The following is a 113,594-nucleotide window of genomic DNA, read 5'->3' on the forward strand; positions in this document are numbered from 1 at the left end:
CGTCGCCGCCCGTGCCACCGGTGCCGCTGTCGTCGTCCGTGTCCACCGGGTCCTGCCCGACGAAGCTGACCGGGACCTTGACGTCCTGGGAGCGGTCGCCGGAGAGGGTGTGGTCGTTCCGTGTTGCCAGGACGCACGTGGCCTTGAAGCAGTCGGTGTACTCGTCCTTGGCGGCCACCGTCAGCTCCACCTCGAACGTGCCGCCCGCGCCGTACGGGACCGCCAGCTCCTCGCCGTAGTCCGGCGGGTTGGAGGAGATCCACGCCGAGGAGTGCGAGCCGCCGGTCATGTCGACGCCGCCGACGCACGGGGTGGGCAGTTCGCCGTCGCCGTTGTCGACGCACAGGGCGACGTAGATGCCCTTCTTCGTGTCGTAGCCGGAGCCGGTGACCTTCAGGGTCTGGTCCTCGGTGGCGAGGTGGTTGACCGGGGTGACGGTGAGTTTCTGGCCGCCCGGGCCGGTGACCGTCCTGGTGCCCGAGGGTTCGGTGTCCTCGCCGTCGCCTCCGCCGCCATTGCCGCCGTCACCGGGCTCGGTGACCGTGAGGGTGATCGGTGAAGTGCGGGTCGTGCCCGCCGAGTTGGTGAACTCGGCGCGATAGCGGTGGCCGTCGTGCGCGGCCTTCGCGGTGAAGGCGTACGTGGTGCCGCTCGCCCCCTCGACGGCCGACCACGTCTGGCCGGCGTCGGCGCTCACCTGCCAGCGGACCGTGGGCTGCGGAGCGCCCTCGGCCGCCGCGACGAAGGTGACCTCGTCGCCCGGCGCGACCGACTGGTCCGTGGGGGACTGGACGACCTTCGGGGACATCCGCCGGTCCAGCTTGACGATCTTGCCCTCGACCGGGCTGCTGACGTAGACGGAGGCGCCGCCGGGGGCGACGGTGGCCGCGGCCTCGCCGAGCTGGGAGTGATTGCCCACGAGCTCGGTCGGCTTCGCGGCCTCCTCGAAGGTCCTGGTGTCGTACACCGCCAGCGAGCTGATGTCGTCGCCGCTGTCGCCGTTGTCCTGACGGACCACGAAGGCACGCCCGGTGCCCGTGTCGAAGGCCACGTCGGTCGTCTCGTCCGGCCCGCTCAGCGTCGTCAGGAGCTTCGCGTCCTTGTCGTACACGAGCACGGAACTGCCGCTGCCCACCCACACGTTGCCCGTGGCCGGGTCCGCCTCGACGAACCCGACGGAGGCGGCGGGCAGTTCGACGTCGGCGGTGACCGCGAAGGTCTTCGTGTCAACGCGGCGCAGCTGTCCGCCCGCGGCCGATGCCACCCAGGCCGCGTCGTGCGCGGTGTCGACGCCGAGCTGGGAGCCGCCGTCGAGCGTGAGGGTCCGGCCCGCGGCGCCCGTGGCCGTCGTGATCTCGGAGAGCGCGGCGCCCTGTGCGACCAGGGTGGTGCCGGGCTCGGCGCCGGGACCGGCTCCGGTGACCGTGGCGCCCGTCAGCCATACGCCGGCCGCTGTCGTGTCGCCGTCCTTGGCGGTGCCGATGCCGCGCAGCGGGTAGTGGAAGATGACGCCGTCACCGGGGAGCGGCGCGGCGATCAGGGCGACGTTGCGGGCCGCCATGGCGCCGCCCGTGCCGGGGGCCTGGCTGACGTGGGTGAGGACCTTGCCGTCCTTGGCGTCGAGGGCGTACAGGCCGCGCTCGTTGACGTCGCCGGTGTCGACGTAGTCCTCCGAACCGGCGTACAGCTTCCCGGAGTCGGGGTGCAGCAGCAGGTCCTTCACCTCGCCGGCCGCCGTGAACTCGGCCGCCCTGACATAGCTGACCGTGCCGGCGGGCACGTCCACACCGTCACCGCCGTCGCCCCCGTCGCCGGGGCCCTGGCCCTCGAAGCCGACGGGGATGCGGACGTCCTGGGAGCGGTCGCCGGGATTGCGGTGGTCGACGCGGGTGACGACCGAGCAGGTGACCTTGGCGCAGTCGAGGCTCGCGTCCTTGGCCTTGACCGCGATCTCGACGTCGAAGGTGCCGCCCGTGCCCCAGGTCACGGCCGGGTCGCCCGCGTACTCGTCGCCCTCGGGGACGATCCACTGCGAGGAGCTCCCGGTGCCGCTCTGGTCGGCGCCGCCGAGGCACGGAGTGGGGACGCGGTTGTCGCCGTTGTCCTTGCACAGGGCGACGTAGACGGCCTTCGTGGCGTCGTAGCCGGAGCCGGTGACGCGGAGCGTCTCGCCGTCGGGGTCGAGGTTCGCGGAAGCGGAGACGGTGAGTTTCTGGCCGTCCTTGCCGAGGGCCGTCTTCGGTGTGTCGGAGGCCTGTGCGGCCGTGCCGACGGCCACGGAGGCGGCCACCGACGCGGCCACGAGCGCGGCGGCGCCCAGGAGCGCCGCCGGTCGTCCGTACTGCATGGGGGTTCCTCCGGTCACTGGAAGGTGATCGGCACGTGGACGTCGTACTTGCGGTCCCCGCTGTCGAAGTGGTCCGCGCGCGTCACGACCGCGCACTCGACGTCCTCGCCGCAGACGGTGCCGTCGTCGAGGGTGGCCTTGACGAAGATCTGCACGCTGAAGGTGCCGCCGGCGGCGAACTTGGAGCTGTTGGCGAACATGCCGCCGAAGGTGTTGTTGACCCAGTGCGAGGCACCGGTGGCGCCGCTCTCGTCCTGGCCGCCCAGGCACGGGGTGGGCTTGTTCGCGCCCTGCGCCCCGTCGACCACGCACAGGCTGACGTAGATGCCCTGGCTCGTGTTGTAGCCGGCGCCGGAGACCGTGATGACCTGGCCCGCGGCGGTGGCCGTGGCGGGGGCGGTGAGCGACAGGTTGTACGTCGCGCCGCCGTCGGTGACCGTGCGGGTCGAGGTCGCGGCGGACGCCGACGTGGCCAGGCCCAGGGTCAGGGCACCGGCGGCGACGACGGTGAGGGCCGCGCGGGCGGCGGGGATGGCTCTCATGGGGAGCGGGACCTTTCTGCAGGGAACCCAAGCTCGGTTCGACTTAGGTAAGGCTAACCTAAGTATCGATCGGTGGTGTTTGTCAATGGAAGGCAAAGAGGCGCCAACGTCCTCTTCAGGAACCGGAGTTGAGGCGCACGGCGAACTCCGCGACGGCGCTGCGGCCGCCGGTCACCGTGTACAGCGCGACGGTGTGCACGCCCTCGGCGGCGGTGTCGTACACCGGGAACGTCCGTGCGGCGCGGCCCTGTTCGTCGGCCACCGCCTGGTAGCGGGTGTCGCCGTCGATCGCCACGAGGATGATCTCGCCCGGTTCGAATCCCGTGCCGTCGACGGTCTGTTGGCCACCCGCGGTCAGCTCCTCGACTCTCACGCGGGCCGAGGGCGATGCGTCGGGGGCGGTCTGTTTCGGTTGCTGCGGGGCCGGGGTGCTCGGCGACGGTGTTGCCGAGTCGGTGGGCTCGGCCGGGGTCGCGCTCCCGGTGCCGACCGTCACGTCGAGCCGGCCCAGTGCGTCACCCCGCGCGAAGGGCTCCCCGCTCCACGCCGACAGCAGTTTCGCGCCCTCGTCCGTGAGGGACGCCCGCAGACCGGTCCACGTCACCCCGCCGGCCCGTAGAGCAGGTCCGCCGCCGCTCGCCGTCACGTCTGCCAGCGTCAGCACCCGTGCCCGGCCGTCGACGACCGTACGGGCGTGGAGTGTGCCGTCGTCGCCGTCGGTCAGCCGCAGTCGCAGGGCGCCGAGCGTCAACGGCTGAACCGGGCCGGCCTTCGGGACGAACCGGGCCGCACCTCCCCACTCGACGTCCACAGCGCCGGTTTCGAGGTCCGTGCTGCCGCTCGTGGCCGGGAACGAGGCGCGGTCCGCGGATCCCCGTACGGCGGGTTCGGTGACGTCGACCGACAGGCCGTGGTCGGCCGGCTCGGCGTCGGCCGTGTTCCAGGTCGCGTACCCGTCGGACACCGCGCGCGGGAATGCCTCCGTGTCCTGGGCGGCCGCCGACCCCACAGCCGGGCACAGCAGTGCCAGCAGGGCGCCGCCCGTCACGGCGGCGGCGCCGGGTCTCTTCGTCATCTTCAGGTCTCCCTCTGGGATATGAGGTCGGGTGCGGGGTCAGCCCGCGTTCGACGCACGGCGCCTGCGCGCCCAGAACCACACCCCGGTGCCGGCCGCGACGAGGCCCGCCGCCGTCGCCCCCGCCGTCAGGGCGACGGAACCGGTGCTCGCGAGCGGACCGTCGGACGCCTTCTCGCCGCCGTCGGCCGAACTGCCCGTACCGCCGCCGGTCGTGCTCGCGCCGGCCGCAGCGGTCGGGGCCGCCGGGGCGCCGTCACCCGCGCCGCTGCCGCTGCCGCCGAAGGTCACCGGGACGCGGACCGTCTGGCTCTGGTCGCCGCCCCGCGTGTGGTCGTTGCGGGTGATGACGGCGCATTTCACGCCGGACTTGGTGCAGTCGGTGTTCGCGTCCTTGGCCCGCACCTTGAGCCGCACGCTGAAGGAGCCCTTGTGGCCGCTGCCCCCGTACGGTTTCGCCAGTCCCTCGCCGTACGACGGGGGGTTGGAGGAGATCCACGCGGACGCCCCGGACTCGCCGGACATGTCCACGCCGCCCACGCAGGGCGTCGGGGTCCTGCCCGCGCCGTTGTCCACGCAGAAGGCGACGTAGATGCCCTTCTCGGTGTTGTAGCCGGACCCGGTCACCGTCACCGTCTCGCCGTCCGGGGCGAGGCCGGAGGTCTTGGAGACCGTGAGTTTCTGGCCTTCCGGACCGGTCGCCGAACCGCCCGCCGCGACCGCCGGGGCGGCGGTGCACAGCGTCAGGAGGACGGCGGCGGCCGCGGCCGCCAGCCCGGTCGTACGGCCAACTCGCCTGTCACGCAGGCCACATGGCGATTTCACGTCGCACCCCCACCAGGAGTTAATAAGGTAAACCTAACCTAAGCTATTGATCAACAGGGTGCGAGACGAGAGGCCGGAGGGCCGCGCGATGCGAATGACCGGAAGACCCCGCCGACTGGCCGGAATGCCCCAACGAGCGAGGGTCCTCACGCCCCTCGCTCTGGCGCTGGTGCTGCTGACGGGCGCCTGCGGGGGCGGCGGTTCCTCGACGGCGGACGCGTCACCGGCCTCCGCGAGCGAGCGGGCCGCGGCGGCCGGGCGGCAACTCGCGAAGAACACCCTCGTCCCGCTCGAAGGCGGGCCGCCCACCCCGCGGTTGCCGGTCACCGTCGACTCCTCGGACGGGCGCGAGGTGACCGTCGAGGACGCCTCGCGCATCCTGCCGCTCAACGGCGGTGTCGCGGAGATCGTGTTCACGCTCGGTCTCGGGAAACGCGTCGTCGGCCGGGACATCACCGCCACCTTCGCCGAGGCGAAGAAGCTTCCGCAGGTCACCAAGGCGCACGACGTGAGTGCGGAGAGCGTGCTCTCGCTGCGGCCGACGGTCGTGCTGGCCGACACCGACACCGGCCCGAAGGAGGCCATCGACCAGATCCGCGACGCCGGCGTCCCCGTCGTCGTCCTCGACCCCGCCACGGAACTGGCCGACGTCACCGCCCGGACCGCCCGGGTCGCCGAGGCTCTCGGTGTCCCCGCGGCGGGCAAGGCCCTCAACCGGCGCATGAGCGACGAACTCGCCGCCGCCCGGGCCGCCGTGCCCGACGGCAGCAGGCCCAAGGTCGCCTTCCTGTACATGCGCGGCAGCGCGGCCGTCTACCTCATCGGCGGCAAGGGGTCTGGCGCCGACTCCCTGATCGAGGCCGCCGGGGCGGTGGACGCGGGCAAGGACGCCGGCCTGGACAAGCCGTTCACGCCGATCACCAGCGAGGCCCTGGTGCGGGCCCAGCCGGACGTCATCCTCATGATGACCAAGGGCCTGGACTCCGTCGGCGGCATCGACGGCCTCGTCCAGATTCCCGGCATCGGCCAGACGCCGGCCGGGATGAACCGCCGGGTGGTGGAGATGGAGGACGGGGTGCTCCTCGGGTACGGGCCCCGAACGCCGTTGGTGATCGACATCCTGGTGGATCGCATCCACCAAACATGAGAAAAGTTCACGGTTGCAGCATCTGGCGACCCCGGGACGCGCTGGGCTACCGTCGGTAACACCCGCTCTCCCAGCGGCATCTCGTGCGTCTCCCGCCCCTTGCGTACCGCTCCGGAAGGCAGCCCATGGAGAACTCGTCGCCCCCTGCCGCGATCACCCGCCGCCGCGCCCTGACCGTCGCCGGCGGCGTGCTCGCCGGTGCCGCGCTCGCGCAGGCCGCGGTCCCGGCCTTCGCGGCCACTGCCGCCTCGGACGCGGACGCCATCGTCGTCGGACACGGTCTGGCCGGGCTGGTCGCCACGGCCGAACTGGCGGCGGCCGGGCGCAAGGTGCTGCTGCTGGACCAGGAACCGGAGACCGGTCTCGGCGGGCAGGCGTTCTGGTCCTTCGGCGGCCTGTTCCTCGTCGACTCCGCCGAACAGCGGCTGATGGGGGTCAAGGACTCCCACGAGCTGGCGTGGCAGGACTGGCTGGGCACGGCCGGCTTCGACCGCGGCATCGACGACCCCGCCGGGCAGGACCACTGGGCCCACAAGTGGGCCGAGGCGTACGTGGACTTCGCCGCCGAGGAGAAGCGGGCCTGGCTGGCCGGGCTCGGCATGCAGTGGTTCCCGATCGTCGGCTGGGCCGAGCGCGGTGGTGGGCTCGCGGACGGGCACGGCAACTCGGTGCCCCGCTTCCACGTCACCTGGGGCACCGGGCCGGCCGTGGTCGAGCCGTTCGAGAAGAAGGTGCGGGCGGCGGTGGCGGACAAGCTGGTCATCTTCAAGTTCCGGCACCGGGTGGACGAGTTGATCGTCACGGGCGGTGCCGTCACCGGCGTGCGCGGCGCCGTCCTGGAGCCCAGCAGCGCGGCGCGCGGCAAGCCCAGCTCCCGTACCGTCCTCGGCGAGTTCGAACTCAAGGCCCCCGTGGTGGTCGTCACCTCCGGCGGCATCGGCGCCAACCACGATCTCGTGCGCGCCAACTGGCCCGCCCGGCTCGGCACCCCGCCCAAGTCCATGGTCACCGGCGTGCCCGCGCACGTCGACGGCCGCATGCTGGCGATCACCGAGCGCGCGGGCGGACGGATCGTCAACCCCGACCGCATGTGGCACTACACCGAGGGCCTGAAGAACTACGACCCGATCTGGCCCGGCCACGGCATCCGCATCCTGCCCGGCCCGTCCTCGATGTGGTTCGACGCCACCGGCAAACGCTTCTCCAGCCCCGACATTCCGGGCTACGACACCCTGCACACCCTCAAGTCGATCCGCGACAGCGGATACGAGTACTCCTGGTTCGTCACCACCCAGAAGATCATCGCGAAGGAGTTCGCGCTCTCCGGTTCCGAGCAGAACCCCGACCTCACCGAGAAGAACATCTGGAAGCTGCTCTCCCGCATCTGGCAGACCCCGGAGCCGATCGAGCGGTTCAAGGAGAAGGGCGAGGACTTCGTCGTCGCCAAGACCCTGCCGGAACTGGTCACCGGCATGAACAGGCTGACCGGTGACAATCTGATCGAACTCGCCGCCCTGCAGCGGCAGATCGAGGCCCGCGACCGCGAGATCGACAACCCCTACACCAAGGACGCCCAGGTCATGGGCATCCGCAACGCGCTCGCCTACCCGGGCGACACGCTCAGCCGCACCGCCGCCATCCACAAGATCCTGGACCCGGGCGCCGGCCCCCTCATCGCCGTACGTCTCAACATCCTCACCCGCAAGACCCTCGGCGGCCTCCAGACCGACCTCTCCGGCCGTGTCCTGGACGCCTCCGGCACCCCGATCTCCGGGCTGTACGCGGCCGGTGAGGTCGCCGGCTTCGGCGGAGGCGGCGTCCATGGCTACCGCTCGCTGGAGGGCACCTTCCTCGGCGGCTGCCTCTTCTCCGGCCGCGCGGCGGGGCGGGCGGCGGCAGCGGCGACCGCGAGCTGAGCCGCGGACCGCGGCCGCGGCGGCCTCATGGTTCGGTGGGCACGCACAGCACCGGAGTGCGCGCCAGGTGCAGCAGTTTGTGGGGTGTGGAGCCCAACAGGGCCCCGCGCAGCGGGCTCTCACCCCAGCTGCCGACCACGATGACCCTCGCCGCATGGCGGGTCGCGGCGTCGATCAGAGCCTCCGCAGGCTTCCGGTCGATGACCTCCACCGTGGTACGCACCCCGGCCTCGTCGGCCACCTGGACGGCGTGCGAGAGCGCGGTGCGCCCGGCCTCCTGGACGGCGTCGCGGTGAGCGGCGTACTCCTCGCCGAGGGCGCCGGGCGCCGCCGCGCCGTAGACCAGCACGAGCGGTTCGTCGAACGCGGCCGACACCTCGACGGCGACGTGCAGCGCGCGGACCGCGCCCGGGGACTCGTCGTATCCGAGAACGACCGTCATCTCAGGACTCCTTGTCGCCGTGCACGAGTTCCGGGTCGGCGACCTCCGGGCGCTCCGACCAGAAGGCGGGGGCCATCAGCCGCCACACGACCATGAGGACCACCCCGGCGAGGGTGATGCCGATGCCGATGACCAGCGGCGGGCCGAGCCCGAACCACGAGACGCCGCTGTAGGAGTTGGCGGGATCGGACATGTCGCCGACCGACTTGACCAGCAGCCAGACCAGGAGTCCGGCGCCGACCAGCGGGCCGAGGCCGATGAGCAGGAAGTTGTGCACGCTCTCCGTCAGATGACGGCGGTAGTAGACCGCGCAGGCGATGCCGGTGAGCGCGTAGTAGAACGCGATGAGCAGGGACAGCGCGGTGAGCGAGTCGAACAGGGCGTTCTCGCTGATCTGGCGGACGACGAGGTACCAGGCGATGGCGATGCCCGCCACCCACCAGGTGCTCACGTCGGGCGTGCGGAACCGTGGGTTGATGTGCCCGAAATGGTCCGGCAGCGCGTGCCGGCGTGCCATGGACAGCGCCGTGCGGGAGGCGGGGATGATCGTTGTCTGTGTCGAGGCCAGCCCCGAGGTCGAGACCGCGAGCAGCACGACCCAGTCCCAGCTGCCCATCGCCTCGTCGGCGAGCAGGGCGAAGATGAACTCCTCCTCCGCCGCGTTCTCGGACAGGAACGCCGGCCCGGCGTAGGCCACCACCGCGTAGGCGACCGACACATACGTCACCAGCAGGATGACCGTCGACCACACGCCCGCTTCTCCGGGAGCGGTGGCGGAGTTCTCGACCTCCTCGGTGAGGTTGACCGCCGACTCCCACCCCCAGTAGATGAACACGCCCAGCAGCAGACCCGACGTCAGCTCGGCACCTCCCGCGCCGAAGGGATTCAGCCAGCTGAACGCCGGATCGACGGAGTCGAGCGTGCCGGTGTCGGCGTAGACCCGGTAGAGGGCCACCACGGCGAACGCGAGCAGACAGGCGACCTGGGCGAGGATGAGGACGTTCTGCACCCGGGCCGACACCTCGGTGCCGATGACGCACACCGCCGTCATCACGATGATGAGCAGCACCGTGAGCAGCTGGCGCACGAACTCGTTGTCGACCCAGCTGTCGAGCCCGAAGGCCAGCAGCGCGAACGTGACCGCGACGTCCGCGAGCGAGCCGATCACCAGGACGCCGGTCATCGTGATGGCCCAGCCGCCGAGCCAGCCGGCCCACGGGCCCATCGCCCGGGTGACCCACGAGAAGGTCGTCCCGCAGTCCTGGTCGACCTTGTTGAGGTAGTAGAACGCCGAGGCGATCAGCAGCATCGGCACGAACGACGCGACCATGACGCCCGGGGCGTAGACGCCCACGAGAGCCACGACCGGGCCGATGGCCGCGGCCAGCGAGTACGCGGGCGAGGTGGCGTTGAGACCGATGACGAGTGCGTCGACGAACCCGATCGCATTGGCCTTCAGCCCGTCGGGCGGGCGGGTTTCCATGGTGCCTTCGGCCATGCTGCCTCACTTCGGTCGCGCGTGACCTCATGAAACAGGCAGCCGTGGGGCCCGCCGGGCCTTTGGCGGGCGGTCGCGGGATGTATCACCCGTGTGCCGATCCCTGCCCCACGTCAGCCATCGCGGCCAGCTCGGCGGCGTCGCGCGGCCCGGGTGCCGTGTCGTCCAGCAGCCCCTGCGCGCGCAGCAGCCGGGTCGCCGCCACACCCCAGGGCAGCCGCAGACCGGCCTGCCGGAGCAGCTCGGTGCGGGCCAGCATCTCGGGTGCCGGGCCGGTCCGTACGCCGGACGGGGTCAGCAGCGCCGCGTCGTCGGCCCAGCGCAGGGCGAGGTCGACGTCGTGGGTGGCCATGACGACCGTCGTGCCGCTCGCGCGGAGCCCGTCGAGGGTGGCGAGCAGACGTTCCTGGCCGTCCGGGTCGAGCCCGGCCGTCGGCTCGTCGAGGATCAGCACACGGGGCCGCATCGCGACCGCGCCGGCGATGGCGGTGCGCTTGCGCTGCCCGTACGACAGCAGGTGCGTGGGGCGGTCGGCCAGCGCGGTGATGTCCAGGGCGGCGAGCGCCTCGTCGACCCGCGCCCGCACCTCGGGGTCGGGCAGGCCGAGGTTCAGCGGGCCGAAGGAGACGTCCTGGGCGACGGACGCGGCGAACAGCTGGTCGTCGGGGTCCTGCACCACCAACTGGACCGTCGTCCGCAGCCGGGTCAGCCCCTTGCGGTCGTACGTGACCGGTGCGCCGTCCACCGTCAACCGGCCGTCGTGCGGCTTGAGTCCGCCGCTGAGCAGCCGCATCAGCGTGGTCTTGCCGCTGCCGTTACGGCCCAGCAGCGCGAGCGCGCGCCCCTCGCGCACGTCGAAGTCGAGGCCGCTGAGCACGACGGGGCCGTCCTCGTAGGCGTAGGACGCGCCGCGCAGGGCGACGAGAGCAGTGGGCTCGCTCATGGCAGGGCCCTTTCCAGTACGAGGGTGAGAGAGGCCAGCGTGACGAGGAGCGCGCAACTCGCGGCCGTGAAGCGGGTGGAGACCTTCGCCTCGGGCACCAGGACGCGCAGGGTGCCGTCGTAGCCGCGCCCGGCGAGCCCGGCCTGGAGCCGGGTGGCCCGGTCGAAGGACCGCACGAACGCGGTGGCGCCGAGCCCGGCCAGCGAACGCCACTCCGCGGCCCGGCTGGTGTGCCCGAGCCGTGCGGCCTGCGCGTCCCGGATCCGGCGCACCGAGTCGAGCAGCAGAAAGCTCATCCGGTACGTCACCAGCGCGACGTCCACGACGGGCGCGGGCACCCCGGCCTTCACCAGGCGGGGCAGCAGGTCCGACATCGGTGTGGTGAACGCGAACAGCAGCACCCCGAGGGAGGCGGCCGACGTACGCAGCAGCAGCTCACCGGCTCGCAGCGGACCGTCGTCGGCGAGGGACACGAAGCCCTGAGGCCCGCCGACCTGGACGAGCAGCGTGGCCGCACCTGTCACACAGAAGCCGAGCGGCACACGATAGGCACGCCACAGCCGCCGCCCCGGCACACCGGCCGGCCCCAGCAGCACCGCGAGGGCGGTGACCAGGACCAGCGCGGCACCCGGCCAGGGCGGCAGGGAGATCGCGAGCAGGGTGAGGCCGAGCCCGAGCACGGCCTTGTCCACGGGATGACGGCGGCGCCAGCGACTGCTGTGCGCCGCCGCGTCGATCGGCAGCACGCGGGCTCAGTCCTGTTCGGCGGGGGACTTCCCAGCGCCGGCGCTCGGCACCTTGTCCGCCTCCCGCTCCAGCGCCCGCTGCTCACCTTGCTTGCGTCCCCGGCGCAGGCCGAAGTAGTAGGCGAGGACACCTGCGCCGAGGGCCGCCTGGAGGGAGAAGAGCGCCGACTCGATCTCGCCGGACGGCGGCTCGTACAGCGGCGAGAACCACGGCTCGTAGTCCGGCTCGATCTCGGTGATCGCCGTCTCCGCCTCGCCGTCCGCGCCCGTGAACGGCTCCTCCTTGTGGTCACCGAGGCCGAGGGCCAGCGGCAGCACGGCGAGCGCGGCCACGACGGCCAGCAGCAGGATGTTGATCTTCGTGTTCTTGTTCATCGGGCCACCGCTTCGGTCTCGCTCGCGGACTGCTTCTTCGTGAGGAGCACGCCCAGCCGGGTCAGTTCGCCCTTGCTGGACTGCACCAGCAGCCGCATCACGAGCACCGTCAGCAGGCCCTCGCTCACCGCGAGCGGGATCTGGGTGACGGCGAAGATGGAACCGAACTTGCCGAGTGCGCCCAGGAATCCGCTGCCCGGGTCGGGGAAGGCGAGCGCCAGCTGGACGCTGGTCACGCAGTAGGTGGACAGGTCGGCGACGAACGCCCCGAAGAACACGGCGACCATCAGCGGCACGTCGTAGCGCCGCAGCAGCTTGTAGATCGCGTATCCGGCCCAGGGCCCGACGATCGCCATCGAGAAGACGTTCGCGCCGAGCGTGGTCAGGCCGCCGTGCGCGAGCAGCAGCGCCTGGAAGAGCAGCGTGATCGTGCCCAGGACCGCCATGATCGGCGGCCGGAACAGGATGGCGCCCAGGCCCGTGCCGGTGGGATGGGAGCAGCTGCCGGTCACCGAGGGCAGCTTCAGCGCGGACAGGACGAACGTGAAGGCCCCGGAGGCGCCGAGGAGCAGCGTGCTCTCGGGATTCTCCCTGACCTCACGGGTGAGTGACCGGACTCCGTGGACGACGAATGGCGCGGACGCGACGCCCCAGGCGACGGCGTGCGCCGGCGGGAGGAAACCCTCGGCTATGTGCATGGCTCAGCAGACCCTCTCCAGCACCTCGTGGATGGTTGACGCGCCTTGGCCGGTCTCCTGGCTGACGGGTGACACCGCCCGTGCTCCGCCTTCCCGGGTTCCTAAGAACCCAGTGGCTGCCCGTGAGGGCTGGAGCCGGACTTCCCGATTCACAGTGGCGAGGGCCGCACCGGCATCACACCGGATTTCCCGTTCACCAAGGCGTGGTGACAGTAGTGCCCGCACACGGTGGCTGACAAGCACGCCCAGGGGGCGTGAAAGCGGCGTTCGTCCGCTTCGTGGCGGGTTCACGCGCGGGCGCGTAACGTGACGGAGCATGAAGATCCTCATCTCCTGGGATCGTCGCCGTGACCTTGGGTGCCCGGCGGAGAACGGCAGTTCGTCGGACCACTGATGACCGTTCAAACCCACTGTCGCCCATGGCGGCAGATGTCAGAACTGATGTCGGTACCCTGGCACCGTCACTTTTGGTAGTTAGCAGCTTGGGCCGCCGCAGCGCACTTGCGTCTTGCTCTGTGCGTGCAGAGACTCCCTCCGGTCGTGGCCGGAGGGAGTCCGCCTTGTATTGATCCCGAAACGGATTGGGTTCGATTCGAAGTGGTAGCGCACGTGCGGTCCGCCGAAGTTGCCGCGCACGACATGCGGTTGGGGCTGGCGTTGGTGGAAGAAGCGGCTGGTCTCCCTAGCGAGTTGGGCCTGGTCACGGATCCGGGCTGGACTTGAGATCGGCGTTGATCAGTTCGTCCGGATTGAGCTTGGACGCATGCGAGGGCAGGAGGTACTACAGCTCGATCCGGTCGGCGTGCTCCGCCAGCGAGGTGCGGACCTTCTTCGAGAGATCACCTGCGTGTCGAAGGTCCTTGTGACGACCGTGAATTGGCGGATGTATTACTTCAGCCCCTTTTCGGTGGACGTCGCGATGGGCCCAGTGCTTAGAAGGCGCCTGCTCAGGGGCGGCGTGCGGGGCCTCTGAACTGCATTGATAAGTGCAGCTGTCAGATAAAACTCTGGCATCGCTCCGACAGCTCATTGATTCTGACCGTGCCCACGATCTGTCCAAGTTGGCGCTCTCAGCTTGGGAAGCGACGGTGCTTGCCAAGCTGAGCGGCTGACGAGTTGGTAGGAGGGGTTCCTGCAACGCGGGCCTGCTCGGACACCGTCGAGGCGGTAGTGCGGGCCCAACTTCGGGGAGAGGGCCGCGACAGGTGGCGGGTCTCCGGGTGCGCGGTGAATGCGTGTGAGCCAGTCCACATGGCGGGGGTGCATAGCCGGGTCGGAGCCAGTGTCTTTAGTGAGGGTGTAGGGGGCGGGGCGTGTCGAGGTGAGGGACGACGCTGATGGGGCAGTTGCGGGCCGATGGGTTCGACCGGTTCGTGGCGGCTCGGGGGTCGTCGTTGCTTCATCTGGCGCGGCTGCTCACCGGTGGAGACCGGCACCGGGCCGAGGATCTGCTGCAGGAAGCGCTGGTCAAGCTGTGGTTCGCCTGGCCGAAGGTGGCCGAGCAGGCGCCGGAGGCATACGTGCGCAGGATCCTGGCCCGTGCGGCGGCTCGCTCGGCACGGCGTCGCTGGTGGAGTGAGCACCCCGTGGACCGACTGCCCGACTCGCCCGAGGTGGGAGACGAGACCGCCGCCGTGGACGAGCGGACCCGGTTGGAGGCAGCGCTGGCGCTGCTGCCGGCGCGGCAGCGGGCTGCGGTGGTGCTGCGCTATTACCAGGACCTGTCCGAGCGGCACGTCGCGGAAGCGCTGGGGTGTCCGATCGGTACCGCCCGCTCGCTCACGGCACGCGGCGTTGCACGGCTGCGACAGCTTCTGGGCGAGGCCGTTGAGCCGGTGGAGTGAAGGAGGAGTCATGGATCACTTCGAGCAGGAGCTGGCGCGGATGATGCGTGACAGCCAGGAGGGCACGGCCTTTGAAGACCGGCACCGACACCGAATGGAAGCCGGCGTTCGCGCCCGTCGGCGGGCTCGGACGGCATGGATGACCACCGGATCCGTGCTGACCATCGCCGGACTCGGAGTCGGACTGATGGTCCTGCCGAGCTCCTTCGCTCAGGACGGGCCCACTGGTCCTCAGCGCCGCACCGTCACTTCTGCCGAGCCGGTGCCGACGCAGCCGACGACCCGCCCCGTCTCCAGTGCCACGGAGGCGCCGATGCCGACCTGCACGCCAATCACCGGGCCGGTGCCGACCCCGGCCTGTGGCTCAACTACCCGGCCGGCGCCGATGCCGACCCGCCCCTCACCCACCGAGCCGATGCCCCTGCCGGCCCGCCCCTCACCTACCGAGCCGGTCCCGATGCCGACTCGCCCCTCACCTACCGAGCCGGTCCCGATGCCGACTCGCCCCTCACCTACCGAGCCGGTCCCGATGCCGACTCGCCCCTCACCCACCGAACCGGCGCCGATGCCGACCCGCACCGCAACCTCCAGGTAGCGCCTCGGCCAGGCTCAAGCAGTCTCGATGGGCGGGGCGGCCTGAGCCGGCCCGAGTACCACCGACCACCGGCAGCTGATTCCCGCTTGTCCCGCTCTCCACGAGTTGAAGGCTTCACCACGTGATCCGAGAGAACGCGACCGCGTCCGTCGCCGTGCCGCCGAAGGCGGCGGACTGCCGGCCGACCTCCTGGGAGCGGCGGCTGCGCCGCTTCGGGTACGTCGAGCGGCCGCGTACGTCCACCCGCGACCGCCTGGTGGTGCCGTTTCCCGAGCCCGGGTCGCGGCTGTGGCGCTCGCTCGGGCTGTCCCCGGTGGCGGCGGCCAGGCTGGCGCGCTGGTCGGGGTGGGCCGGCCCGCTGCTCGTGGCCCTGGTTGCCGGACTGCTGCGCCATTGGGAGCTGGGCAGCCCGCGGGCGGTCGTATTCGACGAGACGTATTACGCCAAGGACGCCTGGGCGCTGCTGCAGCACGGCTATGAGGGCGCCTGGCCGGCCGACCGTGCCGCCATCGACAAGCTGATCCTCGCGGACCCGAAGCGGATCCCCCTGGGCACCGACCCGTCGTTCGTGGTCCATCCGCCGATGGGCAAGTGGGTCATCGCGCTCGGCGAGTGCGCCTTCGGGCTCAATCCGATCGGCTGGCGCTTCATGGTCGCGTTGCTGGGCACGGCGTCGGTGCTGATGCTGTGCCGTATCGGGCGGCGGCTGTTCCGTTCCACGGCTCTGGGGTGCCTGGCCGGCGTGCTGATGGCGGTGGACGGGCTGCACTTCGTGATGAGCCGCACCGCGCTGCTGGATCTGATCGTCATGTTCTTCGTGCTGGCGGCGTTCGGCGCCCTGCTGATCGACCGGGACAGGGCGCGCGCCCGCCTGGCCGACGCGTTGCCCGAGAGTGGTCGCCCTGACGCGGATACGGGCGCGACGACACCGCTCGGATGGCGGCCGTGGCGGATCGCGGCCGGGGTACTGCTGGGCCTGGCCTGCGCGACCAAGTGGAACGGCATGTTCTGTCTGGCCGCGTTCGGGACCATGGCGGTGCTGTGGGACGTGGGCGGGCGGCGGGTGGCCGGGGCCTGGCACCCGTACCGCGCGATGCTGCGGCGTGACGCGGGTCCCGCGTTCCTCTCCCTGGTCCCGGTGGCGTTCGTGACCTATGTGGCCTCCTGGTCAGGCTGGTTCGCCACCGGCAACGGCTATTTCAGGCACTGGGCCGACGGCCGGGGCGGTACGTGGTCGTGGATCCCGGCGCCGCTCCGCAGCCTGTGGCACTACCAACACCAGGTCTACGACTTCCACGTCCACCTCACGCAGGATCATCCCTACCAGTCGACCCCGTGGAGCTGGCTGGTGCAGTCCCGCCCGGTGTTGTACTTCGCCGAGTCGTCCGAGTTCGGCCAGAGCGGCTGTACGGCGTCGGGCGGATGCACCCGCCAGATGTTGGCGTTGGGCACTCCGATGTTGTGGTGGACTGCGTGCTGCGCGCTGGTCTATCTGCTCTACCGCTGGGCGCTGCGCCGCGACTGGCGGGGCGGGGCGATCCTGTGCGGTGCCGCGGCCGGATACCTGCCGTGGTTCCAGTACCAGCAGCGCACGATCTTCAACTTCTACGCGGTGGTTTTCGTCCCGTTCCTGTGCCTGGCGGTGGCGATGCTGCTCGGCGCCCTCCTCGGGCCGCCGGGCGCGTCGGAGGGCCGACGCACGGTCGGGGCGGTCGGCGCGGGCACGCTGGTCCTGCTCATCCTGTGGAACTTCATCTACTTCTTTCCGATCTACACCGGGCAGGTCATCCCGGTGGAGGCATGGCGCGACCGGATGTGGATCCCTACCTGGATGCCGCCGTTGTGACTTCGGCTCTTCAGGCCGTCGGCCGACCTGCGGACACTGGCCGTTGGTTGTGCCATCAGGCCATCTGCTATGGCCCACGGACGGTGTGGCACGTTCAGCCGGCCGTTCTTCCTGTCGATCGAGTTCCGCCCGCCATCTCGTCGGACCGGGTTGGTACGCAACCGGCACTCTTTTCTCGGTAGGGAAGGCCGCTGGACCTCCCTGCCACTCCGGCTGACCGTCAGAAGTCCACGGGCGCGCAGGGTGTAGGCCAGCTCCTTCGGGTGGGACCGGGGTGCGGTGGCGGGATATGCCCGAGGTGACTCGACGAGTGGCTGTGGCACCTACTGCCGACAGAGGCTAGTTCAGTGCCTTGCGGACGGCGGTCAGAATGGCTTCGGTGTCGGCGCCCAGAGCGCGGGCGGCTGAGGTGAAGTCCCGTGCCAGCGTGGCGAGTTGGCCAGGGTGGGCATGCTTCCGTTCGGGCGGGGGCGCCGCGACCCGGGTGCCCGCGCCGCGTCGGGTGCGGATCAGTTCGGCGGCCTCCAGCTCGCGGTAGGCGCGGGCCACGGTGCCGGGTGCAAGGCCCAGGTCGGCGGCGAGCTGACGCACGGTCGGCAGGCGCTCGTCCTCGGCCAGTCGGCCGGTGACGATCAGCGCGGCGAGCTGGGCGCGGATCTGCTCGTACGGCGGTACCGGGCTGGTGGTGTCGACGCGCACGGCGAGTGCAGTCATCGTCGTGCGGTGCGGGGCACCACTACGGTGAACAGGGACCATGCCAGGGTGATCAGGGACAGCAGGCCCAGGGGGTAGATCGCCAAGGAGGTGATGGTGCCCATCATCATGCCTGCGCAGTTACTCTGCGTCAGGTAGGTCTGGATCATCAGAACGACGAGCGACAGCTGGGTCGAGACCAGCACTCCCCAGGCTGCGATGATCGCCCACGAGCGGTCGCGTCGCTGCTGGTCGTCGCCCGCACGGCGGGCGACACGGCGCAGGGCCCAGACGCAGGCGACCGTGCCGAAGGCGAGAGAACCGAGGATCTGGCTGCCGTGGAACATGCCGGGCCAGAGAATGACGGGGGGTTCGGTCCCGTCACAGCCGTCATGCGCCCCGATCGCCCGGTTCATGGCGTCCTGGGTGCCCAAGGCATCCCCCGCACCCACCAGCGCGACGAGGGATACCGCCTGGAGGAGAAGCAGGAGAGTGATACGGGGCGGCACGTGGTCTCGGACCCGCCGTGGGGTGAGACTGGCGGTGCGTACCGCGTCTCGAGGGTGGGGGGTGAGGGTGTCGCCGAGCAGGACGCCGCCCACCGCGCACAGGCCGAAAGCGGTCACGAAGCTCACCAAGGGCACGCCGGCGTCGAAGGCGCTGAGTGGGTAGTTGGTGATGTCTACGGTGGCCCATAGCGGTGCGGCCACGACGCCCACAGCCAGACCGGCCCAGCGGGCGTAGTGGTCGGCGCGGGCGCGGAGGCGGGATTCGGGCCGGTCGGTATCGAGCATATGAAGACCCCAGTAAGTGATGACGGCTGCGCGGCCTGCACCGGCGGTGGCGGACCCTGCCTGCCGCAAGCCCTGCTTGTATCGAGTGGTAAGTACAAGATGCCCCGCGGTGGAATCTTGTGTCAATGACTCGATACAAGTTGGTGAGGGCCATGCCCAGCACTTCACAGGCACGCCCCAGTCGGAGCGTGGGCAGGTTGGTATCGCCGCGGGTATGTCGCGGTTACAGGTGGGGCAGGCGCCGCTCCAGACCTTTAGGGCGGGCAGCCGGACGCGGACCTTCTGCAGTACCAGGACGAACTGCGGGCTGTCGGCGGCCTGGCCAGCGGTCACCACGATCGCCAGTGGACGGCACTTGCGGTCGGCGGCGAGGTGGACCTTGCAGGTCAGCCCGCCCCGGGACCTGCCGAGCAGGGCGTGCTTCAGGCGGGCCCGACGTCTGCGCCGGACGCGTCGTCGTTCCTCCCGTCCGGGATCGTTCTCGTCTCCCTGCCCGCTTTGTTCCTCGTGGCCGCCCCGTTTGACCCGGCCTGCTCCTGTTCCCGGCGCCCTTCTTCAGGGCTTCCATGACCTCCTGTCCGAGATCGTCCTGGCCAACCCCGACACCGCATGACGCGACCCGCCGTCGCTCGCGTCGCTGACGGCAGGGTTGTCGTGCGCGCCGGAAAGCCGCACAAGGAGCGCGGTCGGCGAGACCGGCCAGTCCGAGGACGCCGACGAGCAGGTTGGCCGGCGGCAGTACGCCGACGTCGTGCGTTAACTCCGTGACCGGGGTTCCGGGGCCGACGGCCACGGCGACCAGCAGCCCGGCCCGGTCCCGACCGCCTCGGCAGCGACCAGGCCCTCGCGTGCGAGCACCGCGAAAGTGGTCTGCGGTGGCGCCGACCACGACGGAAGAAGGGGTTATGGACGGGGTCTGCGGGCGTGGAGGACGAAGGCCGGGGGTGTGTTGCGCCATATGGTGCGGCCGGAGACGACTTCTTCGAAGCGGTCGGCCAGCAGGTCGCGGAACCGGCGGGCGGGGCTGAGAGGAACGGCGTGGAGGTAGGTGAACGCGGTGAAGGCACCCGCAGGGGCGAGCACCGTGGCTGTCGCGTCCAAGAGCCGATGTTGGGTGGCTGGGGAAAAGAGTGCCCAGGGAAGACCGCTGACCACCACGTCGGCCCTCTCGATGCCGCGCTCGTCCAGCAGATGGCGCAGGTGTACGGCGTCGCGCTGGATCACCTCCGCCGCCGGGTGGCGGTGGCGCAGGCGCTGGGCGAGGAGTGGATCGATCTCGACGGCCAGGTGGCGGCCGCGTCCGCCGAGCCGGCGTTGGATCTCGGCGGTGAACGGTCCGGTGCCGGCACCCAGTTCCACCACGACGGGCTCGCCCCGTTCGGGCACCGGGGCGCAGACCGCCTCGGCCAGGTGCCGCGAGCTGGGGGCGATGGCCCCCATGCGGGCTGGTGAGCGCACCCACTGCCGCAGGAACAGGGTGTAGTCGTTCGGCTCCTGCGAGGGCCTGTGGAGACGGCAGTGCCGGGCAGCACGGGGCGCGGGGCTGATGGTCATGTCGATGCCTTTGTCGGGGAGTGCGGGTGGGCGATCGTGTCGGCGTGAGCGGGCGAGGGCTGTGGGGTCCCGTTGGTGGCGCGGTGGCCGGGTTCTGCTGAGGGTGGAAGGACTGGAAGGGCGACGTCGGCCGTGGCGGACGCGGCACCTTCTACGGAACTGCGCCTCCTGGCTGGCTGCTGACCAGGGATGCCTGCTACCGGGAGGTGGCCGAACCGCTCGCCGTCGGCCACACCCGCCCGCGGAAGCGATCGACCTGATCTTCGAGGCGATGGCGGCTCACGCACGCACGCGAGCGCGGCTTTCGCGGATCACCGTTCATGGACGGGCCGCCGAGCACTGCGCGGCCCGGTGGCGTCCCACCGGGACTGAATTCCCACCCTCTTCAGGGAGCTGCTAACCCCGGCTCGCCCACTCCCGACTCTGCCCGAGCGGTGTTCGTTGCGACCGTGGCGGCCCGGATGGGCAAGTTGCCGTCGCGCAGGCGCCGCCCGCTGCGTCCGTTGTCCACTGCTATGAGTTCGGCGAGGACGGACAGGGCGCTCTCGGCGAGGGACGCGCCGCCGAGGTCGAGGCCCGCGGGGCCGGTGAGGCGGTCCAGTCCGGGGGCGTCGGCCAGGCGTTGCAGGCGCCCGGCGTGGGTGGTCCGGCTGCCGAGCGCGGCTATGTATGCGGCGGGGCCTGCCAGAGCGGCGCGGAGGGCGCGGTCGTCGATGCGCGGGTCATGGCTGAGTGTGACGACCGCATCGCGTGCGGCGAGCGGGTGGTGGGTGATCCACTCGTCGGGCCAGTCGCGGACGACTTCGGCGGTGTCGGGGAAGGCTCCGGAGGCGACATGGTCGGGTCGCGGGTCGAGGACGGTGACTTTGCGGTGCAATGGCTGGGCCAGGGTGGCCAGGACCGCGGCGAGGTCCGTCGCGCCCACCAGCACCAGCCGTGGCCGAGCCGCCAGCTGCTCGGTGAAAGCCGGTTCCTCGTCGGGCAGTTGGCCGACGGTGGGGGCTGTCGACCAGGGGTACGGCGGGTGCAACCCGACCCGCACGGCGAGCGGACGGTCCTCGGCCAGTGCCGCGGTGATGGCGGAGTGCACCGGCTCGGGCGGTGCGGGGGTGATGAGGACGCGCAGTTCACCGGCGCAGGCCGGTGCGTCCTCCCAGGGCATGAGGTGTTCACCGGGCGCCACGGCCGTCACGTGGGGTGCGGCGCCGGCCAGGACGGCGCGGGCCGCGTCCAGCACGATGCCCTCGACGCAGCCGCCCGACAGCGAGCCACGCCACGTACCGTCCCCGGAGACGGCCATGGTGGCCCCGAGCGGTCGTGATCCGGGGCCGTCGCGGCCGATCAGGCGGGCCAGTACGACGGGTCGGCCTGCCCGGTGGTGGGCGTCGACGAAGGGCCACACTTCGCGAAGCACGTGATCTCCTGTTCAGGTCCCGGACCGGGGCCGCGACGGCATCGGCCCGGGAGCCCTTTCCCGCGGACGGCTCAGCGTTGGTGGCATTGAGCCGAGAGGTGTAGCCATCCGGACCACGCCGGTTCGGATGGCCTGTGATCGGCCGGCCCGGCCGAAGCTCCGCGCCGCCGCGCGGGCCGGTCAGTACGGCCGGGGGCCGCCCGGTCCTGGGGTGCCGGACCCAACCCGGCCGCGACCTGCGAAGCCGCGAAGGCTGACCGCCCACACCACTTGGCGGGACGCCACCTCAGCGCTCGGGCCGTTCTTCCAGCACGCGGTCCGGACGGATGGGCAGGGTCCGCTGGCGTCGGCCGGTGGCGTGCCAGACGGCGTTCGCGATGGCGGCCGCGGTGCCGACGGCGCCGATCTCGCCGACACCCTTGATGCCGGAGGGGTCGTCGGGTTCGTAGTCGGGCACGAAGTCGGCTTCGATGTCAGGGACGTCGGCGTGTGCGGCGATGTGGTAGCCGGCGAAGTCCCCGTTGATGTGGCGGCCGGTGACCCGATCCCGTACGCCCTCTTCGTGCAGGGCCATGGACAGGCCCGTGACCATGCCGCCGACGAGCTGGCTGCGGGCCAGCAGCGGGTTGACGACGCGGCCCACGGCGAACATGCCCAGCAGGCGTCGTACGCGCACCTCGCCGGTGGCCGGGTCGACGGTCGCCTCGGCGAACACGGCGCTGTAGGAGTGCCGTTCCTTGGGCGGCAGTTGGCCGAGCGACTTGCTGGTCTCGGCCGAGACGGTCAGCGGCCGTGTCGGATCGTCGGACTGGGCGAGCAGCTTGTGCGCGGCCTCGGTGATGGCCCAGGACCAGGAGGTTGTTCCCCGGGAGCTGCCGGCGCTCCACGCGGGGCCGAGGTCGCTGTCCGCGATCAGCATGCGGATCCGCCCGGGATCGACCCGCAGGGCCTCGGCGGCCACCGCCGTCAGCGCGGTGCGCGCGCCCGTTCCGATGTCGGAGGCGCTTATGGCCACGGTGTACGTGCCGTCCGTCTCGGCGGTGATGGACGCCGAGGAGGGAAACGCGCCCGCCATGAACGACGTGGCCGCCAGCCCGCTGCCGACAAGGAGATGTCCCTCGCGGCGCGCCCTGGGGCGGTGGTCGCGTGCGGCCCAGCCGAACCTGCGTGCGCCCTCGCGCAAACAGGCGACGAGGTTGCGCCGGCTGAAGGGCAGGCCGGACACCGGGCCGACGGCGGGCTCGTTGCGCAGCCGGAGGTCGAGCGGATCCATGTCCAGCTGCTCCGCCACCTCGTCCATGGCGGATTCGAGCGCGAATGAACCAGGTACCGCACCTGGTCCGCGCACCGAGAACGGCGGCAGGATGTCGAGCGGGACCGCGGTGAGCCGGGTACGGATCGCAGGGGCCGAGTAGAGCGTCTTGGTGAGTTCGGTGCAGTGCTCGAGGAATACGGCGATCCGCGAGAGTTCGAAGGCCGGTGCGTGGTCGATCGCCCGCAGCCGGCCGTCCGCGTCGGCCCCGATCCGGATGCGTTGGTCGGTCGCCGGCCGCATCGAGATCGTCTGGAACACCTGGCTGCGGGTCAGGGTGACGCGGACGGGCCGCTCGAACAGCGTCGCGGCCATCACCGCCAGGATCAGGTGGGGCCCGCAATTCGTCTTGGAGCCGAAACCGCCGCCGACGTGCTCGGCCCGGATACGCACCTGCTTCGGGTCCAGGAAGAACAGCGTGGCCAGCGTCCGGGCGATCAGGAAGGGGCCCTGGTTGCAGTCGATCACCTGCAGGCGCCCGTCCTCCCACCACGCCGTCGCCGAGTGGGGTTCCATGGCGCTGCCGTGTTCCTCGGGCGTGCGGTACCGCTCGTCGACGACCACCGCGCTCGCGGCCAGTTCCGCGTCCACGTCGCCGACGTTCGCGTCCCCACCGAACGCCGGCAATGCCGGCTGGGACCCTGGGTGGTCGAGTGAGAAGTCCGTGTCGTGCGGTTCCTCGTCATACGACACCGAAAGCGCCAGAGCCGCCGCCCGGGCCTGCTCCGGCGTCTCGGCCACCACCAGCGCGATCGGCCGACCGGCGTGGGGGATCGTCTCGTCCTGCAGCAGTTGAAGGCCGCCGTCCGGACCGAACAACACCCCCGCCTGCGGGTTGAGCCGGGGCGCGGTGCGGTGGTCGATCACGCCCAGCACGCCGGGCATGGCCAGGGTGGCGGAGGTGTCGATGTCGCGGATGCGTCCGCGGGACACCGTGGAGGTGACGACCCAGCCGTGGGCCAGGTCGCTCATTGGCTGATCCGCCGCGTAGCGCACGCGGCCGGTGACCTTGGCAGTCCCCTCGATGCGGGGCCGCGCCATGCCGACGGCGCCCGGGGCGGGGGCCGTCGTGCCGGGCAGGTCGTCCGAGACGGGCCGTACTGCCGGTGCCGGGGATGTTCTGGTCGAGAACGCGTTCATGCGTGGATCTCCTTCAGGGCCTGTGACGGGACCGGTTCGTCACTCGGCCCGGTGGGCGAGCTCGGTCAGGACGGCCTCGATGAGGTTGCGGGCCAGCGTGACCTTGTAGGCGTTGTCGCGCAGCGGCCGCGCCGCCGACAGTTCCGCGTCGGCAGCGGCCCGGAAACGGTCGGCAGTGGCGGGGGCGTCCAGCAGGGCGGACTCGGCGACGTGGGCACGCCAGGGCCGTGAGGCGAGGCCGCCGAACGCGATGCGGGCGCCTTTGACGATGCCCTCCTGGACGTCCAGCGCGGCAGCGACGGACACGTTGGCGAAGGCGTAGGACGCGCGCTCGCGGACCTTGCGGTAGAGCGAACGCGGGGATGCCGCGGCGGCCGGCAGGGTGATCGCGGTGATCAGGGCGCCCGGCGGCAGCACCGTCTCCCGATGCGGAGTCTCGCCGACCGGCAGGTAGAACTCGTTCAGCGGGATCTCGTGGGTCCCGTCCAGGGTCTCGTAGTGCACGACCGCGTCGAACGCGGCCAGCGCCACGGTCATGTCCGAGGGATGGGTGGCCACACAGTGGTCGGACCAGCCGAGGATCGCATGGTTGTGGTGCTCTCCGGCGATCGCGGAACAGCCACTGCCCGGGCTGCGTTTGTTGCACGGCTGCGAGGGGTCTGCGAAGTAGCCGCACCGGGTGCGCTGCAGCAGGTTGCCGCCCACCGTGGCCATGTTGCGCAGCTGCCCCGACGCGCCCGCCAGTACGGCCTGGCTGAGTGCCGGATACCGGCGACGCACCTCGGGATGGGCCGCCGCGTCGCTGTTGGTGGTCGTCGCGCCGATGACGAGTCCGCCGTCGGGGGTCTCGCGGACACCGTCCAGCGGCAGGTGGCGCACGTCCACCAGCCGGGTGGGCGTCTCGATGCCGTCCTTCATCAGGTCGACGAGATTCGTTCCACCGCCGAGAAACTGGGCGCCGTCCTCCGCGGCGACCGCGGCGAGGGCGTCACGGACCTGCGTCGGCCGCTGATAGCTGAACTCCTTCATCCCGCCACCCCCTCGCGGGACGCCGTCTCCAGCACGGCGCGCACGATCGACGGGTACGCACCGCAGCGGCACAGGTTGCCGCTCAGGCGCTCGCGCACCTCCTCGGCGTCCAACTCCGGTGCAGGTCCGTCGGGTGAGACATCGGCGGTGACCGCGCTGGGCCAGCCCGCCGCGTGCTCGGTCAGCATTCCGACCGCGGAACAGAGCTGCCCGGGTGTGCAGTAGCCGCACTGGAAACCGTCGAACTGCATGAACGCCTGTTGCAGCGGGCGGAGTTCACCGTCGGGCGCGAGGCCCTCGACCGTCGTGACGTCCGAGCCGTCGGCGGCGACCGCCAGCGTCAGGCACGACACCACACGCCGGCCGTCCAGGAGCACCGTGCAGGCGCCGCACTGCCCGCGGTCGCAGCCCTTTTTCGGGCCTGTGTGGCCGGTGTCCTCACGGAGAGTGTCGAGCAGTGTGCTGCGATTGTCGACGTTCAAGCGGTGCGCCAGACCGTTGACGCGAATATGTATCTCGCTATGGGTTCCGTCCGTCATGCCGCTTGTCCTTCCGCAATGCACGAATCCTCGGAACAGCAGAGCCTCAGAGGCTCCAAACATTCAACCAGCCCGCTGGAGATTTGCTTTGCCCAAAAGTGGCGGAGGCTTGCACGATCCTCTTTGTGATCTCGCATGAGCCGTAAAGGTTTGTTTGCTGGACCGCTCCTCGCTCGTGATGCTTCAATCGGTCCATGCTGCTGGATGAAATCAGCACCCTGCTGGCCCGTCATGCCCGAGCGGACGGCACCTGCGCCATCGAGAGCGTGCTGATCGGCCGTGAGGAGTCGCACTCGCCGTCGGCCGGTCTGACCGGGACGGCCATGGTGTTGATCGCCCAGGGCGCCAAACGACTCGCACTTGGTGAACATACATACGAATACGGTGCGGGGCAGTACCTGGTCACATCCATCGCCCTGCCCGTGACCGGCCGCTTCACGGACGCCACACCGCAGCGGCCAGGGCTGGGCGTCTGCCTGATACTGCAGCCCTCGGACATCGCCGAGATGATGCTGCAGGCCGCTCCCGGCGCGTTTCCGCAGAACGACATCGCACCACCCGCCATCACCGTCAGTGACGCGTCCGACGAGCTCCTCGACGCCGCCGTGCGACTGCTGCGCCTGCTCGACCAACCACGCGACAGGGGCATGCTCGCCCCCCTCGTCAAAAGGGAGATCCTGTGGCGCCTGATCACCAGCGAGCAGGGCGCGACGGTTCGTCAGATCGGTCTCTCCGACAGCAACCTCTCCCATATCTCCAGAGCCGTGCAGTGGATTCGGGGAAACTACAGAGAGCCGTTCCGGGTGGACGACTTGGCGGAGCTGATCGGGATGAGCCCTTCCGCCTTCTATCGGAACTTCCAGGCCGCCACCCGAATGAGTCCCATCCAATTTCAGAAAAGGATCCGACTCCATGAGGCCCGGCTGCTTCTGGCGGCACATCCGAAAGACATCGCGCACATCGCAAACCTCGTGGGATACGACAGCCCGTCCCAGTTCAGCCGAGAGTACCGTCGCTTCTTCGGCGCGCCACCCAGTCAGGACGCGGTTCGCTTCACGGCGCGCTCAGCCGGCGGCAACGATTGACCGGCTGGAACACGAGGGCTGCGGGCGGAACACCTCTCGACCCCATCAGCAGACTCCGCGATCATCAACATGGACGCGGACCTCTCACCCGCCGGCCAGCTGCCTGACGACTGCCTCGGCAACTGCCCTGGCGCTGGACGGATTCTGACCGGTGATCAGAAGCCCGTCCTCAACGACATACGACGCGAACGGCTGGGCGGCCGTGCTGTAGTCGGTACCCAGCTTCTTCAGCTCTTCCTCGACGTTGTAGGGGACCGCCTCCGCCCGGTTCGCCAGCTCCTCTTCGGGCCACGAGAAACCGGTGACCCTCCTGCCCTTGACCAGAGGCTCCCCGTTGCTCAGGGTGACGTTGAGCAGGCCGGCCGCACCGTGGCAGACGGTCGCCACCACTCGGCCGGTCTCGTAGAACCGGGCGATCAGGCTTTCCAGGTCCGGGCTCTGAGGGAAGTCGAACATGACCCCGTGGCCGCCGGTGAGGTAGATGGCGTCGTAGTCGTCGACACTGGCGTCGGAGACCTTCATGGTGTCCGTCAGGAGGTTCATGAAGTCCCGGTCCAGGTAGCGCTTGCCGGTGCCCTGATCATCCAGCATCTGCCGCGTCAGGCTCTCCGGGTCGAGCGGGACCTTGCCACCCGATGGGCTCGCGATATCCATCGTGAACCCGTGCTCCTCGGCGAAGTCCCAGAAATGGGTCAGCTCCCCGAGCCAGAGTCCGGTCCTCAGGCCGACCTTCTGATACTCGTCGGCATTGGTGACAATGATGAGGATCTTGTTCTTGGCTGCCGGCATGGCATACCTCTATCTGTGGTTCGCCGCTTCATGGGGATTACGGCTTGATGGGGAGTACGGTCGGCGCCGATGAACAACGCTCAGCAGGGCCGGGGTCGCGCTGGGCTCCCGCTTTCCCACCGCCCACCACAGCAGGGCGACGTCAGAGGGTCAGGACGATCTTTCCGCGGGTGCGGCCCGACTGGCTGAGGCGCCACGCTTCCGCCGCCTCGGCCAGCGGCAGCGCGTGCTCAACAGGAACCGTGAGCTTGCCCGCGTCCGCCAGGTCGGCGAGGGCCGCCAGGTCGGCCGCGTCCGGGCGGACCCACACATAGTGTCCGCCCTTCGCCACTGCCTCGCCATCTGTGATCGACGCGACCCGGTCGCGCCTCTTGAGCAGCTGCTGCGACACATCGACCGCGCCGTCGCCGACGAAGTCGAGGGCCGCGTCCACGCCGTCGGGCGCCAGTTCCCGTACGCGGTCAGCGAGCCCGTCCCCGTAGGTGACCGGCTCCGCGCCGAGCTCGTGGAGGAAGCCGTGGTTGCGCTCGCTCGCGGTGCCGATCACGCGGGCGCCGAGCGCGACGGCGAGCTGCACGCCGAACGAGCCGACACCGCCCGCCGCGGCGTGAATCAGCACGGTCTCGCCCTTGCCGAGGCCCACCCGCTTGATGCTCTGGTAGGCGGTGAGCCCCGCGAGTGGCACACCCGCGGCCTGCTGCCAGCTGAGCGCGGCGGGCTTCTTGGCCAGGGTACGAACGGGGGCGGAGACCAGCTCGGCGTACGCCCCGTTCTGTGCCCAGTCCTTCCGCACGTAGCCGAAGACCTCGTCCCCAGCGGCGAACTCTCCGGCGTCGAAACCGACCCGTTCCACGACGCCCGCGACGTCCCAGCCGGAGATCAGTGGGAAGCGGACTTCCATGATGGGATCCAGGTGTCCGGCGGCGAGTTTCCAGTCGACCGGATTGACCCCGGCCGCCTTCACACGGACCAGGACCTCGCCGGGCGCCACCTTGGGATCGGGAAGGTCAATCAGCCGCAGGTCGTCGGAGGAGCCTACTGTTCGAGTGCTATTGCCTTCATGGTTCACCGTCAGCTTCCGGCCTGTCGGCCCATCCCGGCCGAGTCGGTGTGAGGTCTGGCGTGTAGGTCATGTGCTGCCACTTCACCGCTGGGTGGTCGAGAGGACGGTGTCCTGGCCGGCTGCCGACGCCTGCACGCCGTTACGAACGTCCTGGCCGGTGACGCAACATGGTCAGCCGTCGTCGTCGACCAGGCGAGCCCCGCACGCGCCGCAGCGGCTGTCGCTGTCCGCCACCGGCCGACGACATCCGGGGCAATGGAACGTCGGCGGTCCCGCAGGCGGCACAGTCGGCGGAGGGCTGGGCGGCCACGCCCACCGTGGCCGCACCATCTCGACGATTCGCATGCCTCTCATGATGCGCACAACTCGGCCCCATCACCACACGCCCGGTACGGGACCCACGCTCAGGGCGCCATAAGCAACGGCGTTCGATTCGCGTACGCATTGCACCACCCATCCGCGATGACGAGACGAAGGGCTCTGGCAGGTCAGAACGCCTGGTCCGTAGGACGGATGACGATCTCGTTGATGGCACGGCGCCGAGGACTGGTCGCGATGTAGGCGATGGCGTCGGCGATGTGCTCGGGATGGAGCTTCTCGATATCCGCGAGCGCGGCGGCGTCGCTGTCCTGGACGAGCTGCGCCGCAGCGTCCGCTTGGGTCACGTCCGCCGCGACGACCAGGGCTTCTCCACCCTGGTTCGCAATGGCTTTGGCCAGCTCCTCAACCCGCTCCCGTCGGCGGGCTACGAGGGCCACAGCGGCACCTTCCTCGGCAAGACGCAGGGCAGCAGCGCGGCCGATGCCACTGCTGGCCCCTGTGACGACCGCGACGGTCGACTCCAGCTTTGCGGACATTCGCGTGCTCCTTCGTTCCTCGATGCAGCTCATGCCATCACTGAGCCCGCTTACGTGGCTCCATCCAACCCCTGTGACCTGCAGAACTCGTAGAACGATGCTCGCTGTCTCTTGCACAATCCTCCACCGGCGCGGTCGGCAGTTGGTCCCGGAACGGGCCGTCCCCGGCCGCGTTCCCGTGAAACCAGTCGCGGTTGTACAAGGTAATGGGGCCGAACGTTTGGACCATGCCTGCGATCCGGGCCTTGGTGAAGGCGTGCCACAGCAAGTGATGGGCGTGACGCGGAGGAGTTGTCAGCAATCGCTCGCACAGAGTGAGACGGGATTCCTCGGACAGCCCGGCTGCTGACGTGACGTCTTGATGCGACACCTGTTCTTGGGCCCCGGGTGCAGGCAGGCCGGCCATCGCGGAACGGAAAGCTTTCAGATGGGTGTCCAGACCTTGTCGGTATCCGGGTCCCAGACGGTTGACCCCGAAGTCGAAGTCGGCCATGGCGGCTTGCCAGTAGAACCGGTGCCGCTTCTCGCCGGACGGGATGACGCGGACGGTCAGAGCGCCCCGCCTTGCGCGGGCCGAGTGCGATGCTTATGGCTGACCACAGACCGCGGCGTGGGTGAGCGGTTCGACGGCAAGAGACCGCACGGAAACTTCGGGAAGTTTTCGGGAAGAACACCCGCCGAGGGCCGGATGAAATCGTCTCCAGCCGGACACCCGCCGACTCCGCCCGAGGGCCCACCCGCACCCACGAAGCAGCTCCGCCGAGCCCGATAAATGGTCTGTGACCAGCAAAAACGCCCTCCCAAGGGGAGGGCGGAGACTGGGCGCCCCCGGCAGGACTCGAACCTGCGGCCAAGCGCTTAGAAGGCGCCTGGCCTGGGCGCGTCTGCTGCGCCTCTGACCTGCCCTGACGCGTAGTCCTGATCGGCTGTCAGGGACCTTTCCGGCATTTTCGGGAACAGTCCCACTGGCCCCGACTACTGCTGGGTGTGTGACGGTCCAGTGAGCGACCCTTCGAAGTGATCCAGAACCCACCCTTTGGGAGACCGCCGACAGTCTTTGGGCGGCCGCCGGGCCGGCTCAGCCGAGCCCTGCGGTCCCCCGGAAGCCTTTTGCACGATCAGTACGTGGAGCACGGACGCTGTGCCTGCGTACGTTGCCGTGCTCAGTCTCTTGGCAGGCAACTGCAATCCGGCATCAAAAGCGCGTAAAGATTGCCGGAGTACGGCAATGAAACGGCTCGCCGTCGCGTGTGAGGATTCTGTCAAGCCGGAGATCAGCGGCGGGCGAGAGGGGGACGGTGCGCATGGCCTGGTTTCTGGGACTGGGCATCACGGGGGTCGTGCTGCTCGCCCTGTCGCTGGTCTTCGACGGGGTGCTGGACGGCGCGTTCGACGGTGCGCTGGATGGCGCCCTGGACGGGTGGCTGTCGTTGCCGGTCGTCGCCGGGTTTGCGGCGATGACCGGTTTCGGCGGGACCATCGCCATGGGCGCCGCAGGTCTCGGACCTGGGCCTGCCACGGGTATCGGCGTGCTGTGCGGTCTGGGCACAGCCTGGCTGACGTACCGCTTCAGCCGCGTGTTGATGCGTGATCAGACGGCTCTCACTCCGACCGGGGACGACCTGGTGGGCACATCAGGCAACGTGGTCACGGCGATTCCGGTGGACGGGTACGGCGAGGTGCTGCTCAGGCTCGCCGGTCAGCGGGTGAGGTTCGCCGCTCGCAGTGCTGGGCCGGTGGCCCGGGGCGCCGAGGTGTGGGTGGAAGCGGCGTCGTCCGCCACGTCGGTCGTGGTCCGCCCGGTGGACCGCTGACCTCTCTTCTCTTCCTGTCTCTTCCTGTAGTTCTCTTTACTCGTACGTGATTCGGGGGCACTGCCATGAGTCCTGTTGTCGTCGCGGTCGTGGGAGTCGTCGTACTCCTCGTGCTGCTGGCACTCGTCGTGATCACCCGCTACAAGGTGGCGGGGCCGAGCGAGGCGTTCATCGTCACCGGGCGGCGCGGCAAGAAGGCCACCGATCCGGAGACCGGCCGGGTGTTCACCGACAACAGTGGGCAGAAGGTCGTGGTCGGCGGCGGTGTCTTCGTCGTGCCATTCGTGCAGCAGAAGTTCACCCTCGACCTGTCCTCCCGGCACATCCCGGTCGCGGTGCGCGGCGCGGTCACCCTGCGTGGGGTGAAGGCCAATCTGGACGGCGTCGCGATCGTCAAGGTCGGCGGCACCGAGGACTCGATACGGGCAGCGGCCCAGCGGTTCCTGATGCAGCAGGACGGGATCGTCGGCTTCACTCAGGAGGTGCTGTCCGGTGCGCTGCGGGCGATCGTCGGGCGGATGTCCGTGGAGGACGTCATCCGTGACCGGGCCGCCTTCGCGGGCCAGGTCGCGGAGGAGGCGGAGGCGAGCCTGTCCGGGCAGGGCCTGGTACTGGACGCCTTCCAGATCCAGGACATCACCACCGAGGGCTCCTACCTGGAGGACCTCGGGCGGCCGGAGGCGGCCCGCGCCAAGCAGGAGGCCGACATCGCCGAGGCCGTCGCCCGGCGGGCCGCCGAGCAGGCACGGCTGAAGGCGGAAGAGGAGATCGCTGTCGCCCAGCGGACCTTCTACCTCAAGCAGGCCGAGATCAAGGCCGAGACCGACGAGGCCGCGGCCCGCGCTGCAGCTGCCGGTCCGCTGGCCGAGGCCGCCCGGCAGCAGGACATCCTCGCCGAGCAGGAGAAGGCCGCCGAACGGCAAGCTGCCCTGACCGACCGTCAGCTCGACACCCAGGTCCGCAAGCCCGCCGACGCCCAGCGCTACGCCGCCGAGCAGGAGGCCGAGGCCAAGCGGGTGGCCCGGGTCAAGCAGGCCGAGGCGGAGAAGTCGGCGGGCATCGCGGCCGCGCAGGCCGAGGCCGAGCGAGCCCGGCTGACCGGTGAGGGCGAGAAGCAGCGCCGCAGCGCGCTGGCCGAGGCGCAGGCCGTCGAGGGCCTGAAGCAGGGTGAGGCCGAACGTTCCCGGCGCGCTGCGATCGCGGAGGCCGTACGGCTGGAAGGTGAGGCCGACGCCGCGGCGATTGGTGCGAAGGGCGCGGCCGAGGCCGAGGCGATGCGGAAGAAGGCGGACGCGTTCGGGCAGTACGGCGACGCGGCCATCCTGCAGATGCTCGTCGAGGTGTTGCCGCAGGTCGTGGCCAAGGCGTCCGAGCCGCTGAGCGCGGTGCAGAAGATGACGGTCATCTCCACCGACGGTGCCGGCCGGATCCCGCGCGCGGTCGCGGACAACGTCGCCCAGGGCATGGAGCTCCTCGGCTCCACCACGGGCGTCGACCTCGCCGAGTTGCTGAAGGGCGTCACGCAGCGTGCCTCGGCGACGGGGGAGCAGCCTGCGCAGCTCAACGGGAAGGTCGAGATCACCGGCTGATGTGCCGGTGAACGGCACGGGCCCGCCCACCGTGCGTCCGGTGCGCGGGCCCGTGCCGTTTCTCAGATCTCCTGTGCGGGCCAGTCCAGGAGCCGCGCCCCGATGACGGCGGTCTGGAGTGTGTAGCGGTGCATGGGGTCGGCCGGGTCGGCGCCGGTCAACTGGTGGATGCGCTCCAGCCGGTAGGTCAGGGCGCGCACGCTGAGCGCCAGCCGGCGGGCCGCCTCGGCCGCGGTGCAGCCCGACTCGAAGTACACCTGGAGCGTCCGCAGCAGCGGCTCGGCACCGCCGCGGGCGCTCTTCAACGGCCCCAGCGCGCTGAGCACCAGGTCGGCCATGGCCTGCCGGTCGCGGGTGAGGACCGGGTAGACCAGCAGGTCGGCGGCGCGCACCACGGGCTCGTCCAGGCCCAGGCGGTCGGCGAGTTCGAGGGTGCCGAGCGCCTCCTCGTAGGAGTGCACCACACCGCCGGCTCCGGGCTGGGGGCGACCGATGGCCACCCGGCTGCCGTTCGTGGCGGCGTGCGCCTGCTTGGCGAAGTAGGTGAGGACGTCGTCCTGGTCGCCGGGCGCGATGCAGACCAGCTGCCCGTTCTTGGTGGCGAGCAGGATGCGCCGCTCGCCGAAGCGCGCTATCAGCGCGGCCTCCACGCGGCGGGTGACCGGTGCGGTGTCGTCGTACGCCTGCGGCCCCTCGGCCACGGCGACGGCGTGCGCGCGGGACAGCACCAGGCCGAAACGTTCGGCCCGTTCGGCCAGCCGGCCCAGGTCGCTGCGGCCGTACAGCAGGTCGTCGATGAACTCCCGCCGCGCGGCCTCCTCTTCCCGTACGGCCAGGCGCTGGGCCCGTTCGTATCCCTCGGCGAAGGCGTCGACGGCCTGTTCCACCGCGGCCAGGACACTGTCGGTGGAGTCCGGGGCGCCGGGCCAGTCGGCCCGCGTGGCCGCGAGGTGTTCTCGTACGAGGCTGCGCAGGCTGTGTCCGTCCTCCGCGGCCTGCTCGCCCATAGCGCGGCGCGCGTCGAGTTCGTCTCGGGTCAGGCGACGGCCGGTGGTGGAGACCGCTGCCAGGATCTCGGCGTACCCGTCCAGATACCGCGTCGCCGTGTCCGGCTCGCTCACCCTGCCCCCCGCATGTTCCGTGTGCCGTTGACGCCTTCTTAACGGCCACCGGCATGCAGACCCTAATGAACTCTGCCGGGATGCGGCAATGCGCGGGTCGGCTCCGGCCGGGCATTATCGGTGGCGGGGAGCACCACGGATGGTTCCGGTGCCGGACACCGGCAGGCGCCCGGTACCGGAACCCGTGCGCACCCCGCACCGCCGGACACGACTCATGCGTCACGGTCGGCAAAGGGGGACCGGGACATGCGGCTAGGCCGCTTCTTCCGGATCAGCAAGCCCTCGGGAGGCAGGGCTATTGCCCGGCCGCCGGGGCGCGGGGGAAGACAGGTGTCCTTGCACCGCCGAATCGCCCGCCCGTTCGAGCAGGCGTTCACGCACGCAAAGCTCGACGCGCTCCTGGCCCGCATCGCCGGCCGCGAGCCGCACCTCCGACTCGCGGCCTGACGACCAGAATTTCCGGCCGCGTGTACTAGGATCCGCCGCTAGCATCACTCGATCGATAGGAGGCCCGATGATCGGCGTGCTCGTGACTTTCGCACAGACCGACAAGTTCGATCGTGCAACTATCGCAAAGATTGCCGGCGAACTCCGAAGGCCGTTCGAAGGCATGGCCGGCCTTCGCTTCAAGAGCTTCATGCTCGACGAAGACGGCGTTCAGGCAAGGAACTTCTACGTGTGGGATGACGAGGAGAAAGGCCGCGCCTTCTTCACGGAAGAGCTCGTCGACAAGGTGACGGGGATTTATGGCGTCCCGCCCAAAATCGAATATCTCGATATCGTGGGGTTCGTCGACAACTCTGGCACCTGATTCTTAAGGAGGCTGTCGCACAAACCTTTGCTGTCCAGGCCGTTTTGGACCATCGGGGCATGCCACAGAACATCCCCACATGCGATCGAGACCAAGCGCTGCTGCACCCCTGCAGCCAGCTCTATCCGCGCCCACTGCGCGTCAGTCAACGGCACACCAGGCCAACGATCCGATGATCGGAAAGAAACGGCCTAGTCGCCGTGGGTGTCGCCGAGCTCGACAGCTTCGACCGGGACGTGGACCTCGGTTCCTGGGGCCTGGGCGGAATACCCGTGGCCGTCGCCTTGCCACTGCTGACGGCCACTTCTTGGCTGCTCAGCGTGGGGGCGACGAGCGTACTGGCCGTCTACCTGCCCTCGGGGCCCGCGGTCGGACTGCTGCGCCTGGCCGTGCCGGTCGGGGCGCTGCTCGCCGCGTGGCTGGTGACCCGCATGGTCGTACGAGGGCGGCACCGCCGCTTCTCCCGTGAACTCAAGGGGTCGTGCCAAGCCGGGGAAGCACGCGGTGCCGACGGCATCACGCTCACCTAGTGCCGGCGGCGCCGAGCAGTTCGTGCAGCAGGTGCGATGCCGTGATCACACCCAGCAGCTGGGTACGCTCCTTCTCCCGCCCGCGCGGCCCGGCCTTGTCCCTCTGTGCCACCGCCACCACCGGACTGCGTACCCGCGCCATGAGAGCGGCCACCTCCAGCGCGGTGTCGTCGGGGTCGGCGATCGGCGGAGGCTCGGCCTTGCTGGACAGGCAGTCTCCGACGCGGCGGCCCGCCAGCGCCTCGCACAGCCGGTCGGCGTGCTTCTCGTCGACGACCGCGGCGAGGGTCGGGTCCTCGATCACGTAGGCGGGGACCAGCACCTTGACCATCTGGGAAGCGGGCAGGATCGCCTTCGGCTCACCGCGCTCGTCCAGTACGAGCAGGCCCGGCAGCCTGTGCTCGGCCATCAGCCGGGCCGCGTCCAGCGCGTCGCTGTCGACACTCACCGTCTCGTATTCGACCGCCAGGTCACGCGCGCGCACGGCGGGCTCCTCATCTGCAGGAAACGTCCCTGTGCCCAGCGTCGTACACATGCGGCGCCGGAGCCAGGACGTTGACGCGAAACATACGCGGCGCGTTTCCGCAGGTACCTCGTCAGGCGAGGGCGAAATAGCGCAGCCATACGTATCCGGCGGCGAGCGCGACGGTGATGACCGTGACGACGAGGCCGTACTTGGTGAACTGCCAGAAGGTGATGGGCTGCCGGTTGCGTTCGGCGATGCCGAGGACGACGACGTTGGCGCTCGCGCCGATCGCGGTGGCGTTGCCGCCGAGGTCCGCGCCGAGGGCCAGTGCCCACCACATGACGTGGTCGGGGTCGCCGCCCATGGTGTGCACCAGGTCGGCGGTGATCGGCGCCATGGTCGCGACATAGGGGATGTTGTCGACGACGCCGGACAGCACGGCCGAAGCGCTGAGCATCAGCATGGAGCCGCCGAGTTCGTTGTCACCGATGGCGTCCGCCAGCGACCTGGAGACCTCGCCGATGACCCCGGTCTCGATCAGGCCGCCGATCATGATGAACAGCCCGGCGAAGAAGGCGAGGGTCGGCCACTCGACCTCGCCCAGCACCTCGCCGGTCTCCACGGCCGAGATCGCGATGAGCAGGCCGGCGCCGAGCAGGGCGACGACGCTGGGCGCATAGTGCAGCACTGGGTGCAGCACGAACCCGGCGACCACCAGGACGAGCACGATCAGGCCCTGGACCAGCAGCCGGGGGTCCCGGATGGCTTCGCGCTCCTCCAGTGCCATGACCTCTTCGGCGCGTGTCTCGTCGTAGACGAAGGACTTGCGGAACAACACACGGCACAGCACGACAAGGACCAGGACCAGCAGGGCGCTCAGCGGGGCGAGATGGACGAGGAAGTCGTTGAAGGACAGGCCCGCGCGGCTGGCGATGATGATGTTCGGAGGGTCGCCGACCAGCGTCGCGGTGCCGCCGATGTTGGAGGCGAACACTTCGGCGATGAGGAACGGGGCCGCGGGGAGCGCGAGCCGCTCGCACACCAGCAGGGTGACCGGGGCGACCAGCAGGACCGTGGTGACGTTGTCCAGCAGCGCGGAAGCGACCGCGGTGATGACGACGAGCATCACCATCACCCGGAAGGGTCTGGCCCGTGCCCGCTTGACCGCCCAGATGGCCAGGTACTCGAACATGCCTGTCTTCTTGAGCACGCCGACGATCATCATCATGCCCAGGAGCAGGAAGATGACGTTCCAGTCGATCCCTGAGCGCTCGGAGAAGAAGGCCGACTCGTCGTCGGTGGCGCCGATCGCCAGCATCAGCGCGGCGCCGCCCAGGGCCGCTCCCACGCGGTGGATCTTCTCGCTGATGATCAGGCCGTACGTGGTCACGAAGACGGCGATCGCCGCCCAGCTCTGCCAGCCGTTCACGATGCTCCGACGAGTCGTTCCATCAGACGGGTGACCGTGACGGCGCCCGCGATCCAGTCCGTTTCGTCGCCTTCGCGTTCGACGACAGCGACCAGCGGGGTGTGCGTGCGGGCCATGTGGGCGGCGATGTGCATGACGCTCGCGTCCGGGCCGACTGTCGGCAGACGGAACCTGCGACCCGGGAGCCTCCCCCAAGCTCTCAACTCCGTTCGAGCAGGGGGGACCCCCATCGCGACAGGGAGCCGGGGCTGCCCTTCGCGGTCGACGACCAGCAGCGCGGGCAGCTTGTACTCCGCCGGCAGCCAGGCCGCTTCGGTGGCGTCGTCGTCGGTGGACAACGACGGGCAGGGCTCGGCGAGTTCACGCGCCGACATGGCCGGCCTCCTTGGTGGTGCGGGGTGTGGGGGTGCGCACGCCGGCGAGTTCGTCGACGTGGAAGAGGCGGGCGATCGGTACGTCGGTGGAGCTGTGCGCGATGATCGAGAAGACGATGCACACGGCGATGAGAGTGAACGCCGCCTCGCCCTGCGGTATCCCGGCCTGCAGAACGAGCAGCCCGTAGACCACCGAGGCGAAACCCTTCGGCCCGAACCAGGCCGCGACCAGCTTCTCCTGGCGGGTGAAACGGGTTCCGAGCAGCGACAGCAGCAGCGAGGTCGGGCGGATCAGCACGATCGCCAGGAGGGCCGCGACATATCCGCCGAAGGACAGGTCGCCGAACAGTTGCGGAGTCAGCAGCGCGCCGAACACCAGCAGGGCCGCGAACTTGGCCAGCTCCGCCAGCGCCTCCCCGAGCGGCTCGAAAGCCCGCTTGGCCTCCAGGGAGCGAGCGGTGAGCACGGCGCCCGCGGAGAACGCGGCGAGGTAGGGGTTGGCGTGGGTGAGGTGGCAGACCGCGTAGAGGATCACGCCGATCGCCAGCGGCAGCAGGGGCTGCAGCTTCGGCTCGGCGCCCAGCAGTCGGAACCGTACGAGTTCGATCACCACGAACGGCAGGACGATGCCGAAGACCAGGCCGAGGACCAGCTCCTGCGCGATCTTCCCGAAGTCGGCCTCAGCGTGCCCGGACGTCGGGCCGGCCGCGGCGATCAGGATGAGCACGACCGGCAGGGCGAGCCCGTCGTTGATGCCGCTCTCCACGTTCAGCAACTGCCGCAGCTTCGCCGGGACTTCCTTGCGCCCGACGATCGCCGAGGCGAACACTGGGTCGGTCGGCGCCAGCACGGCACCGACCAGCAGCGAGGTCGTCCAGTCCAGGCCCACCAGGTAGTGCGTGACCAGCGCCATGCCGAAGAAGGCGAGCGGCATGCCGAGGCCGAGCGCGCGGGCCGGGTTACGCCAGTTCTCCCGCAGCTTCGGGAAGGAGACGTGCATGCCGTCGGTGAACAGCACCGCGAACAGCGCCAGATCGGCCGTGACGGACACGATCTCGCTGTCCGGCGTGATGTGGATCAGCCCCAGGAAGCCGTCACTGACAAGTGCGCCGCCGACCAGGAAGAGAAACGACGTCGACAACACGGTCCGGGCCGCAAGACCCGACAGCAGCACCGCGATGAGCAGTGCCACCCCGAAGACCACGATGAGCACCATGACCCGGACCCCCGATCAGCGAAGACGCATCCGTCAAAGACCGCCGACCAGGCTTCCCGGCACACCGCGGGGAACCTTACACGTTCTTGACGCGACGTTGGCAGGTCCTTGGCGCGCAGCCCGGCGCGCCGGATGTTGCCGGATACCGGCAAGCCCGGGGACCCGGCTACGAGCCGTCAGCGTCCTCGGCCGACAGGGCACGGGAAAGGCCGATCTGGTGCATGACGGATCGGGCCCGTTCACCCGCATGCGTGATGACCAGCCGCGTGCCGTGTGTCCTCGCGGCGCTCAGGGCCATGAACAGTGCCGCGCAGCCGTCCGGGCTGAGGTGCTTCACGTCAGCCAGGTCGACCTCCAGGACCTCCGGTCCCGCGTCGACCAACCGGACGAGGCGCCGACCGGTCGCGTCGGCGTTGCCGGCGTCCAGGTCGCCGTGCAGCCGGACCACCTTGTGCGCGCGCATGCCCTCGGGCCCGGACTGTTTGCGGTGGCGCAATCGGAAGAGGCGCATCGGGGCTCCGGGGCAGCAGGCGGGTGATCGCCGACCAGGCTTCCCGGCACACCTGGCAGAAGGTTATCGGGCACGCCATCGGGGTGCCTGTTCTGTGCCTCCTTCGGTGAACCACGGAAATCGCCGGCCTCCGGTGACCAGAGGGTGCGTCGGAAGGGGACAAATCGGTACGCACGCGAGACGCTGACGTTCGCGCCTGTCAGCTTCGGCAAGGGAGACCGTCATGGCAACGTCGCCTTCCCCCTCCGCGAACGACTCGCACCGCTTCGACGACCTCACCGCCCTCTTCATCAACTGCACCCTCAAACCCTCACCGCAGCTCAGCCACACCCAGGGTCTGATCGACAAGAGCGCGGCGATCATGATGGAGCGTGGGGTCACCACATCCGAGATCCGGGCCGTCGACCACGACATCGCGCCCGGCGTAAATCCGGACATGACCGTGCACGGCTTCGCGGCCGACGAATGGCCCGCACTGTACGAGCAGGTGATGGCCGCCGACATCCTGGTGCTCGCCGGACCGATCTGGCTCGGCGACAACAGCTCCGTCACCAAGAAGGTCATCGAGCGGCTCTACGCCTGCTCCTCACTGCTCAACTCGCAGGGCCAGTACGCCTACTACGGCCGCGTCGGAGGCTGCCTGATCACCGGCAACGAGGACGGCGTGAAGCACTGCGCGATGAACGTCCTCTACAGCCTCCAGCACCTCGGCTACACGATCCCGCCTCAGGCGGACGCCGGATGGATCGGCGCGGCCGGCCCCGGACCGTCGTACCTCGACCCCGGATCGGGCGGCCCGGACAACGACTTCACCAACCGCAACACCAGCTTCATGACCTGGAACCTGATGCACGTCGCCGCCCTGCTGAAGCGCGCCGGCGGCGTCCCCGCGCACGGCAACCAGCGCTCGCAGTGGGACGCCGGCTGCCGCGCGGGCGCGGACAACCCCGAGCACCGCTGAGACCACTCGCCCCAGACGTAAGACTTCCGTTATCTCTCGCCTGCTCCATGAGGGCCGCCGGTTCCGTTGAATGAGGCACCGACAGGAGACACTCAGGATGCGAGGCGGGAATGGAACGGACGCGGAGGACGCTGCGCAGACGGCTGGTCGTGGGCGCGCTGGTAGTGGTCGTCGTCGCGGCGGGGTTCGGGCTGTACTGGTTCCAGCCGTGGAAACTGTGGCAGGACGAGACCGTGGACGAGGCGCTGCCCAGCGTCGTGGAGACCTCCGGGACCCCCGCGGCCCAGCCGTCCGCCACCGCTGTCTCGCCGGCCCCCGGGCCGCAGACGCTTGCGAGCGGCGAGCTGGTGAGTCACGAACACGCCACGTCGGGCACGGTGAAGCTGGTGCGTCTCGCCGACGGCACCCACGTCGTCCGGCTGGAGAACCTCGACACGAGCAATGGCCCGGACCTGCGGGTGTGGCTGACCGACGCGCCGGTGAAGGAGGGGCGGGCGGGCTGGCACGTCTTCGACGACGGGGAGTACGTCAGCCTCGGCAAGCTCAAGGGCAACAAGGGAAGCCAGAACTACACCCTGCCCGATGACACCGACCCCGCTCGCTACACCAGCGTCAGTGTCTGGTGCGACCGCTTCGACGTGTCTTTCGGCGCTGCCGAACTCGCCCACGCCTGACACCCGTTGCACAGCATGGCTACGTATGCCGAGGAGTGCCTGTTCGGAGATCGGGCGTGACCACGCCGAGCGCTTCGGACGAGAAGCGCTCGGCTATCCGGCTTCGTCGCGCAGTCGGACCGGGTCCAGGACGGAGATGCGGCCCCGGGCCAGTCGGAGCAGGCCGCGGTCGGCGAAGTCGTGCAGGACCTTGGTGCAGGTCTCGCGGGACGTTCCGGCCAGGGCGGCGATGGCCTCGGCGCGGGGCCGGAGTTCGGTGTCCTCGCCGGTGATGAAGCCGTGCAGCGCCTTGGTGGCGTACCAGTCGCAGATGCCCCAGTCGGTGATGTGCCCGGCGGTGAACGGCCGGCCAAGGGCCTCGACGTCGCCGAGGCCGAGCCGGGGGCCGAGATGTTCGGTGATCAGCAGGATGGCGGCGAGCTTGTCCTCGCTCATTTCCTGGGCGAACCACCGGTGGGCCAGCGAGAGCAGGTCCTGCGTCGTCCAGGAGACGAGCTCCTGCTCCCGCCACACGGTGCGCACCGCCGTCCGCACTCCGGCCATGGGCACGCCGCGGAAGCGGGCGGTGCCCTTCATGTACCGCTCCCAGTACTCCCGGGTGCGCTGCTCGGCCGCCGAGTCGAGCAGCGCGACAAGGCGGGTGGTGGGCTTGTCGGTCGTGCACATCGTGGTCACTTGAACACGGCTTGAGGAGTCCGGCAAGGGCTTCGGCGACCGCTTCGGAGGCCGTCAGCGACCAGCGCGCGCGTCAGATACGCGGATTGGGTGAGGCAACCCGGCCGGAGCCGCCCCGTTCCGTCGTGGCGGCGCCGCGAGGGAGCAGCCCGGTGCTTCGCTTGCCGGGCGGCCGATCGCACTCCGCGATCACGCTCGGCCAGGAGGACACCGTGGCGGCACAGGACGAATGGGATGAGGCAAAGGTCGACGCCTTCATGGAGAAGGCGCTCGGGGACATCAGCGGGACGATGATCATCGGTCTGTGTCACCTGGGCGACCGGCTGGGCCTGTTCAAGGACCTCGCGGCCAACGGCCCTGCCGGCAGCCGGGAGCTCGCGGACCGCCTGGACCTGAACGAGCGTTACGTACGCGAGTGGCTGCGGGGCCTGACCGCCGCGGGCTATCTGGAGGAACCGGAGCCCGGACGTTTCACCCTTCCCGCCGAGCACGCCCCCGCGCTGGCCGACGAGAACGGGCCTATGTTCCTCGGCGGCGTGTACCAGATGATGCCGGCCGCCTTCGCGCCGTACGAACGACTGGTCGAGGCGTTCCGGAGTGGGGGAGGCGTACGGCAGAGCGACTACCCGGACATCCTGTGGGACGGCATGAGCCGGTTCACCGGCAGCTGGTTCGAGAGCGTGATGGTCGACGACTGGCTGAGCACCTTTCCTCACGTCGTCGAGAGGCTGGAGCGGGGCATCGACGTCGCGGACGTGGGATGCGGTGCGGGCCGTGCCTTGATCGTGCTCGCCGAGAGGTTTCCCCGCTCCCGTTTCATCGGGTTCGACAACTTCCCGGGCCAGGTGGAACGGGCCCGGGCGAACGCGGAGAAGGCCGGTGTCGCCGACCGCGTGACCTTCGAGACGGTCGATGCCGCCCAGGGACTTCCCGGGCGCTACGACCTCGTCACCACCTTCGACGTCATCCACGACGCGGCGGAACCGAAGCGGCTGCTGGCCGCCGTCAGGGCCGCGGTCAAGGATGACGGCGATTACCTGATGCTGGAGATCAACTGCGAAGACCGCCCCGAGGACAACGTGGGCCCCGTTGCCTCGATGCTCTACGGGTTCAGCGTGTTCTACTGCATGACCACGTCCCTCGCGAGCGGCGGGGCAGCCCTGGGAACGTGCGGCCTGCCCGAGGCGGTCGTACGCAGTCTGTGTGCCGAGGCGGGCTTCAGCGCCGTGGCCCGGTCCACGACGGATGATCCCTTCAACGTCCTGTACGACATCAAGCCGTAGGCCGCACCGGCGCAGGCGGGCGCTCCTGAGCTGTTTGGGGCTTCTCGGCGACGAGAAGGGCGTAGCCAAGGGCACCGTCGGAAACGGCCGTGCGGGCCGCGTTCAGGACGGCCGGGGCCGCGGCCGTGTCCATGCCGGCGGCGGCGAGCCTGTCCGCGGCGGTCAGCCGGAGCAGGTTCAGCCGGGCCTCGATCTGGTCGATCAGGCGCAGCATCGCCTGGTCGTGGCGTTCGGTGCGGAGGGTCCGGAGTCCGGCGGCCGTGAGGATCTCGGCGTACTCGGCCAGGGAGCGGGCATCGGCGATGCATGCGATCCGCGCGGCGAGCGTGGACAGCTCCGCCGGGAGCCGACCTGGTTCGGCGGTGACGTCGGTGATGCCGACCCGGCCGCCGGGTTTGAGGACCCGGGCGAACTCGGCGGCGGCCTTCGCCTTGTCGGGGAAGGTACACAGGGCGCACTCACACACCACCGCGTCGAATGTGCCGTCCGGGTAAGGCAGTTGTTCGGCGTCACCGGTGGTGAAGGCGACCTGCTCGGTGAGACCGGTGGCAGCGGCGGCGCCTTTGGCAAGGGCGGTGTTGGCCGGGGAGTAGTCCACGCCGTCCACCCGTACGCCGTAGGCGTCGGCGAGGAGCAGGGCGGTGGTGCCGCGGCCGGAGGCGACGTCCAACACCCGGCTCTGCGGTGTCAGGCTGAGCGCGTCGGCGAGGCGGCGGGTGAGGGTGGTGCCGCCGGGGTGGTAGGAGTCGCCGAGGAGCAGGGCGACCACGTCGGAGGAGTACGCCGCCGCGCAGCACGCCTTGAGGTTGTCGTCGGCGGTCATCCTGAACTCCCTTCGGCACGCGCCGTCTTCGAGCCGTACGGCGTGTCGGTGAGGCGGTCGGCGAGGGGCAGGGCGTTGGGGGCGACGTCGGCGATGGAGACGCCGGACATCGCCGCGCGGACCTGCTCCCGGTAGCCGACGGAGTTGTAAGCGCAGAACGGGATGAGCCGGCCGTCCGGCGTGATCTCCTCGACGCAGCACTTCATCAGCTGCTTGACATTGAGGGTGTAGGGGTCCTGGAAGTCCTGTACGACGATCATGAATGCCTTGTCGTTCAAGTCTCTTACCGCGGATGGCAAATCGATGCCACAAGCGTCCGCGCAGTCGAGGGCCTCGGCGGTGGCACGCAGCTTCTCCTCGGTCGTGGCCGTACCCATGAACGCGGACGCCGACCAGAGCTTCTCCAGGGCTTCGCGGATACCGGTGTCGGGCAGGACCCGGTTGGTGACGTAGTCGAGGTAGTCCTCCACGTTCAGCAGGCGCGGGATGGGGACGACGGTACGGTTGCCCGGTTCCCCGTCCACGAGGAGGTAGGTGATGGCGCGGCAGGTGGGGAAGCAGCAGGGAACGGGGAAGAAGTCGCCCTTCTGGAACCAGCCCGGCAGCTGCTCGCCGATGAGCCGGATCACGTCGGGGTTAGTGAGTCGCTGGAGCGGGTCGAACTCCACATGCCGCCCGGAGTGCGTGACCGGCTGGAACGCCACCGAGCGCACGGCCGGGTGGTCGACGCCGTACTCGATGATGTCGCCCAACTCGTGCTCGTTCAGGTCACGTTCGACCGCGGCGACCAGGGTGACGGTCAGTCCGGCCTCGGCGCAGTTGTCCAGCGCGCGTTGCTTGAGCGTGCGCAGGTTCCGGCCGCGGATCGCCAGGTGGGTGCGTTGCTCGAAGCCGTCGAACTGCAGGTAGACGTTCACTGAGCGGCCGGGCGTCCGGTTGCGCCTGCCCAGTTCGGCGACGAAGTGGTGATCGGTGGCGAGGCGGATGCCGTTGGTGTTGAGGGTGACGTTCCTGATCGGGCGGTCCTGGGCCAGGTCGATGAAGTCCAGGATGTGCTTGTGGATGGTGGGCTCTCCGCCGGAGAACATCACCACCTCCGCCTCGCCCTCGGAGGCCACGAAGGTGTCCAGCATGCGTGTGCACTGGTCGTGCGTGATCGAGTAGCCGTCGGGCTGGTGGCCGGAGTCGGCGAAGCAGATCGGGCAGTCCAGGTTGCAGCCGGTGTTGACCTCGATGATGCCCAGGCAGGCATGCTGCTTGTGCTCAGGGCACAGCCCGCAGTCGCTCGGGCAGCCGTCCTTCACCTCGGTCTGGAAGGTGAGCGGGATGGTGCCGGGCTTGTTGAACCGGGCGGACGACAGGTACTCCTCGGCGTCCCCGTAGACCAGCGCCTCGAACTCACCGTGCTCGCGGCAGCGTTTGCGCAAGAAGACCTTCCCGTCGCGGATGTTGACCTGCGCGTCGATCGGGGTCTTGCACATCGGGCAGATCGATTTGGTGAACTCCACGAACACCTCGTCCCGGTCTACTTTGCGGCGGGGCGCCGGCGCCTGGGTCATCGAAGAACTCCTTTCCCATGGGGCGGTCGTATCCGTCAGTGGAGGGCACGTCCCGGACCGTCCTCTTCGCATTGGTGCGGAGGCGGGCCCGAGCCCCGCCCCCACGACCGCGGCAGCCCCGCCGAACCCGGGGCGTTCACGGGATGCGGACATCACGCCCCACCTCCACTCCGTGGCTGGTTCCCGCAAGGGGGGCGTGCGTGCGGCGCGCAGCAGCAGTCCGGCGTAGAGCAGGGTCAGGGCGTCCTGGAGGAGGACGAACCAGCTCAGCCGCTGGGCGAGGTAAGTCCCGAAGCAGCCGCAGTTGGCCACCGCCAGACCCCGGGCATACGCCTGCACGGCCAGCAGTGTCCACACCACCGACACGCCCGTGTACACCCACACCGGCGCCAGAGCCTTCGACCGTGGCCGGGCCAGGAACCAGATGCCACACACCAGCTCCCCGGCGATCAGCATCACAGCCGGCACAATCGCGGCGGCACGGTGCACCAGGCCGTACGCGCCGAGGATGGCCGGCATCTCGCCCAGGGAGGCGAGCTGACCGATCCCCATCGCCGCGTAGATCGCGCCCAGTGCGAGCCGTAGCACCATGCTCACGACGCTACGGCCACATTGAGGCCGGGAACTGTAAGCGCGCTCACCGAACCTGCCGGTTCAGGACAACTTCTGCCTACGGTGAGACGAGCACACCTCGGGCACGAGGAAGGACCGAAGCGCCGTGTCCGTACCCGTATACGAGCTCAGCGACAGCCGTGCGGCGACCGACGCCCTGCTGGAGACACTCCGCAACGGTCGGTGGAGACCGGGCGCCGTCGGGCGCTTCCTCCGCATGGCCGCTCACCGGTCACTGCGGCAGGCGACCCGGCATCCGTGTGCGTTCACGCAGGCCGGCGCCCTGCACGGGCTACTGTTCACGTCCGCCCGAGGCCCCGGAGCCCGGACGTGGGTAGCCACCAGTTGGACTCTCACCGTCCTGCATCTGGGCCTGCTGGAGACCCGCGACCGGCTCTCCGGGGCCGATGTGATCACCCTGTTGCGAGGCAATCTCCCCACTACCGCCCTCGGGCGGAGCCGCTGGTCGGGCCTGCTGGCGATCGCCCTCGACCTGGCCGACGGCCGCCTGGCCCGCCGCCAGGGCACCGTGTCCCCGTTCGGCGACTACGCCGACTCCCTGGCCGACGCTGCCTTCTGGACCTGGCTCGTACTGGGGCACGAACCCAGCCGCACGGTGCGGGGCGTGGCCCTCGCGACATGGATGGTGCCCGTGGTCGCGGTCACCGCCGTCGGTATCCGCCGCGGCAAGATGCCCGACAGGCCCCGGCCGGCACTGTTGCGTCCGGCCGCCGCGATGCAGGCCGTTGTCGCCGTGCGGCACGTCGCGCGTCGCTGACCGGACACTCGGCAACGCGCGCCCCCCGACGCTCACGGCCATGCTGGAGGCGACACAGCACCGGCCGAGACCGGAATCTGGGGTACGAGCGTGAGGCGGCAAGGCGGCAAGGCGATGACGATCGACGTGACGGTGCGGCGCGTGATTCCGCTGCCGCCCGAGTGGGTGGCCGGGTATGCCATGGACTGGCGTCACGACGCGGAGTGGACGCAGGGCATCCGTATGGCGGAGCTGACCCGGCAGGCGGACGACGGCGGGTTCGGGACGGGCGCCGAGGTCACTCGCACAGCTCGTTTCCTCGGCCGGCGCATCGACTACGTCCTGCGCGTGGCCGCGTACGAGCCCCCGCGGCTGCTGGACATGGTCTCCGTGGTTGCTCCCATGCCGATGCATGTCACGTACTCCTTCGAGCCGCACCCGCGCGGTACTCTCGCCGCCATCCGCGTCCGGGGAGGACCCGGTGGCCTCCTCCGCCTGGCCGCACCCCTGTTCTCCCGCCAGGTCCGCTCCTCCCTCACCAAGGACCTGCGCGATCTCGAACGCAGGGTCAGCGAGCAGCATGGAGGTGCCTGATGGCGTACGACGAGGGACTGGCCGAGCGGATCCGCGAACGGCTCGGCGCGGATCCCGATATCACCGAGAAGCGCATGTTCGGCGGGATCGCCTTCCTGTACCAGGGCAACATGGCCGTCGGCGTGACCGGCGACGATCTCATGGTCCGCGTCGGCCCGGACGCCACCGACGCGGCGCTCGCCCGGCCGGGGGCGCGGATCTTCGACATGACGGGCCGCCCGATGCGTGGCTGGGTCGTGGTCGCGGGCTCCGCTGTCGCCGAGGACGACGCGCTTGGCGCGTGGATCGACGAGGGACACGCCTTCGCGGCAACCCTGCCGCCCAAGTAGGCGGCACTGCCCTGGTGGGTCAGCCGAGGGCGGCGAGGGCGGCGAGGATGTCGGCCGGTTCGGCGCGGGTGGTGTAGTCGGTGTTGACGAAGGCCCAGCGGATGGTGCCGGTGCGGTCGATGACGTAGGTGGCGGGCAGGGGGAGGGTGCGCGGGTGGCCGTCGTTGGTGCGCTGGAGGTCGAAGCCGAGCTTGTCGTAGACGGCGGCGAGGTCGTCGGGGAGGTCGAAGGCGAGGCGGTACTGCTTGGCGGTGTCGGAGCCGATGTCGCTGAGGACGTCGAAGGCGAGGTCGTGCTTCTCGGTCAGGGTCAGGGACTCGTCGGGGATCTGCGGGGATACGGCGATCAGGCGCGCGCCGCGTGCGGTGATGGTGTCGTGGTGCTGCTGGAGAGCGCGCAGGGCGAGGTTGCAGTACGGGCACCAGGCGCCGCGGTAGAAGGTCAGGACGACCGGGCCGGCGGCGAGGAGGTCGTCCAGGGACCGGGATTCGCCGGTAGCCGTGGGCAGAGTGAAGCGCGGGGCCCGGTCGCCGACGGCCAGGGCGCGGTCGGCCTGGCCGGAGTCGGCGAGTTCCTGTCCGGATCGCCGCATGATCTCCCGTACCTTGGCGGGGATCTGCTGCTGACGCGCTTCGTAGAAGGTGCGAAGTTCGGTGTTGAGGGTGGTCATGGTGCTCGTTCCTCCTGGTTGGCGACTGGAGCGGGACCGGCCGCGACGAAGCGTCCGAGCGGTACCCGCGAGCAAATCTTGAAACGACCGTTCCAAGATAAGGCTATGCGTGGTCCCACGCCAGCCGTGCGGAGTTGTCGATGCGTCAGAGGCTGGTGAACGGGCGATGGTCGGTCAGGGCGAGAGCCCGGATGAAGGCGCCGAGATGGACCACACGGCGGGCGACGAAGCGGCGGAGGCGGGGTGACTGCGACCCGTACGCGGCCGCCCAGAGGGCTGGTATGCGATTCATGGGGGCATGGTCGCGGCGCGTGGGCGCCCACCGGGCGGATCGTGGACGAAGCTGGACGCCTTCGCGCTGGTGGGCGACCTGCCCCCTCTGTGTCTGTCAGCACCTTTGCGGCGTGCTGAACGGGGAGTATCTTGGAACCTCTATTTCAAGATGGCGGGGTGAAACATGCCGGACATCAAGCACTTCGATCCGGATGCCACCTTGGAGACCGTGGTGCGACTGTTCTGGCGGCAGGGCGTGGCTTCGACCGGGATCCAGGACGTGGTGACCGCGACCGGACTCAACCGTTCCAGCCTGTACGCCACGTTCGGCGGTAAGCAGGAGCTCTACCTCGCCGCGCTGCGCCGCTACATGGAGCAGCGGTCCCAGCCGATGTTCCGGCGCCTGGCCGAGGACGAGCGGGGCCTGCCCGCAATCTCCGAGTTCTTCGGCGGCCTGATCAAGGCCCGCTGCTCGGGTGAGTACGCGAGCTGGGGCTGTATGGTCTCCAACGCGCACGCCGGGGCCGAGAACAGCGATCCCGAGGTACGCGCCGTCCTGGACCAGCACCACCAAGAGCTGCGCGAGGCAATGTACGCCGCCCTCGTCACCGCCGACCGCGACGGGCAGCTCGCCCCCGGCGCCGACCCCGGAGCCTCCGCGGATCTGCTGGCGCTGCTCGCCTATGGCGTCAACCTGCGCTCCCGTGCCGGTGCGGATGCCGCGACGCTGGGCAAGACGGTGACCGCCGCCCTGGACTCGATCGGCGTCCGGGCGGCGGCATAGACGTGCGCGGGGCTGGCTCTCAACTGGGGTTGGGGGAAGGTGAAGTGTCCGGACGGACGGCATGCGCCGCCTTCGCTTCCGCTTCTGCCGCATCCGCCGTGTAGTCCCCGGGGGACGTGACGTCGATGCCCTCGGGGGCCTTGGCTGCCTTCAGGACAAAGGTGAGGACGACCGTCACGACCACATTCAGGACGAATGCCGTGAGGCCGATGTAGCCGATCTCCCCGATGCCCGGGATCTCCTTCGCCGAGCCGCCGAGGTGCTTCTGCGTCGGGGAGGCGACGCCGTACGCGGCGACCGTGCCGTAGATCATGCCGACCGCCCAGCCGGCCAGCAGGGCCCAGCGGTGGGACCAGCGGGTGAACAGGCCGCCGACCAGGGCCGGGAAGGTCTGCAGGATCCAGATGCCGCCCAGCAGCTGGAAGTTGATCGCGACCGTCTTGTCCATCGTCAGGACGAAGACCAGTGCACCGACCTTCACCAGCGGGGAGACCAGCTTGGAGACCTGGGTCTCCTGCGCGGGCGTCGCGTCCGGCTTGATGAAGTCCTACACCCCGATGTGCCGGACGGTGTACTGAAATTGAGCGAGGCGGGGTATCGCCTGACGGCGATGACCAACGGCAGCGTCGCAATGACCGAGCGGCTACTGGACAAGGCCGGAGTGCTGGACCGCTTCGAGTCCCTGTCGGACGTACATGGCCCGCGCTGCTGGAAACCAACGCCGGCCGCCTACCACTACGCCGTCGAGCGGGTCGGCGTACGGCCAGACCAGGCACTGATGGTCGCCGTGCATCCCTGGGACATCGACGGAGCCCAGCGAGCGGGACTGGAGGGTGCGTGGCTGCGGCGCGGAGTGTCGTTGTATCCGCAGACGGTGACCCCACCCAGGTACAGCACGCAGGACCTGCGGGAACTTGCGGACATGCTGACGGCCGAACGACCGTGATGTCGTCCGTCGCGGCGCGCTGGGCGGGGTCCGTCAGTGGGTCAACGGCTTGCTCTGCCTGGCAAGTGCCTCATCTTGACCAATGGCAACGGCGGATGGGCTTCCGCACGGACGTGCGCAGGGTCATCTCCACGCTGCCCGACCTCATGTCGATCTACCCCACGCACAGCAGGCAGCGCCGGCGTACTGAGAACATGGCGGGCCTAGCAGCAGGAGGCGAGGGGCATGCGCACCTGGCAGGAGGAGCTCGATACCCTATGGGCCTCTTTACGCCGCCACGCAGGCCATGAGCAGGCGTCGGCGTAGCGGCGTGCGCGTATGTGGCAGCGGATCGGATCGGCCAGTGCGCGGCCGAATCGGGCCAGCACCTCAAGGGAACAGTGGACTGTTTGCGGCCGGCGCCGACACCAGCTCCGCACTGTAAGCGAGGTCACCGAAGGGGCCGAAAGTGCCGCGCTAACGTCGCAGACATGAACTCTCCCGACCTGTTCGGAGGTGGAGGCTCATGATGCGCGCTGTGTGGCGCGGCGCGGTACTCGCTCAGGCGGAGCGCACCGTCGTAGTGGAAGGCAACCACTACTTCCCACCCGAGTCGCTCGACCGCGCGTACTTCACGGAGAGCCGGACGCGGTCGCTGTGCTTCTGGAAAGGGCTCGCCCGCTACTACACGATCACCGTCGACGGCCAGGTCAACCGGAACGCAGCCTGGTACTACCCGCATCCCAGCCCGCTCGCCAGGCGGATCACCAACCACGTCGCCTTCTGGAACGGGGTCTCGGTCGAAGAAGTCGTGCCGGAGGAACACTCGTGACCGGCGCCGCCCGTCTGGTGCGGATCGCGGCATGGACGTCGGGTGTGGGCGGCGGACTGGCCGCCGCCTACCTGGGGCTGGTGACCGGGGCGCTGCCCGTCGACGTGGGTGTGGGGCGGCGCGTACGCCCGCTGGGGCCGCAGACCGTGGATATCGCGGCACCTCGGGAGGTGGTCTTCGACGTGGTGGCCCAGCCGTATCTGGGCCGCACTCCGCGGGCGATGCGGGAAAAGCTGAACGTGTTGGAACGCGGCAGCGACTTGGTGCTGGCCGAGCATTTCACCCCCGTCGCGGGCGGGCGGCTGACGGCGGTCACCGTGGAGACCGTGCGTTTCACCCGGCCCGAGCGCGTCGACTTCCGGCTGGTCCGTGGCCCGGTGCCGCAGGTGACCGAGTCCTTCGTGCTCAGCGAGCACGGGTCTGGGACGCGCCTGGTGTACGAGGGAGAGCTGGGCACCGATCTGTGGCGGGCCGGAGCCTGGTGGGGTCGCATGGTGGCCGCCCGGTGGCAGGTGACCGTCGCCGGATCGCTCGCGGCCGTCCAGGAGGAGGCGGAGCGTAGGGCCTGGCCCTGACCAGTAGGCCCGTCAGGGATTCGGCGCTGCCTGGCCGCCGAGCGCGGCCAGGGCGGCAGTCACCGTCCTGCCCAGGTCATGTGCATCCGCTCCGGCGCGGGAGCGGAGGTTGACGCCGTACGCGAGCAGTGCCAATAGGTCGGCGGCAGCGCCGAGGGCGCAGCCAGGCGAGAGCTGCCCCTGAGTATCGGCGGTGTCGAGTGCCGCGTACATCGCGTCCCGCAGCTCCTGGTGATGCCGGTCCAGGAGGGCGCGCACCTCGGAGTCACTGTTCTCGGCCCCCGCATGCGCGTTGGAGATCATGCAGCCCCAGCGGGCGTACTCGCCGGAGCAACGCGCCTCGATCAGGCCGGCGAAGAACTCGGCGATGGCCGCCAGTCCGCGCCCGTCCTCCGCGAGGCGCCGGAACACCGGCACGGAGCGGTGCTCCAGGTAGCGGCGCAGCGCGGCGAGGTAGAGCTCCTGCTTGCCGCCGAACGTGGCGTACAGGCTGGAGCGGTTGAGCCCGGTCGCGGTCACGACGTCCTGGATCCCGGTCGAGGCCATGCCCTGCCGCCAGAACAGGCGGACCACCGCCTCCAGAGCCGCGTCCGGGTCGAAGTGCTTGATGTCCGGCATTCCTCACCCGCCGACTTGAAACGAGGGTTCCAGGATACTTCGGGCCGCACATCTCGGAACGGTCGTTCCGAGTTAAGCGACCCTGACCCCCGGAGGTCCATCCCCATGACCCTCAACGCCGAGCTGCGCACCTTCTACGAAGCGCGTCAGCAGCAGATCCCCGCCAAGGTACGGGAGATCATGCGGCGATCCGGACAGGAACTCGCCGACTCCGGCCAGGCCGACCGCGCCCTGGCCGTCGGCGACCGGGCCCCGCGCTTCACTCTGCCCACGGCTACCGGCGAATCCCGGTCCCTGGACGACCTCCTCGCCGCCGGCCCGGTCGTCCTGACCTTCTACCGCGGCGCCTGGTGCCCGTACTGCAACCTCGCCCTGCGCGCTCTCCAGCAGCACCACGACACCATCACCGCACGCGGCGCGCGCCTGATCGCCGTATCCCCGCAGATCCCCGACGAGTCCCTGACCCTGACCGAGAAGCACGACCTCGCCTTCGACGTCCTCAGCGACATCGGCTCCGACACCGCCAAGCAGTACCGCCTCGCCTTCGACCTCCCCGACGACCTCGCCGCCGTCTACGACAAGCTCGGCTTCGACCTCCAGCGCACCAACGACGGCCACCCGCGCACCCTCCCCCTGCCCGCCACCTACGTCATCGACCGCACCGGCACCATCCGCTGGGCCTTCGTCAACACCGACTACACCACCCGCGCCGAACCGGCCGACATCCTCGCCGCCCTCGCCGCGCTGGCCTGAAGCAGGCAGCCCGAACAGAGCTGGTGCCGTCAGGGCCTGTCAGGCATGGGCGAGTTCGGCCGCACCGAAGGAGACGTCGAACCGGTCGCACCAGATGCTGATGCTGCTGAACCGGGCCGGGTCGACGTCTTCGGGCAGGGCGTAGTTCTGGCTGCCCTTGTTGCCCTTGTTGCCCTTGAGCTTGCCGAGGCTGACGTACTTCCCGTCGTCGAAGACGTGCCAGCCGGTCTTCCCTTCCTTCACCGGTGCGTCGGTGAGCCACACGCGCAGGTCGGGGCCGTTGCTGGTGTCGAGGTTCTCCAACCGGACGACGTGGGAGCCGTCGGCCGGCCGTACGAGTTTCACGGTGCCCGATGTCGTGTGCTCGTGGCTGATCAGCTCACCGCTCGCCAGCGTCTGTGGTCCGGCGGCGGTTGGCCGCGGAGGGCAACGCCGTCGTGTACGCGCTCACCCCATGGGGCGCTGGGCTGCGGGAGCCGATTGAGGGCCTCATCCGCTGGTCCACGCCGCTCATGGTGCGCGGGCCAGGCGGCGACCGCTTCCACGCCGAATGGCTTGTCGTCGCCCTCCGAGCCCTGCTCGTCGGAAGGGCGACCGCACACCGGTCATCGACGGTGGGGATCGCGGTCGACGACCAGTTGCTCCAGGTGCGGGCGACGCGCTCGGGCATCGAAGTGAGCCTGCATGATGGTCGCGATCTCGATGCCGTCCTGCGCGCTGACGCCTCGATCGTCGTCGGGCTGGCAGCGGGTGGGCTCACCCTCAACGACACCCTTGGGCTCGTCGACATCGAAGGCGATGAAGCTGCCGTACGAGCCGTCTTCGACCCGAAGCGCGCCCAAGTCGGCGACTCCATAAGCCAATGAGGCCGTTCCATCTTGAAGTTGCTGGTCACGGGGCTGGTGTGGGGCGGGAGTGAACGGCTCGTGCTGGTGGATGGGGTGATCCCGTGTGGTGATCGTCTGCCATGCCGGTTCAGCGGCTGATCGCAGTCCTCGTCAGGACGAGCAGGGCCCGAAGCAGTGCGGTCGCGTGTTTCGCGTTCAGGCGGAGCTTCGTGAGGATGCGCCTAGTTCTTGAGGTCGGCGAAGCCGTGCTCGCTGGCGGCGCGTTCGCGGGCAACGAGCTTGTTCGCTTCCTTCTGCGCCTTGGTGAGCCGACGGCCACGGGCCGCACGGCAGCCGGTAATGACCACGGGGTGGTCAGGGTCGTCGTCCAGGCCGAGGAAGCCGAGGTCGCAGATCGCGGCGAGGTTGGCGGTGCGCAGGTGGGAGGTGATGTGGTCGTGCCGGGCTGCGGTGACGTCGTGGGTGCGGCCGCTGCGGGCGGCCGAGACCCATATGAGGTTGCCGCGCTCGTCGGTCAGGGCGAGTACGTGCAGGCCGTGCATCTTGCGTTTGCCCGAGTAGTTGGGGCGGTCGGCATCGCCGGTGCGGCGCCGGGTGGGGATGAGGGTGCCATCGATCAGTACGACCACGCCACCGATCCGGGTGATCCTCTTCAGTGCCCGCTGGAGGCGCTCGGCACGGGCGGCGAGAAGATGGATCACCTCCAGAAGCCAGCGGCGCACGGTCGAGGCGGAGACCTCGTAGGCGGCGGCCATGTCCGCGAGCCGCTGGTCGTGGCGCAGGACAGCGAGGACGATCAGGGCCGATCTGGCCCGGCGGAAGCTCGCGCCATCTGGAGCGGATCTTCTTCGGATGGCCGCGGATGAGGCCGGCGACCAGGTCCAACGTGGCACTCGACAGCGGCAGACGGCACTGGTAGACAAGCTGGTCCAGGCTCTCGGCGGACTGGATGTTCTTCGGCATGGACACCCTGACTCCCGCCGGGGCTGTCTGTAACGGCAGGTCCGGTCAGTTGTCGTTGCTGTCACCACTCGCGAGGCAGTACCGGCCCGCGGGGGTGCGGTGCAGCCAGCCGCGCTCGGCGAGCCGCTTCAGCTTCGCGCGCACCGCTTCGACCTGGCCGGGCAGGGTCCCCAGGCTCAGCTTTACGCTCACCTGACCGGCCTTGACCGGTTTTACCGCCTCTGTCACCACACGGATGATCTCCTGGTAGTCCTCGGGCAGCACCTCCGCTTCCATACGTTCTCGCGGTGCGGCACCAGGAGCATCCCGCCCGCACCGGGTGCGGTGGTGACGCGCTCGAAATCCACGTCCATCCCCGCATCGTCGGCCTAGCCGGCACCCTCGGCGTCGAGGAACTGACCGATCACGAGTTCGGCGGCCTTCAGCCGGGCCACCTCCGTCTCGATCTCCATCTGTTCCTTGCGCAGCGCCCCGGCAGGCTCCCCGAGCACCCTGCGCCGCGGCATGACCCACGTCAGCACCTCGGCCATCCGCCACATCCCTCCGTCCGCGAACTCCCCGTCCCCGGCGGACAGTACGAGCACGGGCCGACCGCGATACGCGAATCCGGCAAAACGGCAAAACGGCAAAACGGCAGACGATCACCTGCTGACGATCATCAACACGACCAGCACGAGCCCCCGAAGCCACCTGACACCAGCCCCGTGACCAGCGACTTTCAAGAGAGAATGGCCTCAGTCTTCGTAGCCCTTCAGGAGGAAGAGCCAGACCTCGCTGACGGTGGGGAAGCAGGCGATGGCGTGTCGGAGGCGTTTGAGGGGGACTTCGCCCGCGACAGCGATGGTTGCGGAGTGCAGCAGTTCACTGACGCCGGGGCCGACGAAGGTCACTCCGAGGAGGATCTCGCGGTCGAGGTCGACGACCATGCGGGCCTGGCCCTGGTAGCCGTCGGCGTACAGGTTGGCGCCCTGGGCCTGGGTGAAGTCGACGTCGACCACCTTGATCCGGTGGCCGGCCCGGGTTGCCTGTTCGGCGGACAGGCCCACTGCTCCGGCCTCGGGGTCGGAGAAGAAGACCTGGGGTACGGCGTGCTGGTCGGCGGTGGTGGCGTGGTCGCCCCAGGGCCCGTTGTCCAGCGGCTGCCCCTTGGCGCGGGCACCGATGGCGTCGCCGGCGGTCCGCGCCTGGTACTTGCCCTGGTGGGTGAGCAGCGCGTGGTGGTTGACGTCGCCGAGGGCGTAGAGCCAAGCGCCCCCCACCTCGCGGACCAGGCAGGTCTCGTCGACGTCCAGCCACGACCCGGGGGTCAGGCCCACGGTGTCCAGGCCGATGTCGTCGGTGCGCGGCGCGCGCCCGGTGGCGAACATGACCTCGTCGGCCTCCAGGCGGGTCCCGTCGTCCAGGCTCAGTGTGACCGGTCCAGCCGGGTCGGGGCGGCTGAGCCCGGTCACCGAGACGCCGATGCGTACGTCCGCGCCTGCCTCGGTGAGCCCTCGGGCGACCATGTCGCCGACAAACGGCTCCATCCGGGGCAGCAGCGGGCGGCGGGCCAGCAGGGTGACCTGGGCGCCGAGACGCTGCCAGAGAGTGGCCATCTCCACGCCCACTCCGCCGCCGCCGACGATGGCCAGCCGGCCGGGCACGGCGTGCGAATCGGTGCCCTGCCGGTTGGTCCAGGGGCGGGCTTCGTCGATGCCAGGTATGTCGGGCAGTACGGGCCGGCTGCCGGTGGCGACGGCGACCGCGTGCCGCGCGGTCAGGGCGCGGCGCGCACCGTCGGAGGAGGTGACGGTCACCTTGCGCGGTCCGTCGATCCGGCCCTGTCCGCGGAACAGGTCGGCGCCGATGGACTTGACCCAGTTGGCCTGCCCGGAGTCGTCCCAGTCAGTGACGTAATGATCGCGCCGGGCGAAGACCCGCGCCGTGTCGAGGGGCCCGGTGACCGCCTGGCGGGCACCGTCCACCCGGCGGGCGTCCGCGACCGCGATCACTGGCCGCAGCAGAGCTTTGCTTGGTACGCAGGCCCAGTACGAGCACTCTCCGCCCACCAGCTCCCGCTCGACCACGGCGACAGTCAGGCCGGCCGCGCGGGCGTGGTCGGCGGCGTTCTGGCCGACCGGACCCGCGCCGAGCACGATCACGTCGTAGGTACCGCTTGTGGCTTTTTCCGATGAGGTGTTCATGATTCCATCGTTCCTCTGTACGCGGCGATCCGCTCGGCTCATGCCCGGCGGGGCGTGACCTCGGGGAAGTCCAGTTCGGTGCCCGCCAGCTCGTTGAAGTAGTTCGTCAGGACGTTCAGCGCCACGTTGGCGACGACCTCGGCGATCTCCGCATCCGTGACGCCTGTGTCGTGGGCGGCCCGCACCGCCGCGTCGCCGCGCTGTCCGCGGTCCTGGAGGACGGCCAGGGCGAGGGTGAGGACGGCCTGGACGTGCGGGTCCACGGACTTCGCGTCGCGGGCCGACAAGCAGTAGGTGCAGTTGTTGAACTCCGCCGTGAGGATGGCGATCCGCTCACGCACCGGGAAGGGCAAAACACCGGAGCTGAGGGCACCGTTCATGGCGAGGTAGCCCTTCACGGCGGCGGGGCTGTTCACCAGCACCTTGAAGAGGTTCGGGACGGAGCCCAGTGCCTGCTCCGTTGCTTCGAGCTGAGCGGCGGCCTTGCCGATGGCGGTGGAGGGGTCGATTTGGGGGGAGATTGGGCATGGAAGTGATCCTTAAGGTCGATCGAAGCGGCCCTGTGTTGGGCGGTTGGCGGCTGAGGGGAATCCGGTCAGAAACCGGGGAAGAGGGCGCGTAGGTCGTCCAGGGTGATCGAACCTGTGGCCGTCACGGGGTCCTGGGGCCGGTTGCGGCCGTAGACGAGCCGCAGCACCGACTCCGCGGGGCCGGTCAGGAAGCCGGTGGCACCGGTGGGACGGGCGGGGTAGAGGTGGAGTTCGGCGTCGATGTCCAGGAGCAGCGTCTGCTGGGGGTCGGTGACCTCGACCTGGACGCACTGCGGCGCGAGGCTGGTGAGGGCGCCGGTGTCGCGGAAGCGGGCGGCAACCAGGTCGATCCGCCCCCAGAGCAGCCTCACGTCGGGAGCCGCGATGACAGCCTGGGCGTCCAGGGTCACGGCCACGTCCCAGGCGTGCACGACCTGTTCCGACAGCCGGTATCCGGCGTAGGCGGAAAGATCGAGCGGTCCGGTGAAGTACGGCACGCGGACGGACGTGTGCTCCGCGGCATCGACCGAGTCCAGGAGCGCCAGATGCCGCTCGTCGGCCTCCCGCCACGCGGCACGCTGTTCGACGGGGGACAGCGCGTCCCACCGCTCCCACACCGGCGCCAGCTCCTCGCGGACCGGGCCCCGCAGGTCGCCCTTGAGGCCCCTCTCCACGAGCGTGGTGCAGATCTCCGCGCCGCTGCCCAGGTGGGACAGCACCTGTCCGATGGTCCACTCCTTGGCGAACGACGCCCCGGCGAGCCGGTCGGCGGGCAGGTCGTCGACGACCTGCCTCAGCCGCCGGGAGGAGTCGTGCAGTGCGCCGATCCAGCGGTCGGCGGCGGTCACGCCGCGTCCCCGTTCCGGTACGGCAGGTCGGCGGCGGTCAGGCCCTCCAGCGCCATGCCCAGCTGAGTGCCCTCCGCCATCCGGCGGCTGATCCGCTGCCGCAGGGTGATGGCCAGATAGCGGGTGAGCAGCTGGGGCTTGGCAGCGAGCTGCCCGGCGAGTTCCTGTGCCCGCGGCAGCACCTGCTCCAGCGGCAGCACCTCGGCGACGGCGCCCCACCGTTCGGCCTGGTCGGCGGTGAAGGAGCCCTGGGTGAGGGTGAGGTAGCGGGTGCGGTTGACGCCGATGGCCTCCTCCCAGGCGATCTGGATGCCGTCGCCGGGCACGATGCCGAAGGTCAGGTGGGGGAAGTCGGAGAAGACGGTGGTGTCCGCGGCCACCACGATGTCGGCCAGCAGCGCGTATTCGCTGTGCACGGAGGCCGGCCCGTTGACGGCGGCGACGATCGGCATCTCCAGGTCCACCAGGCGCTGCATGACCCGGCGGCCCTCGGCGACGGTGCGGTCCCACTGCGCGGGCTTGGTGATGTCCCCGAGGCTGGCGCCGTCGATGTCGGTCATGAACCGGTCCCCGGTGCCGGTCAGCACCAGGACCCGGTTGTCGCGGTCCTCGCCGATCTCGAACAGGGCGCGCGGGAGGTCGGTGTGCAGCTGTCCCGTGAAGGTGGCCGGACCGCCGTCGGTGTGGAAGCGGACGGTCAGCACGCCGGAGTCCGTACGGCTCATGGCGATGTTCTTGAAGGCGGTGAAGTAGTCCGGGGTTGTACTGCTCATGGTGACTCCTCGTGTCGCGCGGCGCCGTCCGGTGCCGCCTCTCCACACAACCACCGGAGCCAGCCGGTTCGTAGCGTTCGTCCAGTCGCCTCGGAAGCACCCCCCATCAGGGATGTTTATGGCTCCCGGTGGTGTCGCGGCCCGTCGCTGTGGTGCCATGGGGCCATGGAACTGCGGGACATGCGTGCCTTCGCGGCGATCGTCGAGGAAGGCGCCTTGTCCGCGGCGGCCCGCCGGCTCCATATGAGCCAGCCCCGGCTCTCCCAGATGGTCCTCGCACTGGAGCGGGAATTCGGAGTCGACCTGCTCATCCGCAGCTCGACCGGCGTCCAGCCCACCGCGGCCGGCACCACCCTGCTCGCCGAGGCCCGCGGCGTGCTCGCCCGCTACGACCAGGCCGTCGCCGCCATAACCCGGCACGCCTCGTCCGGCGGCGGAGTGCTACGGCTCGGCATCCCCCTCGAACTGCCGTCCGGCTTTCTGACCCACCCGCTCTCCGCGCTCGCCAGCGCCTACCCCGAGACCCGGGTGGAACCCAGGCACATGTCCACCGCGGAGCAGCTGACCGCCCTGCGCGCGGGTGAACTCGACATCGCCCTGGTTCGGGAACGGCCGCTGGGCCCCGACCTGGATGCGATCAGGGTCATCGAAGAGAAACTGGGCGTGCTGCTGGCAGCCGATCGGGTGGCCGCGCTGGCCGGCCCGGACGGGGTACGCCTCGACGACCTCGCAGGGCTGCAGTGGGTCGGCTTTCCACGTTCCGGAAGCCCCGCCTGGCACGACGAGGTGACCGCGGTCCTGCGCGGTCACGGCATCGACACCGAAACTTCCGCCGTCGGCGGGCAGGTCCTCCTTGCCGAGGTCAAGCTGGCCGCGGTGAGCGCGGGAACGGCGTTCGCCCTGGCGCCACCGCACTGGTCCCACCCCCTGCCCGAAAACGTCGTCTGGCAGCCCCTGGCCGGCGACCCCCTGGTACGCCGCACCTGGGCCGTATGGCAGGCCGGGTCACACCGCCGCGACCTCGGCCACTTCGTCGTAGCCCTGGACAACCGCCACCCGGGATGACCCGCCTCCGCCGCCGCCCCCTCCGGACACCGGAGCCTCACAGCTCCCCGAGCCACCAAGCCTCCGGGCGGAACATCCTGGAGCCCTGGCAGGAGATCCGCCCGCTGCTGCCGGACCCGGCCTAGATGGAGCGGCGGGGCGGCCGACCGGAGGGTTACTGCCACTGCGTGATGCTGAAGGCGGTCTTCTACGTGATGAAGCACGGCATCTCCTGGCGGGCGATGCCGGTGGACTTCCCCCGTCCGGGACCGGGGTGTACGCCAATCTTCCGCCGCCGGCGCCTCCCGGACGTGCTAGACGCCCGGGAGGCGCTGGAGAACGAAACTCGCCGAACTGGCTGCGGAGCGCCGCACGGAGGACGACCCGGCGGCGATGCGTTCGGCGCTCGCGCATATGGCGCGGGAGATCGAGGAGGACGGTCACGGCGTGGAGGGCGGCCGCCCCTTCCACGCGGCGGTCACGGCGGCGCACAGCGCCCTGCTCGCGGAGCTCATGCGCTTCATCGCCGACCAGATCGCCGAGAGCCGGGCCGAGTCCCTCCGCCCCACCCGCTCCCTGGCCCAGCGCCGGGCCATCCTGGACGCGATCGCAGCGCAGCAGCCACGCCAGGCGGCCACAGCGATGGGATCGGGGGGAGGAGCACTAGCCGCCCTGCCGTCGCATTCACGGCATTGCGGCCGGCCGTGCAGTCACTTTCCGTATGCCTGGCGGAACTTGTTCATGGTCTCGGCCGTGGCCCAGTTCGCGCCGCACTGCGGGACGACGCCGTGCTTGTCGGCGGCCACGATGTAGTGGTCACCGTCCACGAACGTCAGACTCTCCGGCCGGTCCGCGCCACTGTCGAGCACCACCGTGTCGGTGCCATCACCGCTCAGCCAGTAATCGACACGGAAGGTGACCGAGGAGCCCTTGACGGAAGTGACCGTTCCTTCGAAGAGCGTCGGGTACTCGCGCAGCTGGTCGGGGAGGGGTTCCCCACACTTCTGGCCGGCGGAGCCGCTCTCGACGGTGAGAGCCAGCGGGCCGGCCGAGGTCGAGTGACCGTTGTCGCTGTTGGCCATGATTCCTCCAGCGACGCCGCCTCCGAGCACGAGCAGACCGGCGGCCGCCGCGAGTCCGAAGAGACGACGGCGACCCCGTCCAGCGGTGGCCTTCGCAGGGTGAGTCGTGATGTCAACGGCGGTGTTCGCCGACTGGGGCGTGGTGTCGGTGGTCAAGGTGGCCTCCACAAGGCGGTTGATGTCGGGCAGCGGAGCTGTTGGCGTCAGTGCCGGATCCGCAGCCTTCAGATGGGCTAGCAGCTCGTCGTCATTCACTGACTGCTCCTTCCTTCATCTCTCTTGTGTCCGGGCCGTTCTGTGTTCTTTCGCCCCAGCTGTGCGGCGAGTTTCTTTTTGGCCCGGTGGAGCCGGATGCTCACCGCATTGGAGGTCAGCCCGGTCGCTTCCGCGATCTGACGCGGCGCCAGTCCCTCCCACGCCCACAGCCGCACCACCTCCCGGTCCAGCGTCCCGAGGGCATCGAGCGCGGCATGTACGTCGCTGTGATCGGCGGCCTCTGCCGGAGGCTGCTGCTGTGTCTGCATCAGCCGCTCCACCAGACGGAGCCTGCGTCCGTCAGCACGAAGTGCATTTGCCAGGCATCCCCGTGCCACCCCATAGCACCACGGCAGCACGTCGTCGGGATCGGGCATGGAACCTGGTCTGAGCCCGGGCACATCGTCGATACGACGCCACAGCACCAGCATCGTCTCCGACAAGACGTCCTCGGCCGTGTCGGCGCTCGTCCGTCGCAGCAGATACCGGTGCAGCGGTTCCGCCACCACGTGCGCCAGTTCTTCGAAACGCGCCTGCTGTTCCCGGAGCGCTTCCTGTTCCGTCATGGATTCCACAACCCGACCTGTCCAGCAGCGGCCGGTTCCTTTCAGCTTGATCCTTAACGTTTGGCCTGATCTCGTTCGTAGAGGGTGCTGGGTCGTTTGACGGTTTTGCCCACGTCGTGGCGGGTGGCGGGGTGCCGGTTCTTGGAGCCGGGTGGGCGTCCGGGGCCGGGACGGCTGGGTTTGGGCACGCGGGCCGGGCAGGGCAAGTGAGGTCGGAGGTGTCGGAACCCGCGCCGGACGCGGGTCGGCGTGAGGACCGTGCCGGGGCGAGTGACCTTCTCCCAGGGTTTACGCTGGTCGGCGGCGAGCGGGGCGGCGAGGCGGAGTTGGGTGTGGGCGGTGATGACGAGCCAGGTCCAGCGGTCCGCCGCCTGTGGGTCACGCAGCCGCGGCCGGGTCCAGCCGAGCGTCTGTTTGAACAGGCGGAATGTGTGCTCCAGGTCGAATCTTCGCAGGTAGCACGACCAGACGAAAACGATGTCGTCCGGGCTGGCCCCGGTGGCAGAGGACCACAGCCACACCGGTGGCGCGTCGCGGTCGCCCGGCAGGTGATCGACCTTGAGGCGGATCAGCGTGCCCTCGATGATGGGGAGTTCGCTGTCGTGGTCGATCCAGGCGGAGCGTTGTTGGAGTTCCGGGTGGAGCCGGTCCCATGCCCGAGCCTCGGCCTTGCCGTAGCGGGGCGTGTCGTTCACCGTCACGACCGGCGGGCGGCTCCGGCCAGGTCTCCGGCTTCGCGAGGCGAAACTCCTTGCCGTGTTTGGGCGGTCGGCCGCCCTTGGGCTGGTAGACGCGGGGCGGGGCCGGGAGCCGCAGGTTACGGTCCGAGCGCAGGCGGCCGACCAGTTCGATCGGCAGGTCCCGCAGCAGCCAGGCCAGGCGCATCACGTCGTAGCCAGCGTCCATCACGATCAGCATGTCCCGGTCTCCGGGCCGCCACTGGCCGGCCGTGATGAGGCGTTCGGTTACCTGCCGGAGCTGGTCGGCGGTGACGGCCGCGGCGTCGTCGGCGGGCCCGAGCCGGACGGCGTCCAGAACGGCGGTCCACGACGTGCGGTCCGGCGTCAGGGCGGCGATGAAGGAGTACGGCCAGCCCGGGATGATCTGCGCGGCCGCGCGGGACCGGCCGTGGACGTGACAGAACAACCGCTCCGGCGCGCACGCGGCATCCGACCGCAGCCACGGGGAGACGTCCACGGTGAGCACGAGCCGCCCGTCGAAACGCGGCAACGGCAGCGACACCAGAAGATCCCGCAGCCGGTCCACGTCCAGGCCGCCGTGGTTCATCGCGCCGTACAGCGAGCCATAGCCGCGACGATGCTCGGCGGTCAGAGACAGCTCCACGGGCGTCTTCACCGGCCCATCCGCACACAGCAATGCGTCGGTGAGCTCGAAGAACGCGTCCGCCCGCGCCGACAAGCACCCGTAAAAATCGGTCCGGAAGCGTGACAGTTCCACGAATGAGTCTCGCTCCGCGACCCGTTCCAGCACTCTCATCACCACGGCCTTCTTCGTGAACACCCCGACCTCGTCGCAGAGTTCAGGATCATGAGAAGGCCGTACCCACGTCCGGCAATCACCCGAACGAGCGACCTGTCGAACGTCGATGATCAAGCTAGAAGTCCCATGGCGGCGAAGGCTGGTCGTTGCCATCGAAGACTAATGATCAGTACGTTCATGCACACGGCTGTCGTTCATCTGCCAGCATCTGCCGACGGGAAGGGAGCCACGGTGGACCAGGGGGTGGCGGCACTCGTAGGCGCCGCGATCGGTGGTGCGACGGCGACTTTGGCGGCCCTGATCGCCGGCCGGGCCTCGCGTCAGCAGGCTCGTGCTCAGCATCACTTGTGGCGGTCCCAGACACGTCGCGAGGTATACACGGCCTACGCCGCAGCACTCGACGCGGCCGTGGACGCCATTGATCCCGTTCGGGGGCAGGCCACCAAACTGCTCGTCGCGTACCTGAGACCAGCCGGAGCGGTTGAGAGCGTCGTGCTGGAACTGGCTGATGACGCTAGGGCGGAGGAGAGGCGACAGGCCCGGGAGCTTGTTGATGCCTTGCGCCCCTTCGGCGCCAAAGCCGCCGTAGAGGGACCGGAGCCTGTTCGCGCAGAAGTGCGCAGGTTGACACGCCATGTCGGCTCCTACCTGGACTCTTGCCTCGCAACGGTCGAGTCCGCGGCTGCCTTCACGGACGAGGCTCTCCGGAGCATGGCCCAGGAGACGATGAATCAAAGCCAGCAGGCTGTAAGGCGCTCACGCGAGACGTTCTTCGAGGAGGTCACCCACGCGTTGAAGAGCGAACCTCTGAGATGAGCTCTGCACGTGGACCTGCCCAGATCCAGCAGGTAAGTGGCCTCTTCCGGCAGTCAAGCCTCAACGACAAGCGATCAAGGTTCCGATGACACAGAACGCCAGACGTTAAGGATCAAGTTCAGAAGCTGCAGCTTTATCGATCTTGAGTGCGTTGTGATCGACAGTGGCCTTCGGGGCGAGTGACTCTGCGATAGCCGCGCACGAACACGTGTCGAGATACGGGCTCATCTGGCCCTGGCAAGATCAGCTCGTACGCGGACAACAAGGCCACTGGTGCAGTTCGAAGTTGCTGAAGACAACGAACGCGCACCGGGAGGCCCTGTTGTATGCGGTCGAAGCGGGCGGGTTCAACTTGGAGGGCGTGTCGTGCGCGGCCCCCCAGCATGCCCAGAATCCGCTGATACTCCGGCGACGGCGACGGCGACGGCTCAGGATCCCCGGCACCAGGGTGGCAGCCTCCGGCGCACCGCCCGGACCGGCGAGAACCTCGACCACGGTCTCCGGCAAGACAACGAACTGCTCCCAGTCGAGCTCGGCTTCCCGCAGCTCGGCCAGAACCCGGTCCGTCTCCTCCCGCAGGACCTCCACCCGCCGGGCGGCCACTCGTTCCCCATCCTCCAACAGCCCGATCACCGACGGCATCCGGCACCTCCACGACCGCGACGACGCGACGCACCGTCAGTGAGGTCTTTCAGCGTTGCCGCTCCAGGGTGAGGACCGCTGCTGCGATTGACGTCATTCGCTTCGGGCTGCACCGCGCTCCGCGGAAGATCCGCCAGGACTTCAGACGGGCAACTCCACCCTCGACCGGGGCCCGCGCCCTCGACAGCGCCCGGTTGACGGTCTGTTGGGTGAGCGACAGCTCGCCTCCCGCAGGCCGTCTGGTCGGTGTGGTCACCCACGCGCCGGCACCGATGTAAGCGCGATCGGCCAGGATCGGCACCCCCTGGCGCTCGCAGATCCTGATGATCCGATGGGTACGGGCCGCGGTCAGGTCATGGCAGCGCCCCGGCAGGGCCGGCGACAGCCACAGCACCTTGCCGTGAGGGTCCGTGACCACCTGCACGTTCACCCCATGGCGGCGGTGCTTGGCCGAGTAGTCGGCGCGGCCGTCGCCCAGGCGGTCGCACTCGGTCAGGGTGCCGTCGAGCAGGACGAACTCGGGGTCTGCCTCGCGCAGAGCGCGCAGCAGACCGGGCGCGCGGGCGGCCAGGAGATCGATGACCGCGGTGGTGTAGGCGTGCGCGGTGCCGACCGAGATGAGGCTCCTGCGCCGATGGGTTGAGACTTCGAACACCTCCCTCAACGGCACGGGAGCCTTGTGCGTTGTGGCCACGGTGCCTGTCACCCGATCGGTGGCCACCCTGAAAGACCTCAGTGTCATTCACGTTGATTACCCACTTGAGCTGAGGGAAGGATCGGGGCAGGCTGGCAGCCACCTTTCATGCCGCCCCGTTCGGCGGCACCTCGGCCGCGGACGGCAGTCAGAACCCGCTGCATCGGGGCCTCCGCGCGAAGACCTGCACGCATCCCGTTGCCACGCACATTCCGCGCGCGACGGCATCGACGCCGTCGAATGCCCAGCGGCCGGGACTGCCTCAAGTCACACGACTCCACACTGACGGACCAGTGCTTCCTCGCATGTGGCAGTGGCTCACGGCCTTGTGCCCGAGGGCGCCGGGGCCTGGTCCTTTGCCGTGTTCACCTCGCGGAGCGGTTGTGCTCTGCCCTGGCTGCGGTCGGTCATGCCCTGGCGGGCCGGGCCGGTGCCTGGCTGGCCCGCGTCTTTGGGGTGTCCGTGAGCCGGAGCACGGTCCTGCGCCTGGTCGACGTTCTTCCGGAACCGGAGGTGCCCGCGCCGCGCGTGGGCGGTCGCGACGAATCAGTCCGCCTCCTTCTCGGGTCCCGATCCTGCGGATCTTCGTGAACGGTTCAGCAATGGCAAGGCCGTCAGAGGAAACACGACCACTGACAGCAGGCCTGCCGCCACCAGCGCGGCGGCGTTAGCCGGTCGGATCGCATCCAACTTCAAGCCGATCGTCGTCGCAGCCACGATGACCGGGAGCGAGGTGGCCTGCAGGAGTCCGCTGGCCATGACCTCGGCGCGCGAGAGGCCGGCGCGGCGGTAGGCCAATGCGGGCACTCCACGAACGAGGAGGAGTGCGGCAAGGAACATCGGTACCCGCAGCGCCGTTCCGGCGTCCGCGAACAGGGCGCCAAGGTCGAACTGGATGCCGCTCGTCACGAAGAAGACCGGGATGAGAAACCCATAGCCTAGGCCATCCAGTTTGACGTGGAACTGCGGGTGCGTCTCTTCGGAGTCGGGGTCGACCAGCCGTAGCACGGCCCCTGCGATGAAGGCACCCAGAACGGCCTCGAATCCGAGATGCAGGGCGACCGCGGATAGACCAACAAGCAGAACCATTGTCAAGCGGACCCGGACTTGAGCGCTCGTATCCGCCAGGTTCATTACCGTCTGGGACAGCCACATGGAGCGTCCTGCGCGTATTGAGGCCACCACGATGAGCACCATCAGGCAAGCAAGGCCGAGCAGGAGAAGCAGTCTGGAGGCCGGGCCCGATGCACGCTCGGAGAAGAACAGCGACAGCAACACCACAGCGCTGATCTCACCTGCCGAGCCTCCACCGATGGTCAGTTGGCCAACTGGCCGGTCGACCGCGTCGGCGTCCTTGAGGATCGGGACCAGAAGCCCCAGAGACGTGGCCACCAGCGCGGTGCCGAGGAGCAGCGGGCTCTCGAACAACCCGGCGATGTGCAGCATCCAGCCGACGGTTGCGGCCAGCGCAAGTGTGCCGGCCAGACCAATACCGACGAGCCTCGCCCGCGGCCCGCGTAGTTGCTGGAAGTCGATTTCGAGCCCGGCAAGGAACAGCAGGAAGCTCAGTCCAATGATCGACAAGGCCTGAACGGTGGCGTCCGGCTGTACCACATTCAGCACCGCCGGGCCAAGAACGACGCCAGCCACGATCTCGAGGACGGGACCCGGGAGAGGGACGCGGGGCACCAGGGCGAGGAGGAACGGGACGCCAGCGGCCACCGCGAGAACGATGACCAGATTGTCGTACGGCATCGTGACTCCGGCGGCCGGTCGGCGAGGCAAGGGTTCTGCCCCACATTGCCCCATCGGATGGTGTTATGGCCGGTCGAAGAATCAACCGGCGCGTCTCGGCCGCTCCGACAGGTCTGCTCTGCGCAGTTCGGCGAGCAGGGGCTCGTGCAAGCGAGGCGGGGCTCCGGCCTCGGTCCGGTTCCGCGGCCGGCGTCAGCTGGTCACCCCGGAACACCGCGGCCACCGCATAGTGATACGGCAGGGCAATCGCCGTGCGCGGTAACGACGGGCGAGCTCCTGGGGGTGGCCGAGCCAGACCAACCGCCGCTCCTGCACCGCCTCGGCCACCCGGAACGGGACTCCACAGCCCCACCCCGGACCAGAGGGCGAAACACCCGTCGTCATGCCGACGGTCAGTCCAGCAGCCGGTCCAGATCAGCCCGGCGTCCCGGGACTCCCGCGCGGGGTCGGGCAGCGCGGACGTGCGGTGCCGGTATGTGCGCGGCACCAGGTCATACTCTGGGGCATCCAGCCCGTTGCGATGCGCGGAATCCGTAAGCGAATCAGAGACGTGAGACATAGAGCATTCCTTCCAATGCCTCTTGAGATGAAAGGGAATCCGGCGTTACGTGGACGTGGTGTCCGAGGAGCCGCTGTCCGCCTCGGCTCTGGTTTGAAGCGAAACAGTAGAGAAGCGCTCGACCCTGGACACGGCATGCCGCGGAAGGTCCTTTCGGGGACGAGGTTTTCGCAGTCTGCGGGAATTTCTGGGCATGCAGGACCTCATTCGCCGCCTGCCTGGAGTGACGTCGACTCGCGTCGATGCGATCGAGATCATATTCGGTCCCGACCAGACCGACTTCCGCACGCTGTTGGAGTTTTTCTTCCAGATCCACGATCCAACGACGAGGAACCGCCAGCAGAGGAAAGTTGCGGAGGATACCGTCGCCGATGTCGACGCATCCGGCCTGTGGCTAGCGAGAGATTGATGGCGGGCGCCTAAGCGGTCGCGTCGTGCGAGCGACTTGAGAAGGTCACTGGCATTCAACGGAGATTCGTGGGGCTGACACGGCCGCCATGGTGCGGGGGCTGTGGGCGTCACTGATGTGGGGGCGTGGAGCCTTCAGGATCCGGCAGTGTCGACGATGATGTTGGTGCGACCATCAGGTGGCGGATTCCATCGTGCAAGGTGCTCCAGCGCCTCCTGCCGAACGCACCCGCAGCGAGATATGTTGCCCCTTCCTGACGGGTGCGCCAAGTCGAAGGTCTGATGCGCACAGGTTGGTCTCGCCGACGTCGCGGCGGTCCGTCTTCTGCGCGTCCGAATCCCAGGTGGGCCGCCCACTCCTCCATGTCGCTCAGGATCAAGAGGGCACAGTTCTGCGGGACGCGCGAGCACGCCACGGTCGACGGCTTCCCGGGCTGCCGATCGTGGCGGAGGGCGAGAACGCTCACGGTTGGTTACGCTGTCGATACGATGGGTGGTGAGCGAGACATGGTCACGCGCGGTTTCACGGGACGTCCTCGACGCACGGAAGGCGCGGTCCCGCCGGGGCAGTTCGTCACCAGTGACTTCCCGGTCCTCACGGCGGGCCCGACCCAGCACGTACCGACCCGCGCGTGGGAGCTGACGGTCACCGACGGGACCACGGAGAGGACCTACGCGTGGGCGTCGCTGCGCGATCTGGGCGTGGTGGACCTGACCACCGACATTCACTGCGTCACGCACTGGTCCAAGCTCGGGACGACCTGGCAGGGCGTTCCGGTGGCGGCCGTGCTGGAGGACGCCGGGGTGGCCGACGAGCCCTACGCGCTGGTGTCCTCGTACGGCGGCTACACCACGAATGTTCCGGTGCAGGACCTGGTCGACCGCGAGGCGATGGTCGCGGTGGGCTACGAGGGTGGTCCCATCCCCGCCGAGCACGGCGGGCCGGTTCGGCTGCTGGTGCCGCACCTGTATCTGTGGAAGTCCGCCAAGTGGTTGCGCGGGATCCGGGTGATGCGCGAGGACGAGCTGGGGTTCTGGGAAAACGCCGGCTACCACCACCGCGGTGACCCGTTCCTCGAACAGCGCTACTACGGTGACTGACCGTTCAGCCATGCCACCGCGCGTGCGCCCCGTTTGCGGCTGGCGAGCCGCCACCGTCGCCGGAACGGCGCGTGAGAGCGCCTCCGCGCGCAGCATCCGGCTCGCCGTCGCCGGCTGGCCGGGGCATATCGCCGGCCAGCACATCGACGTCCGGCTCACCGCCGAGGACGGGTACCAGGCCACCCGCAGCTTCTCGCTGTCCTCCGCGCCCGGGGAGGCGCCGCAGATCACCGTGGAACGCGTGGACGACGGCGAGGTGTCTCCGTACCTGGTCGACGTCGCCACCGACGGTGATGCCCTGGAGATCATGGGACCGGTGGGGGGCTATTTCGTGTGGCGGCCCGGCGACGACGTACCGCTGCTCCTGGTCGCCGGCGGCTCCGGCATCGCGCCGATGCGCGCCATCTGGCGGGCCGCCCGCGCTCACGGCACTCCGGTGCGACTGGTGTACTCCGCGCGCACCGCGGACCGGGTCATCTTCGCCGACGAGCTGCGCGGTCCCGACGGGCCGGAGAGCACCGTCCATCTGACCCGGGAACGGGCGGCGGGGTTCGAGCACGGCCGGCTGAGAGCCGAGCAGCTGAGCGCGCTGCTTCGTCCCGGTGGTGTTCGCGAGCCGCTGCTGCGGGCTTACGTATGCGGCCCGACCGCCTTCGTCGAGGAAGCCGCCCGCGGACTGATCGGCGCCGGCTTGGACGCCGACTCGTTGAGGACCGAGAGGTTCGGATAGGAGGCCCGCAGTGAACGCAGAGGAAGACCTCCTCTCGGTGCCCCCGGAGGACGGCTATGTGGACGGCAACGCCGTCGCCGGGGCGATGTCGCTGGCCTTGGGCCGGGACGCAACCACGATCGTCCTGGAGTGTGCCGAGTGCGGGGATCGGCACCGCGTCGCCGAGACCAGGGTCTATCTGCGCTGCCCAGGCATGGTGGTGCGCTGTCCTGCGTGCTCGGCGTGCGAGGTGCTGCTCGTCGACCGACCACGCCGGCTCCAGCTCACCCTGATGTCGATTCGTGTGTTGGAGCTGCCCTGACCCCCGCCCCGCCGGGCGATGACCGAGAGGCGGTGGCCGAGCGGCGTGCTCGGGCGGCCCGGTCGCAGGCGTGCGCGGACATCGTCGACGCCCTCGGACGAATCCATCGGCACCACGCACACATTCACGACCTCGTCACTCCGACACCAGGCCGGGTCCTGTTCGGGCCGGCGGTCACGATCTCCTTCTTCCCCTCCTGTTCGGTGATGGTGGACCCTGAGACCCACACCTTCGGCGCTCTGTTCCGGCAGGCGGTGGGCGTCGAACCCGACGATGCCCGGGGCAAGGTGCTGGTACTGGCGAGCAACGGCCACCGCGACGTCTCCATCGGCGGCGGCACCAAGCCTTCCCTGCTGGCGCGCTACGGCCTGGCCGGTGTGCTCACCGACGCACGTCTGCGAGACTTCGCCCAGCTGCAGTCCTACCCCTTCGCGGCCTACTGTTCCGCGGAAGCCGTGCGATGGGGCGGCGATGTGATCACGCCGTACCAGGCGAACGTGCCGGTCGTGGTCGCGGAGGTGGGCGTGCACCCAGGGCAGTACGTCTTCGCCGACGACTCCGGCGCGGTGGTGATCCCCGAACCCGACATCGACGCCGTGCTCGACGGAGCCGTGACGGTGGGCAAGGAGGAGGCCGCGTTCCGTGCCCAGGTCGAGCAGGAGCGCACGACCACATAGCCGACACGGTCGGTCCGCGCGGTTCCCGGTGCTCCTGCCGATCCGGCCGGCAGCAAAGGGAATGTGGCAGCCGCCCGCATGGCCGTGCAACAGTGGAAGGTCAGCGAAGCCCGGAAGTGGACGACGGCAAGGGGATTCGCTGAGTTGTCTGTCACTTCCGAAGAGCCGGCCATCCGACCGTTCTCGGTCGAGATACCCGAGGCGGAGCTCGAGGCACTGCGTACGCGCATTGCGGCCACGCGCTGGCCCGAAAAGGAGACCGTCCAAGATCAGTCGCAGGGCGTCCGGCTCGCCACGATTCAGGAAGTCGCGCATTATTGGGCGTCTGATTACGACTGGCGCAAGGTCGAGTCGAAACTGAACGCTCTGCCGAAATTCATCACCGAGATCGACGGGCTGGACATCCATTTCATTCACGCGCGTTCGAAGCATGAGAATTCCTTGCCGCTGATCGTCACGCACGGGTGGCCAGGCCCGGTCATCGAGCAACTGAAGATCGTCGAGCCGCTCACCGACCCCACGACATAAGACGCGGATGCCTCGGACGCTTTCCATCTGGTGATTCCGTCGATGCCCGGTTACGGGTTCTCGGGCAAGCCGACCACGACCGGCCGGGGCCCCGAGCGCATCGCACATGCCTGGACAGAGCTGATGAAGCGCCTCGGATACCCGCGGTTTGTCGCGCAGGGCGGTGACTGGGGCGCACTGAGGTCTTTCAGGGTGGCCACCGATCGGGTGACAGGCACCGTGGCCACAACGCACAAGGCTCCCGTGCCGTTGAGGGAGGTGTTCGAAGTCTCAACCCATCGGCGCAGGAGCCTCATCTCGGTCGGCACCGCGCACGCCTACACCACCGCGGTCATCGATCTCCTGGCCGCCCGCGCGCCCGGTCTGCTGCGCGCTCTGCGCGAGGCAGACCCCGAGTTCGTCCTGCTCGACGGCACCCTGACCGAGTGCGACCGCCTGGGCGACGGCCGCGCCGACTACTCGGCCAAGCACCGCCGCCATGGGGTGAACGTGCAGGTGGTCACGGACCCTCACGGCAAGGTGCTGTGGCTGTCGCCGGCCCTGCCGGGGCGCTGCCATGACCTGACCGCGGCCCGTACCCATCGGATCATCAGGATCTGCGAGCGCCAGGGGGTGCCGATCCTGGCCGATCGCGCTTACATCGGTGCCGGCGCGTGGGTGACCACACCGACCAGACGGCCTGCGGGAGGCGAGCTGTCGCTCACCCAACAGACCGTCAACCGGGCGCTGTCGAGGGCGCGGGCCCCGGTCGAGGGTGGAGTTGCCCGTCTGAAGTCCTGGCGGATCTTCCGCGGAGCGCGGTGCAGCCCGAAGCGAATGACGTCAATCGCAGCAGCGGTCCTCACCCTGGAGCGGCAACGCTGAAAGACCTCACTGACACGAAAGCCCGCGCACTGTTCCTGACCAGCGGAAACCCATAGATCACGCGCGGAAAGACAACAGCTACTTAAAAGCCACACCCATGTCCTGGTGCTGATGGGAAGCAGGCTGCGCAAAACCACACTGACCTGCAGGACAAAGGCGGCCATAAAGATTCCTGATGGGCGGGCGTGCGAGGACGAATGGACGCAGGGCATGGCGCCGCCCGCCCTGTTGGTTGAGTGAGCTCGCGGTGGCCACACCACCACCACGTCACGACGGAAGGACAGGATCATGGAGCTTCACGGGCGGAAGGCACTCGTGACGGGGGGCGCCACCGGCATCGGCTTCGCGACGGCACGGTTGCTGACCCGTGAGGGAGCCGAGGTCGTGATCGCCGGCCGGAGCAAAGGCACCGGCGCCAAGGCCGTCGGCGTGCTCGGGGAGCACGGCGGCCGGGCGCGTTTCCTCCAGGTCGACCTGCGCGACCCGGAGTCGGTGCGCAGGCTCGTCGACCAGGTGGGTGACGTGGACATCCTGGTGAACAACGCCGGCGCGTTCCCGTTCGCCCCGACGACGGAGCAGGGCCTGGACACCTTCCAGCAGCTGTTCGAGACGAACGTGCAGGGACCGTTCTTCCTCACCGCGGCGCTGGCGGAGAAAATGGCGGCCCGAGGCGGCGGCAGCATCATCAATGTCACGACAATTGCAGCACAGCGTGGCATTCCCGGCACGGCCGCCTACGGGTCGGCGAAGGCCGCGGTCGACTCCCTGACCCGCACCTGGGCGGTCGAGTTCGGCGGCCGCGGGGTGCGAGTGAACGCCGTCGCACCCGGTCACACTCGCACCGAGAACGTCACCAGCATGATCGGCGAGGAGACCTTCGCGCGTATCGGCGCCGAGGTGCCGCTTGGCCGGCTCGCCGGCCCCGAGGAGATCGCCGAGGCGATCCTCTTCCTGGCCTCCCCGCGCGCGAGTTACGTCACCGGCGCCCTCCTCACCGTGGACGGCGGAGCGGTCGCCCGCACCTGACCCTCCTCGCACCTGGCGACCGCGCGAGCGTTCTCCGCATTGCCTATACGCACAGACATCGCCCCGCGAAGGCGGGCAACGAACCGACACCCCAAGGGAACAATCATGGGACTGCTGAACGACAAAGTGGTGCTGGTCACCGGCGGCACTTCGGGCATCGGCCGCGCAGCCGCCCTCCTGTTCGCCGAGCAAGGCGCCAAGGTGGCTTTCACCGGTCGTCGCGCCGAAGCCGGCGAAGAGGTGACCGACGAGATCACCAAGGCGGGAGGTGAGGCACTCTTCATCCAGGCCGACGCCACCGACATCGCCGGCGCCGCTGACGTGGTCCGGCGGACCGTCGACCGCTTCGGCCGGCTGGATGCAGCGTTCAACAACGCCGGTACCGCCATGGCCGGTCCGCTGACCCAGCTGGACGAGAAGACCTGGGACGTCCTGGTGGACGGCAACCTCAAGAGCACGTTCTTCTACCTCCAGGCGGAGGCGGCGCAGATGAAGCGCCAGAAGGAAGGCGGCTCGATCGTGATGAACGGTTCGGTCTTCGCCGCGCTGGGTATCGAGGGCATCTCGATCTACAGCGCCAGCAAGGGCGGTGTCACCGCACTCGCCCGCGCCGCCGCCGTCGAGCTCGGCCCCGACGGCATCCGCGTCAACAGTGTCAACCCGACGGTGATTCGCACCCCCCTCACCGAAGCCGGCATCACCAGGAACGAGGACGGCACCGAATACCACCCACATGGCGAGAAGATCCCGCTGGGCCGGCTCGGTGAGCCCGAAGAAGTGGCCAAGGCGGCCCTCTTTCTGCTGTCGGACCTCTCCTCGTACATCACCGGTCAGACACTGATGGTCGACGGCGGGCAAAGCGTCAACTGAACCAGCTACGGCACCATTCGGTCAGCGTGAGGACCGGGCCTCTTAGCCTAAGGGCCCGGTCCCCACGGCTTGTCACTCGGCCTCTTCCCGCCTAGCGAGCACTCAGGCGAGTGGTGACTTGGTGCCCGCCGACAAACACACGTCCCAGCCACCGCAGCTCGGCCTGCACCCGCGGAACGCCGTACGCCCCGTCCGGGGGCCGGGTGGGATCACGGTGATCGCCGACAAGTGCTCCCCGCCCGGCCACGGCCCGAAGCCCTATTGCCGTGGGCTGCGCCGAGTGCAGGGAGGCGACGACAGAGGGGCCGGGGAAGTCGGCGGCGAGGGCGTCCATGAGGAGTTCGTCGCAGGTCTGGCCGAGCCAATACCCGGCTTCGTGGAGGGTGCCCGCGGTGCGGAAGCCAGCTTTCTCGTAGGCCCGGATGCCTGGCTTGTTGGGGGCGAGGGACTTGAGAGATCGGGCGGAGGTTGGTGATGTGGAACGCGTAGTCGAGGGTGAGGCGGTGGCCTGGGTGCCGAGGCCGTGGCCGTGGCCGCGAGCTTCGGGGGGCGAGCACGATGACGTACTCGGCGGTGTGGACGGAGTGGTCGGACAGCAGGGTGGGTCCCGTGGTCATTACCGGCTACCGTGCGGCCCGCGGCCGTCGGCTCACCAAGGCGCAGAAGGAAGCGAACAAGCTCGTTGCCCGCGAACGCGCCGCCAGCGAGCACGGCTTCGCCGACCTCAAGAACTAGGCGCATCCTCACCAAGCTCCGCCTGAACGCGAAACACGCGACCGCACTGCTACGGGCCCTGCTCGTCCTGACGAGGACTGCGATCAGCCGCTGAACCGGCATGGCAGACGATCACCACACGGGATCACCCCATCCACCAGCACGAGCCGTTCACTCCCGCCCCACACCAGCCCCGTGACCAGCAACTTCAAGATGGAACGGCCTCAATGACCAACTCACCCCACGCTCGTCCTTCCCGCCCATGGGGGCCTCGTCAGACGTCGGGGTCTCTTGAGCGGGTGTTTCGATGGCCTGCATCCCCGATGAGCATGTGCCTCAGTGTCCCTGCCATCTGCGGCGACGCCTGGGAATCCGAGTTTCGGCCGGGTGGGATGACGCGGACGGTCAGAGCGCCCCGCCTTGCGCGGGCCGAGTGCGATGCTTATGGCTGACCACAGACCGCGGCGTGGGTGAGCGGTTCGACGGCAAGAGACCGCACGGAAACTTCGGGAAGTTTTCGGGAAGAACACCCGCCGAGGGCCGGATGAAATCGTCTCCAGCCGGACACCCGCCGACTCCGCCCGAGGGCCCACCCGCACCCACGAAGCAGCTCCGCCGAGCCCGATAAATGGTCTGTGACCAGCAAAAACGCCCTCCCAAGGGGAGGGCGGAGACTGGGCGCCCCCGGCAGGACTCGAACCTGCGGCCAAGCGCTTAGAAGGCGCTTGCTCTACCTCTCAATGGAGTCTTGCGGGACGCATGTGGGACCTCAGGTCCATGCTCTCTGAGGTGCCGAGTCTCAGGAGTGGACCCCCTCTCTGCCTCGTAAGAAGTTCCCGCGTCGACGCGTAAGGTGAAGCAGCATGAAGATCCCCGTTACCGCTGCACGTTTCACCGCATGATGTCGCAAACTGCTGTCATCAGTTGGGCGATAAGCCTCTGACCTGTGAGGGAACGGACCCGCATGAAGATCCTCATCTCCTGGGATCGTCGCCGTGACCTTGGGTGCCCGGCGGAGAACGGCAGTTCGTCGGATCACTGATGACCGTTCAAACCCACTGTCGCCCATGGCGGCAGATGTCAGAACTGATGTCGGGACCCTGGCGCCGTCACTCTTGGTAGCCAGCAGCTTGGGCCGACGCAGCGCACTTGCGTCTTGCTCTGTGCGTGCAGAGACTCCCTCCGGTCGTGGCCGGAGGGAGTCCGCGTTGTATTGACAGCTGTCGCACCATGCTGCCTGGCTTCACGGATCAGTAGTGGCCCCACTTGGCGGTGGCTCTGAGGCTTCCAAGGCGCCGCCACGTGGCAGATCATCCGCTTCGGAAGGCCCACCTTCTCCCAAGCCGCAGGACGTGCGTGGCTACGTCCTGACCTGGCTCACCCGCCCCTGTAGACGGGAGTCCGGTGCGGCCGTGGGGCGCCTCGTGGCGAGGGGCGCGGTCACAGCCACCGGACCGTCCGCGTCACCCGGGTCACGACCGTCGCGTAGCCGACGCCGACCAGGAGCGAGGCGAACAGGGCGGTGAGAGGAAAGTCCTCCTGGAGGTAGGGGTAGACCTGGTAGTGCGTCAGGTAGATGTAGAGGGAGCTGCTTGCCAGGATGCCCGCGAGCGCGCTGAGTGGGCCGAGGCTGGGTAGGGCCGGTACCCAGATCAGCAGCCCCAGCCCGACGATCACGATGGTCGTGCGCAGGGGCTGGTCCTGGAACAGGCCGGGCACGGTGAGCAGCAGCACGACCGTCAGCAGCGCCCGTTGCCGTACGGTGCCGGCCCGAGCGGCCGCCCACCCCAGTGCGAACAGCCAGAAGACCACTGTGGGGCTCAGCTGCGGGCGAACGGATGCCAGGCCCAGCAGGTCGTAGCGGCCGATGAGGCCGACGGCCGTGAGCGCCAGCGGCACGCCGAACGCGTACCGCCGCTCCAGCCGGTCCAGCAGGGGTACGGCCATGAGGGCGGCGAGGACGACGAGGAAATAGAGCAGGGCCTCCACGAACCAGTACGCCCAGTCGAAGCGGTCGTTCCCCTGGTCGAGCAGGCTGTTGAGCAGCACGGCGTTGGCCGGGTCGTAGAAGTCGGTCAGGAGCACCGCGCCGGTGATCCACACCATGCTCGGTACCGCGATGCGGGCGATGCTGCGCCCCATGTGCCGCACGCGCTCGCGGCGTTCGGCGTCGGTCAGTTGGAAGCGGGCGAAGTTGTAGCCGGCGACGCAGATGAGGATGTGGGCGAAGCCCTTGATCTCGAAGACCTGGACGTGCGAGCCGACGATGAGGACGATCCCGACGGCGCGCAGGGCGATGCCCGTCTCCAGAGTGCGGCGGGTCCGCCAGGACTCCGGGGTGGTCCAGGCGTGCAGCGCCCTGCGCAGTCCCGGCGCCGGGCGGGCCCGCCGCGGCTGGGGCCGCTCGTCCGGTCCTTCCGTTCCCTCCGACGCGGGCGCCGCCATGGCTCGCAGCTCGCGGATCGTTCTCCTGTGCCAGTCGGTGGGCAGGTGGCCCAGGGCCTCCTCCAGGCGCAGCGACATCTCGACGTAGCACAGTGAGTCACCGCCCAGAATGACGAAGCTGCTGTCCTCGGTGACGTCGGCGTGGTCGAGGATCTCCGCGTAGAGACGGAGGAGATCCTGACAGGGGTCGGGTGGTGCTTCTTCCGCGGGGCGCGTGAGTAGCCGTACCGCCTCGTAGTCGGGCTTGCCCGTGGCCAGGTGGGGGAGTCGGTCGAGGATCCGGACCCGTACGGCGCGGGACGGGAGCCCGCACTCCTCCGCGACCAGCCGCCGGATCCGTGCCTGCTCACCGGCGTGCCCGAGCGCGGCCACCGCGAGCGCCTCCCCGTCCGCCGCGCAATAGGCGTTGACTCCGTGTTTCTCCAGCAGCGACTCGACGCGCTGGGGGTCGATGCGCAGCCCGAGGATCTTCGCGAAGCGGCTGCTGCGGCCCACGATCTCGTACAGTCCGTCGGAGGCGCGCCGGGCGAGGTCCCCGGTGTGCAGTTCTTCCACGGTCCGGCCGAGGGCGAGGTCGGCCGGGCTCTCGGCGTAACCGAGCATCACGTTCGGCCCCGAGTAGAGCAGTTCGCCTACGTCCGGGCCGTGGCCGTCGGCCGGCAGCAGCCGGAACGAGCCGCCGGGTATCGGTACGCCGACGGCTTCGGGGCGCTCGGCGGCGAGCTGCGGCGGGAGGTAGGCCATGCGGGCCGTGGCCTCGGTCTGGCCGTACATCACGAACAGCTGCCAGCCCGAGCGGCGCCCCAACTCGGCGTAGTCGGCAACGCGTTCGGGCGCGAGTCGGCCTCCGGCCTGGGTGACGCGGCGCAGGTGCGGCAGTTCCATGTGCTCGAAGCCGATCCGGTCGAGCAGGTCGAAGGTGTATGGCACTCCCGCCAGCGAGGTGCCGTGCCCGGCGCGGAACTCCGTCCAGAAGGCCGCCTCGGACACTGACCGCTCGGTGAGGATCAGCCCGGCGCCGCGCAGTAGATGGCTGTGGATGACGGACAGGCCGTAGCAGTAGTGCATGGGCAGTGTGGTGGCCGCCCGGTCGGTGTCGTCGATGCCGAGGTATGCGGCGATGGACTCGGCGTTGGCCTGAAGGTTCTCGTGGGAGAGCCGCACCAGCTTGGGTGAGCCGGTGGAGCCGGAGGTGCTCAGCAGCAGGGCGAGGTCCGGGTGGAGGGTGTGGACGCTGTCGCGGTGCTTTTCGGCCAGGGGCCACGTCCCGTCGGCCTCCGGGCGGGCCACGACGTCGGGCGCGTACGCCTCCGTCAGCGAGCGGATCGTGCCCTCGCTGTCGCCGGGGACGAGCAGGACGGGGTGTCCGGCGGACAGGGCGGCCAGATACGTGACGAGCGCGTCGGTGTGGTTGGCCCCGGCCAGCAACACCAGCCGCCGTGCGGGCCCGAGGCGCCGGGCAGTCGCGGCCACCCGCTCGGCCAGCTCGCGGTACGACAGCTCTCCCGTTGGCGTGATGAGCGCGACGCGGTCGCCGTACGCCATGAGTCCGCGCGCGAACGGCACGCCGTTCGGCCTCACCGGAGGCACAGAAGGCGAGTCCGGGACGGCGGACAGCCGGAGCGAGCCCCGTGTGGGGGGAGCCGGAACGGAGGAGAGAACAGGGGGCGAAGCCGGGAGGGACTTGGAGGGGTGAAGCACGGGGCGCGCCCTTTCCGCGGCAATGTCCGCTCAGCACGGAGCCCTTGACGTTTAGGTAAGCTTTACCTTATTCATAACATGGTCATAATCAAGCCACAGCAAAGCCACAGGATCGCTTCGTCCCTCGCTCTCCAACGACGTGACCGGCGGCGTAAAGGCGAGCCCTGCAGGAAGGCACACACCATGCGACGCCCCTCGGTTCGCCGGATGACCGCGCTGGTCGCGGCCGCTCTGCTGCTCCCCGCCCTCGCGGGGTGCGGCTCCGACGACAAGGACGCCGAAGGCGAGGGCGGCAGCTCCTCCCTCGTCATCTACTCCGGCCGCAACGAGAAGCTGGTCAAGCCACTTCTGGACAAGCTGGAGAAGGCCGTCGGTACCGACGTCGAGGTTCGCTACGGCGACAGCGCGGAACTCGCCGCGCAGATCCTGGAGGAGGGCGACCGCACCAAGGCCGGGCTGTTCTTCTCCCAGGACGCCGGAGCGCTGGGCGCCCTGTCCAGGGAGGGCATGCTGCAGGAGTTGCCCACGGCCACCCTCGACAAGGTTGACGAGGCGTACCGGGGATCCGACGGTGACTGGGTCGGCCTCTCGGGACGCGTCCGCGTCATCGCGTACAACCCGGACAAGGTCGCCGAGGACGAAGTCCCGGACAGTGTCTTCGACGTGGTCGAGCCGGACTGGAAGGGCAAGATCGGTTTCGCGCCGACCAACGCCTCCTTCCAGGCTTTCGTCAGCGGCATGCGCGTTCTGAAGGGCGACGACGCCACCCGCCAGTGGCTCAAGGACCTGAAGGCGAACGGCGCCAAGACGTACGCCCACAACCTCGCCACTCTGGACGCCGTCGAGGCCGGCGAGGTCGAACTCGGGCTGGTCAACCACTACTACTGGTACGAGCGGGTCGCCGAGAAGGGCGAGGACAAGGTCAACTCCAAGCTGCACTTCCTGCCCGGCAAGGACCCCGGCGCACTCATCAACGTCGCCGGTGCGGGCATCCTCAAGGACAGCGGACAGAGCGCGACCGCCCAGAAGGCCGTGGACTACCTGCTGTCGAAGGACGCGCAGACCTACTTCGCGGACAACACCAAGGAGTACCCGCTGGCCGCGGGCGTCACCAGCACCGTGGAGGGCCTGCCCCCGTTCGAGTCGCTCCAGTCCCCTGACATCGACCTCGGCAAGCTGGAGTCACTCCAGGAGACCCTGGCCATGCTCCAGGACGTCGGACTGGTCTGACCACCGTGCGCACATCGCCGTCCACCTCGCGCCCTTCCGGAGCACCGGCCCCGGAAGGGCCCGAACGCGAGGCAGTCCCGGGCCGATCGGCCCGCTCACTCCGCATGCGCGGAAGGACGCTTACGCCACGCAGAGCGCGTACGGCCGACCGCAGGCCACCCCTGGTGCTGCTCGTCCCCGCCTGCGTGGCAGCCCTCTTCGCCCTGCTGCCCCTCGGCTACCTCGCCGTCCGCGCCCTGGAACGCGGCCCGGCCTACGCCTGGGACGTCGTCGCCGACGAACGCACCCTGGATCTCCTCGGCCGCAGCCTCGGCCTCACCGTCGTGGTCGTGGCCGCCAGCCTCGTACTGGGGATCTCGCTGGCCTGGCTGACCGTGCGCACCGCGCTGCCCGCAGCCCGCGCATGGTCGGTGCTGGCCACTCTGCCGCTGGCCGTGCCCAGCTACGTCGCCGCGTTCGCCTGGCTGTCGGCGGAGCCGGAGCTGGCCGGGTTCGGCGGCGCCGCACTCGCCCTGACGTTGGTCAGCTTCCCCTACGTCCATCTGCCGGTCGCTGCCGCGCTGCGGGGCATCGACGCGGCACAGGAGGAGGCCGCCCGCTCCCTCGGGCACGGGCCGCTGCGGACGTTCGCCAGGGTCACGCTCCCGCAGCTGCGGCCGGCGGCCGCGGGTGGGGCGCTGCTCGTCGCGCTGTACGTGCTCTCCGACTTCGGCGCGGTCTCACTCATGCGGTACGACACCTTCACCCGGGCCATCCACACGTCGTACCGAGCCTCCTTCGACCGGACCCCGGCCGCCGCCCTCAGCGTGGTGCTGGTCGTGATGACCATCGCACTGGTGGCCGCCGAGGCCCGTACGCGCGGACGGGCCGGGCACGCCAGGACCGGTACGGGCACCGCCCGACCGGCGGTCCCGGTCGCTCTCGGCCGGTGGCGGCCGCTCGCCCTGTTGTGGTGCGCGGCTGTGGTGACCGTGGCCGTCGCCTTCCCGCTGGGCACCCTCGGGTACTGGCTCGCCGTCGGCAGCTCGGCCACCTGGGACCTCGGCGGACTCGCGGAGACGGCCTGGATGACGCTCGGCGTCGCGACGGCGGGCGCCGGCCTGACCACGGTCCTCGCCCTGCCGGTCGGGGTGATCGCCGCCCGGCACCGGGGCCGCGGCGTCCGTCTGCTGGAGCAGGCGGCGTACGCGGGGCACGCGCTGCCGGGTATCACGGTGGCGCTCGCCCTGGTGTTCTTCGCCGTGCGCTACGCCTACCCGCTGTACCAGCAACTCCCGCTGCTGGTCTGTGCCTACGCCGTGCTGTTCCTGCCGGTCGCGGTGGCCGCCACCCGCGCGGCCGTGCTCCAGGCGCCGCCGGTCCTGGAGGACGTGGCCCGCTCGCTCGGGCGACGGCCGTGGCAGGTGCTGCGGGAGGTCACCGTGCCGTTGGCCGCGCCCGGCGTGGCTGCCGGGGCCGCGCTCACCTTCGTGGTGTGCATGAAGGAGCTGCCCGCGACCCTCCTCCTGCGCCCCACCGGCATGGACACCCTGGCCACCCGCCTGTGGACCGAGACCGGCGCCGGATCCTTCGCGGCCGCCGCCCCGTACGCCGCCGCGCTGATCCTGCTGGCCGCCGTCCCCTCGTACCTCCTAGGCAGGCACCGGACATGAACGACACGAACGCACTGCACGTCGAGGGACTCACCAAGTCCTACGGAGCCGGGGAGCCGGTCCTGCGGGGCCTTGAACTCACTGTCCCCGCAGGCACTTTGGCGGCGGTCCTTGGCCCCTCCGGTTGCGGCAAGACCACCATGCTGCGGGTAGTCGCCGGTTTCCTGCGCGCCGACGCGGGCACCGTCCGCCTCGGCGACCGGCTCCTGAGCGGGCCCGGCGTCCACCTCCCGCCGGAGCGGCGCCGTATCGGCATCGTGCCCCAAGAAGGCGCCCTCTTCCCGCACCTGAGCGTGGCCCGCAACGTCGCCTTCGGACTGACCGGCGTCGACCGCGCCGAACGGCGTGCCATAACCGAGGAGATGCTCGAACTGGTCGGCCTCGCCGGATACGGCGACCGCATGCCGCACGAGCTGTCCGGCGGCCAGCAACAGCGCATCGCCCTGGCCCGCGCGCTCGCGCCGCGACCCGGGCTCGTGCTGCTCGACGAGCCGTTCAACGCCCTCGACAGCGCACTGCGGGCGGGAGTGCGAGCGGACGTACGGGCCGCGCTGCGGGCGACCGGTGCCACAGCGATCCTCGTCACCCACGACCAGCAGGAGGCCCTGTCCACCGCCGACCTCGTCGCCGTCGTACGGGACGGCCGAGTCGCCCAGTGCGCCACCCCGCAGGACCTCTACCGGCACCCCGCGGATCCCTGGATCGCCGGCTTCGTCGGCGACGCCGTCCTGCTCCCCGGCACCGTCGAACGCGACGGCACGGCCCTGACCGCACTGGGCGCCGTGCCCCTCGCCGCCCCGCCCGAAGGACTGCGCACCGGCACGGTCCTGCTCCGCCCGGAACAACTCCACCTGACCGACACGGACTCCGAGGGCTCAGTCAGAGGCACGGTGACCGACGTCTCGTACTACGGACACGACGCCATGCTCACCGTGACCGTCCAGGGCCACGACACGCCGGTCGGCATCCGGGTCGCCGGCCCCCTGTCCATCCGCCCGGGGGAGGAGACAGGCATCCGCGTCGTGGGCGAGGCCGCCCTCCACCCGTAGCCACATTCCACTACAGCTTTCGCCTCGCCCTGGTTCGAGCCTGAAGGCCGCCTCGGCAGCCGTTTCACATCGACTCAGGGCACGCAGAGGGCACGCGGCTCCACAAGGGCCAGTTTGCGCGAGCCGGGCGCCATCGCCACCGCTGCCCGAGTGCATGCCGGGTCCGAACCCGCTGCCCGTGAGGTGCAGCACGAGGAACAGGGCGATCAGCGCTGTCGTGACCAGCCGGACACCTTCACCCAGCAGGGACCGCCGGGACCGGAGTCGTGGGACGAGCCGTGTCTGCCGGGTCTGTACATGAGCGCTCTGACACGGCCAAGGGCAACCATCAGCGCCTGTACAGGCGCCGGACACCGGGAAGGGCGTGCGAGCGGCGGGACGAAGACGGGCGCCATGGCCCTGCGTCTCGCGCTGCTGCTCGGAGTCGGAGTTCTCAACACCCGAGCCGCGCCGGGATGCTGAGCGGCGTGACGGCGTTCAGCATGGTTCAGCACGGCTACCAGGCGCACGCCCCTCCGTCGACGAGGCCGGAGCTCCGGTCCCGCACGTTGCCGTCGACCTCGTGGATCCGAGCGATCCGCAACACCGTGCGCATGCCGACTGGAGGGCCGACGATGCCCAGACCAGGCAGATCCGTTCGGGATGGGCACCCTCGGCTCACGCTGCGCTATCCAGCGTAGCGATCTTCCACTCGGGTGCAGGGGCCTGCGCGGGTGCAGAGGGGCAAGCGGGTCCCGCGAGGGTGCGCCCTCCCGGCGCTCCGGCTCGCGGTAGGGGCGGGTCAAGGAGCTGGCTGGGCGATACCGCGCGGGTCAGCCGACGCCACGGCTGTTCGGCTGTCACGGCTGGCACTGGTGCTGATTGAAATGGCCGTGAAGCCCGAGCGAGATGAGTAAGTCGCAAGGGCGCCTGAGTCGAGCGGCGTGGTGAAGTGGTTCGATCACGGCCGGGCCGGGTGTCATTGCCCAGGACTGTGCTGGTGCGGGTGCTGCCGCAGACCGTTCGGTGGTCCATGGTGCGGGCCTGCGTCCTGGGCGCAGGCAATCGCGTGCTCTGCGATGTCACCTACGCCGCTGACGGCGTTCGAGCCGACAACGTCCGGCCACTGGCTGGACGGTGCCGTCCGCCAGCGGAGGGACCAGAGCAAGGACGTCCGCGCGCCCGCAGACCAGCCATCCCGTCCAATGCAATGGTGCATGAGCCTCCCCGGCGCGCCGAGGGCCTGGCCCCGTCGTCGTGCCAGGCCCTTGCGGCGCGTGAGCAGTGCGGCAAAGGGGTGATCTGTCGACTGCCCTGCCGGAGTCGGGTCGTTGAGCGGCTATGGAGGTTCTCGCAATTCGTGCGAACTCGGGTCCCGATTGGCTACCCCTGAAGACGACACCGGCGCGTGGTGTGGGCAACTGCGGGAAGCGGATGCAGGGGCACGTCAGGTGTCGGCAGTTGAGGATCGTCGCTCGTTCGCACGGCGGTTGGTGCCGCCGGGGCTGAAAGCGCGTACGGCCGAAGCCGACCGGTGATGGCGACGCGGACGGTGATGGTCACGCTGGCTGCCGTCACGATCGTCGCAGCGGCCGTGTCGGTCGTTCTGGCGGCGTGACCGAACCGGAGATCGACCGGGCATCCACCCAAAGGTGGCTACCCTCGAGCCGCTGCCCTCCGACCAGGCGAGGATCTCTCGGTCCTCACCGATGAAAGGGCAGCCATGGGGGACAGTCCTCCCAGGGAGTTCATCTCCGTTGCTGACGACGAGGGGAACAACATCACCGCCAACGTTCTGGGACGTAACCCCAGGTGGGCGGCCGGACTCGACGCCGAGAAGGTTGTCAAGACGCCTTTCATGTCCGGCCGCATCGACCTGGCGTTGTATGTGTCGAAGCTGGAAAGTTGGGCCGACGCGCTGGACAAGCTCGACGCTGGCGAAGACGTGCCGACTGCCCGGGGACGGCGGTCCCACAGCAGCAAGACGACTGATCGCAAGGCGAAAGCTGTCGTCCACACCGTCGCCGCGGGGCAGGCCATTGCGCTCGTCGTACGTCGCCCTGAGCTATGGGCACGGTCTGCAAGTGATCGGTGACGGCGGGTGTCCGAGGCGGGAAGGTGCTCCGGCTTCGTCGAATCTGCACATCGAATGCGCAACCTCGGCGCGGTGTGCGGGGGATCCGCATAAGTGAGTGCCCCATGATGCTCTGTTGGTGCGGAGTGTTCCGTTCGAGAACGTGGTCGCAGTGCTGGTCGGGTCCCGGTGCCGCGCGGTATATGGAGAAGCTGCCCTCGAGTCGTGCGCACGTCTGCACGGATGCGCAGTCTGTTCGTCCAATTTTCCGGATGAGTGCTCCGGTTGATTGGTCGCCCAGTGCGCTCCGTGCTTGGATCCTCTGCACCGCGGGAGCCGCGCGAAAATCCCGGAAGCGGGCATCGCACATCCCCCTGCGGCCGAGGCCCGCTATCTGTCCCCAGCGGGGCCGCCCCCCTTGTGGATCATCCATACGAAAGGGAAGTTTCATCATGAAATCCGCTCCCCAGGTTCAGACCGTTGAGATCTCCGACGCCGCGCTCGACAACGTCTCCGGCGGCCTGAACCCGCACGCCAGCCTCGTCGCCGGACCCGCGGCGGTCAGCAGCGCGGATGTTCTGGCGCAGCTCGACGCCGTCAAGAACGAGGTTCTTGGCGCCGCCGGCCAGTACAGCCACGTCAGCGTCAGTGCCTCCCTCTGACCTGCAGTCCGACCGCCAGTCTGTGAATCCCTTCTGGCCTGACGCTGTGGTCAGGGTGTTGGCACACAGGTAGGCAGTACGGAAAGGTGATGCTCCTGGCGGCAACGGGCACTTGATCAAGATCGCCCGTCTCTGCCAGGAGCTTCGCGCTTGTTCACCCGTCGTCGAGCGGGGGGCCGAGCCGCCCGGAGGTACGTGACCGGGCTACGCAGGTCCGACTGCACGAGAACGGGACACGGAGGTGGCGCTGGCCGACCCTCGAGCTCGCAGTGGCCAGGGCGGGATCGGGTGAGTGGCTACGTGACCCAAGAGGCGCTCGATTGGTCGTGACTTTCCGTGATGGTGGATGAGATAGCCCGAAAACGTCTGGGCGGGGAAATTGTCGGGCAATCGGTCGAATCCCCGTCGGCCGCATCCTCGATCGTCGCGACCCGCTCGCACCACGACTGCCCATGGATTGGCCGTCGAATGGAGGGGCGAAAGGGGCGCAGTGGCGAGCGCGCACGCCGGCGCTGGGCGGGCCGAGCCTTCGGGGCCTGTCAGTCCCAGTGCCCAGCGGCACTGAACCCACTTGGACTTGGCGGAAGGCCGAAACTGTGACGACCCACCAGACCGTTTGCGTTTCGGTGTGCTGTCGGCCACATTTAGGCAGGTCACACGCGGTTCTCCAGCCGGAAACGGTGCTGGCCTTCATTGTCGGCGCCAAGGTTCGGAACCTCGCCCTGGGTGTGGCCACCGAACGCCTTACTCCAGCCGTAGATCGTGATCTCGATGGTGAGGGGCGTCGAGGCGGCAGGTGTCCAGCGTGGATCATCTCGCCCGAGATCGCCCATGCCGTCGCGGGCGTCGGCTCCTTCTCCGTCTACCCGAGTTCACCGCGACGGAGGGCGTCCCCTATCTCGCTGAGCTTCGCGGTCGTTGCCGGGGTCCGCTCCTGTGCTTGTTCAGCGAGTCGGAGGGCATCGTCGATCTCGCTGAGCTTCCTGGAGGACAGGACGGCCGCCCGCTCTATCAGGTCGTCCCGGGACACGGTGGTCAGCCACGTGCACGGGGTGAAGCCTGGACGCGGGAACGCGAGCCGCAGCACGCCTTCGAGCGGCAGCCCTTCACCGGCGCCGACCGTCACTTCGATGCCCAGACCGCTGATGTCGAGGCCCGCCGGAGCGACGACCTGCATCACCTGGAACCCGGACGCGTCGTCTCCTGACAGCAGTACGACCAACCTCCGCTCGTCGAACTGGACCCACCAGACTTCGCCACGTTGCACAAGCCCTCCGATACACAGGACGGCAGGCAGACGCTGCGCGACCTGACGCGGTGTGGAGACCGGTGCGGCCACCGTTGATCATCGGTGTGTGAAGACAAACGATCATGCGGTGGCCGCAGGTCACAGCGTAGACCCTGCCTGCTGGCAGGAGGCGTTCGAGGGCCTGATGAGCCGGATAGCGGGACGCTTCACACGGGTCGAATCCCGACGCCGGGCCCGGAAGTTGGTACTCGGCCTGTTGTCGGACCTGCCGCGCAAGAACTGCTGGACCATCGCCGAGTGGGCCGGGGACAGGACCCGGACGGCATGCAGCACCTGCTCGGGAGGGCGAAGTGGGATGCCGACCAGGTCCGCGACGAGGTGGGTGACTACGTGGTGGAGCATCTGCACGACGACGAGGCGGTGCTGGTGGTCGACGAGACCGGCGACGTGAAGAAAGGCACCTACACCGTTGGAGTCCAGCGGCAGTACACCGGCACCGCGGGGGCCCGTATTTCAATTGGTGCTCGGCAGAGGGGTGTTGGTGGGAGTCTGAGATATGACCCCGTGTCTGTCAGGCCGCGTTGCCGCTCGTGTTCTGCGGGCCAAGTTCGATCAGATCCTGCCGCACCTCGATGAGCGCCGCCGTCGGTGGTACCTGGCCAGTGAGGCGACGGCTCTCGGCCGCGGCGGGATCGTCCGGGTCGCCGCCGCCTCCGGCACCAGCACGGCAACCATCGCGCGAGGCATGGCCGAGTTGGCCGGTTGCCCCTCACCGACCCTGCGGGTCCGGGCTCCAGGTGCGGGCCGCAGGCGGCTGACAGACACCGACCCTGGTCTGCTGCCCGCGCTGGAGTCGCTGATCGAGCCGCACACCCGAGGCGACCCCGTCTCCCCGTTGCGGTGGACCACGCTGTCGTTACGGGCCCTGGCCTCGACCCTCACCACACAGGGCCACCCGGTCAGCGCTTCAACCGTCGGACACCTGCTGCACACCCTGGGCTACAGCCTGCAGGGAACCGCGAAGACAACAGAGGGCATCAGCCATCCGGACCGCGATGCCCAGTTCACCCACCTCAATGCCACCGCCGCCGCGTTCCTCAACGATGCCCAGCCGATCATGAGCAGTGGTCACGTGCAGTAGTTGTCAGTAGGCGGCTGTTTACGATTGTGGGAGGGAGGCAGCCCGACGGAGCGCGCCGTGCTGGCGCCGGCGGGCACGCTGGCGCTCTGGGAACACTGGGCGCCCACCGCCTGCCCGATGAGGGAGGCCGGCTCCGAGGGCCGGGCAGAGACGGAGAGGCCGGAACTGGCGCACCCGGAGGAATTCGGTCCGTTCACGCTCTTCCGCCGGCGCGTGGGAGGGCGCACGGCGGTCGCTCATGGGGGGCGAGGTAGTCGCCGAACTGCTGCCTCCCGACTAGGGCGTGTCCGATGGGTCCGGTGACAGTCTGGCGCGTGGTTCATACTTGTCGTCGTGCCTCAGTGAAGCGGCCAGGGCCCAGGGCTGATTCAACGTCGTGGTGATTTTGCTGCGGTGCTGGGGTCACCTGACGTCCAGGTGCTTGAGTGGGCGACCTGAAATCACCGCAACTCCCGGCCCTGGGGCGGAATGGTTTCGGTGGCCATGGCTCGGGTGATGGCGCGTGCCACGGCGACGACGGCGGGGATGTGCGTCTCCGGTTGGTTCTGCTCGGACGGGGTGATGACCGAGATGGCGGCGATGGTGGTGTCGTTTCGGTCGAGGATGGGTGCGGCGACGCCGGTCATGTGGGTGTCCCATTGGGGGCGTGAGAAGACCGCGTAGCGGTCGCGGCGGATGGCCGCGAGCCTGGGCCGTAGCGCGTCGGCCGTTTCGTTCGGGTTGTTCTCGTCGGCTGGGTGGTCGGCGGTGAGGAAGTCTTCTTGGACCTGGGTGGGGGCGAACGCCAGCAGGACGAGCCCGGGAGCGGTGGCGTGCAGGGGGAGCCGGCCGCCGACCCGGTACATCACGCGCGGGGCATCTCGTGCGGACAGCCTCTCGACCAGGACGCCTTCCAGGCTCTCGCGCACGACCAGTTGTACGTGCTGGCGGGTGGCGTGCCAGAGGTCTTGCAGGTAGGGCAGGGCGATGGTGCGCAGACCGTGTCCGCGTGGTGCCACGGTGGCGATTTCCAGCAGTCGTAGGCCGATGGTGTAGTGACCGGACTCGGTGCGTTCCAGCGCGCCCTGCTGGGCGAGTTGGCGGGCGATGCGCAGCGCGGTGGCCTTGGGCAGGTCCGCCTGTGCTGCGAGGGCGGTCAGGGACAGCGCCGGTGTGTCCGGACGGAAGCAGGCGAGCATGCGAAAGGCCCGGTCCAGGAGGGGTTCGCCGTGGGCTGGACGGCGTCCCCGGACGGGGGAGTGTTCCTCGTTCCTGCCGTTGCCGTCGTGCGAGCTTTTCACGCCGAGCCCCTGTGGTTCGCGCCGGGTGGGTCCACTCAATGAAACCAGGGGTGCCTCGTCACCGTGACCCGAGCACCGCGCAGTTCCCACCCTTCGTGGCGGCCTCGTCGCGGTATGTCGTAGGCGCGTCACGGGCTCGTCACGCCGCTGTCCCGAAGCACTCGCGGCGGTCCATTCAATGAAACTCCGGGTGGCTGACGGGAGTTGGGGCGGCAAGTATCCCCGTGTCGGCCGCACAGCCCACCGGGCGACGCGGCACCCGCAAAGACAGGAAGGTGAAGTGCCATGCAGAAGCGAGCGAAGATCGGCACCGCTGTTGCCGGAATGATCGCGGCTCTCGCGGTCGCTGGAGCGGTGGCGCCGGCGGCCCATGCCGCGGACGGCGCCCAGCAGCGGTGCTACGCGAACTTGACTGCCAACGCAACGGAGCAGCACACCAGGGCGCACGAACTCGTCCGCGTGGTCCAGGAGCCTCAGCCAGATCCGCGGGAGATCGAGATGGCACAGGCACACCTGACCATGCTGCGCGCGGTAGGGGCGATGATGCGTGAATTCGCCAACCAGGGTTATTGGGAAGAGTGCGCTCGCGTGCGGTGACGCACCCGCCGGCCCATGTCACCGGGCCGCAGTTGCAAGAGACTGGAAGGAGCCGCTTGCGGCTCGTCCCACTCGGCGTACAACGGGTGCTAATCGTTGGCGAGTTCGGCTCAGAGACTATCTGGTAGATCGTCAGCGAAGCCAGAGTCGGATCGAGGCAAGGACGACCGTGCCCTGGAAGACATATGCTCTCTTGTCGTATCTGGTTGCTACGGCCCGGAAACCCTTGAGGGCGTTGATGGATCGCTCGACTTCGTTCCTACGGACGTAGCGGGTCCGGTCGAAGCCGGTGGGTCGGCCGCCGCGGCTTCTACGCCGTTGGCGGTTGGCCCGCTGGTCCCGGCGTTCAGGGATCGTGTGCCGGATCTGCCGTCGTCGCAGGTAACGGCGGTTGCGGCGGGAACTGTACGCTTTGTCGCCGCAGACGTAGTCCGGGCGCGTCCTCGGATGCCCTCCGGGCGCGGGACACGGATGCGGTCCAGGACCGGGATCATCTGCGGGGCGTCACCCCACTGCCCAGGGGTGACCAGGACGGCCAGCGGACGGCGGCCGCCGTCGCTCGCCAGGTGAATCTTGGTGGTGAGTCCGCCGCGCGAGCGGCCGATCGCCTCATCGGGCCGGTGATGGGCAGGCCGCGCGCGTCGGCCTGGTACCCGCGCCGGGCGGTGGTGGGCTCCGGCGGCATGCTGATGGGCGCGGCAGGACGTGGAATCGACGCCGACCATGGACCAGTCGATCCGTCCCTCCGCATCGGCAATGGCCTGAACACCCCGCAGGATCCGCTCCCACGTGCCATCAGCTGACCATCTGCGATGCCGGTCATGAACTGTCTTCCACTTCCCGAACCGTGTCGGCAGGTCCCGCCATGGAATGCCAGTGCGCAGCCGAAACAGGATCCCGTTGATCACTCTGCGGTGACACGACCACCGCCCGCCCCGGCCAGTGTTCTTGGGCAAGTGCGGCTCAAGCCTGGCCCACTCCCGATCCGACAGATCCCCTCGACCCACGCCGACCGGAACGACACCAGCACCGCTCGGTCACGCGACTCGTCGGACACGCCTTAGGCACAATGGCTTGGGGAGAAGGCGCGCAACGTCCGCCAGGGCTTCATGGATCCGAAACAGAGGGCGGCGTTCGAGGAGTTCCTCGCACGGCATGCCTCCCTCGAGGAGTAGTGTCGCCCCGGCTCGTTGACGCCGCGGCGATTGGCCGTCCGCAGCCCGGTCCTGTTGCCTGTCCGCGCTCTTCGAGTGAGCGGAGCTGGCCGTATGGCTGTTGCGCATGCCGAGGGTGCGCATGGAAGGTGCCTGCCCTCCCCCTTGCAGACGCGTAACGTGAAGCAGCATGAAGATCCCCGTTACCGCTGCACGTTTCACCGCATGATGTCGCAAACTGCTGTCGTAAGCTGGACGATAAGCCTCTGATCTGTGAGGGAACGGACCCGCATGAAGATCCTCATCTCCTGGGATCGTCGCCGTGACCTTGGGCGCCCGGCGGAGAACGGCAGTTCGTCGGACCACTGATGACCGTTCAAACCCACTGTCGCCCATGGCGGCAGATGTCAGAACTGATGTCGGTACCCTGGCACCGTCACTTTTGGTAGTTAGCAGCTTGGGCCGCCGCAGCGCACTTGCGTCTTGCTCTGTGCGTGCAGAGACTCCCTCCGGTCGTGGCCGGAGGGAGTCCGCGTTGTATTGATCCCGAAACGGATTGGGTTCGATTCGAGGTGGTAGCGCACGTGCGGTCCGCCGAAGTTGCCGCGCACGACATGCGGCTGGGGCTGGCGTTGGTGGAAGAAGCGGCTGGTCTCCCCAGCGAGTTGGGCCTGGTCACGGATCCGGGCTGGACTTGAGATCGGCGTTGATCAGTTCGTCCGGATTGAGCTTGGACGCATGCGAGGGCAGGAGGTACTACAGCTCGATCCGGTCGGCGTGCTCCGCCAGCGAGGTGCGGACCTTCTTCGAGAGATCACCTGCGTGTCGAAGGTCCTTGTGACGACCATGAATTGGCGGATGTATTACTTCAGCCCCTTTTCGGTGGACGTCGCGATGGGCCCAGCGCTTAGAAGGCGCCTGGTCAGGGGCGGAACGGGGGGTCGCTGACCTGCTTCGATAGGTGGATCTGTGAGGCTGTCAGATAGATTTCCCGCGTTCTCGGGAAGCAGGGCCGTTGGGAATCCTCAGGCGTAGTGAGCCCGAGGTGTCTGGCACTGCTCCGACAGCTCATGGAATCTGGCCGTGCCCGCGATCTGTTCAAGTTGGCGCTCTCAGCTTGGGAAGCGACGGCGCTTGCAGAGCCGGATAGCTTCTGACCTGGGCATACGTGCTCTGGTGTGGCGCCCGGGAGCGCAGGATCGCGCCGTTGTTGACCGTGGTTTACCGGCTTTACGGGCACGCTGTGGGCACGCCGTTGGGCAGGAGCGATGGGAGAGCCCTCCGGCGGCCAACCACCATCTGATCCTTGGAAGCGATGGGCAGCCGGAGAGGTTCCATTGCAGCGGCACACGTCAAGGCTCGACGGGCAGCCGGCGTCCGAACAGGTCGGTTTGGGCCGCCGTTTCTCAGGTCGTCTTCTACGCGCTCCGGCGGCGCTGGAAGGGCGGCCGGAGCGCGAGGCGGCACAAGTCCGTCCCACCTCGAAACCGGCCGTCCGGCAGGGGCCCATCCTGACGGCGCGACCTGCCGCACCACACGCAGCGGTGGGTACGGCGATCCGGCGCGGGCACGTTTGTCAGTGGCCGCCGGTCAGCCCGCCGCTGAGTGTCTTGTGGATCCGGGCGCTGGGCTCGTTCAGCCCGATGATCTCGACGGTCTTGCCGCGCTGGACGTACTTGGTCTCGATGGCGTCCAAGGTGGCCACGGAGGAGGCGTCCCAGATGTGGGCGGCGGACAGGTCGATGACGACCTTGTCGGGGTCGCCCGCGTAGTCGAACCGGCCGACGAGGTCGTTGGAGGAGGCGAAGAACAGCTCACCGGTGACCCGGTAGACGGTGGTGCTGTTGTCGGGGTCGGTGACGGCTGTGACCTCGGCGAGGTGGGCGACGCGCTTGGCGAAGATGACCATCGCGGTGATCGAGCCGACGACGACGCCGATGGCGAGGTTGTGGGTGGCCACGACGCAGGTGACGGTGATCACCATGACGGTGATCTCTCCGGCAGGCATCCGCTTCAGCGTCTTCGGGGCGATGGAGTGCCAGTCGAAGGTGGCCACGGACACCATGACCATGACGGCGACGAGGACGGCCATGGGGATGTCGGAGACGACCGGCCCGAAGACGATGCACAGCACCATCAGGAACGCGCCCGCCAGGAACGTCGAGAGCCGGGTGCGGGCGCCGGAGACTTGTACGTTGATCATCGTCTGGCCGATCATCGCGCAGCCGCCCATGCCACCGAAGAAGCCGGTGACGATGTTGGCAATGCCCTGACCGACGGACTCGCGGGTCTTGGAGGAGTGGGTGTCGGTGATGTCGTCGACCAGCTTGGCCGTCATCAGCGACTCCATTAGGCCGACCAGCGCCATGGCGAGCGCGTACGGGGCGATGGTGGTGAGCGTGTCCAGGGTGAACGGCACGTCCGGCAGGCCGGGCAAGGGGAGGGAGGACGGCAGGTCGCCCTTGTCGCCGACGGTCGGCACCGCGATGCCGGCCGCGACCGTGATGACGGTGAGGATGACGATCGACACCAGCGGTGCCGGGACCACGGTCGTGAGCCTGGGGAAGAACACCGTGAGGGCCAGACCGGCGGCGATCAGCGGATAGACGGCCCACGGTACGTCGGTCATCTCCGGCACCTGCGCCATGAAGATGAGGATGGCGAGGGAGTTGACGAAGCCGACCATCACGCTGCGAGGCACGAACCGCATCAGCTTGGCCACTCCGAGTGCGCCGAGGACGATCTGGAAGACGCCGGCAAGGATGACGGCGGCGACGAGGTAGCCGAAGCCGTGCTCGCGGTTCAGCGGGGCGATGACCAGGGCGACGGCACCGGTGGCCGCGGAGACCATGGCCGGGCGGCCACCGACGATGGCGATGGTGACGGCCATCGTGAACGAGGCGAAGAGCCCGATGGCCGGATCGACCCCGGCGATGATCGAGAACGAGATCGCCTCGGGGATTAGGGCCAGGGCGACCACGAGACCGGCCAGCACCTCCGTGCGCAGCACCTTCGGGTCGGACAGCCAGGACGGTCGTCGGGAGCCGCGCAGCCAGGCGGCCGGGGACAGTGCGGAGGAAGACAAGACGAGGGGAACCTGTCGTGCTCGGGCACACCCGGCATTACAGCGGGCGCGCAGGAAGGCGTGGAAGGCCGGGGCGGCCGGTCACGAAGTCCGCGAACGGCATGCGCACGCTCTCCTGCGGACTACGGTCTTCGCCGGAGGCTTCGTCGGCCCCGACACGGCTGATGGTCACGGAACGGCATCCCGCACCATGGGAACGGGCACGGCAGGCAGCCGACCCAAGACCGAGGCAACTCTACTGGCCAGGCGCCGGTGCGGATCGGGAGCGCGCCCTTATGCCGTGGCTCCGTAAGGCGTGAGATGTGCGTCGAACCGGGACAAAACGGAATTCACGCGAGACGCTGCCCCCATGACAGCCTCACCATCCAGCGAGGGCGCCGACGAAGCCCCGTACCGTTTCGACGACCTGACCGCCCTCTACATCAACTGCACCCTCAAACCGTCCCCGCACCTCAGCCACACCCAGGGCCTGATCGACAAGAGCGCGAAGATCATGATGTCGCGCGGGGTCACCACATCCGAGATCCGAGCCGTCGACCACGACATCGCACCCGGCGTCTACCCGGACATGACCGAACACGGCTTCGCCACCGACGAGTGGCCCGCACTGTACGAGCGGGTGATGGCCGCGGACATCCTGGTCATCGCCGGGCCGATCTGGCTGGGCGACAACGGCTCCGTGACGAAGAAGGTGATCGAGCGCCTCTACGCCTGCTCCAGCCTCCTCAACTCACAAGGGCAGTACGCCTACTACGGCCGCGTCGGCGGCTGTCTGATCACCGGTAACGAGGACGGGGTGAAGCACTGCGCGATGAACGTCCTCTACAGCCTCCAGCACCTCGGCTACACGATCCCGCCCCAGGCGGACTCCGGCTGGATCGGCGCGGCCGGTCCCGGGCCGTCGTACCTCGACCCCGGCTCGGGCGGCCCGGAGAACGACTTCACCAACCGCAACACCGGCTTCATGACGTGGAACCTGATGCACCTCGCCGCCCTGTTGAAGCGCGCCGGCGGCGTCCCCGCGTACGGCAACCAGCGCTCGCAGTGGGACGCCGGCTGCCGCCCGGGCGCGGACAACCCCGAGCACCGTTGACGGGCGGGCCCGCCCTGGCGGAGCTGGGCGGTATGGGGCGGGTTCGGAGCCGCGTGGGCCAGGCCGTGGGTGGTCGGTGTGCTGGTGGTGGTGGCGGTCGTCGGGGTCGGCTTCGGGCTGTACTGGTTCCAGCCGTGGAAGCTGTGGCAGGACGAGACGGTCCAGGAGGCGTTGCCCGGGACCGCGGCCGCCTCGAAGGCACCCGTCGGGCTGCCGTCGTCCGGGGTCAGCACCTGGTGCGACCGATTCGACGTCTCCCTCGGCGCCGCCGACCGAGGCCGGGTCAGGCGCCCAATGACCAAGAACCACAGTTGCCGTGCCTGTTCTGCCCGGCGGTCCGGGAGGTAGCTTGGTGGACAAGGCCCCTGAAGGAGGGCGATCCGATGCCGTGGTTCGTATGGCTGCTCGCCGCCGCGGCACTGGGGGTCGCTGAGTTCTTCACCCTGACACTCGTCTTCGGTCTGCTCGCGGGCGCCGCATTGGTTGCCGCCGTAGTCGCTGGTGTGGGAATCGGCCTTCTCGGCCAGCTCCTGGCCCTGGGGGCAGCAGCGGCAGCGGGCTTCTTCATCGTCCGTCCTGTCGCGCTACGGCAGATGACCCAGCAACCCCTCACACGCGACGGCACGGATGCGCTGATCGGCAAGCGTGCCGAAGTCATGCAGGAGGTCACCGCGACCCGCGGCTTGATCAAACTCTCCGGCGAGGAATGGTCCGCCCGTGCCCTCGACGAGAGCCTTGTGATCCCGGTGGGAGCACTGGTGGATGTGATGGAGATCGAAGGCGCCACGGCCATCGTCTACCCCCGCGAACTCCTTCCGTGAACGGCTGAGCACATAGCAACGGAGGCACTGTGGATCCAGTTGTCATTCCCATTCTTGTGGCGGCCGTTGTCGTTGTCTTCCTCGTGGCCTCCGCGGTGCGGATCGTCCCGCAGGCACGCCGCTACAACATCGAGCGGTTCGGCCGATATCGCAGGACGCTGCAACCCGGGCTGAACCTGGTCCTGCCGGTGGCGGACCGCGTCAACACCAAACTCGACGTGCGTGAGCAGGTCTACTCATCCGACCCCAGGCCAGTGATCACCGAGGACAACCTCGTGGTGAACATCGACACCGTGCTCTACTACCAGATCACGGACCCGCGGGCCGCGGCCTACGAGGTCGCTGACTACCTGCATGCGATCGATCAGCTCACCGTGACCACGCTACGGAACGTCATCGGCAGCATGGACCTGGAGGAGACGCTCACCTCGCGTGAGGAGATCAACTCTCGGCTTCGCGCCGTCCTCGACGATGCCACCGGCAAATGGGGTATCCGCGTCAACCGCGTCGAGATCAAGGCCATCGATCCACCGCACACCATCAAGGAAGCGATGGAGAAGCAGATGCGGGCCGAGCGTGACAAGCGCGCGGCCATCCTGCACGCCGAAGGGGAGCGGCAGGCCAAGATCCTTACAGCGGAAGGCACGAAGCAGAAGGACATTCTGGAGGCCCAAGGCACGCAACAAGCCATGATCTTGCGGGCGGACGGCGAGGCCAAGGCAGTGGAGCTCGTCTTCCAGGCCGTTCATCGCAACAATGCCGACCCGAAGATCCTGGCCTATAAGTACCTCGAGACGCTCCCGCACTTGGCGAGCAGCGACAACAATACGTTCTGGGTGATCCCGGGGGAGCTGACCGAGGCGGTTCGGACCGTCACCCGGGCGTTCGGTGATCAGTCGACGGCAGGTCCACCCCCAACCGCGCAGCCAGAGGAAGCAGCCACCGCCGACGACACGCCGGCCGAAGGACGGACTCCGGAGCTCGATGCAGGCTGGAGCGCTTCTCTTGACGCAGCGGCGGCTGCTGACGAGGCCGGAAAGCAGGCCGCCGCCGCGGTGAGCGATGCCAAGGCAGAGGCCGAGGCTGCGAAGTCGCCTCAGGTACCGCGCCGGGCGCAGACGTCTGACGATTGAGCCCACCCTCGGTTGTCGCCAGGGACCGCCGTGAGGCTTCCAGAGCTCTCGGTCGGCCCGTGCATTCCGTGCGCAAGTCCGGCAGGCAGACACCCCGGTGGTCCAGCGCAGGGTGCGGGCGGTCATGGGGTGACCTCGCGGAGGTCGGCGCCCAGGGGCGGAGTTTCCCGGGCAGGTCGGCGTGGCCGCGGCCGGGCCCGACGACCTGGTCCGCGCCGAGCGTGCGAACCACCACAATGACCAGAGCACCCCCCCCGCACCACAACGAGCAGCCCACCGTCAGCTGGCAACACTGCTGTAGCCCGGTGCCCCCGCTGGTCCTGAATGATGTCCATCGCCGCCACCGGCGTCCTCGCCCTCAGCGCGGCCGGCTTCACCTGGGGCTGACGCAGGCCGAGAAGTTCCAGGACAAGCCCGAGTCAGTCGTCGCACAGGAGCGGATCGGAGGCGCACTATCCGTCGGGCGCCTCCGACCCCGCGAAGATCGTCACCAGCACCGACCGAGCCGACCATGTCCGGACGGAGGCGGCCGGCGTGCTCGTCGGCATCGGCGTGCTACTGGACGCCTTTCTCGTTCGTACGGTCCTGGTCCCTGTCCTCGCCCTGGACCTGAGCCGCTGGTCCTGGTGGCCGGGCGGCCTCTTCCGCCACCTGGGCTCGGACGACGTCGACGAGCCATGTCAAACGCTGGACCGACAGACAGCGCGGAATGCGAGGACCAGGCGGGGAACGAACTTCAGCAGTCGGTATGGCCCTCACTTGGGTGGCAGGCCCGCCGCGAAGGAGCGTCCCTCGTCGACCCAGGCGGCGAGCGCCTCGTCCTCCGCATGAGGTCGCCGCCGGTGACCCCAACGGCCATGTTGCCGCGGTGGAAAGGGCCAGCCCGCCGAGCATGCGCTTCTCGCCGATCTCCGGGTCTGCGCCCAGCCGTTCCCGGATCCGCTCGGCGAGTCCTTCGTCGTAGGCCACGTCTCACCCCTGATCTACGTTCCTTACCGCACGAGGCGTTCTTCCAGGTCCCGAAGGTCTTTGGCGCGGTTGCCCCGCACCTGGCATGCGAGTAGCGGGGCGGCCAGGCGGTAGAAGCCACCGGCTCCGCCGCGGACGCGGATGCGGGCGAGGTGCCGTCCGGGTGGGGTTCGAAGGTGTACGTGACGTGCATCGGCCCGTGCCGAACCCCCGCCGTCCGCTTCCCGGGTCAGCTTGGCCGTACGGATGCCCTGGGTCTTCCCCCATAGGTCATGGCGTATGTGGCCACCTGCTCGCGAAGCAACGGAACGACCCGCTCGGCCGTCACGTCGATCGTCATGTCTCCACCTTCCTCGCTCCCGCCCGGCGTCACCATCCGGTGAGCAGCAGATGGTTGAGGAGGAGGGCGAGTACTGCCTGGGCGGTAAGCCAGGCGCGGGGTCGGGTGAGGAACGCGCAGGCCGGCAGCAGCCACACCGCGAACGGGAGCCAGATGCGTTCGGTCCCGGCCTTGCTCATGCCGGACAGGTCGGCGACCAGGAGGGCCAAGAGGGCCGCGGACACGAGAAAGGCGAGGGCGACATGGCCGGGAGGTTCGGTGCGCCGCCGAACCAGCACGGCACCCGTCCGCCGCAGCCCCGCTGCCGTCGCCAGGCCCGTGATCAGGACAGCGCAGGCGAGGTTCGCCCACACCCAGTAGCCGTAGGGGCGGATGCCGCCCACACTCTGGTAGTAGCGCCTGACCAGGAGGTGGTACGCCTCCCACCAGTCGAATCCGGCGAGGGTGAAGGCCATGGGTACCACGGCCAGACCGGCGACCAGCGCCGCCTACGCCACGGGCCGTTCCCGTTCACTCCGTCGACCCAGCAGTAGTACCGCCGCGCCGATCAGCGCGACGAGTGTGAGGCCGTACGCGACACCGGCTGCCGCCACGACCAGGGCTGCCGGCGTGCCGGGACCGACGTGTGGGTCCCAAGTGGCAAGCACCGGCGGCCACTTGACGAACAGAGTGTGGCGGGAGTGCTGGATGTGCCGTCCGACCAGGACAGCCGCCGTGACGAGGAGAGCGGCGGCCAGGGCGGCGTACAGATCGCGGAGGAGGGTGCGGGTCACCTCCGTACGCTAGGCCGGGCGGCGCGGAAGATACGGCCGTCCGGGCCGGATGTCAGCGTTTCGGCACGGGTCGCGGGCCCGCTTTGTGGGTGTGTCGGACTTACGGTCGAGCTATGACACGGTCTCCTTCCTCGCCGGGCTTCTGGCGCAGTCCCCTGCGCGGTCCGTGGCTGACGTCCGTGCTTGGCGTGGTGCTGCTCGGCGGGATCACGGTGCTGTTCGTGACGGGGCTGGTGTCCTACGCCGCCTACAACCCGAACCTGGCACGGGTCAACGACCAGACCCCGGACAAGGGGATCCTGGGCTTCTACCTTTTCCCCTGGCCCACCGACCCGCACTGGCTGTACCGGCTCAACCAGGGCGTTCATGTCACCCTCGGCATCACGCTGATCCCCGTGCTGCTGGCCAAGCTGTGGTCGGTGATCCCGAGGCTGTTCGCGCTGCCGCCGGCCCGCTCACTCGCGAACGCCCTTGAGCGGATCTCCCTGCTGCTCCTGGTCGGCGGCGCGCTGTTCGAGTTCGTGACAGGCGTGCTCAACATCCAGCTGGACTACATCTTTCCGGGGTCCTTCTACACCCTGCACTTCTACGGGGCGTGGGTCTTCATCGCCGCGTTCGTCGCCCACGCCGTACTGAAGATTCCTGCGGCGCTGCGGAACCTGCGCCGGCTCGGGGAGGAGGGGCCGTCCGATCCTGTCCCATCATCCGATCTGGTTTCCCCACGTCCGGATCCGCCGACCGTCTCCCGGCGCGGTGCCCTGTGGTTCGTCGGGGGCGGCTCGCTGCTGTTGTTCGCGACGACCGTCGGGCAGAGCTTCGACGGGCTGCTGCGGCGCACCGCCCTGCTCGCTCCGCGCGGTGGAGCCGAACCCGGCAGTGGCCCGAACGGCTTCCAGATCAACAAGACGGCCCGATACGCCGGAATCGACGCGGCGGATACGGCCGACGACGCCTGGCGACTCGTCGTGACCGGACGCACCGGCACCGTCCGCCTGAGCCGTGCCCAGCTGGCCCGGCTTCCCCTGCACAGCGCGGCGCTGCCCATCGCCTGTGTCGAGGGCTGGTCGACGTCCGACCAGTGGTGGCGCGGGGTGCGGCTCAGCGACTTCGCCGCGCTCGTCGGGTATGACGACGATCCACCGGACTTGCTCGTCGAGTCCCTGCAGCGGCGCGGAGCCTTCCGCCGTGCCGCCCTGCGGGCCAACCAGGTCGCCGACCCGCGTTCCCTGCTCGCCCTGTACGTCAACGGCGAGGACCTGTCCCCCGACCATGGCTTCCCGGCGCGGGTCATCGTGCCCGCGGCGCCCGGCGTGCTGAACACCAAGTGGGTGGCCCGCATGACGTTCGGAGACCTCTGATGCGCCCACCGCGGATCCCTGTCGGTAGTCCCTTCCAAATTCTGCTGCTCGCGGCCTCGTTCGCCCTCGCCGGCTATGCGGGCGTTCGCCTCCTCGCTGACGACTGGTTTGCGGTGGCGGTGTGGTTCGTGGGGGCGGCGTTGCTGCACGATCTCGTCCTGCTGCCGCTGTACGCGGTGGCGGACCGGTCCGTCGTGCGAGGGCTCGGCGCGGCAGGCCACCGGGAGCGGGTGATGTACGTCCGTGTCCCCGCAGCGCTGTCCGGCCTGCTCCTGCTCGTGTGGTTCCCGCTGATCAGCGGGAAGGTGGAGCGGCGTTACCGGCTGGGCACCGGACTGTCTTCCGACGGCTTCCTCGCCCGGTGGCTGCTGATCACCGCCGTGCTCTTCGCCGGCTCGGCGCTGGTGCTGGCGATGCGGCTGCGCAGGGCGACGAAGCAGCGCCCGCCGGCCACCCACTGACCGGCGGCACTCCACCGTGTGCGGCGAGCGTGTCGCAGCAGGGCCGGGGTGCCGAGCCGAGCCCAGGGGAACGCACCGTCGGACGTGGGACTGTCGACGACATCGACGACCTGTACTTCGACGCGCTCGTCGATGTCCGCTGCTGCGGTCTCGGCGATCAACAGGCCGCCGGGGGAGAGGAGCCCGGCCACCCGGTCCAGCAGGGCGCGCGGATCGCCGCCGATGCCGACGCTGCCGTCCATGAGCAGGACGGTGTCCCAGCGCCCCTCGCCGGGCAGGGGGTCGAAGACGGAGCGCCGCAGTGCCTCGCCCCCCAGCCGCACAGCGCTGTGGACGGCGGTCTCGCTGACGTCGATGCCGAGGACGGTCCGGCCACGGGCGGCGAGTTCCGCGACGAGGCGCCCGGGGCCGCAGCCGACGTCCAGCACGGCGCCCTCACACCGGTCCAGTACGTCCAGATCGACCGGGTCGGCGTGCCCGCACCAGCGTTCGACGTCGAGGGGCAGCAGCCAGCCGTCGGTGCGACGCAGGAACAGCGGGCCACGGCCCGCGCGCAGGGCGGTGGCGTAGGGGTCGGCGGTTGCCCAGGCTGTGGGCGGCGTGTTCATCGGCGCCTCGCCGCCCGGCACCGGGCCGACCGGGCCGCGAACTTCCCGTGATCCGGATCGGTGGTCACGGCTCTCACCCTACGAAAGGAAGCCGGGCATATCGGTCTGTGCTCCTTACGAAACGCGGACATCGGAGCGACGGGAACCGATGGAGGCGGCCCGGAAGCGGGCCGGTGCGAGGCTGGAGGGCTGCAACAGTCGTACGTCGGCACCCGCGGCCGGCTTCTGGTCGTCGACTAGCCGGCGGTCGCGGAAACCATCGCCGATTACCTGGACCGGGCCGCCGCGCATTGCCGGACCCGATGCCGCCCTTGTCGAGAACCCACGTCCAGCCCCGCGGCTGGCCTGGAAAGGCGCGGGCGCGAAGAGCAGCCCGGTCCGGGCACGCCCGCGACTTCGGCGCCGTGACCGGCGAAGGCCGTGGCGTCCGGCTTGATCTTAGAACCGTGGCGAACTGCCAGGCGTGCATGGAGGACGCGCCGAGGTAGCGGGCCTTGCCGGACTTCACCACGCCGTGCAGGGCCTCAAGGGCCTTCTCCAGCGGCGCCTCGTTGTCGAGTCGGTGGATCATGTAGACGCCGACATAGTCGGTGCCGAGGCAGCGCAGGCTGTTGTCGATCTCGGTCATGATCGCCTTGGGGGACATGCCGCCGCCGTTGGGGCTGCCAGGGGCATGGCATGGCGGGCCTTGGGCGTCCTGTTCTGGTGGCCGGGCGGACTCTTCCGCCACTTGGCGGCCGGTGACCGAGACGCTGTGGACAGCGGCACCGAGCCTTCGCAAGGGGCCAGACACACGAACCGCCTGACACCGGACGACGCCGACGCGGGCTCCGTCTCGCCCGCGTCGACGTCGACGAGCCACGTCAACGGGTTCGGGGTGGCCTCCGCACGGGGTCGGCCGTCGGTCGGGCTGTCCTCGCCGGCGTCAGGAGAGAATCCCGGTGATCTGCTGCCCGGTGAGGGACTGCGCGATCTGCCAGCGCATGCCACCGCGCGAGCCTTTGATGAGGACGACGTCGTCTGGTTGCAAGAGCTTCTCAAGCAGTGCGGTCGCTGTCTCGTTGTCGTTGACGATGGCGCTGTCCACACCGGCGTCGGCCGCGCCCAGGGCGAGTTGCTTGGCCATGTCCCCGCCCACAGCGATCACGAAGTCGACGCCGTACTCGCTCGCCATCCGGCCCACGTCCCAATGGGCCTTTGCTGCCTCGTCGCCCAGTTCGAGCATCTCGCCCAGGACCGCGATCCGCCGCGTCCCCTTGGTGGTGTCGTCGTTCATCCGAGCAGCACACCTCGACCGGCGTAGAACGCCGCAAGGCGAGCCCAGGGAACGCGCGCGAACTCCTGAGAGGAGTCGGGCAGTCCGGACGGGTTGTGGATCAACAGGGCCTCCTCAGTGGCTCCGACTGCGAGGACGAGGTGGCCGCCCCGCGAGGGCGGCTCCGTGGTTTCGGGATGGCGGATCGTCTTGTGCACGGAGATCAGGGCGAGACCGCCGCCCCCGAGATGACGGTGGAGCGCTTCGGTGGTCAGGTCGGGTTCCACCTGAGCGGCGATTCCCCAGCGAGCTTGGGTGTGCTCGGCGAACGGTCGGTAGATGAGGCCCTTGACAGTGTCTCCGTCGCGGACGTAAGCGCCGGCGTCACACAGTTCCCGGACGAGCGGCACGGACGGTGGCACGGGGTGGCCCCAGTAGTCCAGGGCCATGCGCAGACAGGCCACCCCGCACATCCGCGGCGCCCAGAACGCGTATTCCTCACGACTGTCCGCGCCGGACTTGAGCCACAGTGGATCGTCGCCCGCCGTTCTGGTCCCGGCGATCAGGTCGGGGATCATAACGGCGGACTCGTACTGCGAGTAGTACGGCACGGGGTGCGTGATCGCGGAGTCGGTCATGGGCGCCTAGTTTGGCCTACGGCAGGTACGGGGGTTTGGTGAACGCGGTCATGACGACGTGCTGTACCAGTGCGGCGTAGGGGATGCCGGATGCCTTCGCCATGGTGGCCAGGTTCCCCCGCCGGGACAGGCCGGGCAGGGTGTGCCTCCAGGAGAGTGATGCGACCGTTCGCCGCAGCCAGGAAGTCCACGCGGAGCACCCCGTGTGCGCCGATCATGTTCAGCACGCGGCGGGCGACGTACTGCATATCGACGAATGCTCCCTGCGCGTCACGCAGGCGTCCCCGGAGCTGACCAACGGCAGGCGCGTCACCGGCGACCCGAAGACCCGGGCGGGCAAGCGCACCGTCTACCTGCCCGACTTCATGCTCCCGGAGTTGCGGCGTCACCTGCAGTGGTTCGCCGAGAAGGAGGTGGACGGCCTCCTCTTCGTCGGCGAGAAGGGCGCACCCTTCCGTCGCTCGACCTTCGGTCGCAAGTGGCGCAAGGCCCGCACCAAGGTCGGCATGCCGGAGAACTTCCGCTTCTACGACCTGCGCCACACCGGCAACACCCTCGCCGCCGACACCGGCGCCAAGCTGAAGGACCTCATGGTCCGCGCCGGCCAGTCCTCGGAACGGGCCCAGCTGATCTACCAGCACTCGACGGCGAGGCATCAGCGCAGGCTTGCTGAGGGCATCGACGCCGAGGTACGCCAGCAGTTGCGCGCGGCAGCAGCGGGACGGCAGCCGGCCCGCGAGGCGTAGCCCCCGATGGAATGGCGAACGGGCTTGTGCTCACCAAGGCGCAAGGTGAGCACAAGCCCGTTCAGGAGCCGGGCCGCGGGGGCGGTCAGACGGTGGTCTTCACCGACTCCTGGTCATCGTCGTCCTCTGTGATCTCACCCGCGTTGCGGGCGCGGACGAACTCCAGGAAGGAGTTGAGCTCTCGCTTGACGACCGGGGCGAGGAGGTACAGGCCGATGATGTTGATCACGGCGAGCATGAAGAGCACCGCGTCGGCCATGTCGATGAGGGTCTGCAGCGTCAGCAGCGAACCGGTGATCGCGAACAGGGTGTAGACGACCTTGTACGTCAGCTCGCTGGCCTTGCTGCGTCCGAAGAGGTGCGTCCACGCCTTGAGGCCGTAGTAACCCCACGTCAGCACGGTGGAGATGGCGAACAGCATCACCGCGACGGTGAGGATGTACGGGAACCAGGGCAGGACCGTCTCGAAGGCGTCGGAGGTGATCGTGACGCCGCCGATGGAATCGTCGTTTCGGGCTGCGGCCCAGCTGGCCGGGTTGGCGATGACGATGGTCAGCGCGGTCATCGTGCAGATGACGACGGTGTCGATGAACGGCTCCAGCAGGGCGACGAGGCCCTCGCTGGCGGGGTGCTTGGTCTTCACCGCGGAGTGGGCGATCGGGGCGGAGCCCAGGCCCGCCTCGTTGGAGAACGCGGCCCGCTTGAAGCCGATGATCAGCGCGCCGAGCACACCGCCGGCGACACCCTCGGGGTTGAAGGCGCCTTCGATGATCGTGCCGACCGCGGCCGGGACGGCGGTGACGTGCACCAGGATGACGACGAGGCAGGCCGCGATGTAGATGCCGGCCATGGCGGGCACGAGCTTGCTGGTGACGTTGGCGATGGAGCGGATGCCGCCGAGTAGCACGATGCCGACGAGCGCGGCGATGAGGATGCCGAAGAGCAGTGCGCCGGCGGAGGAGCCCATCAGGCCGTCCTCGCCGCCGGTGACGGAGACCAGTTGCGCGTAGGACTGGTTGACCTGGAAGAGGTTGCCGCCGAAGAGACCGAAGAACAGGATCATGAAGGAGGCGAGGACCGCGAGGACCTTGCCGAGCTTCTTGCCGTTCGCGCCGAAGCGGTCGGCGAGACCCTTGGGCAGGTAGTGCATCGGCCCGCCGGAGACGGTGCCGTCGGCGTGGACCTCGCGGTACTTCACGCCGAGGGTGACCTCGACGAACTTGGTGGCCATGCCGAGCAGGCCGCACAGGATCATCCAGAACGTCGCGCCGGGACCGCCGATGGAGACGGCGACGGCCACACCGGCGATGTTGCCGAGGCCGACTGTGCCGGAGACGGCGGCGGTCAGCGCCTGGAAGTGGTTGACCTCGCCGGCCGACCCCTTCTCGTCGTACTTCCCGCGCACTACGTCGACGGCGAGTCTGAACTTGCGGAACTGCACGAACCCGAACCAGCCGGTGAAGACCAGACCGGCGACGACGAGCCAGGCGACGATGAGGGGAAGATCAGTTCCGCCGACGGGAACGGAGTAGAAGACGAATTCCCCGAGCCACTTGGCTATGGGTTCGAAGAACTCGCTGACGGCTTCGTCGACGGACTGGGTGACAGAGTCGAGTGACACGTTGGCTACCTCGATGGTGCGGGACCGGGGCACGGGGGAGTGCCGCCGGCTGAAGTGCGGTCTCTGAGCGAACGTCGTTGTCCGATCGGCGACACTGGGCGGGCGGCCCGCGGATGCGGATCGTGATCACCCTGGTCGTGCTGCCGGTGCATGCCGACCGCTCCGCGCCGTGGCGATGAGTGGTGCCACCTGCGGAGTTGCGCAGTTCTACCACGGTCTTTACTCACTCTTTAGTGATGTGGATCACATAACCTGCAGTTACCGTCGAAAGTGCCTGCGAGCGAGATCGGACCGTTATGCGGAGGCCGAGATCCGTTCATCGGACATCTACTGGAGCATGTGCACGTCTCGGCCATCGCCATGGCCACGGCGACGTAAGCGTTCCGTCATCTCTCGCGGGGTTCGTGACGCCCTCCTGGCCCGTTGAATGGGGGGCGACGGGAAGCTCTCAGGAAACGAGGCAGGCATGGGACGTGTGCGGACGGCGCTGGGCAGGCCGCTGACCATCGGGGTGCTGGTGATGGCGGTGGCCGGCGTCGGGCTGGGGCTGTACTGGTTCCAGCCGTGGAAGCTGTGGCAGGACGAGACCGTGGAGGAGGCCCTGCCCGGTGCCGTGACCACACCGGCGCCTCCCGCATCCGCCCCTCCCGCGGCGGCGCCCTCCGCATCCCCCTCGCAGTCGCCCTCCCCGGCGCCCGAGCCGCAGACGCTGTCGAGCGGCGAGTTGATCAGCCACGAGCACGCCACATCGGGCGTGGTGAAGCTCGTACGGCTCTCCGACGGCACCCACGTCGTACGACTGGAGAACCTCGACACCAGCAACGGCCCGGACCTGCGCGTGTGGCTGACCGACGCACCGGTGAAGGAGGGCACGGCCGGCTGGCGCGTCTTCGACGACGGCGAATACGTCAGCCTCGGCAAGCTCAAGGGCAACAAGGGCAGCCAGAACTACACCGTGCCCGCCGACGTCGATCCGTCCCGCTACACCAGCGTCAGCATCTGGTGCGACCGCTTCGACGTGTCCTTCGGCGCCGCCCCACTCGCCCGCACCTGACGGCAGTCCGGGCCCCGACGGGCTCAGAACTCCGCAGCGGGCCAGTCCAGCAGCCGGGCGCCGATCACCGCGGTCTGGAGCATGTAACGGTGTGCGGGGTCGGCGGGGTTGGCGCCGGTGAGCTTGTGGATGCGTTCCAGGCGGTAGGTCAGGGCGCGCACGCTCAGCGAGAGGCGGCGGGCGGCCTCGGCGGCGACGCAGCCGGAGTCGAAGTAGGCGGTGAGGGTGTCCAGGAGGGGCTGGGCGCCGCCGCGGGCGGTGGTGAGCGGCCCGAGGGTGTCGCGGACGAGCTCGGACATGGCCTGCCGGTCGCGGGTGAGGACCGGGTAGACGAGCAGGTCGGCGGCGTGCAGCACCGGGTCGTCCAGTTCCAGACGCTCGGCGAGTTCGAGTGCGTTGAGTGCTTCCTCGTACGACTGGACGACCCCGCCGGGACCGGGCTGGGGGCGGCCGATGGCGACGCGGCCGCCGTCGGTGGCGGCGTGGGCCTGCTTGGCGAAGTAGGGCAGGATCCCGTCCTCGTGGCCGGGCGCGACGCACAGCAGCAGGCCGTCCTTGGTGGTGAGCAGGACGTCGCGGTTGCCGAAGTGGGTGATCAGCGCCTGCTCGACCCGCCGGGGCACCGGATCGCCCTCCTCGTACGCGGCCGGGCCCTGCGCGACGGCGACCGCGTGGGCCTGGGACAGGCGCAGGCCGAAGCGTTCGGCGCGCTCGGCGAGGCGGCCCAGGTCGCTGCGGCCGTAGAGCAGGTCGTCGATGAACTCCCGGCGGGCGGCCTCCTCCTGGCGCACGGCCAAGCGCTGGGCGCGTTCGTATCCCTCGGCGAAGGCGTCGATGATCTGCTGCGCGGCGGCGAGTGCGCCGTCGGCCGAGCCCGCCGAGCCGGCCGTGCCCGGCCAGGCCGCGCGGGCGGCGGACAAGTGCGCGCTCACCAGGGCACGCAGCCCGTATCCGGCGTCCGCGGCCTGTTCCCCCAGGGAGCGCCGGGAGGCGATCTCCTCCCGCGTCAGGCGTCGACCGGTGGCCGAAACCTCGGCCAGGATCCCGGCACAGCCGTCCAGATACTGCTCGGGTATCTCGCGTTCCGTCACCTGGTCCCCCGGATTTTGACGCGTTGGTGACGCTTCCTTAGCGGTTCACCGGCATGCAGACCCTAATGAATGCTGCCGGGAACCGGCAATGCGGGCGGGGCAGTCGGCCGTGCACCATGACGTGCGGGGAGCACTACGGGGGTTTCGATGCCGGGCACCGGCAGGTGCCCGGCATCGAGAACCGTGCAAAGAACCGTGCCCCACCGAACACGAGTGATCTGCGCTGCGAGCGGGCGAGGGGGGCTGGACCATGCGAACGTTCCTGACAGCCGCCACCGGACTTCCCACGATCCTGCCGACCGCCGCACTCGTCGTGGCCGTGTGCTTCTGGCTTCTGGTTGCCGTGGGCGTCACCGCGGCCGACAGCTTCGACGCGGACGCGGACCTGGTGCCGTGGGGGATGGGCGGCGTTCCTGTGGCGGTCGCCTTCTCGTTGCTGACGTTGCTGGCCTGGTCCCTGAGTGTCGGAGCCACGTGCGCGCTGATCGCGCTCGCGCTGCCGGGGCCCGGCGCCGGACTGCTGCGCCTGGTCGTACAGGTCGGTGCGCTCCTCGTCGCCTGGTGGCTGACCTGCCTGTTCGTACGGCCGTTGCACCGCCTCTTCCCGGACGAACGCAGTCCCGCACGGCCGAGCGTGTACGACCACGCCGCCTGAGCGGCCCCTCAATTCAACGGGCCTCAACTCCCTTACGCCTCAAGGACGTATGTCATGACTGTCATCATCGCGGGCGTCGGCGTGCTCGTCGCCGTCACCGTGCTCGCCGTCCTCGTCGTCTCCCAGCTGTTCCGCAAGGTGGAGCAGGGCAAGGCGCTGATCGTCTCCAAGCTGCGCAAGGTCGACGTGACCTTCACCGGGCAGGTTGTGCTGCCGGTGCTGCACAAGGCCGAGGTGATGGACATCTCGGTGAAGGCCATCGAGATCACGCGGACCGGCAAGGACGGGCTGATCTGCCGGGACAACATACGCGCCGACATCCGGATCACGTTCTTCGTGAAGGTCAACAAGACGGTCGAGGACGTCATCAAGGTCGCCCAGGCGGTTGGCACCGCTCGGGCGAGTGACCGGGACACGTTGCAGGAGCTGTTCCACGCGAAGTTCTCCGAGGCGCTGAAGACCGTCGGCAAGCAACTCGACTTCACCGACCTGTACACCAAGCGGGAGGAATTGCGGTACCGGATCATCGAGGTCATCGGCGTCGACCTCAACGGCTACCACCTGGAGGACGCCGCGATCGACTACCTGGAGCAGACGCCGCTGACCCAGCTCGACCCGGCGAACGTCCTCGACGCCCAGGGCATCCGGAAGATCACCGAGCTGACGGCCGTGGAGCATGTGCGGACCAACGAGGCGCAGCGCACCGAGGAGAAGGAGATCACCCGGCAGAACGTCGACGCCCGCGAGGCGATCCTGGAGCTGGAGCGCCGACAGGCCGACGCCGAGATCAAGCAGCGCCGGGAGATCGACACCGTACGCGCCCGCGAGGAGGCAGAGACGGCGCGGGTGGTGGAGGAGGAGCGGCTGCGGGCGCAGTCCGCGTTCCTCGCCACCGAGGAGAAGCTCGGCGTCCAGCGTGAGAACCAGGCCCGCGAGGTCGCCGTCGCCGCGAAGAACCGCGAGCGGGTCATCTCGATCGAGAACGAGCGCATCGAGAAGGACCGTCTCCTCGAAGTCATCGCGCGGGAGCGGGAGACCGAGCTGACGAAGATCGCCGCCTCCAAGGAGGTCGAGGCGGAGAAGCGGGAGATCGCCGAGGTCATCCGTGAGCGGGTCGCCGTGGACCGTACGGTCGCGGAGCAGGAGGAGTCCATCAAGAAGCTGCGCGCCGTGGAGGAGGCGGAGCGGCAGCGGCAGACGGTCGTCATCGCCGCCGAGGCCGAGGCGCAGGAGAACCTCGTCAAGGACATCAAGGCCGCGGAGGCCGCCGAGCAGGCCGCCGTCCACCGTGCCGCCGAGGAACTCACCCTCGCCGAGGCCCGGTTGAAGAGCGCCGACCTCGACGCACAGGCCAAGCTGCGGCTCGCCGAGGGCATCCAGGCGGAGGCCGCCGCCGAGGGCCTGGCCGCGGTCCAGGTCCGCGACAAGGAGGCCGAGGTCATCGAGAAGGCCGGCCGCGCGGAGGCGGAGGCTGCCGAGGCGCGGATGCGGGCACAGGCGGAGGGCGCCAGGGCGCAGGCGCTGGCCGAGGCCGAGGGCATCGGCGAGAAGCTCAAGGCGGAGGCGGCCGGCCTGACCGAGAAGGCGGCGGCGATGGCCGCGCTGGACGACGCCTCTCGCGGGCACGAGGAGTACCGGCTGCGGCTGGAGGCCGAGAAGGACATCCGGCTCGCCGGGCTCGACGTGCAGCGGCAGGTCGCCGAGGCGCAGGCCACGGTGCTCGCCACCGGGCTGGAGAACGCCGACATCAACATCGTCGGCGGCGACTCGGTCTTCTTCGACCGGCTGGTGTCCTCGATCGCGCTCGGCAAGGGCGTCGACGCCTTCGTCCAGCACTCCGAGACCGCGCAGGCGCTGGCGAAGCCCTGGCTGGACGGTACGGCGAGCTTCACCGACGACCTCGGCCGGATCCTCGGCTCGGTCTCCACGGCCGACGTGCAGAACCTGACCGTGTCCGCGCTGCTGATGAGGCTGATGAAGACCGGCGGCGCGAACGCGGGACAGCTCCAGCAACTGCTGGACAAGGCGGGCGAGCTGGGTCTCGCGGACACTCCGCTCGCCGCGGTGAACGGCAGCGCCAAGCTCTGATGACCCATGGCCGGGAGCTGCCGCGCAGGGGACGGCAGCTCCCGGCCATGCCTCCGGACTTCCTGAGAGGGACCCCATGACCACCGGCCCGGACACCGGCGCGTACCGCGCGCTCGACACAGGCACGGGCACGTACGACGCGCTCGACACCGGCACCTACGAGGTGCTGCGCGACCGCCTCACCACGCAGGCCGCCGAACTCGCCCGCCGCGCCGAGGCGCTCAACGCCCGCCGCACCGAGGAGTTCGGCTCGACCCGGCTGGAACTCGCCGGCACCGAGCGGCTGCGCACTGAGCACGCCTGCGTGCCCCGCGACGTCGTCGCCGTGGGCGAGGTGCTGCTCTTCGGCTACAACACCGTCCCGGGCCGGGAGACCGACACGCGCGTGGGTGACGTCCTGGCCCTGCACGACCGCGATCTGAACCGGCTGTCCGACGACGCCGTACCGGGTCTGCTCGACGATCCCGCCTTCGTGCGCGAGTTCGCCGCCCTGCACCGCTACTACCGCCAGGCCCGCCTCCTCCAACTCCGGCGTGTCGACGGCAAGCTGCTCGCCGTCTTCCGGACCGGCGAGAAGGCCGACGACATCCGCGTCCTGCGCTGGGCGCTGACCGACGACGGCCGGGCCGCCTTCCTCGACGCGCGAGGCGACCGCGACCACGTCCTCCCGCCCTCCCACGACGTCGAGTGGACCGTCGCGACCCGCGAGGACCACGTCCTGGGCCGCCACCCGCACGTCTCCATCGGGGGCGACGTGTTCGTCTCCACGGTCGGCGGCACCCTCACGGTCAAGGTCGAGGACGACACCGAGACCGAGGAGGGCATCCACGCGGAGCCGGTCGACGAGCCGCTGCAGGCCCTCGCGGACGCGGACATCGCGTACGCGCGCGTGGGCGCCCTGATCCTGCTCCGCATCCGCCCCTACAAGGAGGACACCGACCGCCACCTGGTGTTCAACACCCTCACCAGGACAGTCGTCCGCCTCGACGGCATCGCCCGGGCCTGCCGCCGCCTCCCCGACGACCAGGGCATCGTCTTCCCCGGCGGCTACTGCCTGGCCGCGGGAACGCACAAGACGTACGAACTCGACACGGCCGAGCTGGAGTTCGAGCGAGAGATCCGCTCCCCGAACGGCGAGGACGTGCTGTACACCTTCCACGCGCGCGTGACGGGCCGCAGCCTCCTCCTGCCGTACAACATGATCCGCAAGGAAGCCGCGAATCCCCTGTCCTGCCACGGCGCGGCTCTCTTCGACGACGGTGGCCTCGTGATCCTGCGAGCCGACAGCGACGAGCCGCAGCGCGTCCACCCCGTGCAGCTGTGGAAATCCCCGTACGTCTCCGACACCCACGCCGCCGCCCAGCCCGTCGGAACCGGCCCGCTCGCACGCGTGGGCAACGCCGACCTCGTGCGCGGCATCTCCGACTGCCTGTCCCTCACCCGTGCCGTCGCCGAGACGAACCCGACGAGTGAGGTGTACGCGGCGCTGGCCGCCGCCTGTGTCCGAGCGGCGGATTTCCACCACTGGCTCGCCGAACCCGAACTCGGCGATCTCCACACGCCGTTGATGCAGGTGCGGGCGACGGCCGAACAGGTGCTGGCCGAGTTCGAGACCGTTCAGGCACTCACCGCCCAGGCCGCCGACGCGCTCGCCGCAGCCGCCGAGCGCGTCGCCACCGTCGTACGGCGCCTGCGGGGCGAGACCCCTCGCAGCGCCGCCGACTGGGTCACCGGCCTGACCGAACTCCGGCACGCCCAGGGCCACCTGCTCACGCTCAAGGAGATGCGGTACGCGGACCCCGCACGCATCGACGAGCTGGCCGCCGACGTCGAGACCGACCTCGCCACCTTCGGCCGGCGGGCCGTCGCCCACCTGGCCCGCGAGGACGCCTTCGCCGACCACCACGCCGACGTCGAACGGCTCGTCGCCGACGCCGAGGCGATCGCCACCGTCGCCGAGGCCGCACCGATCGCCGTCCGCCTCGACGAACTCGCCGACGGGCTGCGCACGGTGACCGAAGTGGTCGCCGCACTCGACATCGGCGACGCCACCGTCCGTACGGCGATCCTGGAGCGCATCGCCGAGGTCCTCGGCGGTGTCAATCGCGCCCGCGCCACCCTCGACGGCCACCGACGCACACTCCTCGACCGTGAGGGACGGGCCGAGTTCGCCGCCGAGTTCGCGCTGCTCGGTCAGGCGGTCACCGGCGCGCTCGCGGCTACCGACAGCCCGGACGCCTGCGACGAGCAACTCGCCCGCATGCTGGTGCAGCTGGAGAACCTGGAGTCGAGGTTCGCCGAGTTCGACGACTTCCTCGGCGAGCTGGCGGACAAGCGCGAGGAGGTCCACGAGGCGTTCTCCGCCCGCAAGCAGACTCTCGCCGACGCCCGCGCCCGCCGCGCCGAGCGACTGACCGACTCGGCGACACGCGTCCTGAAGACCATCACCCGCCGTGCCGCCACACTCGCCGACGCGGACGCCGTCGCCACGTACTTCACCTCCGACCCGATGCCCGCCAAGGTCCGTCGCGTCGCCGACGACCTGCGCGTACTCGGCGATCAGGTCCGGGCGGAGGAACTCGACGGCCGACTCAAGGCCGCCCGGCAGGAGGCACTGCGCGCCCTGCGCGACCGAACCGACCTGTACGC

At 69.3% G+C, this 113,594-nt stretch carries 100 protein-coding genes, 1 tRNA gene, 15 pseudogenes and 1 riboswitch (2 of these 117 running past the window's edge); of the genes and pseudogenes, 53 read left to right on the plus strand and 63 right to left on the minus strand.

Translation table 11 applies throughout. The features are described from left to right. The 4 genes from OG254_RS40170 to OG254_RS40185 all read right to left on the minus strand — a co-directional run. A protein-coding gene (locus OG254_RS40170) for an immunoglobulin I-set domain protein (protein WP_405592197.1) crosses the window boundary here: on the minus strand, window positions 1-2,347 show its 5' portion. 206 nt of this gene lie to the left of the window's left edge; the window shows 2,347 of its 2,553 coding nt (coding positions 1-2,347); its start codon is at window positions 2,345-2,347; its stop codon lies off the left edge, out of view. Window positions 2,348-2,361: 14 nt separating this feature from the next. After that, on the minus strand, window positions 2,362-2,889 hold the full coding sequence (locus OG254_RS40175; RefSeq protein WP_405592199.1) for a hypothetical protein: 528 nt from the start codon (window positions 2,887-2,889) through the stop codon (window positions 2,362-2,364). Window positions 2,890-3,004: 115 nt separating this feature from the next. Then, entirely contained in the window at window positions 3,005-3,964 is a 960-nt protein-coding gene (locus tag OG254_RS40180) for an HtaA domain-containing protein (RefSeq protein ID WP_405592201.1), read from the minus strand. A 39-nt stretch (window positions 3,965-4,003) separates the two neighbouring features. Then, the gene (locus OG254_RS40185) at window positions 4,004-4,789 is read right to left on the minus strand and encodes a hypothetical protein (RefSeq protein ID WP_405592203.1); all 786 of its coding nucleotides are present in this window, start codon (window positions 4,787-4,789) and stop codon (window positions 4,004-4,006) included. A gap of 88 nt (window positions 4,790-4,877) precedes the next feature. Here OG254_RS40185 and OG254_RS40190 point away from each other — a divergent pair, with 88 nt between their 5' ends. Both OG254_RS40190 and OG254_RS40195 read left to right on the plus strand, forming a co-directional pair. Further along, window positions 4,878-5,936, plus strand: a complete 1,059-nt coding sequence (locus tag OG254_RS40190) for a hemin ABC transporter substrate-binding protein (RefSeq protein WP_405592205.1) — start codon at window positions 4,878-4,880, stop codon at window positions 5,934-5,936. A 125-nt stretch (window positions 5,937-6,061) separates the two neighbouring features. Next, on the plus strand, window positions 6,062-7,852 hold the full coding sequence (locus OG254_RS40195; protein WP_405592207.1) for an FAD-binding dehydrogenase: 1,791 nt from the start codon (window positions 6,062-6,064) through the stop codon (window positions 7,850-7,852). A gap of 25 nt (window positions 7,853-7,877) precedes the next feature. Here the strand turns inward: OG254_RS40195 and OG254_RS40200 are convergent, their stop codons facing one another. From OG254_RS40200 to OG254_RS40225, 6 genes are all read right to left on the minus strand, one after another. Further along, window positions 7,878-8,294 (minus strand): universal stress protein, encoded by a 417-nt coding sequence (locus OG254_RS40200; RefSeq protein ID WP_351193905.1) that lies wholly within the window; start codon window positions 8,292-8,294, stop codon window positions 7,878-7,880. A gap of 1 nt (window position 8,295) precedes the next feature. Next, window positions 8,296-9,792 (minus strand): APC family permease, encoded by a 1,497-nt coding sequence (locus OG254_RS40205; protein WP_405592210.1) that lies wholly within the window; start codon window positions 9,790-9,792, stop codon window positions 8,296-8,298. A gap of 85 nt (window positions 9,793-9,877) precedes the next feature. Then, window positions 9,878-10,735: an energy-coupling factor ABC transporter ATP-binding protein gene (locus tag OG254_RS40210; protein WP_405592212.1), complete on the minus strand. Its 858-nt coding sequence runs from the start codon at window positions 10,733-10,735 to the stop codon at window positions 9,878-9,880. After that, window positions 10,732-11,481 (minus strand): cobalt ECF transporter T component CbiQ, encoded by a 750-nt coding sequence (gene cbiQ, locus OG254_RS40215; RefSeq protein WP_405592214.1) that lies wholly within the window; start codon window positions 11,479-11,481, stop codon window positions 10,732-10,734. The genes OG254_RS40210 and cbiQ overlap by 4 nt, the downstream gene beginning before the upstream one ends. 6 nt (window positions 11,482-11,487) lie before the next feature. Then, entirely contained in the window at window positions 11,488-11,856 is a 369-nt protein-coding gene (locus OG254_RS40220) for an energy-coupling factor ABC transporter substrate-binding protein (RefSeq protein ID WP_405592216.1), read from the minus strand. Beyond that, window positions 11,853-12,554 (minus strand): energy-coupling factor ABC transporter permease, encoded by a 702-nt coding sequence (locus tag OG254_RS40225; protein ID WP_405592218.1) that lies wholly within the window; start codon window positions 12,552-12,554, stop codon window positions 11,853-11,855. The genes OG254_RS40220 and OG254_RS40225 overlap by 4 nt, the downstream gene beginning before the upstream one ends. Window positions 12,555-12,583: 29 nt before the next feature. After that, a riboswitch (cobalamin riboswitch) is annotated at window positions 12,584-12,770 on the minus strand. Window positions 12,771-13,891: 1,121 nt separating this feature from the next. Here OG254_RS40225 and OG254_RS40230 point away from each other — a divergent pair. Next, entirely contained in the window at window positions 13,892-14,398 is a 507-nt protein-coding gene (locus tag OG254_RS40230) for a SigE family RNA polymerase sigma factor (protein WP_405592220.1), read from the plus strand. 231 nt (window positions 14,399-14,629) lie between these two features. On the opposite strand, the gene OG254_RS40235 is transcribed toward OG254_RS40230, so the two are convergent. Beyond that, window positions 14,630-14,977, minus strand: coding sequence for a hypothetical protein (locus tag OG254_RS40235; RefSeq protein WP_405592222.1), 348 nt, complete (start codon window positions 14,975-14,977; stop codon window positions 14,630-14,632). A 137-nt stretch (window positions 14,978-15,114) separates the two neighbouring features. On the opposite strand from OG254_RS40235, the gene OG254_RS40240 reads away from it, so the two are divergent. Continuing rightward, window positions 15,115-16,839: a dolichyl-phosphate-mannose--protein mannosyltransferase gene (locus OG254_RS40240; RefSeq protein ID WP_405592224.1), complete on the plus strand. Its 1,725-nt coding sequence runs from the start codon at window positions 15,115-15,117 to the stop codon at window positions 16,837-16,839. Between the two features lie 339 nt (window positions 16,840-17,178). Here OG254_RS40240 and OG254_RS40245 read toward each other — a convergent pair whose 3' ends face one another. The 8 genes and pseudogenes from OG254_RS40245 to OG254_RS40280 form a co-directional block, all read right to left on the minus strand. Continuing rightward, complete coding sequence (locus OG254_RS40245; RefSeq protein ID WP_405592226.1) at window positions 17,179-17,553, minus strand: GntR family transcriptional regulator; 375 nt, start codon at window positions 17,551-17,553, stop codon at window positions 17,179-17,181. Next, window positions 17,550-18,326, minus strand: a complete 777-nt coding sequence (locus OG254_RS40250; protein ID WP_405595482.1) for a hypothetical protein — start codon at window positions 18,324-18,326, stop codon at window positions 17,550-17,552. The genes OG254_RS40245 and OG254_RS40250 overlap by 4 nt, the downstream gene beginning before the upstream one ends. A gap of 258 nt (window positions 18,327-18,584) precedes the next feature. After that, window positions 18,585-18,883: pseudogene (locus tag OG254_RS40255) on the minus strand (hypothetical protein); the annotation flags it as partial. A gap of 346 nt (window positions 18,884-19,229) precedes the next feature. Then, complete coding sequence (locus OG254_RS40260) at window positions 19,230-19,880, minus strand: class I SAM-dependent methyltransferase (protein WP_405592228.1); 651 nt, start codon at window positions 19,878-19,880, stop codon at window positions 19,230-19,232. Window positions 19,881-20,265: 385 nt separating this feature from the next. Next, window positions 20,266-21,294 (minus strand): XdhC family protein, encoded by a 1,029-nt coding sequence (locus OG254_RS40265; protein WP_405592230.1) that lies wholly within the window; start codon window positions 21,292-21,294, stop codon window positions 20,266-20,268. A 286-nt stretch (window positions 21,295-21,580) separates the two neighbouring features. Then, the gene (locus OG254_RS40270) at window positions 21,581-23,746 is read right to left on the minus strand and encodes a xanthine dehydrogenase family protein molybdopterin-binding subunit (RefSeq protein WP_405592232.1); all 2,166 of its coding nucleotides are present in this window, start codon (window positions 23,744-23,746) and stop codon (window positions 21,581-21,583) included. A 39-nt stretch (window positions 23,747-23,785) separates the two neighbouring features. Beyond that, window positions 23,786-24,775, minus strand: coding sequence for an FAD binding domain-containing protein (locus OG254_RS40275; RefSeq protein WP_405592234.1), 990 nt, complete (start codon window positions 24,773-24,775; stop codon window positions 23,786-23,788). Continuing rightward, window positions 24,772-25,314, minus strand: a complete 543-nt coding sequence (locus OG254_RS40280) for a (2Fe-2S)-binding protein (RefSeq protein ID WP_405592236.1) — start codon at window positions 25,312-25,314, stop codon at window positions 24,772-24,774. Before OG254_RS40280 ends, OG254_RS40275 begins: the two co-directional genes overlap by 4 nt. 194 nt (window positions 25,315-25,508) lie before the next feature. Between OG254_RS40280 and OG254_RS40285 the strand changes: the two genes are divergently transcribed. Then, on the plus strand, window positions 25,509-26,399 hold the full coding sequence (locus OG254_RS40285) for an AraC family transcriptional regulator N-terminal domain-containing protein (RefSeq protein WP_405592238.1): 891 nt from the start codon (window positions 25,509-25,511) through the stop codon (window positions 26,397-26,399). A gap of 84 nt (window positions 26,400-26,483) precedes the next feature. Here OG254_RS40285 and OG254_RS40290 read toward each other — a convergent pair whose 3' ends face one another. The 4 genes from OG254_RS40290 to OG254_RS40305 all read right to left on the minus strand — a co-directional run bounded on the left by OG254_RS40290 (window position 26,484) and on the right by OG254_RS40305 (window position 30,010). Continuing rightward, entirely contained in the window at window positions 26,484-27,188 is a 705-nt protein-coding gene (locus OG254_RS40290) for a type 1 glutamine amidotransferase domain-containing protein (protein WP_405592240.1), read from the minus strand. A gap of 142 nt (window positions 27,189-27,330) precedes the next feature. Next, window positions 27,331-28,179, minus strand: coding sequence for an NADP-dependent oxidoreductase (locus tag OG254_RS40295; protein ID WP_405592242.1), 849 nt, complete (start codon window positions 28,177-28,179; stop codon window positions 27,331-27,333). 560 nt (window positions 28,180-28,739) lie between these two features. After that, the gene (locus OG254_RS40300) at window positions 28,740-29,108 is read right to left on the minus strand and encodes an SDR family NAD(P)-dependent oxidoreductase (RefSeq protein ID WP_405592244.1); all 369 of its coding nucleotides are present in this window, start codon (window positions 29,106-29,108) and stop codon (window positions 28,740-28,742) included. Window positions 29,109-29,934: 826 nt separating this feature from the next. Further along, a tRNA-Arg gene (locus OG254_RS40305) sits at window positions 29,935-30,010 on the minus strand. Between the two features lie 402 nt (window positions 30,011-30,412). Here OG254_RS40305 and OG254_RS40310 point away from each other — a divergent pair. After that, window positions 30,413-30,922, plus strand: a complete 510-nt coding sequence (locus tag OG254_RS40310) for a hypothetical protein (RefSeq protein ID WP_405592246.1) — start codon at window positions 30,413-30,415, stop codon at window positions 30,920-30,922. Window positions 30,923-30,987: 65 nt separating this feature from the next. Then, window positions 30,988-32,511 carry an SPFH domain-containing protein gene (locus OG254_RS40315; protein WP_405592248.1) on the plus strand — a complete coding sequence of 508 codons (1,524 nt, stop codon included), beginning with the start codon at window positions 30,988-30,990 and terminating at the stop codon, window positions 32,509-32,511. A 62-nt stretch (window positions 32,512-32,573) separates the two neighbouring features. On the opposite strand, the gene OG254_RS40320 is transcribed toward OG254_RS40315, so the two are convergent. After that, entirely contained in the window at window positions 32,574-33,632 is a 1,059-nt protein-coding gene (locus OG254_RS40320; protein WP_405592250.1) for a PucR family transcriptional regulator, read from the minus strand. A 514-nt stretch (window positions 33,633-34,146) separates the two neighbouring features. Between OG254_RS40320 and OG254_RS40325 the strand changes: the two genes are divergently transcribed. Continuing rightward, complete coding sequence (locus OG254_RS40325; RefSeq protein ID WP_405592252.1) at window positions 34,147-34,443, plus strand: hypothetical protein; 297 nt, start codon at window positions 34,147-34,149, stop codon at window positions 34,441-34,443. Window positions 34,444-34,643: 200 nt separating this feature from the next. After that, window positions 34,644-34,973 carry a hypothetical protein gene (locus OG254_RS40330; RefSeq protein WP_405592254.1) on the plus strand — a complete coding sequence of 110 codons (330 nt, stop codon included), beginning with the start codon at window positions 34,644-34,646 and terminating at the stop codon, window positions 34,971-34,973. Here OG254_RS40330 and OG254_RS40335 read toward each other — a convergent pair. The 5 genes from OG254_RS40335 to OG254_RS40355 form a co-directional block, all read right to left on the minus strand. Next, the gene (locus tag OG254_RS40335) at window positions 34,966-35,457 is read right to left on the minus strand and encodes a CBS domain-containing protein (protein ID WP_405592256.1); all 492 of its coding nucleotides are present in this window, start codon (window positions 35,455-35,457) and stop codon (window positions 34,966-34,968) included. The genes OG254_RS40330 and OG254_RS40335 overlap by 8 nt on opposite strands. Before the next feature lie 112 nt (window positions 35,458-35,569). After that, on the minus strand, window positions 35,570-36,868 hold the full coding sequence (locus OG254_RS40340; protein ID WP_405592258.1) for an SLC13 family permease: 1,299 nt from the start codon (window positions 36,866-36,868) through the stop codon (window positions 35,570-35,572). After that, window positions 36,865-37,242: a CBS domain-containing protein gene (locus tag OG254_RS40345; protein ID WP_405592260.1), complete on the minus strand. Its 378-nt coding sequence runs from the start codon at window positions 37,240-37,242 to the stop codon at window positions 36,865-36,867. The genes OG254_RS40340 and OG254_RS40345 overlap by 4 nt, the downstream gene beginning before the upstream one ends. Then, window positions 37,229-38,458 carry a cation:proton antiporter gene (locus OG254_RS40350; protein ID WP_405592262.1) on the minus strand — a complete coding sequence of 410 codons (1,230 nt, stop codon included), beginning with the start codon at window positions 38,456-38,458 and terminating at the stop codon, window positions 37,229-37,231. The genes OG254_RS40345 and OG254_RS40350 overlap by 14 nt, the downstream gene beginning before the upstream one ends. Before the next feature lie 166 nt (window positions 38,459-38,624). Continuing rightward, window positions 38,625-38,969, minus strand: coding sequence for an STAS domain-containing protein (locus OG254_RS40355; protein WP_405592264.1), 345 nt, complete (start codon window positions 38,967-38,969; stop codon window positions 38,625-38,627). 223 nt (window positions 38,970-39,192) lie between these two features. On the opposite strand from OG254_RS40355, the gene OG254_RS40360 reads away from it, so the two are divergent. Both OG254_RS40360 and OG254_RS40365 read left to right on the plus strand, forming a co-directional pair. Next, window positions 39,193-39,930, plus strand: a complete 738-nt coding sequence (locus OG254_RS40360; protein WP_405592266.1) for a flavodoxin family protein — start codon at window positions 39,193-39,195, stop codon at window positions 39,928-39,930. 110 nt (window positions 39,931-40,040) lie between these two features. Then, window positions 40,041-40,604, plus strand: coding sequence for a DM13 domain-containing protein (locus OG254_RS40365; RefSeq protein ID WP_405592268.1), 564 nt, complete (start codon window positions 40,041-40,043; stop codon window positions 40,602-40,604). A gap of 93 nt (window positions 40,605-40,697) precedes the next feature. Here the strand turns inward: OG254_RS40365 and OG254_RS40370 are convergent, their stop codons facing one another. Continuing rightward, on the minus strand, window positions 40,698-41,270 hold the full coding sequence (locus OG254_RS40370) for a helix-turn-helix domain-containing protein (protein ID WP_405592270.1): 573 nt from the start codon (window positions 41,268-41,270) through the stop codon (window positions 40,698-40,700). A gap of 161 nt (window positions 41,271-41,431) precedes the next feature. Between OG254_RS40370 and OG254_RS40375 the strand changes: the two genes are divergently transcribed. Continuing rightward, a complete protein-coding gene (locus OG254_RS40375) occupies window positions 41,432-42,562 on the plus strand; it encodes a methyltransferase domain-containing protein (protein WP_405592272.1) in 1,131 nt (376 codons plus the stop codon). On the opposite strand, the gene OG254_RS40380 is transcribed toward OG254_RS40375, so the two are convergent. Then, window positions 42,552-43,385: a class I SAM-dependent methyltransferase gene (locus tag OG254_RS40380; protein ID WP_405592274.1), complete on the minus strand. Its 834-nt coding sequence runs from the start codon at window positions 43,383-43,385 to the stop codon at window positions 42,552-42,554. The two genes, OG254_RS40375 and OG254_RS40380, sit on opposite strands and share 11 nt — an antisense overlap. After that, window positions 43,382-45,535 (minus strand): radical SAM protein, encoded by a 2,154-nt coding sequence (locus tag OG254_RS40385; protein ID WP_405592276.1) that lies wholly within the window; start codon window positions 45,533-45,535, stop codon window positions 43,382-43,384. Before OG254_RS40385 ends, OG254_RS40380 begins: the two co-directional genes overlap by 4 nt. A gap of 127 nt (window positions 45,536-45,662) precedes the next feature. Here OG254_RS40385 and OG254_RS40390 point away from each other — a divergent pair, with 127 nt between their 5' ends. The 3 genes from OG254_RS40390 (at window position 45,663) to OG254_RS40400 (ending at window position 47,236) form a co-directional block, all read left to right on the plus strand. Beyond that, window positions 45,663-46,334 carry a CDP-alcohol phosphatidyltransferase family protein gene (locus tag OG254_RS40390; protein ID WP_405592278.1) on the plus strand — a complete coding sequence of 224 codons (672 nt, stop codon included), beginning with the start codon at window positions 45,663-45,665 and terminating at the stop codon, window positions 46,332-46,334. Window positions 46,335-46,448: 114 nt separating this feature from the next. Beyond that, window positions 46,449-46,907 carry an SRPBCC family protein gene (locus OG254_RS40395; protein WP_405592280.1) on the plus strand — a complete coding sequence of 153 codons (459 nt, stop codon included), beginning with the start codon at window positions 46,449-46,451 and terminating at the stop codon, window positions 46,905-46,907. Then, window positions 46,907-47,236 carry a TfoX/Sxy family protein gene (locus tag OG254_RS40400; protein WP_405592282.1) on the plus strand — a complete coding sequence of 110 codons (330 nt, stop codon included), beginning with the start codon at window positions 46,907-46,909 and terminating at the stop codon, window positions 47,234-47,236. Before OG254_RS40395 ends, OG254_RS40400 begins: the two co-directional genes overlap by 1 nt. A gap of 19 nt (window positions 47,237-47,255) precedes the next feature. Here the strand turns inward: OG254_RS40400 and OG254_RS40405 are convergent, their stop codons facing one another. Together OG254_RS40405 and OG254_RS40410 are read right to left on the minus strand one after the other, a co-directional pair. Beyond that, window positions 47,256-47,906 (minus strand): peroxiredoxin-like family protein, encoded by a 651-nt coding sequence (locus OG254_RS40405; RefSeq protein ID WP_405592284.1) that lies wholly within the window; start codon window positions 47,904-47,906, stop codon window positions 47,256-47,258. Between the two features lie 145 nt (window positions 47,907-48,051). After that, window positions 48,052-48,198 carry a hypothetical protein gene (locus tag OG254_RS40410; RefSeq protein WP_384776634.1) on the minus strand — a complete coding sequence of 49 codons (147 nt, stop codon included), beginning with the start codon at window positions 48,196-48,198 and terminating at the stop codon, window positions 48,052-48,054. A 165-nt stretch (window positions 48,199-48,363) separates the two neighbouring features. Here OG254_RS40410 and OG254_RS40415 point away from each other — a divergent pair, with 165 nt between their 5' ends. After that, window positions 48,364-48,963, plus strand: a complete 600-nt coding sequence (locus OG254_RS40415) for a TetR/AcrR family transcriptional regulator (RefSeq protein WP_405592287.1) — start codon at window positions 48,364-48,366, stop codon at window positions 48,961-48,963. 19 nt (window positions 48,964-48,982) lie between these two features. Here the strand turns inward: OG254_RS40415 and OG254_RS40420 are convergent. Continuing rightward, window positions 48,983-49,510, minus strand: a pseudogene (locus OG254_RS40420) (sodium:solute symporter); the annotation flags it as partial. Between OG254_RS40420 and OG254_RS40425 the strand changes: the two are divergent. From OG254_RS40425 to OG254_RS40435, 3 genes and pseudogenes are all read left to right on the plus strand, one after another. Next, window positions 49,424-49,909: pseudogene (locus OG254_RS40425) on the plus strand (HAD family hydrolase); the annotation flags it as partial. The pseudogenes OG254_RS40420 and OG254_RS40425 overlap by 87 nt on opposite strands. A 505-nt stretch (window positions 49,910-50,414) precedes the next feature. Beyond that, the gene (locus OG254_RS40430) at window positions 50,415-50,720 is read left to right on the plus strand and encodes a DUF427 domain-containing protein (RefSeq protein WP_405592289.1); all 306 of its coding nucleotides are present in this window, start codon (window positions 50,415-50,417) and stop codon (window positions 50,718-50,720) included. After that, window positions 50,717-51,295: an SRPBCC family protein gene (locus OG254_RS40435; protein WP_405592291.1), complete on the plus strand. Its 579-nt coding sequence runs from the start codon at window positions 50,717-50,719 to the stop codon at window positions 51,293-51,295. The genes OG254_RS40430 and OG254_RS40435 overlap by 4 nt, the downstream gene beginning before the upstream one ends. A gap of 12 nt (window positions 51,296-51,307) precedes the next feature. Here OG254_RS40435 and OG254_RS40440 read toward each other — a convergent pair whose 3' ends face one another. Then, window positions 51,308-51,913: a TetR/AcrR family transcriptional regulator gene (locus OG254_RS40440; protein ID WP_405592293.1), complete on the minus strand. Its 606-nt coding sequence runs from the start codon at window positions 51,911-51,913 to the stop codon at window positions 51,308-51,310. 105 nt (window positions 51,914-52,018) lie between these two features. Between OG254_RS40440 and OG254_RS40445 the strand changes: the two genes are divergently transcribed. Then, the gene (locus OG254_RS40445; protein ID WP_405592295.1) at window positions 52,019-52,666 is read left to right on the plus strand and encodes a peroxiredoxin-like family protein; all 648 of its coding nucleotides are present in this window, start codon (window positions 52,019-52,021) and stop codon (window positions 52,664-52,666) included. A gap of 39 nt (window positions 52,667-52,705) precedes the next feature. On the opposite strand, the pseudogene OG254_RS40450 reads toward OG254_RS40445, so the two are convergent. Then, window positions 52,706-53,089, minus strand: a pseudogene (locus OG254_RS40450) (DM13 domain-containing protein); the annotation flags it as partial. Between the two features lie 14 nt (window positions 53,090-53,103). Between OG254_RS40450 and OG254_RS40455 the strand changes: the two are divergent. Continuing rightward, window positions 53,104-53,532, plus strand: a complete 429-nt coding sequence (locus tag OG254_RS40455; RefSeq protein ID WP_405592297.1) for a hypothetical protein — start codon at window positions 53,104-53,106, stop codon at window positions 53,530-53,532. 203 nt (window positions 53,533-53,735) lie between these two features. Here the strand turns inward: OG254_RS40455 and OG254_RS40460 are convergent, their stop codons facing one another. From OG254_RS40460 to OG254_RS40490, 7 genes are all read right to left on the minus strand, one after another. Continuing rightward, complete coding sequence (locus OG254_RS40460) at window positions 53,736-54,269, minus strand: transposase family protein (RefSeq protein ID WP_405592299.1); 534 nt, start codon at window positions 54,267-54,269, stop codon at window positions 53,736-53,738. A 253-nt stretch (window positions 54,270-54,522) separates the two neighbouring features. Beyond that, window positions 54,523-54,753, minus strand: a complete 231-nt coding sequence (locus OG254_RS40465) for a hypothetical protein (protein WP_405592301.1) — start codon at window positions 54,751-54,753, stop codon at window positions 54,523-54,525. A 92-nt stretch (window positions 54,754-54,845) separates the two neighbouring features. After that, entirely contained in the window at window positions 54,846-55,061 is a 216-nt protein-coding gene (locus OG254_RS40470; protein WP_405592303.1) for a hypothetical protein, read from the minus strand. Between the two features lie 150 nt (window positions 55,062-55,211). Beyond that, window positions 55,212-56,660, minus strand: a complete 1,449-nt coding sequence (locus tag OG254_RS40475) for a dihydrolipoyl dehydrogenase family protein (RefSeq protein ID WP_405592305.1) — start codon at window positions 56,658-56,660, stop codon at window positions 55,212-55,214. 38 nt (window positions 56,661-56,698) lie between these two features. Then, entirely contained in the window at window positions 56,699-57,082 is a 384-nt protein-coding gene (locus OG254_RS40480; RefSeq protein WP_405592307.1) for a carboxymuconolactone decarboxylase family protein, read from the minus strand. 173 nt (window positions 57,083-57,255) lie between these two features. Beyond that, the gene (locus tag OG254_RS40485; RefSeq protein WP_405592309.1) at window positions 57,256-58,038 is read right to left on the minus strand and encodes a maleylpyruvate isomerase family mycothiol-dependent enzyme; all 783 of its coding nucleotides are present in this window, start codon (window positions 58,036-58,038) and stop codon (window positions 57,256-57,258) included. Then, a complete protein-coding gene (locus tag OG254_RS40490; protein ID WP_405592311.1) occupies window positions 58,035-58,811 on the minus strand; it encodes an enoyl-CoA hydratase/isomerase family protein in 777 nt (258 codons plus the stop codon). The genes OG254_RS40485 and OG254_RS40490 overlap by 4 nt, the downstream gene beginning before the upstream one ends. Before the next feature lie 165 nt (window positions 58,812-58,976). On the opposite strand from OG254_RS40490, the gene OG254_RS40495 reads away from it, so the two are divergent. Then, a complete protein-coding gene (locus tag OG254_RS40495) occupies window positions 58,977-59,876 on the plus strand; it encodes a LysR family transcriptional regulator (protein WP_405592313.1) in 900 nt (299 codons plus the stop codon). A gap of 269 nt (window positions 59,877-60,145) precedes the next feature. Continuing rightward, window positions 60,146-60,500, plus strand: a pseudogene (locus tag OG254_RS40500) (FadR/GntR family transcriptional regulator); the annotation flags it as partial. A gap of 65 nt (window positions 60,501-60,565) precedes the next feature. On the opposite strand, the gene OG254_RS40505 reads toward OG254_RS40500, so the two are convergent. The 3 genes and pseudogenes from OG254_RS40505 to OG254_RS40515 all read right to left on the minus strand — a co-directional run bounded on the left by OG254_RS40505 (window position 60,566) and on the right by OG254_RS40515 (window position 63,255). Continuing rightward, the gene (locus OG254_RS40505; protein WP_405592315.1) at window positions 60,566-61,192 is read right to left on the minus strand and encodes a hypothetical protein; all 627 of its coding nucleotides are present in this window, start codon (window positions 61,190-61,192) and stop codon (window positions 60,566-60,568) included. Continuing rightward, the gene (locus OG254_RS40510; protein WP_405595484.1) at window positions 61,189-61,758 is read right to left on the minus strand and encodes an RNA polymerase sigma factor; all 570 of its coding nucleotides are present in this window, start codon (window positions 61,756-61,758) and stop codon (window positions 61,189-61,191) included. The genes OG254_RS40505 and OG254_RS40510 overlap by 4 nt, the downstream gene beginning before the upstream one ends. Before the next feature lie 53 nt (window positions 61,759-61,811). Next, window positions 61,812-63,255: pseudogene (locus OG254_RS40515) on the minus strand (NF041680 family putative transposase). 165 nt (window positions 63,256-63,420) lie between these two features. Here OG254_RS40515 and OG254_RS40520 point away from each other — a divergent pair. Further along, window positions 63,421-64,074 carry a hypothetical protein gene (locus OG254_RS40520; RefSeq protein ID WP_405592317.1) on the plus strand — a complete coding sequence of 218 codons (654 nt, stop codon included), beginning with the start codon at window positions 63,421-63,423 and terminating at the stop codon, window positions 64,072-64,074. A gap of 243 nt (window positions 64,075-64,317) precedes the next feature. Here OG254_RS40520 and OG254_RS40525 read toward each other — a convergent pair whose 3' ends face one another. From OG254_RS40525 to OG254_RS40535, 3 genes and pseudogenes are all read right to left on the minus strand, one after another. Next, entirely contained in the window at window positions 64,318-64,716 is a 399-nt protein-coding gene (locus OG254_RS40525; protein WP_405592319.1) for a hypothetical protein, read from the minus strand. 49 nt (window positions 64,717-64,765) lie between these two features. Continuing rightward, window positions 64,766-65,335: pseudogene (locus tag OG254_RS40530) on the minus strand (transposase family protein); the annotation flags it as partial. A 621-nt stretch (window positions 65,336-65,956) separates the two neighbouring features. After that, on the minus strand, window positions 65,957-67,165 hold the full coding sequence (locus OG254_RS40535; RefSeq protein WP_405592321.1) for a cation:proton antiporter: 1,209 nt from the start codon (window positions 67,163-67,165) through the stop codon (window positions 65,957-65,959). Between the two features lie 752 nt (window positions 67,166-67,917). Here OG254_RS40535 and OG254_RS40540 point away from each other — a divergent pair. The 10 genes and pseudogenes from OG254_RS40540 to OG254_RS40585 all read left to right on the plus strand — a co-directional run. Continuing rightward, window positions 67,918-68,118 (plus strand): annotated as a pseudogene (locus OG254_RS40540) (peptide-methionine (S)-S-oxide reductase); the annotation flags it as partial. 503 nt (window positions 68,119-68,621) lie between these two features. After that, the gene (locus OG254_RS40545; RefSeq protein ID WP_405592323.1) at window positions 68,622-69,233 is read left to right on the plus strand and encodes a molybdopterin-dependent oxidoreductase; all 612 of its coding nucleotides are present in this window, start codon (window positions 68,622-68,624) and stop codon (window positions 69,231-69,233) included. 10 nt (window positions 69,234-69,243) lie between these two features. Beyond that, a complete protein-coding gene (locus OG254_RS40550) occupies window positions 69,244-69,963 on the plus strand; it encodes an FAD-binding oxidoreductase (RefSeq protein WP_405592325.1) in 720 nt (239 codons plus the stop codon). A 10-nt stretch (window positions 69,964-69,973) separates the two neighbouring features. After that, window positions 69,974-70,264 (plus strand): DUF6510 family protein, encoded by a 291-nt coding sequence (locus OG254_RS40555; protein ID WP_405592327.1) that lies wholly within the window; start codon window positions 69,974-69,976, stop codon window positions 70,262-70,264. Between the two features lie 32 nt (window positions 70,265-70,296). Then, window positions 70,297-70,941, plus strand: a complete 645-nt coding sequence (locus tag OG254_RS40560) for an RraA family protein (protein WP_405592329.1) — start codon at window positions 70,297-70,299, stop codon at window positions 70,939-70,941. Window positions 70,942-71,004: 63 nt separating this feature from the next. After that, the gene (locus OG254_RS40565; protein ID WP_405592331.1) at window positions 71,005-71,469 is read left to right on the plus strand and encodes an epoxide hydrolase N-terminal domain-containing protein; all 465 of its coding nucleotides are present in this window, start codon (window positions 71,005-71,007) and stop codon (window positions 71,467-71,469) included. A gap of 294 nt (window positions 71,470-71,763) precedes the next feature. Further along, window positions 71,764-72,333, plus strand: a pseudogene (locus OG254_RS40570) (transposase family protein); the annotation flags it as partial. A 288-nt stretch (window positions 72,334-72,621) separates the two neighbouring features. Beyond that, the gene (locus tag OG254_RS40575) at window positions 72,622-73,359 is read left to right on the plus strand and encodes an SDR family NAD(P)-dependent oxidoreductase (RefSeq protein ID WP_405592333.1); all 738 of its coding nucleotides are present in this window, start codon (window positions 72,622-72,624) and stop codon (window positions 73,357-73,359) included. A gap of 105 nt (window positions 73,360-73,464) precedes the next feature. Next, complete coding sequence (locus OG254_RS40580; RefSeq protein ID WP_405592335.1) at window positions 73,465-74,229, plus strand: SDR family NAD(P)-dependent oxidoreductase; 765 nt, start codon at window positions 73,465-73,467, stop codon at window positions 74,227-74,229. Between the two features lie 558 nt (window positions 74,230-74,787). Next, window positions 74,788-74,964: a hypothetical protein gene (locus OG254_RS40585; RefSeq protein WP_405592337.1), complete on the plus strand. Its 177-nt coding sequence runs from the start codon at window positions 74,788-74,790 to the stop codon at window positions 74,962-74,964. Between the two features lie 1,419 nt (window positions 74,965-76,383). Here OG254_RS40585 and OG254_RS40590 read toward each other — a convergent pair. Continuing rightward, complete coding sequence (locus tag OG254_RS40590; RefSeq protein ID WP_405592339.1) at window positions 76,384-78,969, minus strand: AMP-binding protein; 2,586 nt, start codon at window positions 78,967-78,969, stop codon at window positions 76,384-76,386. Window positions 78,970-79,272: 303 nt separating this feature from the next. On the opposite strand from OG254_RS40590, the gene OG254_RS40595 reads away from it, so the two are divergent. The 5 genes from OG254_RS40595 to OG254_RS40615 all read left to right on the plus strand — a co-directional run bounded on the left by OG254_RS40595 (window position 79,273) and on the right by OG254_RS40615 (window position 85,735). Then, window positions 79,273-80,319, plus strand: a complete 1,047-nt coding sequence (locus OG254_RS40595; RefSeq protein ID WP_405592341.1) for an iron ABC transporter substrate-binding protein — start codon at window positions 79,273-79,275, stop codon at window positions 80,317-80,319. A gap of 104 nt (window positions 80,320-80,423) precedes the next feature. Continuing rightward, the gene (locus OG254_RS40600) at window positions 80,424-81,971 is read left to right on the plus strand and encodes an ABC transporter permease (RefSeq protein ID WP_405592343.1); all 1,548 of its coding nucleotides are present in this window, start codon (window positions 80,424-80,426) and stop codon (window positions 81,969-81,971) included. Continuing rightward, entirely contained in the window at window positions 81,968-83,020 is a 1,053-nt protein-coding gene (locus OG254_RS40605; RefSeq protein WP_405592345.1) for an ABC transporter ATP-binding protein, read from the plus strand. The genes OG254_RS40600 and OG254_RS40605 overlap by 4 nt, the downstream gene beginning before the upstream one ends. 1,702 nt (window positions 83,021-84,722) lie before the next feature. Then, complete coding sequence (locus OG254_RS40610; protein ID WP_405592347.1) at window positions 84,723-85,094, plus strand: DUF5959 family protein; 372 nt, start codon at window positions 84,723-84,725, stop codon at window positions 85,092-85,094. A 431-nt stretch (window positions 85,095-85,525) separates the two neighbouring features. Next, a complete protein-coding gene (locus OG254_RS40615; RefSeq protein WP_405592349.1) occupies window positions 85,526-85,735 on the plus strand; it encodes a hypothetical protein in 210 nt (69 codons plus the stop codon). A gap of 653 nt (window positions 85,736-86,388) precedes the next feature. Here OG254_RS40615 and OG254_RS40620 read toward each other — a convergent pair. Continuing rightward, a complete protein-coding gene (locus OG254_RS40620) occupies window positions 86,389-86,568 on the minus strand; it encodes a hypothetical protein (RefSeq protein WP_405592351.1) in 180 nt (59 codons plus the stop codon). A gap of 29 nt (window positions 86,569-86,597) precedes the next feature. After that, window positions 86,598-87,002, minus strand: coding sequence for a type II toxin-antitoxin system PemK/MazF family toxin (locus OG254_RS40625; RefSeq protein WP_405592353.1), 405 nt, complete (start codon window positions 87,000-87,002; stop codon window positions 86,598-86,600). A 166-nt stretch (window positions 87,003-87,168) separates the two neighbouring features. On the opposite strand from OG254_RS40625, the pseudogene OG254_RS40630 reads away from it, so the two are divergent. Further along, window positions 87,169-87,620 (plus strand): annotated as a pseudogene (locus OG254_RS40630) (transposase). Continuing rightward, window positions 87,541-88,104, plus strand: a pseudogene (locus tag OG254_RS40635) (ISAzo13-like element transposase-related protein); the annotation flags it as partial. The pseudogenes OG254_RS40630 and OG254_RS40635, both read left to right, overlap by 80 nt. Window positions 88,105-88,565: 461 nt before the next feature. Here OG254_RS40635 and OG254_RS40640 read toward each other — a convergent pair. After that, window positions 88,566-89,405, minus strand: coding sequence for an IclR family transcriptional regulator (locus tag OG254_RS40640; RefSeq protein WP_405592355.1), 840 nt, complete (start codon window positions 89,403-89,405; stop codon window positions 88,566-88,568). A gap of 285 nt (window positions 89,406-89,690) precedes the next feature. On the opposite strand from OG254_RS40640, the gene OG254_RS40645 reads away from it, so the two are divergent. Further along, entirely contained in the window at window positions 89,691-90,002 is a 312-nt protein-coding gene (locus OG254_RS40645; protein WP_361814217.1) for a hypothetical protein, read from the plus strand. A 132-nt stretch (window positions 90,003-90,134) separates the two neighbouring features. On the opposite strand, the pseudogene OG254_RS40650 reads toward OG254_RS40645, so the two are convergent. Together OG254_RS40650 and OG254_RS40655 are read right to left on the minus strand one after the other, a co-directional pair. Next, window positions 90,135-91,009: pseudogene (locus OG254_RS40650) on the minus strand (IS5 family transposase). Between the two features lie 1,723 nt (window positions 91,010-92,732). Beyond that, window positions 92,733-94,241, minus strand: a complete 1,509-nt coding sequence (locus OG254_RS40655) for a SulP family inorganic anion transporter (RefSeq protein ID WP_405592357.1) — start codon at window positions 94,239-94,241, stop codon at window positions 92,733-92,735. Window positions 94,242-94,590: 349 nt separating this feature from the next. Between OG254_RS40655 and OG254_RS40660 the strand changes: the two genes are divergently transcribed. From OG254_RS40660 to OG254_RS40680, 5 genes are all read left to right on the plus strand, one after another. Then, on the plus strand, window positions 94,591-95,334 hold the full coding sequence (locus OG254_RS40660; RefSeq protein ID WP_405592359.1) for a flavodoxin family protein: 744 nt from the start codon (window positions 94,591-94,593) through the stop codon (window positions 95,332-95,334). 78 nt (window positions 95,335-95,412) lie between these two features. After that, window positions 95,413-95,682: a hypothetical protein gene (locus OG254_RS40665; RefSeq protein WP_405592361.1), complete on the plus strand. Its 270-nt coding sequence runs from the start codon at window positions 95,413-95,415 to the stop codon at window positions 95,680-95,682. Between the two features lie 35 nt (window positions 95,683-95,717). Beyond that, complete coding sequence (locus tag OG254_RS40670; RefSeq protein WP_405592363.1) at window positions 95,718-96,155, plus strand: NfeD family protein; 438 nt, start codon at window positions 95,718-95,720, stop codon at window positions 96,153-96,155. A gap of 29 nt (window positions 96,156-96,184) precedes the next feature. Further along, window positions 96,185-97,288 (plus strand): SPFH domain-containing protein, encoded by a 1,104-nt coding sequence (locus OG254_RS40675; protein WP_405592365.1) that lies wholly within the window; start codon window positions 96,185-96,187, stop codon window positions 97,286-97,288. A 534-nt stretch (window positions 97,289-97,822) separates the two neighbouring features. Then, a complete protein-coding gene (locus OG254_RS40680) occupies window positions 97,823-98,119 on the plus strand; it encodes an MMPL family transporter (protein WP_405592367.1) in 297 nt (98 codons plus the stop codon). Window positions 98,120-98,626: 507 nt separating this feature from the next. Here the strand turns inward: OG254_RS40680 and OG254_RS40685 are convergent. After that, a pseudogene (locus OG254_RS40685) lies at window positions 98,627-99,370 on the minus strand (hypothetical protein). A gap of 113 nt (window positions 99,371-99,483) precedes the next feature. Here OG254_RS40685 and OG254_RS40690 point away from each other — a divergent pair. Next, complete coding sequence (locus tag OG254_RS40690) at window positions 99,484-100,728, plus strand: molybdopterin-dependent oxidoreductase (protein WP_405592369.1); 1,245 nt, start codon at window positions 99,484-99,486, stop codon at window positions 100,726-100,728. A gap of 316 nt (window positions 100,729-101,044) precedes the next feature. Here the strand turns inward: OG254_RS40690 and OG254_RS40695 are convergent, their stop codons facing one another. The 4 genes and pseudogenes from OG254_RS40695 to OG254_RS40710 all read right to left on the minus strand — a co-directional run bounded on the left by OG254_RS40695 (window position 101,045) and on the right by OG254_RS40710 (window position 103,690). Next, entirely contained in the window at window positions 101,045-101,797 is a 753-nt protein-coding gene (locus OG254_RS40695) for a class I SAM-dependent methyltransferase (protein WP_405592371.1), read from the minus strand. Between the two features lie 448 nt (window positions 101,798-102,245). After that, window positions 102,246-102,458, minus strand: a pseudogene (locus tag OG254_RS40700) (aldo/keto reductase); the annotation flags it as partial. Window positions 102,459-102,722: 264 nt separating this feature from the next. Further along, complete coding sequence (locus OG254_RS40705; protein ID WP_405592373.1) at window positions 102,723-103,073, minus strand: glutamate ligase domain-containing protein; 351 nt, start codon at window positions 103,071-103,073, stop codon at window positions 102,723-102,725. Further along, the gene (locus OG254_RS40710; protein ID WP_405592375.1) at window positions 103,070-103,690 is read right to left on the minus strand and encodes a C39 family peptidase; all 621 of its coding nucleotides are present in this window, start codon (window positions 103,688-103,690) and stop codon (window positions 103,070-103,072) included. The genes OG254_RS40705 and OG254_RS40710 overlap by 4 nt, the downstream gene beginning before the upstream one ends. Window positions 103,691-103,938: 248 nt before the next feature. On the opposite strand from OG254_RS40710, the pseudogene OG254_RS40715 reads away from it, so the two are divergent. Continuing rightward, a pseudogene (locus tag OG254_RS40715) lies at window positions 103,939-104,436 on the plus strand (tyrosine-type recombinase/integrase); the annotation flags it as partial. A gap of 85 nt (window positions 104,437-104,521) precedes the next feature. On the opposite strand, the gene OG254_RS40720 reads toward OG254_RS40715, so the two are convergent. Continuing rightward, entirely contained in the window at window positions 104,522-106,057 is a 1,536-nt protein-coding gene (locus OG254_RS40720) for an alanine/glycine:cation symporter family protein (protein WP_405592377.1), read from the minus strand. 466 nt (window positions 106,058-106,523) lie between these two features. Between OG254_RS40720 and OG254_RS40725 the strand changes: the two genes are divergently transcribed. Next, entirely contained in the window at window positions 106,524-107,111 is a 588-nt protein-coding gene (locus tag OG254_RS40725; RefSeq protein ID WP_405592379.1) for a DM13 domain-containing protein, read from the plus strand. A gap of 23 nt (window positions 107,112-107,134) precedes the next feature. Here the strand turns inward: OG254_RS40725 and OG254_RS40730 are convergent, their stop codons facing one another. Further along, window positions 107,135-108,202 carry a PucR family transcriptional regulator gene (locus OG254_RS40730; RefSeq protein WP_405592381.1) on the minus strand — a complete coding sequence of 356 codons (1,068 nt, stop codon included), beginning with the start codon at window positions 108,200-108,202 and terminating at the stop codon, window positions 107,135-107,137. A 250-nt stretch (window positions 108,203-108,452) separates the two neighbouring features. Between OG254_RS40730 and OG254_RS40735 the strand changes: the two genes are divergently transcribed. The 3 genes from OG254_RS40735 to OG254_RS40745 all read left to right on the plus strand — a co-directional run. Beyond that, window positions 108,453-108,857, plus strand: a complete 405-nt coding sequence (locus tag OG254_RS40735; protein ID WP_405592383.1) for a hypothetical protein — start codon at window positions 108,453-108,455, stop codon at window positions 108,855-108,857. Between the two features lie 54 nt (window positions 108,858-108,911). Continuing rightward, window positions 108,912-110,945 (plus strand): flotillin family protein, encoded by a 2,034-nt coding sequence (locus tag OG254_RS40740; RefSeq protein WP_405592385.1) that lies wholly within the window; start codon window positions 108,912-108,914, stop codon window positions 110,943-110,945. Between the two features lie 76 nt (window positions 110,946-111,021). Then, window positions 111,022-113,594 carry the 5' portion of a DNA repair ATPase gene (locus OG254_RS40745; protein WP_405592387.1) on the plus strand. 2,362 nt of this gene lie beyond the right edge of the window, so 2,573 of the gene's 4,935 nt are visible here — the first part of the coding sequence; the start codon lies at window positions 111,022-111,024; the stop codon falls past the right edge of the window.

Source organism: Streptomyces sp. NBC_01092 (assembly GCF_045039535.1).
Classification (GTDB): domain Bacteria; phylum Actinomycetota; class Actinomycetes; order Streptomycetales; family Streptomycetaceae; genus Streptomyces.

Coding starts and splice junctions, on each gene's coding strand:
- OG254_RS40535 (WP_405592321.1), bottom strand. CDS start 67,165: ATGCCGTACGACAATCTGGTCATCGTTCTCGCGGTGGCCGCTGGCGTC.
- OG254_RS40495 (WP_405592313.1), top strand. CDS start 58,977: ATGGAACTGCGGGACATGCGTGCCTTCGCGGCGATCGTCGAGGAAGGC.
- OG254_RS40520 (WP_405592317.1), top strand. CDS start 63,421: ATGATCAGTACGTTCATGCACACGGCTGTCGTTCATCTGCCAGCATCT.
- OG254_RS40670 (WP_405592363.1), top strand. CDS start 95,718: ATGCCGTGGTTCGTATGGCTGCTCGCCGCCGCGGCACTGGGGGTCGCT.
- OG254_RS40660 (WP_405592359.1), top strand. CDS start 94,591: ATGACAGCCTCACCATCCAGCGAGGGCGCCGACGAAGCCCCGTACCGT.
- OG254_RS40415 (WP_405592287.1), top strand. CDS start 48,364: ATGCCGGACATCAAGCACTTCGATCCGGATGCCACCTTGGAGACCGTG.
- OG254_RS40200 (WP_351193905.1), bottom strand. CDS start 8,294: ATGACGGTCGTTCTCGGATACGACGAGTCCCCGGGCGCGGTCCGCGCG.
- OG254_RS40230 (WP_405592220.1), top strand. CDS start 13,892: ATGGGGCAGTTGCGGGCCGATGGGTTCGACCGGTTCGTGGCGGCTCGG.
- OG254_RS40280 (WP_405592236.1), bottom strand. CDS start 25,314: ATGACGGACGGAACCCATAGCGAGATACATATTCGCGTCAACGGTCTG.
- OG254_RS40250 (WP_405595482.1), bottom strand. CDS start 18,326: ATGCTCGATACCGACCGGCCCGAATCCCGCCTCCGCGCCCGCGCCGAC.
- OG254_RS40690 (WP_405592369.1), top strand. CDS start 99,484: ATGACACGGTCTCCTTCCTCGCCGGGCTTCTGGCGCAGTCCCCTGCGC.
- OG254_RS40705 (WP_405592373.1), bottom strand. CDS start 103,073: ATGAACGACGACACCACCAAGGGGACGCGGCGGATCGCGGTCCTGGGC.
- OG254_RS40285 (WP_405592238.1), top strand. CDS start 25,509: ATGCTGCTGGATGAAATCAGCACCCTGCTGGCCCGTCATGCCCGAGCG.
- OG254_RS40260 (WP_405592228.1), bottom strand. CDS start 19,880: ATGACCATCAGCCCCGCGCCCCGTGCTGCCCGGCACTGCCGTCTCCAC.
- OG254_RS40300 (WP_405592244.1), bottom strand. CDS start 29,108: ATGTCCGCAAAGCTGGAGTCGACCGTCGCGGTCGTCACAGGGGCCAGC.
- OG254_RS40210 (WP_405592212.1), bottom strand. CDS start 10,735: ATGAGCGAGCCCACTGCTCTCGTCGCCCTGCGCGGCGCGTCCTACGCC.
- OG254_RS40695 (WP_405592371.1), bottom strand. CDS start 101,797: ATGAACACGCCGCCCACAGCCTGGGCAACCGCCGACCCCTACGCCACC.
- OG254_RS40525 (WP_405592319.1), bottom strand. CDS start 64,716: ATGCCGTCGGTGATCGGGCTGTTGGAGGATGGGGAACGAGTGGCCGCC.
- OG254_RS40400 (WP_405592282.1), top strand. CDS start 46,907: ATGGCGTACGACGAGGGACTGGCCGAGCGGATCCGCGAACGGCTCGGC.
- OG254_RS40345 (WP_405592260.1), bottom strand. CDS start 37,242: ATGTCGGCGCGTGAACTCGCCGAGCCCTGCCCGTCGTTGTCCACCGAC.
- OG254_RS40430 (WP_405592289.1), top strand. CDS start 50,415: ATGATGCGCGCTGTGTGGCGCGGCGCGGTACTCGCTCAGGCGGAGCGC.
- OG254_RS40475 (WP_405592305.1), bottom strand. CDS start 56,660: ATGAACACCTCATCGGAAAAAGCCACAAGCGGTACCTACGACGTGATC.
- OG254_RS40725 (WP_405592379.1), top strand. CDS start 106,524: ATGGGACGTGTGCGGACGGCGCTGGGCAGGCCGCTGACCATCGGGGTG.
- OG254_RS40585 (WP_405592337.1), top strand. CDS start 74,788: ATGACGTACTCGGCGGTGTGGACGGAGTGGTCGGACAGCAGGGTGGGT.
- OG254_RS40190 (WP_405592205.1), top strand. CDS start 4,878: ATGCGAATGACCGGAAGACCCCGCCGACTGGCCGGAATGCCCCAACGA.
- OG254_RS40645 (WP_361814217.1), top strand. CDS start 89,691: ATGCAGAAGCGAGCGAAGATCGGCACCGCTGTTGCCGGAATGATCGCG.
- OG254_RS40355 (WP_405592264.1), bottom strand. CDS start 38,969: ATGCGCCTCTTCCGATTGCGCCACCGCAAACAGTCCGGGCCCGAGGGC.
- OG254_RS40710 (WP_405592375.1), bottom strand. CDS start 103,690: ATGACCGACTCCGCGATCACGCACCCCGTGCCGTACTACTCGCAGTAC.
- OG254_RS40405 (WP_405592284.1), bottom strand. CDS start 47,906: ATGACCACCCTCAACACCGAACTTCGCACCTTCTACGAAGCGCGTCAG.
- OG254_RS40440 (WP_405592293.1), bottom strand. CDS start 51,913: ATGCCGGACATCAAGCACTTCGACCCGGACGCGGCTCTGGAGGCGGTG.
- OG254_RS40220 (WP_405592216.1), bottom strand. CDS start 11,856: ATGAACAAGAACACGAAGATCAACATCCTGCTGCTGGCCGTCGTGGCC.
- OG254_RS40310 (WP_405592246.1), top strand. CDS start 30,413: ATGGCCTGGTTTCTGGGACTGGGCATCACGGGGGTCGTGCTGCTCGCC.
- OG254_RS40620 (WP_405592351.1), bottom strand. CDS start 86,568: ATGGGCGATCTCGGGCGAGATGATCCACGCTGGACACCTGCCGCCTCG.
- OG254_RS40545 (WP_405592323.1), top strand. CDS start 68,622: ATGGGTGGTGAGCGAGACATGGTCACGCGCGGTTTCACGGGACGTCCT.
- OG254_RS40490 (WP_405592311.1), bottom strand. CDS start 58,811: ATGAGCAGTACAACCCCGGACTACTTCACCGCCTTCAAGAACATCGCC.
- OG254_RS40615 (WP_405592349.1), top strand. CDS start 85,526: ATGAAATCCGCTCCCCAGGTTCAGACCGTTGAGATCTCCGACGCCGCG.
- OG254_RS40550 (WP_405592325.1), top strand. CDS start 69,244: ATGCCACCGCGCGTGCGCCCCGTTTGCGGCTGGCGAGCCGCCACCGTC.
- OG254_RS40610 (WP_405592347.1), top strand. CDS start 84,723: ATGGGGGACAGTCCTCCCAGGGAGTTCATCTCCGTTGCTGACGACGAG.
- OG254_RS40385 (WP_405592276.1), bottom strand. CDS start 45,535: ATGGTGCTACGGCTCGCACTGGGCGCGATCTACGCGGCGATGGGGATC.
- OG254_RS40225 (WP_405592218.1), bottom strand. CDS start 12,554: ATGCACATAGCCGAGGGTTTCCTCCCGCCGGCGCACGCCGTCGCCTGG.
- OG254_RS40365 (WP_405592268.1), top strand. CDS start 40,041: ATGGAACGGACGCGGAGGACGCTGCGCAGACGGCTGGTCGTGGGCGCG.
- OG254_RS40580 (WP_405592335.1), top strand. CDS start 73,465: ATGGGACTGCTGAACGACAAAGTGGTGCTGGTCACCGGCGGCACTTCG.
- OG254_RS40465 (WP_405592301.1), bottom strand. CDS start 54,753: ATGGAAGCGGAGGTGCTGCCCGAGGACTACCAGGAGATCATCCGTGTG.
- OG254_RS40205 (WP_405592210.1), bottom strand. CDS start 9,792: ATGGCCGAAGGCACCATGGAAACCCGCCCGCCCGACGGGCTGAAGGCC.
- OG254_RS40605 (WP_405592345.1), top strand. CDS start 81,968: ATGAACGACACGAACGCACTGCACGTCGAGGGACTCACCAAGTCCTAC.
- OG254_RS40245 (WP_405592226.1), bottom strand. CDS start 17,553: ATGACTGCACTCGCCGTGCGCGTCGACACCACCAGCCCGGTACCGCCG.
- OG254_RS40380 (WP_405592274.1), bottom strand. CDS start 43,385: ATGACCGCCGACGACAACCTCAAGGCGTGCTGCGCGGCGGCGTACTCC.
- OG254_RS40735 (WP_405592383.1), top strand. CDS start 108,453: ATGCGAACGTTCCTGACAGCCGCCACCGGACTTCCCACGATCCTGCCG.
- OG254_RS40275 (WP_405592234.1), bottom strand. CDS start 24,775: ATGAAGGAGTTCAGCTATCAGCGGCCGACGCAGGTCCGTGACGCCCTC.
- OG254_RS40510 (WP_405595484.1), bottom strand. CDS start 61,758: ATGACGGAACAGGAAGCGCTCCGGGAACAGCAGGCGCGTTTCGAAGAA.
- OG254_RS40315 (WP_405592248.1), top strand. CDS start 30,988: ATGAGTCCTGTTGTCGTCGCGGTCGTGGGAGTCGTCGTACTCCTCGTG.
- OG254_RS40740 (WP_405592385.1), top strand. CDS start 108,912: ATGACTGTCATCATCGCGGGCGTCGGCGTGCTCGTCGCCGTCACCGTG.
- OG254_RS40195 (WP_405592207.1), top strand. CDS start 6,062: ATGGAGAACTCGTCGCCCCCTGCCGCGATCACCCGCCGCCGCGCCCTG.
- OG254_RS40180 (WP_405592201.1), bottom strand. CDS start 3,964: ATGACGAAGAGACCCGGCGCCGCCGCCGTGACGGGCGGCGCCCTGCTG.
- OG254_RS40290 (WP_405592240.1), bottom strand. CDS start 27,188: ATGCCGGCAGCCAAGAACAAGATCCTCATCATTGTCACCAATGCCGAC.
- OG254_RS40600 (WP_405592343.1), top strand. CDS start 80,424: ATGCGCGGAAGGACGCTTACGCCACGCAGAGCGCGTACGGCCGACCGC.
- OG254_RS40575 (WP_405592333.1), top strand. CDS start 72,622: ATGGAGCTTCACGGGCGGAAGGCACTCGTGACGGGGGGCGCCACCGGC.
- OG254_RS40360 (WP_405592266.1), top strand. CDS start 39,193: ATGGCAACGTCGCCTTCCCCCTCCGCGAACGACTCGCACCGCTTCGAC.
- OG254_RS40410 (WP_384776634.1), bottom strand. CDS start 48,198: ATGAATCGCATACCAGCCCTCTGGGCGGCCGCGTACGGGTCGCAGTCA.
- OG254_RS40350 (WP_405592262.1), bottom strand. CDS start 38,458: ATGGTGCTCATCGTGGTCTTCGGGGTGGCACTGCTCATCGCGGTGCTG.
- OG254_RS40325 (WP_405592252.1), top strand. CDS start 34,147: ATGATCGGCGTGCTCGTGACTTTCGCACAGACCGACAAGTTCGATCGT.
- OG254_RS40395 (WP_405592280.1), top strand. CDS start 46,449: ATGACGATCGACGTGACGGTGCGGCGCGTGATTCCGCTGCCGCCCGAG.
- OG254_RS40445 (WP_405592295.1), top strand. CDS start 52,019: ATGACCCTCAACGCCGAGCTGCGCACCTTCTACGAAGCGCGTCAGCAG.
- OG254_RS40460 (WP_405592299.1), bottom strand. CDS start 54,269: ATGGCCGCCGCCTACGAGGTCTCCGCCTCGACCGTGCGCCGCTGGCTT.
- OG254_RS40595 (WP_405592341.1), top strand. CDS start 79,273: ATGCGACGCCCCTCGGTTCGCCGGATGACCGCGCTGGTCGCGGCCGCT.
- OG254_RS40175 (WP_405592199.1), bottom strand. CDS start 2,889: ATGAGAGCCATCCCCGCCGCCCGCGCGGCCCTCACCGTCGTCGCCGCC.
- OG254_RS40270 (WP_405592232.1), bottom strand. CDS start 23,746: ATGAACGCGTTCTCGACCAGAACATCCCCGGCACCGGCAGTACGGCCC.
- OG254_RS40370 (WP_405592270.1), bottom strand. CDS start 41,270: ATGTGCACGACCGACAAGCCCACCACCCGCCTTGTCGCGCTGCTCGAC.